This window comes from Clostridium gelidum (assembly GCF_019977655.1).
GTDB classification, from domain to species: domain Bacteria; phylum Bacillota; class Clostridia; order Clostridiales; family Clostridiaceae; genus Clostridium; species Clostridium gelidum.
Genome location: NZ_AP024849.1, coordinates 280344 through 395686, shown reverse-complemented (window position 1 = coordinate 395686; position 115343 = coordinate 280344). Strand labels below are relative to the sequence as shown.

The following is a 115343-nucleotide window of genomic DNA, read 5'->3' as shown; positions in this document are numbered from 1 at the left end:
ACGATGCATTTGATTCCATATGGAGTATCACGAACAAGAACCAAATAGATTGAACTGCTTCATGAAAAGATTCTGCAGGCCTTATCGCAAGATTCTTACAGTTTTCAGCAACTGCAAGCATGCTTGACTTTAACTTTTCATCACTTACTAATTCAGCTTTTTCTTTCATTAAATCATGGTATCTCATCATAAATTTTTGAGTACCTTCCATAACAATGACTACACTCTCATAAAAATCTTTATTGGCATATTTTATTTTTCCAATAGCTTTTTGTTTGATTCCTTCTGGACCTAATTCAAGCCATTCCTTGCAATTTGGACATATATGACCTTGAGCATGATCCTTTTGATTGATCTTTACTACCTTTGCAATTTCATCGATTTCTTTTCCGTATCTTTTTCTAATTACATCTTCTAATGAGTGGTCTTCCCAATATGGCTTAATAATTTCACGAAACTTTTCTATATCTTCTGTTTTCACATTGAATTTATCTTGAGCTCTAGTTGGCAAATCTTCAAATTCCCTATCAATCCATGAACTACCACTTTCAGGGAACACAACTCCATCTCTAACACCTTTAGTACGATTGCCTACAATTAATTCTTCATTTTCAACATCAATTTCTAACTTTAAAAGAGAATTTTTTAATGCTAATGCTCTCTTTATAATAACTGGCTTATCTTCATTTTGTTTATATGTTTCTGTTATTATAAGTGCTTGTTCAACAGATGCATATCTTTTATGCGATAACATTTTTTCTTTTAACTCTTTAATTCTAGGCGACATTACTAATCCATTCATATCTTTTTCTCCTTTCCGATTTTTTCTTATTGTTTGCTATTACTGTATTCTAATTTTATCTTATTTAGAATTGTTTTTCAATATATTTTTTATTATTTTGTATAGTTTTCTTTTAATCATATAGATTTATTCTAAAAAAATTGAAAATAACAGAAGTTCACTGAAAGATGACTATCAGTGAACTTTATAATTACCTCATTATTCTATTTTTCTTTTAAAGTTTTAATATACTCTGTTGCAAATTGTTTTACTACATCAATGTTTGAAAGATCTTTTCCAATGGATATATAATATTCTACTCCATCATATTTCCAGCTCAGAATATAATTAGTTATAGTATCTACCGGCTTACTCTCCATATTTGTTCTAGTAACGCCTTTCTCAATCTCTTTCATATTATACTTAGGCTGCATTACTTTTGTAACTTTACATGTAATATCATTAATAGTTATTTCTTGTTCAATATCTTCATTATAATTTTTTGAATCTTCATTTTCCTTCATCAAGGTCAACACCAATTGATGTCCTTGCTCATTCATATATTTTGAATCCGCGCATCCAGTTAACTTATACTCTTTACTAAGTTGGTTAAAAGCTTTATCTTCGTGTAAGGCCTTTATTAGTTTATTTACTATACTATCCATATCTTTATATTTTACATTATCCACCTTTATCCTTGCATATGGCATTCCAACTTCATCATCTTCTTTTAGATAAGTATACTCACCAATTTTCTCAGGCAAATTAATTTTAAAACCAAACCTTCTTTCTATGTCACTCTTATTTTCATCTGTCACTGGTATAGATGGACCATAAACTGGAATCTCTGTATCTTCTGACTTTTCCACAATATTACCAGACTTATCCGGATAAAATATTGTTTTCAACACCTCTTGGGCGGCTGCTCTTGCTCCTGGTGAAAATGTGAAAACTCCACCAAGCACAAGTGCTACACAACATGTAGGAACTAGTACTATCTTTTTCATATTTTGTATATTAAAATATTTTCTCTTACTCATTTCTTTCTCCCTCTTATTCCAAGCCTCATTAAAAATATCTCTTGAGGTTTCAATATTAAAATCACTATCATCTATAACAGATTTTAAAACATTATCAAAATAATCTTTATCCTTCATTTTTAATTAGACTCCTTTCTATTTAACTATTCTCATTTCATTTTCTTCCTCAAAGTAACTGCCTAATTGTTTTTTTAAAGCAGCTCTTGCATAAAATAAACGTGATTTTACTGTAGCCTTAAAGCAGCCTGTAACTTTTGAGATTTCCTCTATTGACATATCATTATAGTAATAGAGAATAACCACTGTTTTTAAATTTTCGCTTAGATTATTAACAGCATTTTGCATTACATACTTTATCTCGTAACTATCAATCGCATTCTCTCTGCCTTGATTTTTATCACAAAATAATTCTTCGTTTTCTGATGTTATTTCTAGAGGAACTAATACTGATTGTTTTTTTGACATTTCCCAGCCTGTTCGAACAAGTATCTTAAAGAACCATACTTTAAATGCCTTTGGATCTTTAAGTTTGTTTATTTCCAAAAAACATTTCATATACGTTTCTTGAAGTATGTCTTCTGCAATTCCTTTATTTCCTGATAAATAATAAGCAGTTGCTAATGCTTTTTTTTCTACAGTTTGTAAAAGCTCGCGAAATGCTTCTTTTTCGCCAAGCTTGCAACGCGTTACTATTTCTTCTATATCCATATTTACACCTCTCTTCCGTTTTTGAGCGCCTATAATATAAGAGGGCTAATTTAACATAAAGGTTTTGTTGTTTTTAGCTTTTTTGCTAATTTCTCAATTACTAGCTACTATAACGTGAATAAATTTTAATATATTTTTGATTATGCTATAAAATTAAAAAGAGTAGTGGATAATTCCACTACTTTCTCTAACTTATTAATATATATTTTTATCGTTTTCAATAAATTCTTAAAAACCATACCCATCCAGTAAAGAGAATCACCATAACGCTCTAAAGCATGCCATAAACAATCGCTTTTAAAAATCATCTAAATATAATTTAGTATCTTTTCTTTATCCTTTATAATTAAATCATATCCATTTTGATATATTGCTTTTAATTTATTTTTATCTCTTTCAAATCTACTTATATTCATACTTATAGTTGGTCTTATTATAAGTGCTTTTCCGTTCTCTTCTAATTCTTTGCAATAATCAAGTTGCTTATTATATTTAATATACCTGTCTCTTAATACCTTCGCTAGCTTAGGATATTTCTTTTTATAAATTTTATATGTTATTTCATTAGCTTTAGATTTAGTCTTTCTATATCCTTCATTTCTTGTTAAAACAATTATATTTTTATTATTGCCATCAGCTATTGATTTATTAACTGGTATAGGTTCTGAAAGTCCTCCATCTGCGTAGTATTGTCCATTAATTTTTTCAAATGGAAACATTAGTGGTATTGCTATACTCGCTCTAAGAATTGAACCTCTTTTATCTAATAAATCCTTATCAAAATACTCAACGTCTCCAGTTTCAATGTTAAAAGCACCGGCTAGCATCTTTCCATCAAATTCATATAAAGTCTTATAGTCAAAAATACAATGCTTATTAGGTATTTCATCAAATACAAAATCTAAATCCATAAGAGACTTACATTTAATTAAATTTCCATAGCTAATATATCTTTTGTTGTCCATGAATCTTTCCATGATCTCTAAGTTTCTACCTCTTTGCTTAGAGACATATGAATAAGCATTAGTGGCTCCTGCTGAAACCCCTATTACATATTTTATTTCTGCTTTAATATCTAATAACGCATCTAAAACACCCGCTGTAAACAAACCTCTAAATGCTCCACCTTCAAGTACAAGTCCTGTCATAATTTAAGCCTCCACTAAATATTCTATTAATATATTATAACTTAAATAAAATGTTTAAGTTATAAATATTAGGCACATTTTAAAAAATAACAGACCAAATATACAGCGTATATTTGGTGTGTTGTTTTATTTCATCTACCTTAGACAGTAAACTTTTCAATTTGATTTATTATTACTTGCATTATAGATTTTAATTCTTCTGCTGATTTTGAAACTTCAGATGCAGCACTTTCCATTTCCTGTGATGATGCAGTAATTTCTTCAGAAGATGCTGAATTTTCTTCTGATACCGCTGATGAAGTTTCTACACTTTCTATAATATTATCTTTTCTTTTATTTATATCAATTATTGAATAATTCATTTCCTCAACTTGTGGTACTATATCTTCTATAGATTTTACTATTTCTCTAAATGAAGCTATAGTTTCACTTATTATATTAATTTGTTCTTTTAATTCTTCGTTAGCAGCAGTTGTTGTTTCTTCTACTAGGTTTGTCTCTGTATTTATAACACTCAACAAATCATTTATATCCTGCGACGAACTTTTAGATTGTTCTGCTAATTTTCTAATTTCATCTGCAACGATAGAAAATCCTCTTCCAGCTTCTCCGGCTCTTGCTGCTTCAATGGCTGCATTTAAAGCAAGTAAATTAGTTTGCTCTGCTATTCCATTAATCATATTAGTTATCTCTGTTATTTTATCCACACTAAGACTTAGATCAGTAACTCTTTTTCTTGCTTCATTATAAGATGTTGCGATTTCATTCATAGAAACACCTAGATTTTTTAACTTAGTATCACTTTCATTTGCTCTATTGCTAATATTTTTAGTATTTTCATCTACTTTACTTATAGATTGAGTTATTATTTCTATTTTATCTCCAAAAGAGCTTATGTCGTTATTTATTGTCATAAGCTGAGTAGCTTGCTCTCCTGATCCTTTTGCTACATCTTGAATTGCATTTGATACTTCTTCTATAGAACACTTCATTTCTTCTGACACCTCAGTAAGTGAAATAGAATGCTTATTAACACGTATGGAATCATTTTTTATTTTAGAAATAGTAGTTGCAATAGAACTTATAGTTTTACCTAATGCCCCCTCCATTATCCCAAATTCATTAGTTAATTCAGTATCAAATTCTACTGTAAAATCACCTTCTGATAGAACCGACACTTTATGTATAAATTCTTTAATTGAATTCCTAATCATAAGTATTATCCCTATTGATATTAACGCTAAGATTAAAATAGATACACCTATTATACTTATAAACATAACTATGTTTTTTTGATATAAACTTTTAGAATTGTTAATTTCAGTTGTACCTTTATCCTTTTGATATTGGATGAGTGCTGCATTCTGTTTAGCAATCTCTGTTCCATATACGCCCATGTCAACATTTGTTATTTGGGGATCTGGAACTATATTATTTTTTCGTTGTTTAATAATATCTGGTATGAAAGAATAATAATGTTCATATCCTTCTTTCAATGCCATAGCCAATTGATGTTCTTCATCATTATTTTCTGATGAAATAACATTTCTAGCTATTATATCAGTTATACTTTGATTTAATCCTAACATTGTTTTTTCATTTGCTTCATCAAATGGTCTATCGATTATCTTAGTTAATGTATTTCTTAAAACTCCCATATTTCCATTAACTTCTCCCCAATCGCTCAGATTAGGAATTACATTATCATACATCGCTAGATTTGCATTATACATTTTTAATGTATTTATGTATCCTAAAACCCCAATAGTGAGTGTAGATAATAAAGATATTGTCACTAAAATTATTATACTTTGTACGATTTTAATATTTTTAAATTTTATTTTCATTTTTCCTCCTAAAATATGAATTATATTAATATTTCACTACTTAACATAAACTAACTAATTCGTGTTAACGTGTGCAATACTATTTTATACCATCTATTACTAAGATTACAATATTTATTATTTAATTAAATCAGGTAAATACAAAATAATAAATTCAGAATGCAATGAAAATTTAAACATCCATCTTGTTATTACTATAATATTCCTTAAATCAAAGTTAAGTATAAGTACTAAATTTAGGGGTGAAAAACATTGTTTTTACTATTTCTATATTGAATCCCTTAAATATATCCTTCCATTTGTTCTACGCTTCTATAAGCCCATCTACAATTTTTTTTGATATCCTACATATTCTAAAAGTTTAATTGCATTTCTTGTTTTAGATATACCTTTCTTAAGCTTATAATCAAATTTTAATCCATTTTTACTATCTACTTCTTCACTAAAATAATAGAACTCATAATTTTCTTTCAACATATCTGAAAGCTCTCTATCATGAGTAGCCACAATATAAATAGCTTTTCACTTATTAACATATTTAAGAATTTGAGCTGAAGAAGAAATTCTTTCGAGCGGATTTGTTCCTCTAAAAATTTCATCTATTGGACAGAAATCTGGAATGTTTTTTTCTAATGCTTTTATTATTCTCAAAATAGATTCTGCCTCTACTAAGTAGTAGCTCTTTCCACTTATAATATCCTCCTTTGGACTTATAGATGATACAATATTTAGGAAACAGCCTTCATATTCTTGTGCTAAAGCAAAATTTAAAGTTTGTGCTAATAGTATATTGGTACTTACCATTCTTAAAAATATAGATTTACCCGACATATTTTTTCCCGTCAAAACAATTCCCTTTCTAGAAATCTTAATTGAATTTGCAACTAGAGTCTTAAGAAGAGGGTGTATTCCGTCCATTATTTTTAATGAAGTTTCCTTAATAAATTTTGGATTACTGTACTTTCCCTCATTATTATTTTCATAAATTGCAACTGACACTAAAGCATCAAGCTCTCCAACTAAATAATATAATTCTAATATTTCATCTCTTTTTTCGAGTAATTGACCACTTATTCTATAGTATGTACTTTCTTCTATAAAAAAGGTACAAAGCCTAAAACAAATTTAATTTTTCTTCATCTATTATTAAATCATCCCAAGTCTGATCATCAATAGTAAAATTATTTTTCTCACTTTCATTAAATAATGTGCTAATTCTATTAAAATTTCTTTTCCTATCTTTTATTGACTTAAGATCTCTTTTTATAAAATCTTTACTAACACTAGCAATCATTAAATCACTCTTTTCTATTTTGAATTACTATCTAAATCCAGTTATCCGAATTTATCCCATTAAAATTTTTGGATATATTTTAATACAATTTTTAAATATGATGGATTTTTTTTTAGTCTAATTACGTACACTTATTGATCCAGCCCCAACTTTTAAGTCAAATGTATAAGTATCTTTCCCTGATGTTTTAGCTTTAACCTCACATTTACCAACACCATTTTGCGTTACAAACCTAACTGGTGAATTTTCAGGAATTGTGATATTACCGATACCAACACCTCCTTTATATGTGAGATTCCCTCCTACTTCTGCCATTTTAATATTTACTTCTCCTACCCCTCCATTAATTACAATATCTCCACATTTTTCGTTTAAATTTAAACCAACTTTTGCTGCTCCTAAATTTAGATTTAACTTATCAAATCTAATATCTTCACATTTTAATTTTGTAGCACCGCCACTAATATTAATATTTTTAACTTTTATTCCTTCTATATCTGTAGTTCCTGCTCCCTGTTTAAATTCAAAATCTCCTTTTAATTTTAAAGGAACTAAAATATTAAATTTAGAGCTATTATTTTCAGAATCCATGATAAATCCTCTTACTTTATAATCTTTTTCAATTATTTCAATCTTATTGCCATTTTTATTTATATCAATGCCCTTACTCTTTTCAGAAAGTTTACCTGTTATTTTTACGTCTTCCCCATCATAACTCTTAATAGAAACTTCTGCTGCACAGATTTCTATGTTAATATCAGTTGCATCATCAAGAGCCACTTTTTCATCTATTAACTTATTGCCATTTAAATTTTCACTTTCATCATTAGCTTGAGCGCTTTTTACATTATCGTCCGTTTGAGTGATATTTTCTTCTTTATTACCCACACTTTTTTCTTTAGATTTAATATCACATCCTATAAATGAAATTGTTAATATACCTATGATAGCCACTATCAATACTTTATTCATTACTTTAACCCCTTAAATTTAATTTAGAATATCTATATTGATATATATAGAAAACTCTCCCCTATATCTCAATATATATAAATACTATATATAAAATCTTAATTTGCAGCTATTAATTTCTTAATTATTTGTGAAATTTTATGGTAATTAATTCAATAAATTATAATCGGTAGCATAATCAAAATTGACATTTTCTTAATTATATAATATATTGTTATTAACACTTGTTTTATTAAAAGGGAGTAGTTATAAATATAACATCAACAATCGCGACTATAGTTTTAGTCTGGTGTTATATACCTAGTAGGTAACGAGACTTTTAATATAACTTCAAAAATTTGAAGTTATATTAAAAGTCTTTTTTGTTAATAATTATTATAAGAAGACTTTCGGTATGTTTACACAGTTATTCTTTAAATACCATATGAACTTTAATTTTTAACACGTATTTTATTGAACTTATAAATTTCGTAATTGTTCAATGAGAATTTATTCAAATCTATCAAAATATATCTTATTAAATTTGAAAGGAAGATGTTGCATGAAAAAATATTTTTGTAAAACTACGGAAGAGTCTCTAAAAGACTTTGATGTGACCTTAAATGGACTAACTAGTGCAAAAGCTACTGAAATAATAACTTCTGTTGGAGAAAACATTTTAAATGAAAAGAAGAAAAAGAGTATGTTCTCTATATTTATTGAACAGTTTAAAGATTTATTAGTAATCATTTTAATTGTTGCTGCTATTATTTCAGCTATGACTGGTAATATTGAAAGCACTATTGTAATTATAGCTGTTATAACTTTGAATGCCATTTTAGGTACTGTCCAATACGTTAAAGCAAAACAATCTCTAGCTAGCTTAAAAGCTTTATCTGCTCCTAATGCCAAAGTTATTAGAAATGGAGTTAAAATTGAAATAGCATCAAAAGATGTTGTTCCAGGAGATATTTTATCCTTAGAAGCCGGAGACTTAGTTGTTGCTGACGGTAGAATTTTAGAAAACTTTTCTCTTAAAGTTAATGAAAGTTCATTAACTGGTGAATCTGAAAGTGTTGATAAATTCCCTGATGTTATTAAAGCCAATGAAGTTGCCTTAGGCGATCAAATAAACATGGTTTTTTCTAGTTCATTAGTCACTTATGGTAGAGCTACTGTGCTTGTAACTAACACTGGTATGCACACTGAACTTGGTAAAATAGCTACCCTTATGGAAGAAACAGAAGAAAAAACAACTCCACTTCAAGTTTCTATAGATGACTTTTCTAAAAAGTTAGCCATTGGAATACTTGGTATATGTGTTATTGTATTTGGATTAAGTATGTATAGAGGTACACCTCTTTTAGATTCATTAATGTTTGCTGTAGCCCTTGCTGTTGCTGCCATTCCTGAAGCTCTTAGTTCAATAGTTACAATTGTACTTGCTATTGGAACTCAATCAATGGCTAAAGAACATGCAATTATTAAAAAGCTTAAAGCTGTTGAAGGCCTTGGTTGTGTATCAATTATTTGTTCTGACAAAACTGGCACATTAACTCAAAACAAAATGACCGTCCAAAAGATTTTTGTTGATAACAAATTAATCGATAGTAACAATATAGATTCTAAAAATGTTGATTCAAATTTTCTTTTAAATAGTTCTGTACTTTGTAATGATTCTACTTCAATAGATGGAGCTGAAATTGGTGATCCAACTGAAGTTGCCTTCGTAAATTTAGTTCATAAATATTCTATAAATGAAATTGAGTGTAGAAATACTTATCCAAGGCTTAGTGAACTTCCTTTCGACTCTGATAGAAAGCTTATGAGCACACTTCATGTAATAGATGGGAATCATATAATAGTTACTAAAGGTGCTCTTGATGTCTTAATGAATAGAGTAACCTCAATTAAAACTTCAGATGGAGTAGTAACCTTCACTGAATCAGATAAAACCAATATAAATAAGACTAATAGAGATCTTTCATCACAAGGTTTAAGAGTTTTAGCTTTTGCTTATAAAGAACTTGATGAAGCTAAAGATCTTACTTTAGAAGATGAAGATGACTATACTTTCTTAGGATTAATTTCAATGATTGATCCACCTAGAGAAGAATCTAAAGAAGCAGTTGCAGATTGTATAAAAGCTTCTATTAAACCAATTATGATTACTGGTGATCATAAGATTACAGCGTCTGCTATTGCTAAGGAAATTGGAATTCTGCGAGAAGGCGATTTAGCTGTAGAAGGATTAGAACTTGATAAGATGTCTGCTGATGAACTTAACTATAAGTTACAACATATTTCAGTTTATGCAAGAGTATCTCCTGAACATAAAATAAGAATAGTTAAAGCATGGCAAGATAAAGGTAAAATTGTTGCTATGACTGGAGATGGCGTTAATGATGCCCCAGCACTTAAGCAAGCTGATATCGGTATTGCAATGGGTATAACAGGCACTGAAGTTTCAAAGGATGCTGCTTCAATGATTTTAACAGATGATAACTTTGCAACTATTGTTAAATCAGTTACTAATGGAAGAAATATTTATGCTAATATAAAGAATTCAATTAAATTCCTTCTTTCAGGTAATATGTCAGGAATACTTGCAGTACTTTATTCATCACTATTAGCACTTCCAGTTCCATTTGCTGCAGTACATTTATTATTCATTAACCTGCTCACAGATAGTTTACCTGCTATTGCAATTGGTATGGAAAAATCTAAAAAAGATGTTTTAAGAGATAAACCTAGAGATGCTAGTGAATCTATATTAACTAAAGATTTTATTAAAGATGTTAGCATTCAAGGTTTAATTATAGGAATATTTACTATGATTTCTTATCATATTGGTTTAGCTACAGGTAATCATGGAATTGCTATGACAATGGCATTTAGTACCTTATGTTTAGCTAGATTGTTCCATGGATTTAACTGTCGTGGAAAAAGATCTATCTTTTCACTTGGAGTTTTCAGTAACAAATTTAGCTGGATGGCTTTTATAGCAGGTGTTATCCTCGTAAACGCAGTTTTACTTATACCAGTTCTTCAAAAATTATTTGAAATAACTCCACTTAGCACTAATCAACTATTACAAATTCACTTATTTGCCTTCATTCCAACTTTAATAATACAAATATTTAAAGTAATTAGAGATGCTATTGAAGACAAAAATGAAAAATCTCAAGAAAAAAATGATGATAAGGAAAAAAATAAAGCAGCTTAGAACAAAAAATTTAAACATTAATAAAAGATAATTGCAGTTCACTACACGTACACTGCAATTATCTTTTTATTATTAATTTCAAGTTTTTCTTCTTTATATTCTTTATTTTTATTGAAATTAAATACAAGCAAGTAACCATCCTCTAATCCATTAATATTTAAATAATCACAAAGCTGATTAATTCCTTCTTCATGATATTTAGGGCCTCTCCAAATTTTCATTTCAATTATATATTTAAAATTATTATATGTTATTACTAAATCCAATCTTTTTTCTTCTGATATTTGAACTTCTTTAAAATCAAAGCCTGTTCCATTAATTATAGGTTTTATAAATGCTAAAAATAATAACCTTCCATGATGTTCTATAAATTCTTCATCCTTAGATGAATATTGTTCTTTCATAAATTGCTGAAAACTTTTAAGAATTTTTTCTATATTTAATTCTCGATTTTTTCTATAAACTTTGATTTAATATTATATAAACTCATATTATTAGCAGTAGTTCTTATTTTTGATATCATATAACTGTAAATTATATCTTCAAATATTTTATTGCTTATTTCTAATCCATCCTCACCTTTTTTTAATATACCATATGTTACTCCTATGCTTATGATTGGATTTAACGGATTAAAAACTATCTGCTCGCCATCTATTAAAATATTTTTTGTTAACTCATAAAGTTCATTATTATTTTCTAAATTTTTTACTATGCTTTCAAATAAGGTATTAACTTCTTCATTAATAATTTTAATAGCCTTTTGAACATCATTTTTAGTCCAAGTTTCTTTCATGCCCTTCTTTATTTTTTCATCTATAATTTGACAAAGCCTACTTACTAAATAAGGATAACCCTCTGTAAAGAAATACAGTTCTTCACTTATAGCCTTTATGTCCATATCTATAGTATTTTCTTTTGAATATTCATCTAGCATAGTAGAAATTTCTTTTGGTGAAAAGCTCATATCAACAGCAAAATCAACGGCAATATTCCAAGGTGAATTATATTTTGATTCCTCTTCTTTTCTAAGTTTTAGCTTTAAACTTTTCACATCATAAAGTCCTGCTAATATAACAGATTTAAATGTGTAATCCTCTTCAACCTCTCTTAATAAATACTTATTTCTAAGCATACCTATAAAGCTTAAAAACAATTGATTATTAGAGCTTTTATCGATTTAATCTATAAATAAAACAACTTCTTTTTTGCTATCTCGAATAAATTTAGTTATAACTTCTGAAGTATCCCCAATATCATTAATATTTTGACTTAGCTTAAAAAGTCTTTCACTTTCTTCCTTATTACTAAACGTTAGGGATGTAATCATTATCTTTAAAAACTTATTACAAAAATTCTTTTCATCTTCAAATACACTATCTCCAATTCCTTCAAAACTGATACTTATGACTAAGTATTCTTCTTTTAATAATTTCTTTAATTCGCTTAAAGTTGTTGTCTTACCATATTGTCTAGGCTTATTTATAGTAAAATAGAACTCATTATCTATAAGTTCTTTTATCTCTTTAAGTTTATTCATAATATCTACCATATAGTGCTTTCTAGTAACACAGACTCCTGTACTATTAAATCTTCTTTTCATAATTAAATACCATCCCTATTTACTTCTTAGGCACATTAAAAAATAATAGTATAAAAGGTGTGCCGTATATTTTTATTATATCCAATAAAACAACCTTTAACAACTTATAGAGACCTTAATTTAATTCCTTAACTTTCTTTAATCTCTTTCAAAATATACTCTGAAAAATAAAGAACAATAATAAATTTATTACATGATTTTGTTTTAAAACCAAAAAATCCTTATAGCTAAATCTAAGTTGTGGCTATAAGGATATTTTTTGTACTTCTAAAATCAAAGTTTATTATTTTTAATTTTTTAGATTTATCTTTTCAAGTAAATAATAAAGTATTTTCTTTTGCTTAGTAATAACTTGTGCTTCACAAGTCATTCCCATCTTAAGCTCACCTTTTTCACCCTTATAACTAAATAAAGGTTTATTTTCAATTTCAGATTTAACTAAATAGTAACTTATGCCTGTTTGGGTATCAACAGTTGCATCTTCTGCAATGTCAGTAAGGGTTCCTGTAAGTTCTCCATATTCTTTATATGGTAGCGCTTCGAAATGGTATTTAATTTTTTCTCCTATTTTCATTCCTGTTATATCTTTATTAGATACATATAATTGAACTTTATATTGAGAATTATCTTGCGGTATAACCGATAAAATTTCTTGTCCAATTTGTACAAGTTGACCTTTGGAAATATCATTTTTCACATTAACCACACCGTCTATTGTAGCTTTCACAGTACTTTTATCAATATTAAATTGTAGAGTTTCTATATTAGTTTTTAATTCGTCTAGTTTTAGTTCATTTTCTTTTGTATTATCATCTAATTTAACTAATGTATCCATTTTATACTTTGTAATATCATTTGTAGCTAATTGATTATTAACATCATCAAGCTCTGGTGTTATTTTAGACTTTTCTAATTCAGCTTGAATTTTTTCAGTAGATTTATTGGCATCATCCAACTTACTTTTTATATCTAATGTTGATTTATTTTGATATTTGGATAAATCAACTTTAGCACTATCCAATACTTTTTGTGTAATACTTATTTGACTATTATAAGAATCAATAATAGCCTCTTTTTTATCCTTAAGACTAGAAATTAATTTTTTTTGGCTATCAATATTATTTTTTAATTCAGCAACATTCTTTTTATATTCTACAAATTTATTGTAATATTCGTTATCAGATTCAGAAAAATCATTTTCACTGTCATCTACAGATGATTCTAGTTTTTTAAGATTATCAATAGTTTTGCTTATATTATCACTCTTTGCATCAGATGCAGAAGATACAAACTGCAACTCAGCTAATGTATTTTTTGCAGTATCAATACTTTGATTAATATTCATTAAATATGAATTTTCATATGTTTGTTGATCTGCACCTGTATATTTCTGCAAATTATTTGTGTAATCAACATATTGTTTATAATATGTACTATCAGGATCTGTAAATAGATTTTGTCTTGAATTAATACTTTGGACCAATAATTGTAAATCGTCTATTTTCTTTTGCGTTTGAGTTATTTTAGTATCATTTGTAGGATCTGAATACTTAACATCACTTAAAGAACTCTTAGCTTGTGTTATATTCCCTTGAATCTGCGAAATATAACTACTTTTATATTCTTGTAATTTTAAAAGAGAATTATTATATGCTGTTTTAGCGTTATCCATCTGACTTTGATAATCAGTCATAGCTTCCGTATATTTAGCTTTGGCACTTTGTACTTCTAACTTTCTCTGTTCAATAGCATTTTTAAGACTTTCTATGCTAAATTGATAATCTGTATATTCAGAAGAATACATATTTTCAGCATCTGAAAATTTATTTTTATTATCATTTATTGATTCAAGTAATGTATCCAAGCTGCTCACCACATCATTATTTTCACTAATTTGCTTAGTATAACTTTTAGATGAAATTAATTTATTATCATTTGTGGCATCAATTTGTAATCCTGTTTGTTTTTCAGTTAATGATAATTTTTCATTAGTTGTGCTATATTGCAAATATTTATTATAATAATCTGATTCATCAGGATTATTAGCATCAAAATAATTTGCATTCTCTAATATAGAATTTCTAAGTTTATCTATATTATCAGTGTCTGTTTGTAAAGTTTTTAATTGTTTTTCATAATTATCTTTATTTAAAATAGAATCTTTACATTCTAATGTATATAATATATCCCCTTCTTTTACAGTCTGTCCTTCTTCGAAATTCACTTCATCAACTTTACCCGCCACTTCATTTAAGACAGAAATAGTTTTATCATTTGATTTTACAACTCCATTTGTTTTCACAACTATGTCTATTTCACCAAAGTAACTCCAAATCAAAGCAATAACTAATATTGCTATTAAACCATATGAAAATATACTGGTAAACTTATGTGGTCTTGCTTCAAGCAGCTCTCTGCTATCTGTTATTTCGCTTAAATTTTGTATAATATTACTCACTTATATTCACCTCTGTCACTTTAGTTGCTGCAACTTCTTCTTCAATAAAGTAATCTGGCATTTGTTCCTTCCATAAATCGAAGTAACGTCCTTTTTTACTTACAAGTTCACTATGTGATCCGCCTTCTATAAGCTTTCCCTTATCCATAACATAGATTTTATCGCATCTCATAATGGTACTTAATCTATGAGCAATAATTATTGTTGTTATATCCTTACTAAATTCATACATGGTTTTTTCTATAGCTTTTTCAGTTATTGAATCAAGACTACTGGTTGCCTCATCCATTATGAGTATTTCAGGCTTTCTAATAAGTGCTCTAGCAATAGCAATTCTTTGTTTTTGTCCTCCTGAAATGTTAGAACCATTTTCTTCTATCATTGTTTCATACCTTAAAGGCTGTTCATTTATAAAATCGTGAATCTTAGCTTGTTTACAGGCATCTACCACTTTTTCAAAATCTATATCTCCTTGTCCAAATAAAAGATTTTCTTTTATGGTTCCACTAAATAAAAATATATCCTGAGATATATGTGCTATTTTATTCCTTAACGCTTCTATATTTATATCTCTAATATTGTATCCATTTATTAATACTTCACCTTTTTCACATTGGTAAAAATTCATAAGTAGCTTAGATAATGTAGTTTTTCCCGAACCACTTTCACCTACTAATGCTATTTTTTCTCCAGGAGCTATACTAAGATTTAGCCCTTCCAAAACTAGTTTTCTAGTACCGTACCTAAAATCTACATTTTTAAACTCTATTCCACCATTTAAAGTAGAAGGATTAATTTTCTTATTTTCATCTACACTTTTCTCTAGCTCTAAGTCTAATATTTCTCCAAGCCTGTCTGCCGCAACTATAGCGGTTTGAAGTTGACTTTGTAAATTTATTAAATTCTCAATTGGATCAAGAAAATATGCAAGCAATGAGTTAAAAGCTAACAATTGCCCAACAGACAATACACCTAAAATACACTCATATGCTCCTACCCATAGTATAACTACTGCAAAAACTGACTTAACTGTACCTTTTATAGAACCCTGTACATTATGAATCAATCCAGTTTTAAAAGAACTTTTCATCAACTTTACAAATCTTTTCTCTGTTTCTCCATTTACTTCTCTTTCTGCATTGAAAGCTTTTATAGTTTCAATACCAGAAAGTGATTCCACCAAATAAGAAGTTATTTTCGCATTGTTCTCCATATTCTCTCTATTAATATCTCTTATAGGCTTCTTAAAAACAAAAACTAAGATAGCATACAAAATAACTGGAATTATAGTAAGACCAAATAAAAGACTATTTTGTGTAAATAGAATAACTGCACCAGCTATAGCCATTAAAGTATCAATCATTATGGTTAAAGTTGCACCAGAAATTGCTTGTCTTATTTGAGTAGCATCATTAAATCTTGATACTATTTCACCAACCTTACGAGTTCCAAAAAAATTCATAGGCAGATTAATTACATGCTCATAGTATCCAAGCATCAATGGTATATCTATTCTTTGAGCCAAATACATAAGTAATTGAGATCTAAAAGCATTCAATAAAATTTTAAAAATACTAAGTACAATAAAACCTATTGAGATTATATGTAGTGTGGTTAATAGATTATATTGAAGCACTTCATCCACTAATACTTGAAAATAAAAGGCACCTATTATACCTAATATAGTAAATATTAAAGAAGCAAAAAATATATTTAATACTAAAGTCTTTTGAGGTTTTATAAGTCCAAAGAATCTTGAAAACAATCCTTTAGTTTCATCACCTTTTTTAAACTCAGCTGATTTTACCATAAGGATTAAGATATCTTTCCATACTTTGAAGAAATTTTCTGGTGTATACTTAACAATTCCTTTAGCTGGATCTGAGACTAAAATTTCTTTTTTAGTTATTTTATGTATAACTACATAATGCAAAAAAGACCCATCTATAACTACATGCGCTATAGCTGGAAGGGGAAATTCAGTAAATATATCTTCTGGTTTACTAACCTTTACCCCTTTTGCTGTAAAACCAAGCTGCTGTGCTGCTTTTATAATGCCAAATGCACTCGTGCCACGGTTATCTGTACCTGATAATTCTCTTATCTTCGAAATTGGAATTTTCAGCCCGTATTGTTTTGAAATAGTTGCGAGACAAGCTGCTCCACAATCTTTAGCATCATGCTGTTTTATGCATATGTATCTTTTAAATGGATTCTTCATTTTACCAATCATTCCTTTCTCTATGTTCAAGGCACAAAATTCAATGAAAGTTATTACCTCCCCAAATGCTGTAAATAATACAAATAAGTTAACGCTCATTTAATTATTTCCATGAAATGGAATGATGACAGTTCAAAACTTAAATTATAATACTTAGTCCAAAATTTCTTAAAAAAGCTTGTAACCCTAGTTGCATTTATAGCAAGATATACTTGTAATCTGTTTTTTTGAGAAATTCTATGGCTGGACTTTATTATTTCCCTGACTATTTTGCTGTAAGTACGAATAATTGCGCTTTATTTTTTATTCATAATGCTAAGTACTTCTTCAAAGGTATTACATTCAATTAATCCAGATTCATTCCAATATCTGTATTCCGGAGAATCTAACTCACTTTGTGCTTCTATTGCTATTTTATTAGCTTTAAATAATAATTCTAATGCATTGTCAGATTCAATCTTTTTACTAGTTAAATACTCACTTATTATACTAGAACACTTTTCTATTGAATTACTAAACTGTTCATTTACATTATATGGGATCACGCCAAACTCACCAACAACTTTAATTCCCATATGCGTCATTACTTTATGAATATAATTTACTGTTACCTCTAATCCATTTCCGCATGATGTTGCAATTGCAATCCCTGCTTTTCCAGACAATCTCAATAAATGACTCCAATAACTTATTCTATCTATAAATATTTTCATATCCCCACTTACATTATGAAAATAAACTGGACTAGCAAAAATCACAAAATCAGCGCTTAACATTTTTTCTTTAATGATTTTCATATCATCATTTTTATCCTGATGGCATTCCCCATTTGCAAAACAATTCAGACACCCCTGACAATTATTAATTTTAGAAGAATGAGGTGTATATAAAGATACTTTAATATTTTCTCTGCCTACTGATTCAAATGTTTTATTAAGTACTTCACTTATATATTTAAAAGTATTTGACTCCCGTCCTGTCCTAGTTCCTATGTAAACAAATATTTCTTTCATAATAATCTCCTTCATATGTTCTACTAAAAATATATTACTTTTTACAAATCTCTTTTTTCAAATATGTATATTGTAACACCTATCACAATAATGCTGTAAAATAGCATTATACATATTTCTTCCCATGAATAATATAACTCTTTAGCTCCCATTGTAGCATATAAATACGGTATGTTTTTTAATACAATCCTTAAAATATTGTTTTGAATTTTATCTATTCCATTTAGGATCAAAGGGGTAAATAAATCAAAAAATATTATATATGTTGTAACCACTGTAACTATATAATTTTTACTTATTACTAAAATTAAAAATGATGTAGAAGTGATTACCAATGTATATACAATAAACACCATCTGCAAATTTAAAATAACTTTAATTATTTCTTTAAAATCCATACTTTTATAATCTATATTGATTTCTATAATAAGCATAATTCCACCAACAGCTGCGCATAATATGGCTATAGTAATCATTGTAGCTAATTTTAATAGTATTATTTTTGTTCTAGAGAAACTACCTGTATAAACATATTTATATGTATTATACTTATAATCTTTACTTGAAATCTCAGCAGAAATAAATATTAAGATAACTGACATACTAGAAACTATTGAAATAATTATGGCTGATAAATAATTTTTATTGGGTACTATAAATGTTATCGCTGAATTTATAAAAAAAATTATTAATGAAAAAATTAGTATTTTCTTTGTGACTGCATTTTTTATTTCTTCTTTTATAAAATTAAACATTATATTATTTATCCTTTCATTAATCTTTTTTGAGTAATTGCTTTTTATTTATAACTATTATTGAAACCACAATGTTAATGAATATATATATTAATAATATACTAATCTCCTTAATCCAAAACTGCCCATGCCATTTAGTCAAAACTCCTTGAGGTAGTAATCCTATTAAATATGCCCACTTTGGTTTAGTAATTAATCCATTCTCAATCACATAAGTAAAATTATAAACTGCTATTTTTAATATCATAAATATAGATATACCCCAGAAAGTAGGTGTCACTACATTAAATGATATAGATGTTACTAATATTAAAAAGCTACCTATTAAAGCAGATAATATTACATAAAATACTAGCATATTTAATAACTCAAAATTTAATATGCTTCCCAATTCAACTTTTCTATTGGTCACTATAAAAATTATAGAAAAAACCATAGTAAGTAGCAGCTGAAATATCCAGATTACTATACCGAATTGTATCATAGTCAGTACCTTACTCAATATTATTTCAGCCTTAGAATATACTCCAGTAAAAACATAAGTATAGGCATTATGTGTAAAATCACGCCCCAATACAAATGCTCCAGCTATAATTATAAGAACTATTAAAACCATATCATTAGATTCAACATAATATCTCGGTGTTTCATTAGGCTTAACATTAAATAACATAACTGAAAATACAATTGCTAGAAAAAAGAATGCTTTTACGTATATCGACTTTATTGTAATACGTAAATCCTCAAATGCTAACTTAAAAATTTTATTACTCAACTTCATTTTCCTCCATAGTCTGCATAAATCTTTTTTCTAAGCTTTGTTTTTGTTTATACACTTCTTCTACAGATATATCTGAATCTTCTAGCATTTTAAATATTCCTTTAATTGAGTATTTCTCTAAATTAGCCACCACGTTACACGCTTCATCCTTTTGGGCCGTTATTTCGTTTCGTTTTAAAAACTCTATTAACCTATCTGGAGTTTTTGTTTTAAAAACAAATATAGTATTTTGTACAGTTTTTTCTTGTTCTAAAGAAACTATATCTACTATTTGACCCTCTTTAATAAAAATCACTTTTTCACACATAGATTCTATTTCGCTTAGTATATGGCTGGATATTATTACAGCTATCTTTTTTTCTTGTGCCACATATTTTATAAATTTTCTTATTTCTAATACTACATTTGGATCTAATCCATTTGTTGGCTCATCTAGCACAAGTACATCAGGTTTTCCTAATACAGCCTGTGCTATTCCTATTCTTTGCTTCATCCCTAATGAATACTTCCCCACTTTCTTATGCATAAAGTCTTCTATTTTTAAAACTTTAATTATATCATCTATTTCCTTTTCATCTTCACATCCTGAAATTTTAGCAAAGTATTTTAAGTTTTCATAACCTGTTAGTCCAGGATAAAATCCTGGTGCTTCTATTACGCATCCAAAGTTCTTTCTATTTTCTTTAGTCTTATCTCTTATATTTCTTCCTTGTAAATATACATTTCCACTATAATCTCTAATAAGGCCGACAATTATTTTCATTATAGTAGTTTTACCTGCGCCATTTGGTCCTACCAATCCTATTACTTCGCCTTCATTTATTGAGAATGTTACATTACTTAACACATTATGTTTACCATATACCTTAGTAACATTATCTATTTTTAAAAATTCTTCGTTCCCCATAATTCTCCTCCTACTCTAAACCTAATACATTAGGTATTTTGCTTTCTTTTCCTATCCTCAGTATTTCATAAGCTATACCAGATAATCCTATCATAAACCCATTATATTCATTTCCTTTAAATGATTCTGTATTCATTAATTCTACAATAAAGTCTAATATTTCTTCTATAGTAGAAACAGCTTGACTATATAGTCTATTATCATTTAAAACAATAGCAGCCTCTTTTAATATGACCATATTTCCCATATCTCCATGGCATAAAGAAATATCTTTATTTAGACCCGATTCTATTGTTCTATCTATAGCTCTCATTATTTCATTATTTATTTTTTCATTTTCATATCCTAATTTTTTCAGCTGTACCTTACTTAACAAAATACCTGAACTACCATGGCACCATCCACATGTAAAATACTGTTCATCTACAGATCTATACCAATCTTTATCTTTATCAGAATACATTGATCTTTCATATAATAAAGCTTCTTCTATTATTTTTAGCACACTATCATCATTTGTGATACTGTACCATCTATACAATTGAGCAATTATTCCTGCATTTCCGTGTGAATATCCTACGTAGCCTTTTTCATTCCATGAAATCCCTGGCTTATCTTTTATTTTAATTTTTGTTTCATTTAATTTTTTATATATTTTCTCACATATAGTTATCGCTTTACTTTTTATAGATTTATTCTTTGTTTTTTCATATATAGAAATTACTATTCCTAAATTTCCCACTCCATTTATAATATCTTCAGTTCCAAAATTTTTTATGTTGTAATCTAAAATATCTAAAATATTCAAAATATCATTTGTATATATATTGGAATCATTAGACTCATCTATATAAAATAATACGTAAGCTATTCCTCCTAATCCATTAAATGCACCATTTTTTATTTTATCTAAATATTTAAAATTTGCATCTTTAGGTAATGTCTCTAGTATAGATTCAATGATTTCTTTAACCACTTCTTTATATTTAGAATTTTTTGATTCTTTCCATAAGTAATTGTAGAACATTGCTATTCCTGATAAGCCAGTATATATATCTCCCCCCACATGGGTAAATATGTTAAATCCCAAGCCTAAATCTTCTGCACCTAACCACATTCTACTTACAATGCCTAATTTTTCACCTATTATACTGCGTTGTAACATATAGTCTGCTATTTTCATCGCTGTTTTTACTAGGTAATCTTCGTCATATTTTCTTTTAGCATCATTTTTAAACTTTACAGCTGTTTTTAAATGCCCTGCATCACCTTTTGTCATGAAAGATGTATTTATAGCTGCTATTTGTCTATACATCCTTACTTCACTCATACTTTCTATTTTCTCTCTTATTTTCTCTATAGTACTTTTCTTAAATATTGCATCTATATTTTTTAAATGCATATTATGTATTTGCTTTCCATTCACATGTGCTGTAAAGCATGGAATGTCCCCTTGCATGATATCCTTTATTTCTAAGTTTATTATCTTATGATTTTTCTCTTTATAATCTATTGCAATCCTATGCAAAAAGACATATCTATCGGCATAATTTGTTAATAAGTCTGGATGAAAACTACTCATTAAAAGTTGTGCATACACATTTGTTGCTCTATATAGTGCTCTAATTTCACAATTTTCAAAAAGCGATTGCACCTTATTTTCATACATATCTTTATTTTCTAGTATCCATGTGTACATATTTTTAAAGCCACATATAATTTCTTCTCTATATTTTTTAGCATCTACTTTTTTTTCCTCATATGTTGGATTATTCTTTTTGGGTAGTATTTTACCATACGCCTTAGCAATCTTTACTTCATCAGTTCCATAATTTTCAATGAACTTACCTATGAACGGAGCCTCTTGTTCTTCACTAGCTCCTAAGCCACCTATGTCCAAAATTTTATCATTTTTTGTGTTTATGATTTTTGATGGTAACAAATGAGTGCTAGTAACAGACTCTCTGACTTCCTTTATAGCTACTTCCATAGCTGACTGTGTAGAATAATTACTATATAAATCTGGATGCAGAAGAGTTTCTAAATCTATTAATACTGGCATATCTTTATGTGCTATAAGATTCTCATAATGCATATCATTTCCATTTAATGTATGTAATAAACATAATAGTTTACCTACTCTATAATAAAAACATTGTAACTCTTCTTCCTTCTCACATTCCATATATTCAATAAACTCTGTCCATCCTGAATCCTTAGTAGTATATACTTTAGCAGCTAAAAGATTTTCTCTTGAATCATTTACTATTTTTAAATCATTTATCCATTGTATGAACTCATTGTATTTTTTATCTATGTCCAAATTATGCGGTTTATACATAATAGTTATATTAGTATCAAAAACAAGTTTGACTACCGTCTTTCCATTATTATGCGTATCTCCTTCACCCATGTGCATTTCTTTGATTTTCCCTAATTTTTTATTATCATTTAAATAAGCTTCAATATTAGAAATTTCTTTATTTGTATCATTCAAAATTTTGATAATAAATTCTATACAATATTTTGCTTTTATATCCAATATTCTTGCAAGTTCTGAATAATTTAAATATATTTCCTTCCTGTAATTATTATCTTTTAATAATACATCTGAAAAATATTTCCCTCTCTCTTCTTTTGTATTTCCTTTTAATAAGTTAGATTTTTTTGCATAATAAATTTCTGCTATTATAGTTTGATATGCTACTATATGTAGTTGACCTAATAAGGCTGATATAGATTGTGATAAAAATGATTCTACATCATAAACTATATTGCTTATCTTAACTATATCTATAAACTCATCTACATATTTTTTTAAAATAGGTTCAAAGAAATATACCCAAAAGTTTTTATCTTTTATGTTTTTAAATATTTTTTTAAGCTCTTTTTCATTTTTTATTTCATTCCATTCAAATGAATCTACTATCTTAGTATCAATAGTCCTATTTTCGTCTATAATTCTTTCAAAATTTGTATTTGATATTGTTTCCAATATTTTATTGATTTCTTCTATTGTTATTTCTCCGTCAAAAAAAGTTTTCCAATATTTTATTAAATCTTCATTAGATATTTTTTCTACATATTCGCTCATATCTCTTCTCCTCGTATAATTAATTTTGTAGTTAGTTTTAAGTTAATTTCCATTATCTAAATTAACTACAAAATACTAATAGTTGAAAATTGTAAAAACAGTGTACAATTGCTTCTAACTCTTGATATCTATAATTAAGAATTTGGCGTAGGGCTATTTGTCTTCTCGTTGTTGTCTATATGGGTGGTACTTCTTATCAAGAGTATTCCCCTACTTGCCTTTCTAACTTCTACCCAGTCGTTGTTCAAGTTACTAATTAATTAGTTTACTATCTAATCCTAAAGATTACTAACTCAGTTCTTATTGGCGCAAGGGTGTTGATGCCTTGCAAATTATGAATAATCCTATGCCAATTCTTTTTTTCTATTTTATAATGAAAGATTGAGATACCATGAATAACATCATTTAGGAGTCTGAATAAATAGTGCCTACTACTTTATCTTTCCTTAAAGAAAATAACTCACCACACCTAACAATAGCTGTTGCATTACCTCATTCTATAACTGACATTTAGCAAATTTAATTGAATTTATGAAAGAGAGGCTGTACAAAATGAATTTTTATTCATAATGCAACAGCCTCCTAAGATTACTTTATTGCTAAATCACTGTTAACATATAGTTACTAACAAGAAAAGCACTCAGCAGTAGCAGTCAAAACTCCACCGCATTTATATTTAGCCGTTACCTTACCATTTACCCATGCTGAGGCAGCAGTAGCAGCAGCAGATACTGCTGTTACTGTTCCTACGCATCCCCATGATGATGCTGTTGCTACTATTGCTCCACAAAGTGGAGTAGATCCTCCATCTATATCCCCAAGATCTTGTTCTGCAATTTCTTGACCTAGACTTCCTATTACCTCGTTAAATTCTTGTGTGTTATTTCTTAATAATGGATTTCTTTTTGAAAAGTTCATTTTTTCTCTCCTCATCTTTCTTAGTATAACTAATTTTATAATTGGGGTAATTTTCAATAGTATAGTTAAAATATTAATTTCCAATTCTATACTATTGAAAATTATTTTACTGGTACATTACTGTTAATATATAGTTTTTTACTAACAATGAAAGCACTCAGCAGTAGCAGTCAAAACTCCACCACATTTATATTTAGCTGTTGCCTTCTCATTTGCCCATGCATAAACTCCACCAGCTGCTGTTACTACAGCACATACAGACGCAACTGCAACACAAGCTGGAGTTGATCCCCCATCTATGTTTTCAAGGTTTTGTTCATCAATTTCGTCTCCTAGGCTGCCTATGATTTCGTTAAATTCATCCATATTATTTCTTAATAATGGATTCCTTTTTGAAAAGTTCATTACATTTCCTCCCATCTTTTTATTAATATAAATTTTTATTCTTTGCAAAACTCTAAAACCGTTTGTCTCATGAGCATTTACAAATATATTTCAGAAAGATTTCACCCACTCAAAATCAAATTCACGTGCACATAAACTCTATTTTAATGGAGATATATCCTTACTAACATAGTTAAAGAAGTTGTCTTTGGCTAATATTTACTCAAATACTAATGAGTATTTTTAGCAACATAAATCAAAATTGATAAAATTATTTCAACAGCATATTTATTTATACTTACTGATTTTTTCCATAAAGATTTATTATTGTTGTCTTAATAAGGATTCTTTTTTGATTGAAAGTAAGTGTTTAATTTGATATAATCACCTTTTTTACGTGGTCTTCCTACTCCACTATACTCGCCAGCCCATACACAGCTACAAGAATTTCATCTAGTGTAATCTCCATAATAAAATCCTTTATCTGCAATTACATATTCTCATAATACTTAAATTAAATAAATATCTTTCCCTCTAAACATACAAAATCATGCATTAAACGTAAATAATTTGCATATTGGATTTATTTTTTGTAAAATATTCTTTTCATTCCCAAAAATATACGTTTAATACTAAAATTATTGAATTTTTACAAAATATAATGTATATTTTTATATATTTAAGTGAATAAATGACTTCACTCAAACATTAGTAATTTTAAGTAAAGTCATTTATTCAACATATTTACTTAAATACGAGTGAGGTTAAAATGATAAAATCACTATCCACATTAATATCTAAATATTTAGGAAAAAATAATTTATCTTTAACTAAAAATGATTTACTGAAAATTCAGTATTCACTTCAAGTAGTTTTGGGAGATTTAACCAAATTCATAATAATATTCTTAATATTCTTGAGTTTAAATGAAGTACCTTTATTTTTATTGTCTTTTGTTATTCTAATTTCAACAAGACCATTAGGTGGAGGTATTCATTGTAAAACCTTTAACTCATGTTTAATAGTAAGTCTAATGTACTTCATAATAATATTATTGTTTAGCACATTATCTCCAAAATTAAATATAATTTTGGAGATAGTTTTCTTTATAATATCTTTCATTATAACTTTGAGGTATGCTCCTTGTCCTAATGAAAAAAGACCAGTAAAAAATAAAGCGACATTAAAAATATTGTCTTTAATATCGCTAACTTTTTGGAGTATATTATTTTTTAAGCTATCTAACATACAAATATGTAATTGCATATTTATAAGTATATTAATGCAAATTATTCAAGTAATTATTATTAATGTGAAAGGAGTTGTTTTAAATGCAAAAATCTATAAACATTTTTTCAGCCATACTACTTAATATATTTAATTTAGTATCTAAGTCAAGTTGTCATACTTTATTTGGTGAGCCAGATTATCCTGAAGAATTATTAAAATAGATATCAAAAATAATTTCTTCAAATTCTACTTTAATTTTTATATATCCATTATGTGAGTTAATTATTTGTTGTACATTGTACAGTCCATAACCTCTTGTACTTATACTTTTAGTAGAATAGCCACTTGTAAACATTTCATTTAAGTTAATATCACTAGAATTTGCTATTTGATTTTTAACTATTAAATGAGGTGTTTTATTTTTATTTAAAATTTTAATTTGAATATTTTTTTCAGTACATTCATCTTTTATCACTTCATCAAAAGCATTATTTAATAAATTATTTAATACATTAGATATTTCATTATAACCTAATATATGATCCAAAACATTATTCGCAATTTGATATTTAAAATTAATATTATGCCTTTTTGCTTTACACATATTTCTATATATTATAGATCTAATAACTACATTATCGATATATATGAGTTCATTTATCTTATTGTCATACGTATCTTCATCTTTCATATAATTAACAATTGCTTTTCTTATATCTTTTTCATCTAAAACTTCTACTATTCCTCTTATTGTATTTTTATAATTAATAAAATCATGTTGCCTTTGTTTTATTTCTTGGACTGTTTCATCAATAACAGAATTATATTCATTTTTAATTTTTAGTTTTTCCTTTTCTCTTATTTCTTTAATAATATATAAATATATTATCATTTGAGAAATAGCTAATAAACTTATTATTATTACACTAACACCTAAATTATTTAAAATTATAGTATTATCATAATTCCAGATAATTTTAAGAACTATAGCATATATACTACATATTAAAATAAAACAAATTAATATATTATTATTTATATTTTCAAATTTAATGTTCTTCCCTAATGAATTAATTTTTGAAAAAATAATTACTCCAACTAATATTATTAATTCTATAATCATTATTCTAAGTATTTCATTATAAATAAATCTATTAATAATTAAAGAAAGTATTAACTGCAAACTCATTTCTATAAGCAATACTAAAAAAAATCCTAATATGACATCTTTTAAAGCTTTCTTATATATAATTTTAATTGTAATAACATCTATTAGATATATAGCAATTAAGTTCAATCCTAATTGTTCAATAATTGTAACTAAAATGGTAAGAATAAGCACGCTAAACACTAATTTAAATACATTATTGTTTTTTTTATTTAGAACTGTCCACAAAAAAATTATGTTAAAAGTATCAATACTATTTATAATAAAGCTATTTAACATATTATCACTTTATCTTTTTTAAACTCAGATATAATATTATCTTTAAACTTATATCCTAAAAGTGCTGTTTTAATATATTTATTAAAATATACTGTACTTAATTTAACATCTAACTTTTCTATTTTGCATATGTAATTTCTATTTATAGCAAAAGCTCTATGACTTTGGATTATATATTCACAATCAATTAATTTTATAACTTTTTTCAAACTCATATTATTAGCAATATACATCCCATTAATAGTATTTACTTCACAATTTTTACCTTTAACTTCTATAAACATAATCTCATCTATTTTTATTCCCACATATATTCCATTTTTTAAGGTTATAACAATTTCTCTATCTTTATCTTCATTCGAATTATCATTTTTATTATTCAAATGACTATTTTCATAGATTATAAGCTTATTTATCATAGCTTGTACATCATCCTTATCATATGGCTTTAATATGTAATCATAACAATGTGTTTGTTTAAATGCTTGTGTTATATACTCCATATGAGTTGTTAAAAAAATAATTTGACTAAATTGATATTTAGAAATATTTCTAATCTTCACTGCAAGATCTAATCCTGAAGATTCTTTTAAGCCGATATCTATTAAAAACATGTTAATATGATTATTTTCAATTATATCTAAAGCTGTACTTTCACTATCAGCTTCATAAATATTTATAAATTTATCTATGGATAGAATCATTTTTTTCAAAATTCCTCTTTGCATAAAATCATCTTCTACTAAAATAATAGAATACAAAAGTATCACTCTCCAATCTATATACCATCTAACTGTATATTTCTTCTTTGTATTTTAGACATATGAAAAATATATTAATAACAACTAAATACGTATAGGTTTCTTAGTCTACGCCCATTTATAATTTGTTACTTTTTGGAATTTTATTCACTCTTTCCATCTATATAATACAATATTGTTAGCTGTTATACAAATTTTTCATATTATGCTATTAAGTATCTTATATTGCTTAAAATTCATTGTATTGTTATGTTTCTAAATTCTATAGTATACTAATAACATCTACATATTAATTTTGTTTTTACTTAGGAGGGACTATGAATAAACTTATTGAAAAAGCTAAAACAACTCATAATTTAAATAAAGAAGAAATATTAGAATTATTACAAAATGATGATATAAATGAAGAACTTTTTAAGGCAGCAGACGAGACTCGTCAAGAATATTTAGGAGACTATGTACACTTAAGAGGATTAATTGAATTTACAAACATCTGCAAAAGAAATTGCATGTATTGTGGGCTTAGACGCGATAATAAAAATCTTGAAAGATATAGACTGACTGAAGAAGAAATCTTAGATTTTACAAAAAAGGCAGTTACCTATGGATATAAAACTATTGTTCTTCAAGGTGGTGAAGATGATTACTTTACTAAAGAAAGAATGACTAACATAGTAAAAGAAATAAAAAAATTAGGTGTTGCATTAACTTTAAGCTTAGGTGAAAAAACTTATGATGAATATAAAGCATTTAAAGAAGCTGGTGCTGATAGATATTTAATACGTATTGAAACTACAGATAAAAAACTTTATGAAGATATGGATCCTAACATGAGTTTTGAAGAAAGATTAAATTGTTTAAATAACTTAAGAAATCTGGGCTATGAAGTTGGAAGTGGTATTCTTGTTGGTCTTCCAAATCAAACTTTAGAATTAATCGCTCGCGATATATTATTCTTTAAAGAAATCAATGCAGATATGATAGGAATAGGACCCTTCATACCAAATGAAGATACTCCTTTAAAAGATGCACAAGGTGGAGATCTTACTTTAGCCCTAAAAGTTATGGCTTTAACACGTTTATTGCTTCCAGATATAAATATTCCTGCAACAACTGCAATGGAGTCTTTAACTCCAAATGGAAGAATAATTGCACTTCAAAGTGGTGCTAATGTTGTAATGCCTAATGTTACTGAAGGTGATTATAGAAAGCTTTACGCACTATATCCTGGCAAAATCTGTACAGGTGATACTCCAGCTCATTGTAGAGGCTGCATAACTGGCAAAGTAACTGGACTTGGTAGAATAATTTCAGATGACTATGGATTTAGAGGAAACCAAAACACTAATGCTCATGATAAAAACTAATAACTTAATATGAATATAAAAAACCACTTATTTTAGTATCAATGCTACTAAAATAAGTGGTTTATTCGTGCTTAATTAGCTAAGTTCTCTACAGTACTCTTCACATGAGTTACTGTCTGTTCCAACATATAAGATAATATCATTTATAGTAAACATAGTTTTTATCAAATAGCTTCAATGGAATTTTAAATTCAGGAATTCCAAATACATAAGGTGCTATATCATATAATTGATAATAAATCACAAGATTATCCCCTTCTATATAAAAATTTTGGTTTTCGCTAATACCATTAAATTCCTTTCCCGAATCAAAATAATTTTCTGGATTTTTACTAATGTCTTCTTTTATCTTTTTATTAATTACATCACCATATTTATAACCTTGAACAAATAATTCCTTTAGATTTATTAACTTTTCTTTTTGTTTATCTACTGTATAAGAAGTCCTTGTTGTCATTCCATGAGCACCTCCTAAGTACTCGTAATAATCATTATATAAACTAATAAGTATGTTATTATCTTTCGATACTGTATATCTTGAATAGATTTCAAAAGGGAATGTTGGCGCTTCTTGTCCTTGTCCTCCAAAATACTCTTTTGATGTTTTCTCCGCATCTTCTATTTTAGGTAAAATATCATTATTTATTACATTATTTATTATATTTATCTTTTTTTCATCATTTCCATTTGCTATTTGAGGTATTTTTATGTCTTCTTTTAAATAATCTAAATTTTTAATTATAGACTTTTCCACAAGTTTAAGTTTATTTTCGATTTGTATTTCACAACTTATGCACAATTCTTGTGGATAAGCTGTATATAACATGGACCCTATTAGCATCAGCCCTGTTATGTTCGCTACAATAGTCATTTTAACACCTCTTTAATTTATACTTTTTATGACTTTATTCATTATATATCCACAAAACCAACATGCAATATTATGTATATTAACATATTCATAACAGGTTATCCACAAGTGCCTGTGGATAATGTTGATAAGTTGTACTCTTTTTATATTATGCTACACTTTTAGGAATCTTATTCTAAATTAATTCTTGTAATACTTAAATAAAATCTATCCAAGTTTTTATTTTTAAGTTTCATATATTTTATTATAATTTGCGATATAATTATAAAAGAATAATTCTTTAGTTTTAATGTAAGGAGGTCAATTGATAGATTATGTCTAGAAAGAATACGTCAAGAAGACTTGATTTAAGAAAAAGTGTTTTTAAAAATAAATTAACTTTTCCAGCATTCTTCTTAATTGTTATATTAGCTGGTTATCTAATATTTCATAATATTTCTTCTGAAAAAATTATAGAAGCGAAACCTAATAACCTAAACATTATAGAAGATAATGCTGATACCGTTAACAACATAGACCATAGCACTGATAATATTGATATGATTGAAGCTAAAAAAAGTTCTATAGCTGAAGCTGTTAATTCTTCAGATAAATCTGAACCTAAAACTACTTTAATTAATGATAATAGAGGTGTACCGGTGTTATATTATCATTCTGTTAGAGAATCTGCTGATAACGAAGTAACAATAACCCCTAAGCTGCTTAGGACAGAACTACAATATATACGTGATGAAGGCTATGTGACCTTAACTTTAAGTGAACTTAAAGCTTATATATTAAATAATTCCCCTATTCCAACTAAAAGTATTCTTATTACTTTCGATGATGGGTATATGGATAATTATGATAATGCGTTTCCTATCTTAAAGGATTTGAATATGGTGGCAACTATATTTTGCATAACCTCTAATCTAGATGGCTCTTATTATTTATCAAAAGAGGCTATAGATGAAATGTCCCATTATGGAATAGATATTGAAAGTCACACTGTTAATCATCCCAAACTCAATAAAATGACTTATGATGAACAACTTTCAGAATTTATAGATTCAAAAAAAACTTTGGAATCAATAACAGGAAAGAAAATAGATTCAATTGCCTATCCTTTTGGAGATTTTAATGATGATAGTATTAAGGCAGCAAAAGATGCTGGTTATACTTTAGGATTTACTACTAAAAAAGGCCTGTCAGATAGAGATGATAATCCTCTTAAACTTGATAGGATTTATATTAGTTCTAAATATGATATGGATACATTTAAAGAAATTTTAAATAAAACAAAAAAGTAACTCTCAAATTGAAAGTTACTTTTTTGTTTTATTTTCCTCATCTTGTGTTGAATATTGTGGTAATTTTTGTTGATTGCCGGCATTATTTATAACTATAGGTATATTATTTTCAGAGATAAATTTATTTGTTTTAGTAAGTAATCCATACTCTAATGCCTGTCCGTTTATAGTGATTAACGTCTTTTTACTAAGTGTTGGCACTTCTTTATTTAATTCTAACATTTGATTATTTAATGCATATTCAAATGTTTCAGCAATAGCTTCATCAATATCCTTATTTAACATATTAACGCTTGCAACAAGTTCTTTTCCTTTATCAGTAGGTGAATATGCATATATAACTTTATTAAATTTATTAATACTAATTTTTATACTGGAAGTCGTTTGTATAACAACCATGCTTTGAGTTCTTCTGTATTCAATAATGATTCCACTTCCAATTAATATAAGTATAAACAATAAAATAGAAATATGTATTCTATAGTTTCTTATAGTTTTCTTTTGTTTACCTTCACAGAGTTCCCCAACACTTGCTTTACTATTAGTTTTTATTTTTATAAATTCGCCTTTAGAAGTAACTATGTATGCAGATTTATTTAATGCTTCTATTACTACACCTTTATATGAATCCTGCTTTTTATTTGAAATACTCATTATAGTATTATCTTCTCTTAACTTTATTCTAAAATAATCTTGTATAAGTCTATAATTAGAATTTGTTAATATTATATAATAAGCGATAATATAGTCTCTGCATTTTTCTATATATTCACGTTTAATTTTAGTTAATTTATTTAGCTTTGATATGGGTAAATCTTTTTTTTGAATCATTATTTCAAGCAAATCATCATTTTCAGTTATGTAGTAAGCTATATTCAAAGCTCTATTCCTATCATTTTCATTAATCGAAAAATTTACTAAGTCTTTAAGTAACACATTATACATGTTTAATTCATCCAAAAATAAAGCTATTTGTTTATTTCTATTATTTTCTGCTGAGTCTCCTATTAATAACATTGATGGGAGTGAAGCAAATACATATTTATCTTTATTAAAGCTCAAGTTTTCCATATAATTAACACCTCTTTAAAAGATTAACCCTTTATATGACTTCTTCATACTATGTTATTATAGCATATAAATCTACTTATCAATAAACCTTTACCGCCCAATTTCAAATCAATATTTGGGAGATTATTTTATGAAAAGAAAAATAATTTATGTCGACTTTATAAAAAAGCGTAGAATAACATTTATACATTTTATTATAAATAAATTTATTTCTTTATTGTTTATCAGATTTAACATTAGGACCAACTCTTCAAAAACTATAGAAATTATCAAAAATAGACGTATTTCAAATTAGCATAATGATTTATTTTTGAAATATATATTTTAAAACTCCTATGAAATTTGTTTATCAATTATTAATTGTACATTACAATTTATATGTTAAACTATAATTGTATTAAAACATTTAATGAGGTGACTATATGAGAATTGGATTAGGATATGACGTGCATAGATTAGTTGAAAACAGAAAATTAATATTGGGTGGATTTGAAATTCCATATGATAGAGGATTACTCGGTCATTCTGATGCAGATGTACTTCTTCATGCTATAATGGATTCCTTACTCGGAGCATGTGCTCTTGGAGATATTGGTAAGCATTTCCCTGATACAGATAATACTTTTAAGGGGATATCTAGTATTACTTTACTTGAAGAGACTGGCAAGCTAATTTTCAAAGCCGGCTATATGATAAACAATATAGATGCTACAATAATAGCTCAAAAGCCTAAAATGTCTCCACATATTGAGAATATGAGAGAAAATATATCAAAAGCTCTTAATATAGATATTGATAAAATAAATATTAAGGCTACTACTGAAGAGGGACTTGGTTTTACTGGCGAAATGCTTGGAATCTCCTCCCAAAGTATAGCTTCTGTTGAAAATATTAAACTTTAGATATTAACACTAAATAAAGGAATAGAAGAGATATCTATTATTAACTAAACAAATATCTCTCCTATTCCTTTATTTAAAGGTTTTCATTCAAGAATACATTACTTTCTCATATATATTAATATACTTCACTTAACTTTTTGAGTAAAACTTTTCTAAATATTTGACCTTTTATTGAATCTTCTATTGCAAACTTGCAAATATCTCTCCATTGATCTATTGACATACCTATTTTATTTTCTAGTTCTTTTTCTGTACTTGTTATTAGAGTAGACGAAATTACAAACTCCCCCAATTCTTCTGGAGTGCTAAAAACTTTTATATATAGAAATTCAGTATTATCTCCCATCCATTTTTTATTAAAATCTATAATAAAGTTTCTTAATTGTATTTCACTCTTATCAGCTGGCATTTCCCATAAACTGCTTAAAAACTCATAATCATTTTTCATATTAATACAAACTTCTTTGCTTATTTTCTTTAACTTTTCTCCTTCAATAGCTATCTTATCAACTGTTAAATGTGGAATCCTAGTAACTACTTTTTCTTGTCCATGTATCCACTTATAAAAAGCTTCTTGTAAAAATGAATACTGAATATACCCGATTAAACCCTTTACATTTGGCACATACCCCCATAAATTATTCATTCCATTTTTACGTCCAAATATAAGTGTATGAAAATAAAAACTTCCTTCAGTAGGTCGCTTCTGCATAAACATATGCCCTCTTATTGTCTTATTTTCATTGATAACATTTTCCCAATATTTAAATGAATTGTAGTTCTCTCTCATTTCATTCACCCTCCCAGTAAATATTTTATGAAATATAAATCATATTATTCACGCCTTAATATATTATAAAAAATATTCCTATACTTGTTTACTTATAATTGTTTTTCTCTTTACACTATATTACCCTTATTTTTCAATTTTATAACTCATTTACATTATTTTAACATATATATATATTAAAATTGATATTTCTCATTGATTACTTTATAATAATATATGTCAAATAATTTTATAAATAATATGAGATAAATTCTAAGGAGGATTAAAACATTGTCTTTATGTGAAATATGCAATGCCGAAGCTGATATACATCATATTGTTCACAGAAGTGAAGGTGGCTTTGATATAGAAATAAATTATAAATATTTATGTTCCTTCCATCATAGAGGTAAATATGGTCCCCATCAATCTAAGGAAGTCGATCTTCGATATAAGTTAGATTTTCAAAACAAATTATTTGATATCTTAAAAAAAGATTATTATGCCTTTAAAGAATTAGCATTAGAATTGAATATTCCTAAAAACACACTTAAAAGAATAACTAAAAATTTAAAGCTTTATAAAGAAGGCTATAAACGGTCAGATGTCATTTTTAAAATAATGGGCGAAAAATTCTACTCAGAAGAAATGATTGTTAATTTGACTTTAGATAAATTAATTAAGAGTATTGAGTAGTCATATTATTAAATTTACTATTTATTATATAAAAAAAGAACTTCTATTTAGAAAGTTCTTTTTTTCTTTAATTAAATCAAGATGTTATCTTCTAAAACATTTTTTTCGAAGTAATCTCTTAAGCCGATATAGATGCCCACTACTAAAGTTTTACTTACACTTGGTATTATATTCAATATTTACTATACTTAGGAGCATATCCAAACAGAGAAATTGGATACATATTTGTAACCACAAGGGTCATAATATGAAGTAGGCATTGAAAATAAGCTGCTGAAGCTTCTTAATGGAAGGTTGTTCCATTATAGTTTGCTCCAAATTTTACATTTGGAGCAAACTATAATGGGTGCAACCTTCCATTTAGAATGCTTCCAGCGAAATTTTCACAGTCCTACGGAATAAATATGTATTCAATTTCGGCGGATGTAGGCATAAGTATAAGTTCCACTGTGGTTATCTATAAGTAATCCTGAGCTCTAAGTTTTATTTATCTATATTTTACAATATATTAGATATGTTATAATTTTTTAGTTCTTCATATTCCTTTTCCTCGTCTTTCATTTCCTTATGTTTAATATACTCTTTCAATTCTGTTACTGTACAACACCCTAATCCAAAATCTTTTGCTGGTAAATCCGCTTCTAATCTTTCTAAAGGTGATATACTTAAATCAACAAAATTCTCTACTAGTACTAAATCTACATTATTTATCCCATAAATATCATATTGTAAATTCAATTCTTCTTCTTCAGATGGCATAGCTAATTCTTTCAGCTCTTCCTCTAATATAAAATCTAAATTTCTCATGTGTTGGTTTTCTATTATTCTTATATCTACTATTTCTTTTAAATTTGATTCTTCTAGCTCTTCTGTGTTTAATAGTTTTAATTCTATAGTTTCTACATCTATTGCTAATTCATTTTCAAAGTCTTCTTTTTCTATTCTAAATTGTTTTACCTTTTCTATAAGTTCATCAGCTTTATATAATAATATATCTGAACTATTATTTAATTCTTCCCCAAGTTTTGCGAGCTCCAGTGATGAAAATCCTATTTGTTCTATAGACTCTGATGTATTCTGCACTTCTTCTGATAATTCACATATATTCTCAAGAATTAAATCTTTATCTTGGCTAATATTATTAAATGCATCATCTATATTTGAAACCTTAGGTGCAATTTCGCTAACTAATACTGATATTTCTGAAAATGAACTTGATGTTTTATAAATTACATTTTTTTGTTTTTGAATCTCATAATTCATATTTTGAGATTCATCTACAAGTTTATTTATTATCTTCATAAGCCTATTTATTATTCTATAAATATTTTGAGATGATTCTTTACTCTTATCTGAAAGTTTTCTAACTTCAGACGCTATAACATTAAATCCTCTACCTGCCTCTCCTGCACTAGCTGCTTCAATTGCTGCATTAAATGCTAAAAGATTTATTTGTTCTGAAATTCCATTAATAATATGCGTAATCCTATCTACATTTTTCATATCTCCTTGTATATACTCTATACTCATTGCAAATTTTTCAAAGCTACTATTAACACTTATAATTCCATCGTTTAATTCCTCTATGTCTTTATTTCCTATTAATGATTTATCATTAATAACTGAAACGTCTTGGCTAATTAAATTAACATTATTTTTAGCTACATTTACTTTATCACTAAATCTTGTCAGTTTATCACTTATTTCTTTAAAATCTAGACTTTGTCTGTTGGTATTCTCTGAAACCTCTTGTATCGATGATGATATTTCTTCTGTAAGCACTGCCAATTCTGTTGAAATTTTATTTAGTGATAATGAACCATCTTTAACTACAGTAGCATTATTTCTTACAGCTTTTATCATACCACCAATGGATGTTTTGGCATTACCTACGCTTGTACAAATTTCACTTATTTCATCATTTCCGTTAATATATTTATCATCAATTTGGGTATAAAAATCTCCCATTGCAATACTGTCCACATAATCTTTAGCACCTAATAACCTGTTAATAAACTTAATAGCAAACCAAATTATTAGACTAACTATTAATAGTATCATTATAATTGTTACTAATGTATCAACTAATGCTAAATTTTTCAATGGGCTTAATAAGTCACTTTCTTCAACTGTAATACCCATCGAAAGACCAGTACTTCCTATTGGAGTATATGTAATATACCTAACTTTATCTTCGTAAGTATATTTTCCAATACCAGATTGAGTTCCAATAATCATACTTTTGCCTATGTTGTTTAAGTCATCTAATGAACCTTTTTCTGATGTCATATTTGTAATATTCTTATTTTCACTTACAAGTGCTTCATTTTCTGCTACTATGAAATTTCCATTGCTATCTACAATTAAAGCACCTCCTGTTTGCAAAAAGTTTATTTCTTTATTTATAATAGAGAAATCCATGCAATCTTTTACTGATGTAATAGTACCAATTATATTATCTGCTGAATCCTTGATTGGTACAGAATATGCAATTACTTTTGTATTTGTAATTGGATCTACATAAGGATTGGTTATTGAATTTTCCCCTTTAATTGATTTCATGAAACTTTGGGTTGTCTTTATTTTCTTTGTGTTTCCTGCTGTATCTATTGAATTTCCATCTTTATCACTTATGCTTAATTGCATTTGTCCAATTGTTTTTAATGATGGCTTCAAAATTTCTATTTTATCTTTTAATGGTACACTTTCATCACTAATTGTAGGATTACTTGCTATCACTTCAAGATTTTTAATCTCACTTTTTATCTTATCTTCTGCTCTACCAGCTGCTATTTTAGTCATTTCTGCCATTATGTTTAAATTACTTTCCTTTAAAGAATTACTTGCAAATTTATATCCTAGTCCTGATAATACTGTAAATGCAATCAATAACATTGGTATTAAAAATATTAAAATTTTCGTTTTAATACTTTTTATTTTTCTATTCATCTCTACCTCCAAAAATAATCTTATTATCTATTTCTTCTAACTTGATTGTAGTGTATTTTGATAAATTTCTTATTAAAACCTCATTAAAGCCTTATTAAAATTCCATTAAAATACTGTTAAACATTTCAAAATATGACTTTCAAAAAATTATTTATTTAAATATTTTTCTGTTAATTTGTTGACATAGAAAAATTCAATGCTTATAATAAGAAATATTAATATAATAATACGTTGATGAGGACAGTAAGCTAAAACCTTATTTTTCAGAGAGAGAATATACTGGTGTGATTATTCTTAAATAAACTTAGACTGAAAACCACCTCTGAGTGGCTTTAATAAAGCCCGTCATTATCACGTTACGATAAATTTAAGTGACCTATTTTTTATTTTATTTAAGCTAGTCTTTTATATTTCAGTATTTAGACTTTTTTAATTAATTTATTTTTAGGTAATTAGAGTGGAACCACGGATATTACTTCGCCTCTATTTTTTAGAGCTGGAGTTTTTTTTATTTCCAAAAATTATATAATCTTGATATTCATATTTCTATGGTTAACAACAATGATTATTGAAATTATATAAATTACATTCAAAAAAATAATTATATTTTATATATTGAGAGGAGTTTTAAAAATGATAAAAATAACTTTAAATGATGGTTCAGTTAAAGAATTCGAATCTGGATTATCAGTTTATGAAATTGCTAAATCAATTAGTGAGGGATTAGCTAGAAATGCTTGTTGTGGTATCGTTAATGGTAAAGTTTGTGACCTTAGACGCGAAATTAATGAAGATGTATCTTTAAGTATATGTACATTTGATTCTCAAGAGGGCAAAGATGCAGTAAGACATAGCATATCTCATGTTTTAGCTTATGCTGTTAAGAGATTATTCCCTGAAACAAAATTAGCCATCGGACCTTCTATTGCTACTGGATTTTATTATGACTTTGATAAAGATGTTGCTTTCACAGCTCAAGATTTAGAAAAACTTGAAGCAGAAATGCAAAAAATAATAAAAGAAAATCCTGAAATTTCAAGATTTGAACTTCCAAGAAATGAAGCCTTAGAATTAATGAAAGATGAACCTTACAAAGTAGAATTAATCAATGATCTTCCTGAGAATGAAATACTTTCATTCTATAAGCTTGGAGATTTCACTGATTTATGTGCTGGCCCTCACCTTATTTCATTAAAACCAGTAAAAGCAATCAAGTTAACTAGAAGTGCTGGTGCTTACTGGAGAGGTAACGAAAAGAACAAAATGCTTACTAGAATTTACGGTACTGCATTCTTAAAGAAAGCAGACTTAGATTCATTCTTAGAAGCTCTAGAAGAAGCTAAAAAGAGAGATCATAATAAGCTTGGTAGAGAATTAAAGCTATTTACAACTGATGAAAACATAGGTCAAGGACTTCCTTTACTAATGCCAAAAGGAGCAAAAATAGTTCAACTTCTTCAAAGATGGGTCGAAGATGAAGAAGAAAAAAGAGGATATCTTTTAACTAAAACTCCATTAATGGCTAAAAGCGATTTATATAAGATTTCTGGTCACTGGGATCACTATAAAGATGGAATGTTTGTATTAGGCGATGAAGAAAAGGATGACGAGGTATTTGCTTTAAGACCAATGACTTGTCCATTCCAATACACTATATACAATGCTGAACAACATAGTTATAGAGATCTTCCTATAAGATACGGTGAAACTTCTACTCTATTTAGAAATGAAGCTTCTGGAGAAATGCATGGTCTTATAAGAGTTAGACAATTCACTTTAGCTGATGGTCATTTAATTGTTACACCTGAACAATTAGAAGATGAATTTAAAGGTGTTCTTGAATTAATTCAATATCTTATGACTACTTTAGGTATTGCAGATAAAATATCTTATAGATTTTCTAAATGGGATCCAAACAATACTGAAAAATATATTAATGATCCTGAATCATGGGATAGAACTCAAGGTATAATGAAACAAATTTTAGATCACTTAAAAGTTAACTATGTTGAAGCTGATGATGAAGCTGCATTCTATGGTCCAAAGCTTGATTTACAATTTAAAAATGTTCATGGTAAAGAAGATACATTGTTCACAGTTCAAATTGACTTTGCTTTAGCTGAAAGATTCGATATGAGTTATGTAGATAAGAATGGAGAAAAGAAACGTCCATATATAATTCACAGATCATCAATTGGTTGCTATGAAAGAACACTTGCAATGCTTATAGAAGAATATGCAGGTGCATTCCCTACTTGGCTTTCTCCAGTTCAAGCAAAAGTATTACCAATTTCTGATAAGTACAATGATTACGCTGATTCAGTTGTAAAATCATTGAAAAACAAAGGAATCAGAGTTGAAGCAGACTACAGAGCTGAAAAGATTGGTTATAAGATTAGAGAAGCAAGACTTGAAAGAACTCCTTATATCTTAGTTGTTGGAGAAAAGGAAGCTGCAAATAATGAAGTTTCTGTAAGAAGCAGAAAAAATGATGATGAAGGTGCAATAAATCTAGATGCATTCATCGAAAGAATTATAGCAGAAATAGCTAATAAAGAAATATAGAACTTAACTAAGATATGGCAGTATTAAACTAATTTTAATACTGCCACATTTTTGACTTATTATTTTCTAAATGAATCTTAAGCTACAATGCAAAACACTGCATATAGTGGTATGCTTCTTATATTATTTTCAAAACCAAAGTTTTTAGTAGATATTCTTATGATTAATGTATCTTCTTTAAAAATGATTTCTCCACATCTTGCCGATAATTCTCTTATAATTCTCTCTAGATTTAAATCACGTTCAAAAATCTCACAAATATCTATAGAATCCTCTAAATTTAAATTTAATAGTAGTTGATTTTAAAGATCACGTTTTGGCTCCATTATGACATCCACGGCAATCAAATTTATATTACCGTGGGTATTTTAGTTCCTTCATCTTTATTTATGGCAACAGATAGAATAGCTTATATATTGATCTTATATAGTCTTAAAATGTATTTTTAGCATAGATAAATCCGTTCTGAATTTTATCTGTTAGAACGGAAGCTGTCTCAGGCGTTATTTCATCAAATTTAACTTGTTCAAGTACACCCAATATGCCACATACAACAAATGAAGCAAGACATTTATTTAGTATAGTATTTATATTACTATTAGTAGTTTTTTCTAAAAGACGATTAATAGTAAGTTTTTTTATCTGATATTGTACAAATGAATGTCTTGGGGAGTTGAGAATTGGCAAATATAACTCTTTATTTTCATTGAATATCAGAATTATATTTTCTAGTATTACTGGAAGATGATCAATTAATTCAGTAAAGTCATATGGTTCCATTACAGCAATAGTTCTATCTATAACACTATTCATAAGGTTGTCTGCACAGTCATAAATGTCTTTGTAATGCAAGTAAAATGTACTTTTATTAATATCAGCCTCATTACATAATTCTTTTATTGTAATATCTTCAATATTTTTTTTTGACAATAATTTAGCAAAAGCATCTTGAATCGCTTTTTGTGTTTTTCTTACACGTCTATCTTTCATTATGATCCTCCTCGTATAATAGACAAATTTGGTATTTAAGTTTATTAACAGACTTATATATTAATATTGATTATTGAATAAGTGTCCATACATTCTTATAATAGACTCATGTCCATATATAGATGATAGTCAATAATAAACTTTATGTCAATACACATTTTTACAAATGAGGAATAGATGTAATTAATTATGCAATTATATGAAATTTAATCGAAGAAAAAATATAATGTAGTTGTTTATTTATGAAAGTAGCATTTATTCAAAAGTTAGATAATGAATGTAAGGAGGAGCTTTATGAAAATAAAAAAAATAGTATTATTATCAGTTTTACTAGCTACAATTAATGGATTTACTGGGTGTGCTTCTGTATCAACACTTACAGGAGATAAGTTAGTAAAGCAAAGTACTAGTAATTTAATAATACAATCAAATGTTGACATGACAGATATAAATGTAAATTCTCAAATTCCAGGAGAGGTTAAAGAAGTGAAGGTAAATGAAGGTGATAATGTAAAAAAGGGTGATGTTCTACTTATAATTAATAGCGATATACTTACAACTAAGCAATATCAAGTTCAAGCACAGATAGAAGCAGCAACTGGTCAAGCAAATGCAGCAAAAGCAGCTAGAGATGCTGCAAGTGCAAAGCTTGAAGAGGCTCAAAATGGTGCAAGACCTGAAGAAATAGCTCAAGCTAAAGCAGGTTATGATCTTGCACAAGTAACTTATGATAGGCTTAAAGTTTTATTTGAAGAAAAATCTATTAGCCAATCAGATTTGGATAATGTGGAAACTCAATTAAAAGTAGCAAAAGCTAAATACGATATAGCGCTAAGTGCTGTTAGACCGGAAGACATAAAGGCAGCTCAAGCTCAAGTGAATCAAGCTTCTGCATCGATTGAAGCTGCAGAAGGCCAAATAAAGCAAGCTCGAGGAGGATTAGATGAAGTAAATGTAAATATTGGCAACGCTACAGTTGTAGCACCAGAAGATGGAGTAGTTACTCAATTAAATGTTAAAGCAGGCGAGCTTGTATCAACAGGAATGCCACTAGTTATAGTTACTGATGTGAGTAAACCTTCAATATTATGTAATGTGCGTGAAACGGATCTTTCTAAAGTAGATTTAAATCAAGAGGTATCAGTAAAAATTCCAGCATATCCAGATGAGGAATTTAAAGGGAAAATAGTTAGAATCAATAAAGATGCAGATTTTGCAGTAAAGAGGGCAACAAATGATAATGGGCAATTTGATATATTATCCTATGGTGTAAAAGTTGAATTAGTTGATATGGACAAGCCTCTTCGTTCAGACATGACAGCTTTTGTTGATTTTGGAAAGTGATGTGAGAGAAAATATGAAGAAAACAATAATTAAATTTAAGAATGTATTTCTAAAATTTAAAGAAATTATAATTTCTGTTTTATTGCTCTTAATAGTACCTTGTATGTGTAGTTATTTTTTAGAATATACATTTATTAATCATTCAGTAAAGAATATTCCAACTATAATAGTAGATCATGATAATTCGTCATTAAGCAAAAATATTGTAAAACAAATAAATACAAATGAAATGTTTAACGTGACAAATAATAGTAATAATGATGAAGATATCAAAAAGTTAATTGAGAGGGGAGAAGTAGTTACTGGTATAATCATACCAGAACGATTTTCCAAAGATGTATTAGATGGTAAATCACCTAAAGTTATGATTTTTTATGATGGTACGGAAATGTTAGCATCTGGTTCTGTTAAAGCTAAAATGGCAGAAATCTTTGGTACTATTAGAGCTGGTTATTTAATAAATGTTCAGGAAGGAAAGCTTGGAGTATTGCCTAAGCAAGCTACAAATAATGCTATCCCAATAAAACTTAATAGTGTTATATTAGGAAATCCAGAAAAAAGTGTAGCAAACTTTCTGATTCAAGGGATGGTAATTGGAATTTGCCAAGTAGGGATGATTATAATTGGAGCCATAGTAATAAAAGAAAATGATAATTATATTTTGTTATTAATTAAAGGCATTGGGTTTGGGCTTATAGGAGCAATTTCAATCTTTTTAGCTTTAATTATAGAATTTAAATATTTTGCAATGCCTTATAGAGGATCAATTATAGCAGCAGTACCACTTACTATATTGTTTAGCATAATTATAGTAAATTTAGGTATTATATTTAGGTTGATTTTAAAAGATAAGTTATCAGCAGCTAGCAATGCTGGACTTGTAATTCAAGCTGCAGTCCTAATGTCTGGTTATACATTTCCGCTAATGTCTATGCCAGATATATTCAAAATTGTATCAAAGGTTTTTCCTTTTTTATATTATGGATTTCCAATGAGAGATTTATCACTTATGGGAGTAAGCTTTAATGATGTTCTTCCACAGATATACTGTCTTGTGAACTACTTGATTCTCACATGGATTGTCATGCTTATTATATGTATATTTAAAAGAGTTTTAAAAAAGGATTATAACTTAAAAAATAAGATTTTAAATAAATTTGTGCATAGGGGGAATGGAATTGAAAGTTCTAAGATTCATAGCTAGAGATATACAGAGTATTATTAAAGTTTGTATACTTCCTATTTTTATAGTTACAATTGTATGTTATGTTTTTAGCAATATCTATGTGGAAAATATCCCCTTCGGAGTAGTAGATATGGACAACTCATCTTTATCAAGGACTATAGTAAAGCAGCTTAAAAATAGCCCTGGGCTAAATGTAAATTATTATGCAGATTCTCAGACGGAACTAGAACAAACAATAAAGGAAAGGAGAGTTAGTGGTGGAGTAGTAATTCCTAAAGATTTTAATAAAGATGCTGTTAAAATGAAATCTCCGAGTCTTGCAATGTTTGTAGATGGAACAAATATAGTTGTTGCAAATAATATATATGCTTATGGAAATACAGTTCTAGGAACTGTTAATGCAGGATTTCAGTTAAAGGTTTTTGAAGGAAATAATATGTTGCCAGATACTGCATATAAAGCTGTTACAAGCTTTTCATATGGTGAACGTGCTCTTTATGAAACTCGACTTTGCTATATGAAGTATTTTATGTATACCCTTGCACCATACTTTATACAAGGCAACTATATAGCAGCATTTATAGTACCAGTGTTGATAGCAAATAGAAAGAAATTAAATCTATTAAATATAAGATCCAAGAAAGGTTTAAGAAATATATTGGATCTTGTAGCAAGGATTTTAATGGTTATTGTTTTGACTGAGTTAACAAGTTTTATTACGTTATGTATTTTAGATAAATGTTTCGATTTACCTCTCAGAGGAAATTTAGCAGAATATTTTACATTAATGTTTATATTTCTAATTGATCTTACAGCTCTAGGATTTTTCTTTGCTGCTTTCATTGATAATATACTATATATTATTCAATTCATAAATATGTTTGGAATAATAACCTTTCTAGCCAGCGGAGTTGCATTTCCTAGATATATGATGCCAGATGGGCTTCCTAGACTTATAGAAAGTTTATGGCCATTTATGAATGTAGCATTACAATTCAAAAACATAAATTTAAAAGGAGTAGGATGGGATGTAATTCTTCCAAGTATAAAAAATGGAGTATTATATGCTATAGTATGGTTTATTATAGGAATTGGGTTATATTCCGCTAGGATTGCATTGGATAAGCATAGAAGTAAGAAATTACTTGATTCGGAGAATGAAAAAAGTGATTTAGAAGGTCAAATAGCTTAATTAGTTTCAGACTTTTTATTAAAAAGATGACTATAATATTAGAAAAGCAGGTGAATAATCAATGAAGAAAAATATAAAAAGAGTAGTTGCTATTGGAATTGGACTAAGTATAATGAACGGGAATATAGTTCAAGCCTTTGCAGCAGAAAATAATGGAATAAAAATTGCACAAACAACAGTAGATACAACTGGCTCAACAGGAAGTAATGATACAAACATTGATAAGACAACAGTAAATACAAATAGTTCAGTAGAAAATAACAATAAAAATATTGTGCAAACACCAACAGATACAAATAGTGCACAAATAGTTTATACTTTAGATAATAATGCAAAAACAGTTTCTAAAAAACCAATTATAACTTTAGATAAAATTGTAAATGCAGCTATTAATAATAGTGAAAAAGTAGCTCTAAAATCAAAAGAAATAAAATTATATGAAGATAAAATGAAACTTCAAGACAAAATAGATGATTTTTATACGAGTATTGATCAGAAAGTATATGATTTCCCAAATGATAAGCTTGAATTGCAGAAAAAGCAGACTAGTCAATCAGAAGAGTTTTTAAAGGATCAAATCACAACCGACATTACTAATAAATATAATGCTATAATTTTGAAACAAATGGATATAGAAAAATTAAATAGTAATTTTGAAGTTAAAAATAAAGAATTAGAGACAATGAAAACAAAAGTTAAAATTGGTATGGCAACAGATAATCAATTAGTAGACAAACAGATTGAGGTGGAGTCTTTGAAAAATGATATTACTTCAAAAGAGAATTCTTTAAAAAACAATATGGATTTTATGGGAGTTTTGACAGACTTAAAGTTATCAAATTATAGTTTTGATGAAAATATTAAATATAATGTATTTAAAATTAATGGTTCAGTAGATGCATATTTGGATGAAAAAATAGATGAATACTTAAAATATAATGATGAAATGATAAAGCTCACAAAAGATTATTTTAAAGATTTAAAAGATGATGGTATCAAAGACATTATTGATAAAGATGCACCTACAATGCCTGATAAAACGAAATTTGCCAAAAGTGATGCGCTTGGAAATGTTTCATTTGATACTGGATCATATGCAATAGCACTTATGGGGTATCAAAAAGATGTACAGAATTATTCCAATAAACTAACTGCCTATGGATCTTATTTAGATGGTAAATATAGTTTAGAAGAAGGAAAAGTTAAATTAGCTGATTCAAGGAAGAATTTAAAGAATGGGTTAAAAGAATGTTATTCAACATTACTTGATTTACAAAACAAAATTAATACATTAAATGAACAGGTAAAATCAACTAATACAAAACTTAGATATGCAAAATCACAAGTAGATATAGGTATGATGACAGAAAATGATTATAAGGCTGCAGTTGTAAAAAGTGAAGATTTAAATACAGGATTAAGACAGTTAATTAACACTTATAACACTTTAAAAGATAGTATTCAAAAACCTTGGACGTTAAGCACAAATCAATAATAAATTCAAATATTATTTTATATAAAATTTGAGTGTTTTATTAATATGGCAAAGTAATAAAATTAGTCTATTTAAAAAGTCGTGATTCACCTCCACCATGAAACATACGACCATTTGTATGTGGCTTGAACTCCACTCTGTCAAGTAGACAGGGTAAATAATAAAAATTTATACTGATAAGGTGTGGCTACGATATTCAATTGGAGCCATGCCTTTTAATTTTTTCTGTAGTCTTTTTGTATTATAAAATTCTATATATTCATCAATAGCTTGCTCAAGTTCTACATATGTATAGAATTCCCTTAGGTGATACATTTCTGATTTTAGTATCCAAAAAAATCCTTCCATAGGTCCATTATGTATACTGCGACCAACTCTAGACATATTTGAGTTGCATTTTAATCTTATCCAATCTTAATAAATTCCTCATTTACTTATGGTATGGTTCACCCCTCATTATTCTAAACTCATTTATATACATCTGCACCCAAAATCAATACATTTATGTTTAGCAGGCATTTGAAAATTTTGCTGCTGAAATCACTGCTGAACACAAATGTATTTAATTTCGGCAAATCCAACTCATGAGTTTATGAATAATCCTCTTAAACTTGTTCTAATGCTTGTTTAACATCCTCTATAATATCTTCAACATTTTCAAGTCCTACTGATAATCTTATAAGACCTGGTGTTATTCCAGCTGCTACTAATTGTTCATCTGAAAGTTGACGATGTGTTGAACTTGCTGGGTGAAGTACGCATGTGCGAATATCTGCTACATGCACTACATTTTCTGCAAGCTTTAAACTATCCATAAACTTAATTGCATTTTCTCTACTACCTTTAATTGAAAATGAAATTACCCCACTACATCCTTTTGATAAATATTTTTTAGCCAACTCATTATATTTATTTCCTTTAATTGTTGGGTAATTTACAAATTCAACTTTATCACTTTCATTTAAAAATTGTGCTACTGTTTCTGCATTTCTACAGTGTTTTTCTATTCTAACTGGAAGACTTTCAAGACCTAAATTTAAAAGAAATGCAGCATTTGCAGTTGGATATGCACCTAGATCTCTCATAAGTTGAACTCTTGCTTTTGCTATGTATGCAGCTTTTCCAAACTGTTTCGTATATATTATTCCATGATAAGACTCATCTGGTTCTGTAAATTCTTTAAAGTTACCATTTGTCCAATCAAAATTTCCACTATCAACAATTACTCCACCTAATTGCACTGCATGTCCATCCATATACTTACTTGTTGAATGAATAACTATATCTGCACCAAATTCTATAGGCCTACAAAGAAGTGGTGTTGCAAAAGTGTTGTCAACAATAAGTGGCACATTGTTTTTATGTGCAATACTCGCAAATTTCTCTATATCAAATATTGCAATCGCTGGATTTGCAATAGTTTCCCCAAAAACTACTTTTGTGTTTGGCTTAAATGCTTTTTGTATTTCTTCTTCACATGCATCAGCATCAACAAATGTACATTCTATCCCAAATCTCTTAAGAGTAACTGCAAAAAGATTAATTGTGCCCCCATATACAGTAGCAGCACTTACAATATGATCTCCAGCACTTACAATATTTAACACACTTATTAATGAAGCTGCTTGACCTGAAGTTGTGCAAAGTGCACCTACTCCACCTTCTAAAGCTGCTATCTTTTCTTCTACAAATCCAACTGTTGGATTTGAAATACGAGAATACATATGTCCATCAGAAGTTAAATCAAATAATTTACCTATTTCTTCTGTAGAATCATATCTATAAGTTGTGCTTTGGTATATTGGTAATGCTACCGGCTCCCCATTCTTTGGTTTATAACCCTCATGTAAGCATTTTGTTTCAATTTTCATAATATATAGCCCTCCTAAAATCTTTGAATATAAATTTTATTTAATTATACCGCAAATTTTTATTTAATAGTATCCTTCCTCTATATCACTATATAACTCTTTTATTTTATTAAGTTGCCTTTGAAATTCGTTAATTTTAGTGTTCATATTATCAATTAACGAATCCTTATTCTTTATATTTTCTTTTTCTTTATTTATTAATTCATTTGTATCTTCAATTTTTGTCTTCAGATCTTCAAAAACCTTATATTCTTTTTTAAAATATGGTTTTTCTTTTGCTTCTTCAATTAATGACTTCTCTAATTCTAAAATATTAGATTCATTAATAATCTTATTAGCCTGATCCTTCCAAACTCCTGGAGAAAGTATACTTTTTAATGTTCCAAATTTGTTTTTAGCTTCATCAATATTATTTTCAACCACTTCTTTTTTACTAAGTAACTTATAATAATCCGTATATGATGGCAAAAGAATTATTTTTTCTGAATTAATTACAATATTCTTAAACTCTTCGTCATAATTATTATAATCCCTGACTAATGTATCATAAGACTCTAATAAATTTCCGTAATTAAGTTCTAATTCACTTTTCTCTTTTATCAATAATTCTAATTCACTTCCCTGATCCTTTTTTTCTATATAAATGTCATTATATGTTTGTTGCTTACGCTTCCATAGATCCACCATGCTATTATAACTTTCTAAACCAATCTCACAATTATCTGATATTAAATTTATACTCATTATTACAATTACTAATAATGGCGCTAGGTCTTCTTGCTGCTTTTGACTAAAAAAGGTAGCTTCACTACATAAAAATAAACGAATTATAAAATATTCATTTGAAAAATTTGTTGTCAAAGTTTCTTCCTCATATATTTTTAATGCTGGTCTTTGAACTATCAATCTATCAACTTCAAATATAATAGCTGCTATATCCTTATATGAAAAAATTCCTCCCAAATCTACCATTATTAATATAAAATCATATACATGTAACTTTATAGATGATTTAAGTGCTGTTTCTGACATAGTATCTAAATTGAATTTATCATAATATATCTTTTCTTTTTCTATATTTTCCACACTTTGTTTCAAATTTATAATATTTTTATAAATTTTATCTGTTAACTCATCATTTATTTGTAAGTTACTATTTTTACTTTTTAAATTTAATATTAATTTCTCTAAGTAATATGCACTTATTGCATCTAATTTTCTTATTCTACCTTTAAAATCCTTTTTACTCATTAAGGTTTCATATGCCTTATCTACAATTGTATCTAAAGCGTGTATAAATTGTCTTCTATTATATATATTCCCTAGAGAAACCTGAGATAATTTTATTAACTTATAATATAAAACTAATCTAATTTCATCATCATTTACATTTTTTAGTTCTTTCAAGTTTTTATTTATTGATTCTAAAAATTTATCCTCACTAGAATTTGATAACAATTCTCTAGTCTTACTTATTAAGTTAGATGTGTTATCAATGTTAGTAATCATAGTATAAATAATTCTAAGCTCTTTATCTTTCAATTTAAAAAAACCTTTATAAAATAACTCATATTTAATTTCTCTCTTAATCGTTTCATTTAACAGCTCTTTAACTATTAATATCTTTCTTTTAGCTTCACCTATATTTTTAGTATAATTAATTATATTTTCATTGAAGATTCTATCTTCAAAACTAATTTGCATTGTAACATTGTTTGTTTTTGCCTCTAATATTTTTTGTAATTCTTTATCATATGAAAATTCTATAGTTTCTAAAATATCTTGATATTGAGTAGATAACTTTGCTAAATTTTCATATGCTTTTCTCACTGTACTTAATTCTTCATCTAATGTTTGTTCAATTCTCCTTATTGCTTGATCTTTTTCATCTAATTTATTAACTAAATTTTTTAATTCTTGCTTTTGTATCTCAGCCTTAACAAGTTGACTTTCTGTACTAAAAATCAGTTCTTGAATTTCATTACAGTTCTCCTTTAATTTCTCACTTTTTTTTATAATTGCTTTGTGATTATTTTCCACATCCGCTACTTGGTCTTTTTGTCCCTGAACTTTTTTAGTTAATGAAATTTGTATAGATTCTAAATAAGCTTTTTCTTCCTTTATTATTATTATAACTTCATTTATCTCACTTATCCTATTCCATTGACTCCCTAATCCAATAATTTTTTGCCTTAAATTATTAATCTGGTTATCCTTTAATGAAATGTCATCTTTAATTTTATTAATTTCTTTTTGCCCATATTCAATAGTACTTGGAGCTTTAAAACTCAAGTCTTTAATCAACATTATTTTTTGTGATTCTGTTTCCTTAAGATACCAGCATAAAATTTTATGGATAGTTTCTAAAACTTCTATAGGATGCTTAGAATTCTTTTTATTCTTATTATTGTGAGAAGCGTGCTCATATCCATTAACTAATATAATCTCAATAGAATTATAAATTTCATCTGGTACAGAAAACTTAGAATTTAATTTAATACTATTAAGTAAGTCCCATGCAGCTACATTGCCTTCTAATGTATGTTTTTCTGCTATATCTTTCAGGACTCCTTCTATTACTTTTCTAACGATGATTTTTGTAATCATAGGAAAATATTCGCATATATATTCTGCTTTCACTAAATTGTCATAATACTTTTCCATACTAGTAGTTTTTAAATATATAAAATTACTATCACTATAGCCCATAAATTATCGCCTCCCCTCTTTCTATAATTCAGAATTATTGATGCATTCAATTTTTCTTAAAATTTTATATGTGAAATGTTCTTGGTTGTGCTTCGCACTCTTTTCATATGTCGCATCTTTTCGGCAGTGCGTGCCTTTTTATCGGTGTATGAATTTAGTTTCAGTTATAATATAATTTACCGGTACATCTTGCTCATTCATTGGTATCTTCTCTAATATTTGAAAATCATAAGCTAATGCTAATTTTATAACTTTTTTCATATTATCCTTACTGATTTTTTCAAAGTATCTATCATAAAAACCCGCTCCGTACCCCATTCTCCCACCATTTATATCAAAAGCTACTCCTGGCACCACAATTAAATCTAATCCATTCGGATCAATATGTGGTTCTTCCGCTGATGGCTCTAAAATTCCATATTCACTTTCTATTAAATTATCTAATGATGTGATTTTTACAGCATCCATAAGCCTTGTTTTGAATTCAGTTCTTGGAACATAAATTTTTTTATTATCCATTAAAGCTTTATTTATTATTCCTTTAGTATTTATTTCTGAATCATATGATATATAAATGAAAATATTTTTTGCTTCTATATAATATTTACTTTCATAAAATTTCTCTAATATTTTTCTGTCTTTTTCTTCTTTTTCAACTGTATCTATATTTTTACGTTTGGCTAAAATTTCTTTTCTTAATATCTTTTTATCATTAAAGATTGCCATATTATCAACCCCTATAATTATATTTCGTATTTAATTTGAGTTTCAACAACTTTTCAATCAAATAATTACATATAAAGTTTTATTTTCAGTTATCTATAGTCATTTCCTACACTAATTATAATTTTACTTATTTAACTTTATTATGTCTATTATTTTATATTGGTAATAAGAATTACAGTTAGCAGTACTATAGTATACTATTGCAATGAATAACGTTTTATATTTTACTTAAGACTCTTGATTATACATATATTTTAAATATATAATTAACATTGAATGTGTAATAAATAGAAGGAGTACCAATTTATGAAATATAATGTTGAATTAATAAAGCAAGAAAATTATAAACCAACATTTTGGTCTGGTGGTATGGCTACAGAATTAATAACATATCCATTAGATTCTGATTATACAAGTAGAAATTTTTTATGGAGACTAGGCGTTGCTAAAATCGATATATTAGAATCTACTTTTAGTACGCTTCCCAATGTATCACGAAAGTTTATGGTTATTGAAGGACAAATAACTCTTGACCATGAACATAAGTGTACAAAATTGCTTAATCCCTTTGAGCAAGATAGTTTTTCGGGAGATTGGAAAACTAAAACTTATGGCAAAGCCTCTGTTTTTAATTTAATGACTAAGGAAAATTATCATGGTGAATTAATTCATTTAAATATTAGTCCTAAAAAACAATTTGATTTTAAATATGAACCTTCAATAAATAAAGGCATAGTAGCAATTTGCTTCTATGTTGTAAATGAAAGTTTTAAGACTTTCTTAAACGATAAAATTTATAGTGTTAATACTAATGATTTATTATTGATAAATCACATAAAACCAAATTCTATACATAAATTCATGTTTTCTAATGAATCATTACGTGTCACCAATATTGTTTCAAGCATAATTTACACTTCTTAATTTTTACATAATAAAAGGGTTACGCTCAAAGTTTCATACTTGAGATAGCCCTTTTATCAGTTGCAGTTTATACTATAATATCTTTTTAATTTGTACTCACTATCTTCCTCTTTTATATAATAAATATTTTACTTAGTTACCTTATTCACTAATATCTAGATAGTGTTCTATTCAAAGTCTTTCATACTTTCATTTACAGATTCTTCACATAATCTCATTGCCATAATTGTTTTTTCTAAAAGTTCATCTAAATTCCATTCAAGCAATTCTGCTCCACTTTTAATAATATCTCTTGAACATCCTGCTGCAAACTTTTTATCCTTAAACTTTTTCTTTAAACTAGATAGTTCCATATCCATAACACTCTTTGAAGGACGCATTCTTGCAGCTGCACCTATTAATCCAGTTAATTCATCTGTAGCAAATAATATTTTTTCCATAGTATGATTAGGTTTTATTTCAACACAAATTCCATATCCATGACTGCAGATAGCATAAATCATTTCATCACTTATATTAGCTTCTCTTAATAATTCTGCAGCCTTTACACAATGTTCTTCTGGCCACATTTCAAAATCAATATCATGTAACAGACCTACCATTCCCCAATATTCTACTTCATCACCATATCCTAATTGTTCTGCATACCATCTCATAACCCCTTCCACTGTAAGAGCATGAAGTATATGAAATGGCTCCTTGTTATATTTCTTAAGTAAATCAATTGCTTCGTTTCTTGTAATTACATTGTTCATTGCAATTCCTCCCTTTATTTAGATTATTATCTATATAAAAATAATATCCCCATTACCAATTTTCAATTCAAAATAAGCAATAAGATTAATTTAAAGCAAATTCAACAGCAGAAATAGAATGTATTGTTGTTGTATCAAAAATTGGTATATCTACATATTCCTGCTTCATTAACAATGGTATTTCTGTACATCCAAGTACTATCCTTTCTGCTCCATTTAATACTAAACTGTTAATCATTTTTAATATCCCTTTTTTGATGCTTCATTAAAAATAGAAACTTATCTTATATGATTTTAATAAGACAAGTTTCTATTTTAACATAAATTATTTAGAAGACTAAGAAATCCATTGATTAACTTATTACTAGTATGTATATCATTTTTTAAAACTATATTATAGCTTTAAATTCATAGCTCCTACTATAAGTCTTCTAAATGCCACTTCTTTTTTTACATTATAACTATCTTGGTCTATAGTAATTTTATAAATATCAGGGCATCCTTCTTCTCTCCACTTTTTCATATACTTGGCTGTAGCCTCAACATTTGTATAATAATTTTCATCATAACAATCTGAAAACTCCAAATAAGATAATATACTTTTCTTATCTAACTTTAGATTTTCCTTATCTATGTTATTGAATATGGGAATAAAAAACCTTAAAGGTACTTCATAATCATACGTTGATTTTCCTTTAATGATTTTTGATTCCATGATTGCTCTCTTAAACAAAACATTTTCCTTATCAATATCTTTAATTTTCAATTTAAATATTATTTTCTCATTTTTGTTTTTTTCTAATTTTACTTTAATCATTTGCTCACCATCTGTCATAATTTAAATTTCACGTATATTCATCACACTCAACATTTATTTAGTGCAATGCTTAATTGAATTTAAGCTAACTTTACTATTATTTTATAAAAGTATCAATATTTTTATTTAAATATCTCTACTTTTATGCAAATACCAATAACTTTATACAAATACAAGACATTTTGTGAAATATTATTTCACTAAAATTAAAGTGCTACGAATAAATTTACATAAAACAAATTATCCATAACACTTCATTACACCTATTAAAATTATTTTTTTGTAAGAGCCACTGCTAGTTTTTCACGAAAACCTTGAATTATTTGAACTACAATTATCAATAGTGCTACTGTAATAAACATAACATCTGTCTCATAACGATAATAACCAAATCTAATTGCTAGATCTCCTATACCGCCTCCTCCAACAGTTCCAGCCATAACAGAGAATCCTATTATACTAATTAAAGTTACTGTTATTCCTCTAATCATTCCTGGTAATGCCTCTACTAAAAGTACATTAAATATGATTTCTATTAAATTTGCACCCATTGCTACTGATACTTCTAGAACACCTTGATCTATTTCAGCTAAGGCGCCCTCCATTAATCTTGCAAAGAATGCTATTGAAGCTACTGTAAGTGGTACGGATGCAGCAACTGGTCCAGTAGTAGAACCTACTGATTTATTTGTTACAGGTACTAGCAATACTAATAAAATGATAAATGGTATGGATCTTATGACCTTTTACCCTATTTAAAACAGGTTCCGGAATTTTCATTTCATTCTTTACAAGTTTTTTAGTCAATTCATGTTTAGGATTTGCAAAAATATTATAAGCTGTATTTTCTTCTATACTAATTCCATCATTTATTACTGCAATTCTATGGAACAGTTGCTTTGCAACTTCTAATTGATGAGTAATGAATACAATAGTTATCCCCAACTTATCATTAATATTTCGCAGAATATCCACAATTTCTTTTGTTGTGTGCACATCTAGTGCAGAAGTTGCTTCATCACATAGGAGAATCTTAGGATTAGTAGCTAATACTCTTACTATACCTACCCTTTGCTTTTGTCCACCACTTAACTCAGCTGGATATACATTTTCTTTATCCTCTACACCAACTAATCCTAAGAGTTCTTTAACTCTCTCTTTTCTATTTTCTTTAGCTTGTCCTTGAATGCTTAATGCAAATTCGATCATTTTCCCACCCCTTTCGACATATTCATAAAAATACTAAGTCAGTATGTTTTACTTGTTATTTCATTTCATATGTCTTATTTTTTAAACCAATCTGGGAAATCGAAATCTTTAAATATATTTTTATCGTCTAAAACAACATTTTTAAAAGATTTTGATTCTACAATTTCTACAATACGTTTTTCCTAATTTTTATAATTGTAAAAATGTTATCCAATAATAGGCTAATGTGTTTACAAATATTTAAATTTGATGTACAATACTCACAAATAACCTATAACATCCATATGATAACTATGAATTAAAAATATTTTATATAAAGGGGAAATAATTATGAATTTTTATTCTAAAGTAATACATGGCGGAATTAGTGAAGATGCTTCTACTGGAGCTGTTAATATTCCAATATATCAAACATCAACTTTTAGACAAGAAAGTGTAGGGCATCACAAAGGTTATGAATATGCTCGAACTGGCAACCCAACTCGCGAGGCTCTAGAAAAATTAATTTCTGATCTTGAAGGTGGACATTCTGGTTTTGCTTTTGCATCAGGTCTAGCTGCTTTATCTACAGTTATTATGCTATTTAAATCTGGTGATCATCTTTTATTATCAGATAATGTTTATGGTGGAACTTTTCGTTTAATAGATAAGGTATTTACTAACCTTGGCATTACCTATTCTTTAGTGAATACTTCTAATTTAGATGAAATCGAAGAGGCTATAACCTCAAATACTAAAGCGATTTTTATTGAAACTCCTACTAATCCATTAATGAAATTAAGTGATTTAAGTGCTATTTCAAAAATTGCTAAAACTCATAATATTGTATCAGTTGTTGATAATACATTTTTAACACCTTATTTACAACGCCCTATTGAGCAAGGTATTGATATCGTAGTGCATAGTGCAACAAAGTATCTTGGTGGACATAGTGATGTTGTGGCTGGACTAGTTGTAACTTCTACTCCAGAATTAAGTGAACGTATTGGTTTCTTACAAAATTCAGTAGGCGCAGTACTAGGACCACAAGATAGTTTCTTATTAATCAGAGGCATTAAAACTCTTGCTATTAGAATTGACCGCTCACAAAGTAACGCTAAGAAAATAGTTGAGTTCTTGTCTTCTATACCTCAAATTAAGAAAATATACTATCCAAACATTGGAGCCATGATTTCTTTTGAATTTGAAACAACTGAGCTAGCACATAAACTTGTTAATAATGTTAAAATGATAGCTCTTGCAGAAAGTTTAGGTGGTGTTGAAAGTCTGTTTTGCCTTCCTGCTGTCATGACACATGCTTCTATTCCAGTAGATCAAAGAGAAAGACTTGGCATAAAAGATAGTCTTGTTCGCTTTTCTGTAGGAATCGAAGATCCAGATGATTTAATTGAAGATTTCAAACAAGCACTTTATAAATAAGGAGGATTTTTGAATGCATTATATAAATGATATTAGAGATATAATTGGAAATACACCCTTGCTTAAACTTAATCACATTTCGCCAAATAAGGATGTAAATATCTTTGCTAAATTAGAATATTTAAATCCTGGCGGAAGTATAAAAGATCGTATAGGTATGGAAATTGTAGAAACTGCTGAAAAACAAGGCCTTTTAAAACCTGGTTATACAATTATAGAAGCAACTGCTGGAAACACAGGAATAGGACTTGCTATGGCTGCTTTTGAAAAAGGATACCATTTAATAATTGTAATACCTGAAAAGTTTTCTGTTGAAAAGCAAATTTTAATGAAAGCACTTGGAGCAGAACTTATTGTGACTCCTTCCGATGAAGGAATTGAAGGTGCAGTAGCAAAGGCAAATGAATTAGTAAAACAAATTCCAAACTGCTTTATGGCAAAACAGTTTGATAATCCTGCTAATGTAGCTGCACATAGAAAAACTGGTAAAGAAATTTATGATGCATTAGATGGTAAAGTTGATGTTTTAGTTGCTGGCGCTGGTTCCGGTGGAACAATTATTGGTATTGCTTCATACCTTAAAGAGCAAAATCCTAATATAAAAATTGTATTAAGTGACCCAATCGGTTCCATATTAGGTGGTGGTGAAGAAGGTACTTATAAGGTAGAAGGCATCGGAAATCACTTTATTCCTAGTATTTTTGATAGAAGTTATATTGATGAAGTCGAAAAAATACCCGATGATGAATCTATGTATTTTGTACGTCTTCTCTCTAAAAAAGAAGGTGTTTTAGCTGGTTCATCATCTGGTGCTGCTGTTGCGGGCGCTATAAAGCAAGCATATAAAGCAAAGGAAAAAACTAACATTGTTGTTATACTTCCAGACCGTAGTGACAGATATTTCAGCCAAAATTTATATGATTTTTCTATGAATCTATCAGATTTCCGCTTTAATTCTCTGTTTGATGATTGGGCAGATAAATATGATGAAACTGTTTATATGAAAGATGGCCAATATGAAGAAGTATTTAAAAATTATACTGAAATATTGAATGAAACTGTTAAGCATATTGCGAAATATCAAGGTGCCACTGTACTTGATATTGGTGCTGGAACTGGAAACTTAACTACGGTTGCAGCCAAAGCTGGCTATAATACTATAGGTATTGAACCAAATTCTAAAATGCGTGATATAGCTACAAAAAAATACCCTTCTATATCATTTTTATCTGGGACATTTTTATCATTGTCTATTGATGATAATAGTGTAGATGCTATTATCAATAGTTATGCATTTCACCATCTTACAGATTCTGAGAAAAAAGACTCTATTAAGATATTAAAAAGCAAACTAAGAAATAATGGAACTATAATTATCACAGATACTATGTATGATTCTATTGAAACTAAAGAAGCAATAATAAAAGATGCATATAATAAGAATTTTGTTGCTTTAGCACATGATCTTGAAACAGAATTTTACACAACCCATGAAATCTTAACTGAAATATTTGAATCTGAAGGGTTCACTGTAAGCTACCAACAAATGAATAAATTTGTTTGGATTTTAACTGCTAAATTAGGTTAACTATATTAAATTATACTTTTATGATAATCTGTTACTATTTTAATAATTGTTTATCACTATAAAAAACACCTCACTAAGTAAATTTTTCAACAGTTATTATAACTGAATCTACTTAATGAGGTGCACTTTTGATTATTATAAATTTCTTTTTTCTCATTTATAATATTATATAATCTTTTATTTTTATTAATTAATAATTTTCTACAAACACTTCAAAATATGCTTGTGGGTGTATGCAAGCTGGGCAAACAACTGGTGCCTCTTTACCTTCGAATATATATCCACAATTACCACATTTCCAAAGAGCTATTTCGTCTTTTTTAAATACTTTTCCCTCTTCAATGTTCTTAGCAAGTTTATTGTATCTTATCTCATGACGTTCCTCTACTTCAGTTATTCTTCTATAAGCTATTGCAACTTCTGGATACCCTTCTTCTTCTGCAACCTTTGCAAAGCTTGGGTAAAGTTCTGTCCATTCTTCATTTTCACCTGCAGCTGCTGCAAGTAAATTTTTTAATGTCTCTTTATGAAATGAAACTGGAAAAGATGCTTGTATTTCTATTGCTTCATCAACAAAATCTTCTTTAAGAAACTTGTAAAACCTTTTAGCATGTTCTTTTTCTTGCTCTGCTGTTTCTAAAAATATATTTGCAATTTGTACAAAACCTTCCTTTTTAGCAATACTAGAATAATATGTATACCTAGTTCTAGCTTGGCACTCACCTGCGAATGATTTCATTAAATTTTCTGCTGTCTTACTTCCCTTTAAACTTTTCATATTCTTACCTCCCAAAATTTATTTATGTTTATTTCTATTTTAATTATAATACTATATTGGTTATTTATCTATGTTATTCCTCATTTCACCTTAAATTAATTTATATTTCAAAATCAAAAAATTTCAAATTGATTCACTAAAAAATTTAATTTTGCAGACATATTTTCTAATTCATTTAATGTAGAATTTATTAAACATTATCGAGAAACTAAACTATTATTTTTCTTGAAATATATTTGATTTTGCTTGTACATATCTAATATAATATGTATATATACACTGTGATTTTAACAAATTAGTTTGTTTTAAAAATATAAAAAAATATTGAGTCAATGATGTGATGTATATTTGCATCAGACAAGGAGGATGTATTTTGGATAATTCATTCACAGAAAATTATCATCCCTTTAAATCGGATTCTAATCTTTTCAGTAATGATATCTCTTTTCTTATTGAACTCAGAGCAAAGCCACAAATAATAGAAATAATCAAAGAAAAACATTTAGAAGAAATATCCGAAAACATATCAATTCAAGATAAAAAAAACAATTTGATTATTTGGAATGCCATGTATACTCGAGAGATAGTTGGAAATGGAATCTTAACAAAATACCTTCACCCTGTATACAATAAATTTTATACTTTAATCCAATCGCTTAATACCCTGAAGGAGCTTCAAGAGCTTGAAATAAAAATGATAGATACTTATATAAATTTACTTATTAATGATGTTGAAGTAAAAGATAATTTTGTTATAAATAGAATTCTCAAGCACTTGCATCTTAATATAGAAAGTCAAATATCTTTAAAGAAATTAGCTAGTGAAGTAAATTTATCTGAAGGTTATATCTCTGATTGTTTTAAGAAGCATATGGGAATAACTATTATGAAATATGCAAAAAAAATTAGAATAGATCGAGGTAAAGTACTACTTGTAACTACAAATAGTAGCATTTTAGAAATAGCCTTAACTCTAGGCTTTCATGATCAAAGTCATTTCCATAAAGTCTTCAAATCCTTTACTGGAGTCTCTCCTTCTGAATATAGAAACAAAAATTTTGGATAAAACAATGTTAACTTAAAAGGGAAGTCAAATTGACTTCCCTTTTAATTTATATATTATTAACATTATTCTTTAACATAATCTTGTTTTTAAATTAAAGTTTCCAGATATCCTTATTATATTGAGCAATTGTACGATCTGAAGAGAAGAATCCAGCCTTGCTGATGTTTACTAACACTTTCTTGTTCCAAGTTTCTCTATCTTCATAGTCCTTAAATGCTATATCCTTAGTTTTAATGTAATCTTCAATATCAAGTAAAGTCATAAACCAATCTTTGTTTACTAATTCTTCATGAAGTCTTGTAAGATTTTCTTTATCTCCAATTTCCATCATTTCATTACCTATAATAAAATCTACTAATTCTTTAATTGCAGGTTTCTCATAGAAATCCTTAGAAACGTAATCCGCCTTCTTATAATGTTCAATTACAGCTTCACTTGATTCCCCAAAGATATATATGTTATCATCTCCAACTAATTCATGAATTTCAACATTAGCTCCATCATCTGTTCCAAGTGTTAATGCCCCATTTAACATGAACTTCATGTTACCAGTACCACTGGCCTCCTTAGATGCAAGAGAAATTTGTTCTGATACGTCACAAGCTGGTATTAATTTAGAAGCCTTAGTTACATTATAGTTTTCAACCATAACAACCTTTAAGTACTTATTAACTTCTTGATCATTATTAATTATTTCTTGTAAACAAAGAATGGTGTGTATAATATCTTGTGCAATTATATAAGCAGGTGCAGCCTTAGCTCCAAATATCATAGTGATTGGAGTAGTTGGCTTTTTACCCTTCTTAATTTCTAAATATTTATTAATGATATAAAGAACATTCATTTGTTGTCTCTTATATTCATGAAGTCTCTTAATTTGGATATCAAATATAGAATTTTCATCAACTTCTATATTTTGAGTTTCCTTTAAGTAGTTCTTTAATATAACCTTGTTATTTTTCTTAATTTCTCCAAGTTTATTTAATACTGCTTTATCATCTAAATACTTAGCTAAATCTTCTAACTTATCAGCATCTTTCTTGAAATCTTCACCAATAAGTTTAGTTATATAATCAGCTAATTCATTATTACAATGTAATAACCATCTTCTAAATGTTATACCATTTGTCTTATTGTTGAATTTATCTGGATAAATATCATAGAATGGCTTTAATTCTTCATCTTTTAAGATTTCAGTATGTAATGCCGCAACTCCATTTACACTGAATCCATAGTGAATATCCATATGAGCCATGTGTACACGCTTATCTTTATCTATAATAGCTACGTTCTCATATTTAAAGTTCTTCTTAATTCTGTTGTCTAATTCTCTAATTATTGGTAATAATTGAGGAACAACTTTTTGTAGATATGCTATTGGCCATTTTTCTAAAGCTTCTGCTAGTATTGTGTGGTTAGTGTAAGCACAGGTCTTAGATACAATTTCAATAGCTTCATCCATTCCAATCCCATTTTCACCAAGTAATCTGATTAGTTCAGGAATAACCATTGATGGATGCGTATCATTTATTTGAACTACTACATGTTCATTTAATTTATGAAGATCGTATCCATTTTCTTCAGCTTCAAGTAGAATTAATTGGGCAGCATTACTTACCATAAAGTATTGTTGATATATTCTTAATAATTCCCCAGCTTCATCACTGTCATCTGGATATAAGAATAATGTTAAGTTCTTCATGATATCACATTTATTGAAATTTATACCCTCTTCAACTAAAGATTCATCTATAGTATCAATATCAAATAATCTAAGCTTGTTTGAAGCTTCGTCATATCCTGTTACATCTATATCATATAAAGTTGATTTTACATTAAATCCACCAAATTGTACTTCAAATTTAATATCAGATTTATTTAACCAGCTTTCACTAGTAATCCATGGATTCTTTGTAGCCTTTTGTTTATGATCTTCAAAAACTTGTTTAAATAAACCAAAGTGGTAATTTAATCCTACTCCATCTCCATTTAATCCTAAAGTTGCAATTGAATCTAAGAAACATGCAGCTAATCTTCCAAGTCCTCCATTTCCTAAAGAAGGTTCTAATTCAACCTCTTCAATTTCAAGTAATTCTTTTTCGTTTTTAGCTAATACAGCCTTAACTTCTTCATAAATACCTAAGTTAATTAAGTTGTTTGATAATAACTTACCAATTAAAAATTCAGCTGAGATGTAGTATAACTTTTTCTTTCCCTTGTTTGTTCCTTTTTTATTAATTGTTCCTTTTGTTAATTCTAATAAAGCTAAATAAATTTCTTCATTGCTAGCTTGGCTAATTGTTTTATTAAACCTTTTATTTAAAATCTCATTTAAATTATTTTCTAACATATTAATTTTCCCACCTTTAAATTAAATTATTTATATATCGCTCTAATTATTAACGTTAATTTAGCATTATTATATCAATTTAATTTACAGTGTTTTGTATATTTATATTATTTTTTGTATATTAATCATGTGAATTTTATTTAAACTGTATTTTGTTATATTTTGCCACAGCGAAACTTTAAATTGATTTACTAAGCCAGTTAATTTTATAAACATATTTTCTAATTCATTTGATATAGCGCTTATTTCTTGAAAATAATGTATTTAGGTTTAAGCGCTTTATGAATGTACAAAAAGAAAGTCTAATTATATAACTTATTGTATAATCATGATATAATTGTATTAAAACTCAATATATGAAAAAATAAATTATGCCTGGAGGTAATTAATATGTTAATTTGGAAAGACAGTTATTCAATTGATATGGACTTAATTGATACTCAGCATAAACATCTTTTTGATATAGGTAATCAAGCCTATTCTCTATTAAAAAACGGCTTAAAAGTGGATAAATATGATGAAATAATTGTGATAATTGAAGATCTAAGAAGTTATACCAAGTATCATTTTAAATGCGAAGAGGAGTATATGCTTCAAGTTAATTATTCTGGATATGAAGATCAAAAAAAAGAACATGATGCTTTTATAAAAAAAATAGATGCTATACGTTTATATGATATTGATAGAAACCAACAAAAATATATAGAGGATTTGCTCGGCTTTATATTTAATTGGATTTTAGAACATATATTACAAAAAGATAAGCTTATAATGTCTTAATAGTATAATAATGAAATTCTTACTCCTAGTTATGTTATAAATCGCGTTATATTACTAAACATTACACTAATCTGCAATTGATGGCAAAGTAATAAAAATATGAGGAGAAAGCTAAGTGATAATCCTAACTTTCTCCTCATATTTTAATATAGTTTTATGTTAATTCTAAAAATTTTCTCTTCAGATTCTGCCCATATTATTCCCCCATGCAGTTCTATAATATTCTTGGCAATAGCGAGTCCCAATCCTGAACCACCCTGTTCAGAATTTCTAGCTTTATCTGCTCTATAAAACCTATCAAATAATCTTTCTGCATTTTCTTCAAACTCTTCATCTATTGCATTTTCAAAGCTAATTATTACGCCATCATTCTTTTCAAAAACTTCAATATGTATAGTACTTCCTTCGGTACTATACTTCACAGCATTGGAAATTATATTCTCAAATACTCTACCTATTTTATTTGGATCCACCTTTAAAATAATGCTTTTACTAAAGTTTTTAGAGAAAGTCATGTTTCGTTCTCTAGCAAGTATAGAAAGTTCGCCTATGCTTTGTTCAATTATTTCAATAATATTAACTTCTTCCTTTTCAAGTTTAATTCCTCCACTTTCAAGCTTTGAATACTCAAATAAATCATTTATAAGATTTTTTAATTTATTTGATTTTTGTAGAGATATTTCAATATATTTTTCTTTATCCTTTAATGAAGTTTTCTCATCATTTGCTAGTTGTATATATCCAATTAAAGAAGTCAGCGGAGTCCTTAAATCATGAGATACGTTTGTGATGAGTTCACTTTTAAATCTTTGTGCATTTCTCTCCTCTTCCATTATATTTTTTAAATCAATAGACATACTATTAATCTTATCTGATAGTATTGATAATTCATCTACACCTTTTTTATCAATTATATAATCAAGATTTCCCTGTGAAATTATTTCTATGCCACTACATATTTCTTTTATATACTTAGTTTTTCTTCTAGTTAAAATATATATAAGCAATACTACTATGATTACTGGAATTATACCTATAAATAATATTATTTTATTCAGATTAGCAATTTGATCTGGTTGTGGTGTCTTCCATACAAAAAGTTGTGCATCCTTATTATCAAGTTTTATTTCGTATCTTTGATAAAATGTATCATTTCGATTATAACGACTGTGTTGAAGGATTTGCTTAACTTTTTCAGTGTCCATTTTATCTGTATTTACATTTTCTGTTTTTAAAATTATATTCCCATTAGCATCAGTGATTGCAGCATCATACTCATAATATTCACCTAACGTCTTAAAAAATTCATTACAGCCCTCATCATCTCGCGTTACATACTTTGCTACTTGGACATATAAGCTGTTAGCATCTGCTCCCATTTTAACAGTAGTATCTTTGGAAGCATTGTCATAAAACATTGCGATAGCAATCATTATTCCTATAACAACCACCCCTAAGCTCACTATAATAGCCAATAGTAGTTCTCTAGTAATACTTCCAAATAAAACTTTTTTAATCCTATTTTTCAATTTTATACCCCACTCCCCAAACAACTTTGATATACTTCGGGTCTTTTGGATTTATCTCTATTTTTTCTCTTATATTTCTTATATGAACTGCTACCGTATTATCAGCATTATTAAAAGATTCATTCCATACCTGTTCGTATATCTGTTCAGTGCTCAACACTCTACCTCTATTCAACGCAAGTACTTCTAATATTGAGAATTCCAAAGGAGTAAGCCTGACAAAATTTCCATCTACGAAAACTTCTCTTGAAGCTTTATTTAAAGTAAGTCCATCTATTATTATTTCATCCTCATTCTGTTTCTTTTCTTCACTAAAATTTATATATCTTCTAAGCTGAGATTTTACTCTTGCAGTTAGTTCAAGAGGATTGAAAGGCTTGGTCACATAATCATCTGCTCCTACATTAAGTCCTAATATTTTATCGCTATCTTCAATTTTAGCTGAGAGCATAATAATGGGTAATTTTTTCTCTTCTCTAATTTTTAAACATGTTCTTATCCCATCTAAATTTGGCATCATAACATCTAAAATTATTAAATCAATCTTATTAGTTTTTAGTTTTTCTATGGCTTCAATTCCATCACAAGCACTAATTACATTTATTCCTTCGTTCATTAAATAAATTTCAATTACATCTCTAATGTCTTTCTCATCATCTACTACAAGCACGGTGTTCTTTTCCATCTCAATAACTTCCTCTTCTTTTTTATAATCTCATCTATACTAAGAGCTGCAAATAACATTACTAAAGGCATTGCCATATATGAATATCTTTCAAATGTATAGAATGGTAAATATATTAGGTTTAATAATAACACTACCCCAATCACTAGGGCTACATTTAAATTATTTTTGGATGCTTTTACTATACCTAGAATTCCTAATAATAAAATTATTACATGAATACTAATTGCTATTAGAGACGGTATATTAAAAATTGTCCTCCAATAAAAAGGTCCTCTCCAAAAGAAAAATGTTTTACCTATAGTATACCAAAAAATATATTTAATGGGTTGTTCTGCTCCATATTTCTGAAGTCTTTGCAATCCTGCTTTTATTTCATTTTGATCATTTTTAATAGCATTTTCACTTTTTACATATGGTACTCCCCAGCCTTCACTGTCATCATAATTTATAAATGTTCCTTGTAAAAAAGGATTACCAGTTGATTTTGTGAAAGGTATAACACTATTAAATTCCTTGTAGTTTCTAACCCACCAAGGTGACATTATTGTACAAAAAATTATTAATACTAATGTAGTATATTTAAGTATTTCAGAAAACTTATACTTACTCTTTATCCACATAAATAAAATTACTATAGGATACCCAGCCATTGTTGGTTTAAATAAACATGATATTGCCCATATAATACCTCCTGCTATATACAACTTACTGCTCTTTGTCTTTATAGCATAAATACTTATATATATTAGAAGCAGAAATAAAAACTTACATATGCATTCCATTAGTATTGTATTTACAACAAATAATTCTGGAACATATATAACATCTATTATTGAAGCTATAAGTCCCACTCTAGAACTAAAAACTTTCCTACCTATTAGAAATATCAGGTATATGCTACCTGCCTGAAGTATCAGCTGAAAAATCTTAAATGCTACTATCCCTTGCATTTTTCCAAAAATCATCATGAAAAAGGCTAACACGAAAGTTAAACCTGGCATAATATAAACTGTTGACTCTTTAATGTTTTCATAAGATAATATTTTATTATCTATTAGATTCCATGCACTTCTAATATATTTAACATCATCATTATCAAACTTCTCAAGGCTTCCTAAAAGAAGTGAATTCCCATATTTCAAAATAGAAATCATACCCACTATAATAAAAATAATCTCTATAACTAATAAACTGTATTTTGTTTTTTTTTTTTCATCTCTTAAGCTAAACAATATCTTTCGACTCCCTTTATTTTAAGACAATTAAACCAGCACCAGCTAAAATAAATATAAGACCGAATGCTTTATTTAAAGTAAAACACTCTTTAAATAAAATCACTCCTGCTATTGCTCCAAATATATAACATAAACTTTGAAGCGGGTATATTTTACTCAGCTCAGTTCTAGACAACAAATACAACCAAATTACTGTAGCAAAAACATACAGTATACCTCCACCAAGTATATAAGGATTTAATATAGCTCCTATAATTCCTTTAGGTGATAATTCAAAATGCATTTTACTTACTCCAATTTTCCATAAAACTTGTCCTGAGACCAACATGATTATATTAATGAAAAGCAATAAATAATTCATCTTATTTCAACCTCTCATTAATTTTATTATCCAATAAAGCATTTACCTGTATAAGTTTTGTTATCTTCTTCTTTAAATCAGATATGATTATCATAAGATAAAAAATCATTATAAAGCTGAACATTATTCCTATTAAAAATAGAAATGCAGGCGCATAAATTATTCCTAAACAGTTAGATAAATAATTAACAATCTCTCCATTAACAGATAATATTATCAATATAATACATACAATTGACCATAACACGCTGTACCCAAATTCTAATCTTCTCTTTTTAATGAATAAAATAGTCATTATTAGAAATGTTAGTGAAATAAATAAACAAAATGTATTCATGAAAGTACTCCTTTACTTGTTGGATTAATTATTAATGCTAAGGTTACTTTTACCATATAATATAATGACTTTAAAGGGGTTATAGAAGATTTACCACCCTGTCTTTGATTCATATTTACCATAATTTCTTTTACCTTTAACCCATTTTTCACAGCATATACTATGGTCTCTACCTCCGGATAATCCTGTGGATAATAGTTTATAAAATACTCTAAAGCCTTTCTATTAACTATTCTATAACCTGAGGTTGTATCATAATAAGGCATTTTGCAAAGAAAAGATACAATCATCGAAAAGTACTTTATTCCTATATTTCTAAATAAGCTAGGTCTATACTCACTTTTCTCAACAAATCTTGATCCAATCACTATATCTGCTTCATTCTTTTTTAATTCTTCAACAAGTTTATTTAATTCTTTAGAATCATGTTGACCATCACCATCAATTTGGATTGCAGCATCATAGTTATTGTTATAAGCATATAAATATCCAGTCTGCACAGCACCTCCAATACCCAAATTATTTGATAAATTTATTACCTTTGCTCCTGCTCTTTTTGCTTCAGAGTATGTATTATCTTGTGATCCATCATTGATAACCACAATATCAAACTCGAAATTACTGTTTTTTATATTTTTTACCACATTATAAATATTGGCGCCTTCATTATAAGCTGGTATTATTGCTAAGTACTTCATAGTTACTCACTCCTCTATCATTCTTTAATTCTTATTATATTGAATCATTTTAAAGAAACAGTTACCAAATTTATGAAGATTCTATGAAGAAGGAATAAAAAAAATGAAGGAGTGCAAGTTGGTGTTCCTGCATTTCCTTCATTTTTGGGACAAACTTTGATATTTATTTACATTAAGTGTACTCCGATTTTATCATTTGTCTTTAAGATTGTTTTCTTTTATAAACGATAGTATTTCCATAAGTCGTCTCCCAAACTATATTTGTGGCTGAATATCTGTCTTACAAATTGCTTACTTTTACGTCATTCTTTAGAAACTTCTTTTACTAAGAATGTTTTATAATCCTCATAGTTTCTCTTTAAAAGATTTGGAGTATCAAGACCATAAGGACAATGGGCCTTACAATTTCCACACTCTATGCAATCTTCAATCTTTTTCATCTTAGCCTGCCCTTCTTCTGAAAGATGTCCTTCAGCTGGAGATCGACGAAGAAGCAAAGACATTCTTGCACAGTTGTTGATTTCTATACCTGCTGGACATGGCATACAGTATCCACAACCACGACAGAATTCACCTACGAGCTCCTTTCTTTCATTTTCAATATAGTCTTTTATCTCAGCTGTCATTATAGGAGGATTTTCTATATACGAAATAAATTCATCAAGTTCATTTTCTCGTTGAACACCCCAAATAGGTAAAGTATTTTCAAATTCAGAAAGATATGCATAAGCAACATCACTTCTTGTTATAAGTCCACCAGACAATGCTTTCATACATATGTAACCTATATTTTTCTCTTTGCATAGCTTTACTAAATTCTCGTCTTTTTTATCAGCAAGATAGCTGAATGGGAATTGTAAAGTGTCGTAAAGCCCTGATAGAACAGCCTCTTCAGCTATAGAAAGTCTATGATTTGTAATACCTATAAAACGAATTTTCCCTTGTTTTTTTGCCTCTAACATTGCCTCATAAAGTCCAGTTCCATCATTTGGTTTAGGGCAAAAGCTTGGATTATGAAACTGATAAATATCTATATAATCTGTTTTAAGCGTAGTAAGGCTATTTTCTAAATCACGCCAAAATCCCTCTACAGTAGTGGACATTGTTTTTGTTGAAATAATAATTTTCTCCCTAACATCACTTAAAGCAAGACCAATTTTATATTCACTATCAGTATAAACCTTTGCTGAATCAAAAAAATTAATACCACTATCATATGCTTTTCGGAGTAGCTTTACTGCTTCCTCTGTAGAAACACGTTGAATTGGAAGAGCTCCAAATCCGTTTCTATTTACTGTTATTCCTGTTCTTCCTAATGTAACATTTACCATATTGTCATCACCCTTCTTATAATTAACTATTACAATTTTATCACCTTAATATTTATTATAATACTTGGAATTAACTCCAAGTCAAGATGTTTATTCTATATTATAAACATATAATAAAAAACCTCTTCACACTTTTTTTATTCCAAACCAAGTATAAAAATGACTTATTCTATTATTTTTTCATATCTACCATTATTTCAAGATTACTATTAACTCTTAATTCTCAAATGTATCAGCTACATCCTTTAAACATTTTATAATCTCAATATGTTGAGGACATTCTCTTTCACATTGTTTACATCCAATACAGTCTGATGCTTTTCCGTATGTTTTGGTATAATTACCATAATATACTCCTTGTACTGAAAATCCTTTACTTGGTGCTCGTTTTTCAGCATTATATAGAGCAAAATATTTTGGAATAGCAATATTTTTAGGACATCCTTTTACACAATATTCACATGCTGTACAAGGAACTGCAATTGATTCATTAATTATATCCACTGCTTTTTCAACAATATTATATTCTTCCTTTACAAATGGTTTGAAATCTTCCATATAACCTGTGTTATCTAGTAATTGTTCCATACTCGACATACCACTTAGAACCATCATTATTCCTTCATGACTAGCTACAAAACGAATTGCCCATGATGGTACTGACATATCAGCATTATATTCTTTAAACAATTTCTCTGCATCTTCTGGAACATTGGCTAGAGTACCACCTTTAATTGGTTCCATAACAATAACTGGTTTGTTATGCTTTCTTGCAACTTCATAACATTTTCTAGATTGAATACTTTCATTATCCCAATCAATATAATTAATTTGTAATTGAACGAAATCTACTTCTGGGTGGGCAGTTAAAATCTCATCTAATAAATCTGCATTATCATGATAAGAAAAGCCTATATTTTTTATCTTTCCTTCTTCTTTCTTTTTTTGAATAAATGCAAAGCTATCAAATTTTTTAGCTATCTCATAATGTGTTACTCCCAAATTATGAAGAAGATAGTAATCAAAATAATCTACACCACATTTTTCTAACTGTTCATTAAAAATTCTTTCTTGGTCTCCTTCTTTTTTTAAAAACATAGTTGGTAATTTTGTCGCTACTGTAAAGCTATCTCTTTTATGACGTTTTACTAAAGATTCTCTTAAAGCTATTTCACTTTGAAAAGCATGATACATATAGGCTGTATCAAAATAAGTAAAACCTCTTTCTAAAAAAGTATCTACCATTTGATTTAGTGTGTCCATATCAATGCCTTCTTGATCATTTTTGCTCTTTACTGGTAAACGCATGAATCCAAATCCCAATTTTTTCTTTTCCATATTTGTATCTCCCTCCAATTTTTACTTATTCTAAAATAATTTCATTAATGTGGACAAATTTCATTGTTTATATTGGATTTTAAATTATTTATTCCTATTAAATCGCATGAAACTTCGTCCATCTTCCACTAATGTACCGCCATACGAAAATAATTGACTTGACAATCCAATCAATAAACATAGCTACCCATGTGCCGAACATTCCCATGTTGAAATAAACGCCTAGCAGATAAGATAAAGCAATACGACAGAAGAACATAGATAAAATTCCAACAATCATTGGGAATTTAGCATCGCCTGATGCACGGAATGTTATAGGCACCGTGTATGCAAGCGGCCATATTAATACCATCATTATTCCATGAGCCCAAATGGTTTGTGTAGTCAAAGCTGTTGCTGCCTCTGACAATCCATAGATTCCCAATATGCCTTTGAGTAATGCAAGTACCACTGCACAACTTATTACATGGGTTACATACACAATACCAGTTATCTTTTTAGTGTAATATTTAGCCTGTTCATAATCACCAGCACCTATACATCTTGATATTATTACGGTCAATCCAAGACCAATTGCCATACCTGGGAGTACTTGAAACATAACGATAGTTCCCGACACCGCATTTGCCGCTATTGAAGCAGTTCCAAAAGAAGCAACTAGACTAAGTACAATAATTCTTCCAAAATAGAACAAACCATTTTCCAATCCGTATGGAACACCAATGCTTAATATTCTTTTTAGCATTGGCCAATTAAATTTGTGCTTAAAACTTTTCTTTATATATATTGGATGTTTTTTATTCAAAGCTAATGTGATAATAATAACACCAGCTGCAATACGAGCTATGGTAGTTGGTATCGCAACACCCTCAGTTCCAAAGTGGAAGCCATAAATAAGTACTGCATTTCCTATGGCATGTGCTATGTTCATAGCAAGCATTATCTTCATAGGCAGCTTTGCATTACCCATAGTACGAAAAATTGCGGCTCCAGCATTATACAATGCTAAAAATGGAATTGATATTGCTGTAATCATTAGGTAAGTATTCGCAGCATTACGTACTTCATCAGTAATATCACCAAATAAAACATTTAAAATAAACGGTTTTATAAGATAAATAATAACCATTATTATAACGGAGAAAATAGCAGAAAACCACACTAGCTGATTAGCTGCTTCTCTCGATTTCTCCACCTGCTTCTTACCCATATACTGTCCTGCAATAACTGCACCACCAGTAGCTAGTGCTGCAAATAAACTAATTAAAAGTGCCATGACGAAGTCCACTAAAGACACACCTGACACAGCATATTCTCCTACAGATGACACCATAATTGAATCTGCGAGTCCCACCAAATATTCTAAAAATTGCTCTATTATAAGCGGTACGAACAATTTAAGTAAATTTTCATTTGTAAATAACTTTTTTGTCATTAAAGTTTTCTGCTCCAATTTTAGTCCTCCTGCTTATACGTTTTTCTCTAGTTAATCATCCGCCTTTTTTAATTCTTCTTCTTTTACAAATACTCTTTCTTCATATCCATCAATTTTTTTATCTAGACGTTCATATGTTTGTTGCATTTCTTTAATTTTTTCAGCAAGCCGACTACGTTGTTCTATTAAAAGTTCTTTTCTAGCCTTGATTGTAGAATTTCCCTTTTGGAACAAGGTTTCGTACTCTACTAATACTTCAATGGAAAGTCCTGCACCACGCATACATTTCATAAAATGAACCCACTTACAATCGCCTTCCGTATAATCCCTTATTCCACTCCCATTTCGATTCACTGGTGGAATCAGACCAATTCGCTCATAATACCGCAATGTATCTGCTGTCATATCATATTTCTTACTTACTTCTGTAATTGTCATAAAAAGGTACCTCCTTTACCTAATGAAATTTGTAAACGTAGTTTTTTCTCTTTCAGGGAAAGCAATACCTGCTTTTATTCCAGCTTCTTTGCATTTTAAAAAGAATGCCATATTTCTGCCTAAGGTACGCATAATTTGAAGCCCTTCTATATCATTTTTCACATCTTCTGGAGTTTGACCGTGTACCATATTCCAATATTGTGAAGAAACAATTGGCATCTGCATTAACGTAAAATATTTATTTAACTGATCAAAAGTTGCTGTAGTTCCAGCTCTTCTGGCTGATATGACAGCTGCTGCAGGTTTCAAATAAAAAGACTCCTTACCTGAACATAAATCTGCATAAAATAAACGATCCATAAAAGAAGTACTTGCGCCACTGGCCGCTGCAAAGTGTACTGGAGAACCAAATATATACCCATCAAAATCTCCTGCTATTTTAAGAAATTCATTTACTTTGTCATCAAATACACAATGTCCTGTATTAACACAGCTTTTGCAAGCAATACATCCAGCCAATGGCTTTGTTCCAATTTGAAATATTTCCGTATCTATTCCTTCATGATTTAAAGTTTCTGCCACTTCGCTTAGTGCTGTATAGGTACATCCTTTTTCATGTGGACTTCCATTTACTAATAATACTTTCATAATTTTATTCCTCCATTTGCTAAAAATTCATTTTCAAAATTATTCATTTTTTGTATCCGTTTTTTTACTTGTATTTCTTTGCTCTATGTATACCCTATCACTTGGAGTCCACTCCAAGTCAAGTATTTTTCAGATATTATTTAAAGAAAGTTCCATTGCATCTAGCACTTTCGCACCTGGACTATACTTTTTAATATCCGATACACTGTATCCTAATCCATATCCTATTATGCTAGACTTCTAGTCCTTAAATTTTGAAACAAAAAGAATCATGAATAACTTTAGGATTTTTCCTTAATTCCACTCATGATTCTAAATTAGCTTTTATTATATTATAATTTTCTCCCTAAATGATACTGCAACTGATTAAAGTATTATTTTCACTTGATATCACTTAAATCTAATTCATTATATTTATCTAAAAAAATAACTAATTTATCTACAATTAGTTGATTTCCACCTTTGATATCAGATTCTATATTCAATGCTAAAACAGGTTCATGTAATGATAATCTTAATAAAAACCAACCATCTCCATTAGTCTTATCACAAGTTACTCTAACACCTTCATAATTATTATTTACTATACTAAAACCCTCTGTTGATTTTACGTAATTTTGTAAATCTGTTATTATTTTTGCACCATAATCTTTAACATTGTCATTCTTAATTTCAAGCCTAAAATCTGAGCTCTCCCATGGCATTTTTAAATCTTTTATTAAACTTTCAATTCTTTTTCCTTCCTCATTAAGCTTAGCTATTTTGATTAGTATCTTAGCTATTAAGTATGCCCCATCATCTAGGAAATAGTTTTCTTTAAGAGCTGCATGGCCTGATGTTTCAATAGCTAAGTAAGATTCTTTTTCTTCCTTGTTTAGTCTTACTGCTTCATTTATAACATTTCTATATCCTCTCTTGAATCTATGATGAATTCCTCCTAATTTATTAATAAATTCACCTAACCCAGTTGAAGTTATTGAATCCGTTACTATTATAGAACTTTGATGTTCTTCTAGAATAATTGAGGAAACTAGCGCTATTAGTGCATTTTTGTTTATTTCCCTTCCATTTGAATCTACAATAGCAGCTCTATCTACATCTGTATCAAAAATTATTCCTAAATCTGCATTATTGACTAACACTGCATTTCTTATATATTCCATAGCTTCTTCATTTTCTGGATTCGGAATATGATTGGGGAATCTTCCATCTGGTTCAGTAAATTGGCTGCCACTAATATCTGCTCCTAATACTTCTAATACTTTATAGGCAAAAAATCCTCCAGCTCCATTTCCAGCATCGACAATAATTTTAAAGCCTACTAAAGGTTGATTATAATTTTCTTTAGATGATACTCCATTTCTGATTATGTTAACTAATACTTTTGAATATTCATCAATAAAGTCAACTTTTGAAATCTTACTACTATTTATCCCATAATAACTTTCTTCTTTGGATGCTATTGAAAGAATGCTTTGTATATCTTCCTTTTCACATCCACCTTCTCTAGTAAAGAACTTTAATCCATTATAATAGTAAGGAAGGTGGCTTGCTGTAATCATAATAGAGCCATCACATTTATAATTTTCTAAAACAGTAGTCATAAACATTGCTGGTGTTGTCGCCATTCCACAGTCGTATACACTACACCCTAAATCTGTTAGTCCTTCAATTACAGTAGCTTTTAAATCTGGTCCGGATAATCTTGAATCCATTCCAACAGCTACTTTTAAATTCTTACCTTTTGTATTTATTTTATTTTCTAATAATTTCACAAATCCATAAGATATAAATTTTGCAACTTCAGGAATTAAATTAACTTCTTTTCCAGCCCCATCAATTGCTACTCCTCTTATATCTGAACCGTTTTGTAACTTATTATAATTAGCTAACATAATATACCTCCATCTATTTTCTCTATCTTTTTGCATTAGTATTATTAAAAAACAAAAGTTTCAATAAATTCACAATATTATACTTTTCTATATATAAAAATGCCCTAATAATTTTCTATTAGGGCAATAATAAGTTTAATTTAAAGGGCTACTATGTCATTTATTAAAATGATTTTACAGTTTCAATAATATTTTCTGTTGTTAAACCATAATACTCTAATAGTGCATTTGGGGTACCTGATTGACCAAATGTATCATTTAATCCTATTAACTTAGTTTTTGTAGGCAATTCTTGTGATAACACTTCACAAATAGCAGAACCTAATCCACCTATTACGCTATGTTCTTCTACGGTTACAACCTTACCAGTTGCTTTTGCTACTTTGATAACTAGTTCGCTGTCCAGTGGCTTTATAGTAGAAATGTTAACAACAGTTGCATTAATTCCTTCTGCTTTTAATTTTTCTGCTGCGTCTAATGCTTTAGCTACCATTAATCCAGTTGCAATTATAGCAACATCCTTTCCTTCTGATAAAACTTCACCTTTTCCAATTTCAAACTTATAATTTTCATCATGAATTGTTGGTGTCGCTAACCTACCAAGTCTTATATATACTGGTCCATAATATTCTGCGGCTGCATATATTGCTGCTTTAGCTTCTACATCATCAGCCGGATTTAATACTACCATATTGGGTATACTTCTCATTAATGATATATCTTCAATTGCTTGGTGAGTAGCGCCATCTTCTCCAACAGTTATACCTGCATGAGTTGCTGCTATCTTTACATTTAGTTTGGGATAACATACTGAGTTTCTAATCTGTTCGAAAGCTCTCCCTGCTGCAAATACAGCAAATGTACTTACAAATGGTATTTTACCACTTGCTGCAAATCCTGCTGCAGTTCCAATCATATCTTGTTCTGATATACCCATATCAAAAAATCTTTCAGGACATGCATTCTTGAAATCTATTGTTTTTGTTGCTTTTGCTAAATCTGCATCTAATACTACCACTTTTTCATTTTTACTTAATTCTACTAACGTTTGTCCATATGCTTCTCTAGTTGCTATATTCATTATGCTTCTCCCCTTTCTAATTCTTCGATAGCTGCTTTTGTTTGTTCTTCATTTGGAGCTGTTCCATGCCATGATGCTTGATTTTCCATGAATGATATGCCCTTACCTTTTACTGTTTTTGCAATTATAACTGTTGGCTTACCCTGAACTTTTTTAGCTTCATCTACTGCATTACTTATAGCTTCTAAATCATGTCCATCAATTTTAATTACATTCCAGCCAAATGCTGAAAATTTCTCATCAATTGGATTTATGTTCATAACTTCTTCATTTGAACCATCTATTTGTAATCCATTAAAATCTAACACTGCTATTACATTATCTAATTTGTAGTGCGCCGCAGTCATTGCTGCTTCCCAAATCTGACCTTCTTGAACTTCCCCATCACCAAGAATTACATATATATTGTGATCTTTATTATCAAGTTTTGCAGCTAATGCCATACCATTTGCTGCTGATAAACCTTGACCTAATGACCCCGTTGACATATCTACTCCTGGAGTTGATTTCATATCTGGATGACCTTGTAGTATTGATCCAAGTTTTCTAAGTGTTATTAAATTTTCTTTTGGAAAATACCCTCTTTCAGCAAGTATTACATAAAGTGCAGGCGCTACGTGACCCTTTGATAATACCAATCTATCTCTATCTTCCCATTTTGGATTTTGAGGATTAATATTCATCTTATCAAAATATAATACAGTTAATATATCAGCCACTGATAAAGAGCCACCTGGATGACCTGATTTTGCTGCTGATACAGCTTCTATTATATTTATTCTTACATTTTTAGCTGTCTTCTTTAATTCACATATATTCATTAGCATTTCCTCCTAATTTTTTCAGTTTATCTATTATAATAAGAATTTCTTCCCAATCATTACATTCTAAATTATAAAGGAGTTTAACTCTACTTTAAATAGATTTAAACTCCTTTCTCTTTCTAAACAATTGGGAAAAATATACCTGTTTCAAATTATTTATTAGAGTATTTATTTATTATATTAATAACTTCCTCTGTTGTTTTTGCTTTAAATATACTTTTCAAATCTTCGCTGTTCTGTAAAAGTGCAATTAGCTGTGACAGTGCCCTTAGATGAGCTTCTCTGTCTTTAGCAGCTAATGTGATTACTAGCTTTACAGGATCATTAAACTCACTTCCAAATTTAACAGGATTTTTAATTGTCATAAGACTCATAGATAATTTATTTACTCCATCTTCAGTCTTTGCATGAGAAAGAACAATTCCTGGCGCTACTACCATGTATGGTCCGATTTCCTTTATATTATTAATTACTGCTTCCTCATAACTATTTTCGACGTAACTTTTCTCTCTAAGTACCTTCATTCCTTTTCTAATGGCTTCTTCCCAATACCTGCACTCGACGTTTAAACTTATCATATCTGCCGTTATCAAATCATTTAACTTATATCCGAAATTCTTTGTGGTAAGCTGCTGTCTTTCCTTTTTTAATTCATACATGAATTCATACTTAAGTTGTTCAGCATCATTTATTATACAATACTTACCAGATATATTTATAAGTCTGTTTATAAGCTGCATCTCTACTTCATAGTTTTCCTCTTTTTTGTATTTTACCTGCAGATATTGGGATAATTTTTCATAATCCTTTTTAAGCATTAAAGGGTTTATTTTTATATATGAACCATTACTTATATCAGGAATATCTACAGTGCTTATTATAAAGTCATATTCTATATCTTTTAAATCTTTTACCATTCTACTAGAAACAGTGTCCATTATTTCTACCTGAAATTTATTTGAAATTTGAGATGCTACCATCTTGGCCGTTCCAAGACCTGTTCCACAAACTATAATAACTTTTAATATTTTCTTTTCCTCTTCCTTTGCATTTTCTAAAGCTGCTCCTAAGTGGAGTGCAATATAAGTTATTTCATGATCATCTATTTTATTTCCTATAAAATCCTCAAGATAAATAGATACTAACTTAGTATTTAAGAATAATTCATTATAATTTATTCTTATTTCATCATAAAGAGGGTTTATTAATTTTAAATTAAATTTAATTCTATAGATACTTGGTCTTAAATGTAAAACAAGTCCCTCAACCACCTTGTCTCTCTTGATACCGAAATCTACACTATAAATTTTTTCAATCTCTTCGGTCATTTTTTTACAAACATTATAAAGATTATCCGGATTATATTCATTTATATTATATATTTCGTTAGTTTTAAGAACCTTTGATCCTAAAAGATGAAGTGTAATATAATTTATTTCTTCTTCAGGAACTTTTATATTATAATGTACCTCTATTTTTTGTAGAATTTTTTTTGCTACTTCATATTCTTTACCTATTTTTAGATTTTCTAGCTTTATTTCCGGAATACTAATATCTGTGCCAAGCTCAACTCTCTTAATCATCATTGTCATATGAGTAATAAGACTTCCATAAGCTTCATCACTAAATTCTTTATTAAGTTCTTCTTCTACACTTTTTATTAAGCCATCAATAAAATCTATATCTATATCGGAAAATAAAGTATCAAATTGGAGATTATTAATCTTTGATTTGACAGTTCCTTTTTTAACATAATTCACAATATCTTCTGTAGAAATTGTTTCTGATGTAATTTCTCTTATAGCTTTTCTCTTATTTTCTTCATTTCCTTCTACAATAATTCCTACTCTTGGTTTTCGGATAATTTTTAATTCTCTTTCATTAAGCCACTTTTCTATTAACTCTAGTTCTTTAAAAACAGTATTTTTTGATACACACAATTTGCTTTCAAAATATGAAAGTTTAACAGGTTCTCTTGATTGTAAAATCTTCATAACAATAAATTCAAATCTTTCATTCTTTGAATAAATATATCTGTAAGGAGTATATTCTCCGAAAAAGGAATCAAGAAATTCATTTAACCCTGGTTCCATAATAAGCTTTATACCCTTTAAATGTTGCTTATCTAAATATTGAAATCCATTTTTAACGAGAAACTCCTCGATTTTATCTATCTTATATCTTATAGCTCTATCTGTAAGTTTATATATTTCTGCCAATTCTTGAGCCTTAATATAATCATCCTTTTCTTTTAGATATTTAAGAATTTCTGTACAACTTTTATTAAGCTCCATTAAACACTTCCTATTCTATATCTTATTATTATAAGTATTATGTCTTTCATATTTCCCTCTGTCGAGATGTTGTTCCACCTCATCCTGTAGAAACTGTTGAATTATGTTACCAAATAGGCGCTGCCTCAGTCCATTATTTTATCCTAAATTACCCATAACATGGTGTTATATCCTACATTTCGATTTATTTCTACATATAGTTTACTATAACAACTATGAAATATGCAACCATACATTTTTTATTTATAATCATACTATCATAATATGGTAAAATGTAGGCCATCATAAATGCTATTTAGCTATCTACACTATATTTCTTTCATAAATTCTTATATTATTCTCCCAATAGATACCAACTATATATACAAAAAGAGCGCAAATAAATTTGAATTTACACAAATCCATTTACGTTCCCTCTTTAGATTTAGCTCAAAAATATTTCTTATTCTTAGAGCAAACGTAAACCTAGTAGTGAACCAGTTTTTTATCAATGTCTTTACCTTTTTTCTTCTGTAGTTGTATGTATAAATAATTGTCTTTCAGTTAACGTAATTGTCAAATAATCTCCATATTCTAAAAAGTTGATTGTTTGGTACTTACATTTACACTATTGTTTTCATCCAACAGTCTTATATCTTCCAACAACCTAGAATAATTCACTTTTTTGTAATCTGTTGCATCCACTTCATATAATTTTCCTAATTCAAACGTGTCATATCCTCTTGTTGTACATCTTTCTATAAATTCTTCATAGGTTAATAAATTATCTGCTTTACTTCTATCAGCTAAATGATCTCCCTTTTTGTAAGAGGTCACAATATGACTTAAATGCCTTGTGGTGTCTAAATCCCGCTTCTTTTGTCGCTCAAACAATACATCTAAATCTGCAAATAAGCGAATAGTAACAACCTTATAATCATATCTTTCTACTAATTGCTGAATACGAGGTTTCTGTTTCTGACTAAAAGGATAATCAGACATGATATTGCTACCTACTTGCATTTGTTGTTCCATTTTTTCATAGTACTTCGCCCATGCTATCTTTTCTACTTCCTGCTTTTCTTCTAAATTATTATAGCCATACACATCACAATAATATTCTTTCAATTCATCCTGAGACAGAACATAAAATGCACCTAATTTATTCTTGATCATATTACTTAAGTAGGTTTTTCCTGTTCCAGGTAAACCTGCTAATAAAATCAAAATTTTATCCATTCAATCACCCCATAATTTATATATTAAGAAAGAGCACAAGGAATTCCCTGTACTCTCCTTATTATTCTAATCTTCTCTATCTCTTATGGAAAAGACTAGCAGAATTCTCGTAATTATTTTGCTTCAGAGAGACTACCTTATTTATTCATAAAGATATCAATTTTATGTTTTACAATTTCTTTTATTGCCTCATTACAAGGAATAATATTATGACGTAATGACTTGTCTACTTTTGTTTCTGCAAATGTTTCTTTCGCTATTTTTGTCCATGTTACTAACAACTCAGTCCCTACATTAAATTTACGGATCCCATTATCAATTAATTCATGAATATCCTTTTCATTAACACCTGTACCCCCATGAATAACTAAAGGTATATCTACTAGCGCATTGATTTCTTTTAATAGTGGTATATTTACTTCTGTTTTAGATTTATATTGACCATGATTAGTGCCGATTCCAATTGCCAAAGCATCTACACCTGTTGCTTTAACAAACTCTACACATTGCTTTGGGTCAGTATAAACCTTATTATCCTCACTTACATGAATTCCTTCTTCAGTACCACCTATCGTCCCTAATTCACCCTCTACAGAAACACCATGTCTGTGTGCATATTCTACTACTGCACTTGTCTTCATAATATTCTCTTTAAATGATAAATTAGAACCATCAAACATAACTGATGTAAATCCTTTGTCGATTGCCTCTTTAATATCATCAAAATCCCTTGCATGGTCAAAATGCAATACCACATCTACCATTTCTTCTGTGGCCATAGACTTACATACAGCAACTAAATTTTCATGACCAATATATTTTGCAGTATCTACACTTGTTTGAATAATAATTGGTGCCCCTTTCTCTTTTGCTGCACGTATCATATCAGGTATCATCTCTAAATTATGTGCATTAAATGCACCAACTGTATAATTCAATTCTTCTGCTCTTTGTGTTACCTCTTTTAATGTTGTATACATAATGAATCATTCTCCTCTTTTTATACTGATTTTTTATTTTATTCCTTATTACAAGCCACGTGTAACATCTTTAGAAACTTGCATCATTTGATCCATTTTCTTTAGATATACCTGTAATGATTCTTCATCATTTGCTTTTGCTGCTTCTGCGCGCTTCTTGTTATATAGTTTAAATAAAGCTTTGTAAGCATCTCCTACAGATTTTTTCGACTGAATACTTTTTTCAAATGCATCAATCGCATTATCTTCTTCACCAAGCTCATTAAACGCTAATCCAATCTCTTCATAAATTTTGGATTGTTCCTCTACAGCTACTTGATCTACCTCTTCTTTCTTCAAATAGATAGTACGTAATAATTCTTCTTTACGTTCTCCTGTTAACACTACTACTTCTATAGCTTCTCTTTTCTGTTCTTTATCTTTCTTCTTAGCAAATCCAAACATTACGTAAACCTCCTTCTATCTCTTTATCATATTCTAAACTGCTTTTAAGATTGGACCAATGATCCATGCATATAGTAAAGCTGCTGCTACTGTATCCACATCTGTCGCTGTTGCATTGGCAAATCCCATAGACATAAAAATTGTTACTAACAGTGCCGGTAATAATGTAATGAAGAAACCATGTGCAATACCGCCAATAATTGCTCCACGACGCCCTCCTGTTAAGTTACCAAATATACCAGCAGTACCACCAGCAAAGAAGTTTGTTAGCATGCCTGGTAAGATCATTGCCAAACCAAAGGTAGGCAATACAAACATTGCGACAATAGAACCTATAGTAGTTGTGATAAACCCTAAAATTACTGCATTAGGACTATATGGAAATAGTACTGGACAATCCAACGCAGGTATTGCATCTGGAACTAAACGCATTGCAATTCCTCTAAATGCAGGGACAATTTCACCTAGTAATAAACGAACTCCTGATAATAATACATACACACCTACTACAAATTGAATAGCTTGTAAGAATGCAAACATTATATAGTTGGTAGTTCCTGATAATGTAGCACCGAACTCTGGACCTGCAAACGCTGCTGTAATCAAATAAAGAGGAACCATAACTACCATCACTGATAAATATGTATCTTGTAAAAACTCTAATTGAGCAGGTAATTTGATATCTTCAATTGATTTTTTATTTTCACCTTTTTCACCAAATAGTTTCGCTACACCTGCTTCAAATATATACCCAATCGTACAGAAATGTCCTAGCGCAATATCATTCGAGCCAGTAATCTTACGAACAAATGGTTGTGCAATTGCTGGCATAGCTACGGCAAAGACGCCTCCAATAAAACCACCTACTAAAATCAATGCAGCACCACGTAAACCTGAAACGTAACCAAATACTGTTGTCATAGTAGCCATCCAAAGAATAGCCTGACCAGTTAAAAAGATATATTTCCATTTTGTGAATCGCGCAATTAGAATATTAAAAACAAATATAGCTAAGAAAGTTAATGCGATACTACTACCTAGCCCTAACGTACTCATTGCTTGACCATTAATTGCTTCAATCGAAGGAATAATCCCTTGCATATGGAAACCTTCAGTAAAAATCTTACCAAAATACACTAAACTACCAACTATAATACCAGCACCTGATGACAATACCAAAAAACCCAACATCGTTTTTAACGAACCTGAAATAGTATGCCCTATTGATTTCTTTTGTAAAATCAATCCCAACATAGCAATCAATGCAATTGTAATTGATGCTTGTGTTAAAATATTTTGGATAATAAAATTTACAACACCCATTTTTTTCACCATCACTTTCTTACTTTATTTTTAAACTAAAATACCTTTTTCTTTTAATACCGGAACGATTTTTTCTTCAATCTCTATTTTAGATACAATATTTCTCAAATAAACAATTGTCGTTTGTTTAGTATCAATTGAGTATTTCTCGAATTGTGATTGGAAATTTTGTGCAGTAATGATAATATCCGCTTTAACTGATGATGCAGATGAAATATCACTATGATCCAATTTTGCATCTACACCTAACTTGATTAATACATCTTCCGCTACCATTTGACAAGCCAAACTACTTCCTAAACCTGCTCCACATACAAATAAGATACTAACTTTTTTCATGTCACACTCTCCTTTAATCAATATTTTTTGCTATCCCCTGCAATTGCCCCTCCTTTCTTTCTTTTTATCTATTCAATTATTATTGAATTTACATTTTAATATTTGTTAATCATCTGAATAGCCTCTTCAACTTCTTCTGAATTCATCAGCTTATTTAAATCTTCAGCATTCATTAACAGTTCCATAAGCTTTTTTATAACTTTCATATGAGCTTCGCTGTCAACAGCCGCCAGAGTAATTATAAGTTTTACAGGATCGTTCATTTCACTTCCGAATTCAATTGGATCTTTAAGTGTCATGAGACTCATAGAAAGTTTTTTTACTCCCTCCTCAGGTCTTGCATGTGAAAGAACCATTCCAGGTGCAATAACCATATAAGGTCCAAATTTTTCAAAATTATTAAGTATAGCCTCTGTATATCTCTCTTCTACAAAACCCTTATTTATAAGGATTTCTGAACCTTTTCTAATGGCATCTTTCCAATCCATACATTTAACATTAATTTTTATAACCTCTTTGTTTAGCAAGTTGCTTAGCAAATTTTTCACCGTCCTTCCTTATGTTGATTTACTTTATAGGCTAATTATACCTAAGTAGGAAGTTGTTTTGAATATGTTTACAGACCATTCTTTTTCTAATTACTTCGGAAAAAAAGCAACCTATATGTAAGAAGAAAGAAAAGGAACGGTAAATCGTCCCAATGACTGATTTTCTGTGAGATTGAGATATTTATTGTTGGATAGTCCCGAAATAACGATATATATAGATAGTACTGTGGAGAATGTTGAAGGAAATCAAGAAGGATCTATGAAAGGATATAATCCTAATAAACACTGTAATAAATGCTATAACGTTTTGATGTCCTTTTGTTCTGAGCTCAAATACTTTGTGACAGGATTTCAAAGATCCGGTAATACATATGCCTCAAATGGAACGGCAGAAATCATAAAACCAGCTACATGGAGTCAAGAAAGAAGAAAGCTTACCCAAAAGTGATTCAAGAAAAAATGTTTGAGTATGAAGAATGTGACCATGATTTTTACGTAACCAACATGGATATTAATTCCCATGAAGCAGTAAATTTCTATAAAAAAAGAGGTACGTGTGAAAAGAAAGGATACAATTTACATGTTACGTAACCAACACTTCCATTTACTAATAATACTTTCATAATTTTATTCCTCCATTTGCTAATAATATTTTCACAGTTTACATCTTAAACTTAAACACTTTTGGGAGTAATTTGTTATATGTATACCCTATCACTTGGAGTCCACTCCAAGTCAAGTATTTTTAAGATATTATTTAAAGAAAATACATCCCCAAGGAAATCATATTATCCTTGGGGATGTATGCTTATTTTTATTTCTATCACGCTTCTCCTGTTTTTGTTGCACTAACTTTTTATATAAAATTCTTTTTCTTCTATGCTTTTAGTTTTTTATACTATATGAATATTATTAGTCCAACTAATTTCTTTTAAAGACATTATTTCTTTTTCTGTTAAATAATTTTTTGCAATTGTTATATCCATTTTTCTAACTTTATTACCGTTCCAAGTTGTAAGCCCCATATTATCTTTATTATAATCTACTCTTTCTGCAATAAGTTCTGCTGCAGTGTGACCATGTATTGCAAAATGTAATTTATTTTGAACAGTTGCAAAAAACTGTTTAGCCATTTCTGTCTTAGGATTATAATCTACTGATAATGCATATATATCTGTAATTTTTTTATAAGATCTCTTTTCAGAAGCCCTTATATCTCTAATACGTTCTAGTAATTCATCAAAATAATCTTCGCCTAAATTTTTCACTTCTTTCAATCGTTCATCATTCATTGTGAATCCTTTTACTAGATATTCATTAAGTCTTTCTGTTGCCCAACGTCTAAATTGTGTACCTCTATGTGAACGAACTCTATAACCTATGGATATTATCATCTCAAGGTTATAAAATGATACTTCACGTTCAACCCTTCTATTTCCTTCATTTTGAACTATCCGGCTTTTCCGGTTAGTTATACTTTCTTCTAATTCACCTTCATTATAAATGTTTATTATATGATCATTAATTGTTCTTACATTTTTTTGATATAACTCCGCTATTGCTTTCTGAGTCATCCAAACTGTTTCATTTTCTACTTTTCATTTTTAAATAGCTCCTTTGACTTTATAGTAAAAATTATATCTTAATATTAAAAACTTGTGTACTTTATTTAAAAGTACAGCCTAGGTATTCATTATCTTAATAATTTTATTCTAGTATGGTGGATAATAATTATAACATTCCTTGTAAACCTTTATATTCCCTATAAATTGTTATATGTTTTTATTTTTAAATGCTTTTATTGTAAAACACTTAAGCATATAACTTTAAAAAAAACTTAAATTCTTAAATTCTTAAATTCTTAAATTCTTAAATTCTTAAATTCTTAAATTCTTAAATTCTTAAATTCTTAAATTCTTAAATTCTTAAATTCTTAAATTCTTAAATTCTTAAATTCTTAGTATTATAAATCGCTTACATGCTAGGTTCAACTATAATATTATATAATTTTCAACTAAAAATAAGAGAGCTAACCACGTAGTAATTCTGATTTTCTAATAGCTTTATTTCAAACATGCAAATTTAAAATTAAATTTACACTCCGTGTAAATAAAGCCAGGAAATCTAATCATTTTCTGATTAAAAATTCCTGACTTTTAACATGAGTTTTTTAGTGGTGTACACCAATTATATAATTATCAACAAATAATATTTTACACTTCAAACAATTCTATATCTTTTAAACATATAGTCAAGTTGTTAAATATGTTTACTTTTACTTCATCTTCAAAAGAGAAATTAATTTCTTTATTTTCAAAATAAACTTTAATAGTTTTATCCAAATAATTTACTATCCAATACTCTTTAACACCTTTGTCTAAATATAATTCTTTTTTTATGGTATTCTCCATTTTGATTGAACTTGGACTAACTATTTCGCATATAAAATCTAGTATGCATACTATATTATTTCCCACGAGTTCAAATTTATTATCACATATTACAAACAAATCTGGAACAATAGGCTTTTTTAAATCAGCAATATTTATTGGCTCATTAGGATTGGCTAAACACAAATCGGTTTTATCTGAAAATACCTTGCAACTTTTTCCTTTTAAATAATTATAGAAATCATTAAAAAGTTCACTATATACAATACCATGATTTGGATGTGGCGATGGACTTATATACTTTACATCATTTATCCATTCTACAGTCATATTTTCATAATAACAATTTAAATTAGACATTATAAGCACCTATTCCTTTTTTCATTTCGAACCTACTCTTCCTAAAAAAATCTGGTGTTATTTTATTTTCTTCTCTAAGTAACTTTAAATCATTTACTATTGTTTCTTCTGCCTCTTTAAATATAGCTTACATCATTGAACCAATTCCCTCTCTTAAAGTTCTTACACTTCATCTTTCAGTATTACAAATGGTTGCATAGAACTCTCTTTTTAAATTATCTTCCAATGATATAAGTTCCTTGATATGAGACCATGTTAATTGTTGCGACAGTGTAGCGACAATTTCCTCTGTTGAAAATGCTTCATAAAATCAAACCATTCTAAACAGATTACTTCTGCTATATCCATTTCCATAGTTACCTGTTAGTTCTTTACTTAAATTGTCTATTATCTTCTTTCCGTAATCAGCTCTTTCTTTTTTTATAATATCTTCTTTTATTGTTCTTCCAATATTCCAATATAAATTTATAAGTTCAGTATTAACAGACCTATAAACTTTTTCCTTAGTACCATCTATTAAACCAGCTATTTCATTTCAACCTTTCTTATATTCTTATATTCTAAGTTCAACTATATTTTAATAACTTTCCACTAAAAATAAGAGAGAAAGTCAGGTAGTAATCCTGATTTTCTCTCTATCTTTTAATAATCTTATTCTAAATCTATAAAACTTTTATGGTTAAATATTCATATTACTCCACAGTAACAGACTTGGCTAAATTTCTAGGCTTATCAATATCGCAGCCCTTAGCCTTAGCAACATAATATGAGAATAATTGAAGCACTGCAACTCCAAGTACTGGTGCAAATATATCTATAGTTCTTGGAATATAGATAACTTGGTCCAGAACTTCTTCTAATCCCTTTGTTCCTTCGTAGCAAATTCCAATAACTTTTGCTCCTCTAGCTTTAACTTCAACTATATTACTCACCATTTTTTCTTTTAAAGCTTCTTGAGTTAATAAAGTTACAACCTTTGTTCCTTCTTCAATTAACGCTATAGGACCATGCTTTAACTCTCCACCTGCATATGCATCTGAATGGATATATGATATTTCTTTAAGCTTAAGTGAACCTTCTAATGCTAATGCATAATCTAATCCTCTACCTAAATAGTACATATCCTTTTCTTCAGCTACACCTTCAGCTATCTTCTTTATTATTTCCTTATCTTCTAAAATTAATTCTACCTTTTCTGGTAAGTTTAATAACTCTTCTTTTAATTTATTTAATCTATCACTCTTTAGTTTACCTAAAATTTTGGCAAACGTCATCGCCATCATATACATTCCAATAATTTGAGTTGTATAAGCTTTTGTTGAAGCAACAGATATTTCTGGTCCTGCTAATGTGTATAATACGTGGTCTGCTTCTCTTGAAACTGAACTTCCTACTACATTTGTTAATGCAATAATTGTAGCACCGATATTCTTACTATTTCTAAGTGCTGCTAAAGTATCTGCTGTTTCTCCTGATTGACTTATTACAATAACTAAAGACTTATCTGTAACTAATGGATTTCTATATCTAAATTCTGATGCAATATCTACTTCAACAGGTATTCTTGCAAGTGATTCTATTAAATTCTTCCCTACAAGTCCAGCATGATATGCAGTACCACAAGCTACTATAAATATTCTATCAGTATTTTGAAGATCTTCTTTAGTAATCTTTAATTCATTTAACAATATTTCATTCTCCATGGAAACTCTTCCAGCCATAGTATCTCTTATAGCTCTTGGTTGTTCATGAATTTCTTTTAACATGAAATCTTCAAATCCACCTTTTTCAGCAGCATCTTCGCTCCATGTTACATGATATATTTCTTTTTGAATTTCTTGTCCATCTTGACCATAAAGCTTAACTCCATCTTTTGTAAGAACAGCTATTTCGTGATCTTCTAAAAGATATACATCTCTTGTATAACTTAATACTGCTGGAATATCTGATGCTATAAACCATTCATCTTTTCCAAGTCCAACTATTAATGGACATTCTTTTCTTACAGCAATAAGCTTGTCCGGTTCATCTTTACAAACAACCCCTAAAGCATAACTTCCTTCAAGCCTCTTAAGAGCTTTTCTAACTGCTTCAAATAAATCACCCTTATAATAATAATCAATTAAGTTTGGAATTACTTCTGTATCAGTTTCTGATTTAAAAGTATACCCTTCTCCCTTAAGCCATGTTCTTAAAGTCAAATAGTTCTCAATAATACCATTTTGAACTACAGCAATTGTTTCTTTACTATTTAAATGTGGATGAGAATTCACATCAGATGGTGCTCCATGAGTTGCCCATCTAGTATGACCTATTCCTATATTTCCTTCAACAGGATTTTCCTTTATATCATTAGCTAAATTAGCTAAACGTCCCTTAAACTTTCTTACTTCAATGTTTCCATTATTAAGAACAGCAACTCCAGCTGAATCGTATCCTCTATATTCTAACTTTGACAACCCATTAATCAAAAATGATGTTGCTCTTCCACTTCCTAAATATCCAACTATTCCGCACATATTTATTCTTCCTTCCGTCTCTTTAAGCTTACTCTTAACTAACTAATTTGAGTAAGTCTTTTAATATTTGATTTTGTCTAAGTTTTAAAGCTTTGTACTAGCAATAATAAAGTTTTCAGTGCATATCTTATTATATGAACCATTTGCTAATAAAGAGCTCACTAAAAAAGGGCATAATAATCCTAGTACCCTAAAAGCCTTAAACTTTAGAAGGTTTTAACACCAAACTGGATTTGTACTTCAAATTGCTTTAAAGTTTTGCCAGTTGTTAACGGTAGTGCTGCAGCATCTTAAATAAAATAATAAGATGCTTTACCGTGGGGCACCCGCCGAAGTTTCGATAACTCCCCAACCTCGTCAACTTGCTTTCGCAAGTTCTGGCGCTTAATTTTAAATTAAAAATATCTTTCTATACTATCCCACCTTTCAATTTTTATTTCATACCCTTGCCTATATTCTATCATATAAATATATTTTGTCTATAATATATAATATGGCTTTCATCCTAATATTCCACATTTTTATTTTTGTTCATTTTTAGTACTTTAATCTGGACATAAATATAAGTATGAAATTAATGCTACATCTTAATCTTAAATCATTAATTTCATACCTATTTAAACTATCTATTGTTAGCTTTTAATACTTTAGATGTCCTATGTTCTTGCTTATCCTAAATTACTATCATCACTTATATTTTATTAACTATTTGCTGACCCTCACTACTTGACCCAAGGCTTTTGTATTGTCTCTTTGAAAGTATTATAAGTATCTATATCAGTTCTTAATTGAATATCTAAATCTTCACTACCTTGATCATCTACAATTAACTTAGTATACTCTGATTTAGTCATCATTCCTAAATCATATTTAAGCTTTGCATTACTAAGTTTTTTATTGTTTAATTCTATCTTTCCCTTTAAATACTCAATATCCGCTTCTTTAGAAAGAATGTTTGTATATAATTGTTTTAAATTATCTTTTAATTGCTTTTTATTTATTTCTAAAGCAGTTTGATTTCCAGAAATAGCTAACCTAGTAGTTAAATATGATATACGATCAGATAACTTATTTGTATATGCATTTTTAGCAACTTGATAGTCACTAAGAGCTTTCTGATACTGTGTATACTGATCAACAGTTGCACCACTAGCTAATACAGGTGCTTGAGTAGTATCTGATGTAGTTTTTGCAGTTTTCACATCATCTTCTGATACTTGATGATCTTTATCATCGTAATAATCTTTATTTAGCTTTAATAAGTCTATGTTTAATTTTAAATAATTATCTATAATATTGTCTAGATAATCATCTACAGAACCCTCTATTTTAAATTTTTCATACTTAATGTCTTGTTCCAATGTAAATTTAGTTACATCTTTACCCGTTAATACTTTAAAGCTATCTTGTGCATCCTTTAGTTGATTTACGCTTAATTTTTGTTGATTTTGCAAGTTTTGTATTTGAAGCTCAGTATCACCTAACTCACCTGTTGTACTAATTCCTAAGTTTTTCTTTAACTTTGCATCGTTAAGTTCTTTATTTTTAACTTCTAATAATTTTATCGTTTTAGCTATCTTCATTTGTTTAGTAACTATATCATTATACGCTTTAGTAGTTTTTTGTATTAAATTATCTTCATCAAAATCCCTTTGTTGTTTTGCTTGTTTTAATTTGTTATCACGAGTATCCTTATTAAGATCTTCTTCATCCCCACCAACGTTTCTAGCATCATCAAGATCTTCATTAGTATCATTTATTTTGTTTTGATAACTTATTGTCTTATCATCAAGTGCTAATGTATCACTATTGCTAGCAGCAGCCGTTATAGCATCATCTAAAGTAAAAACTGATTTTCCATTTGTTTGTGCTTGTACACTTGTGCTTATACTTGCATTTTGTGTAGTAGTATCTGCTGCAAATACTGGTATAGCACTTCCACTCATAATACTTACTCCAATTGCAACTGCCACTAATTTATTTATATTCTTTCTCATGGTTTCACCTCTTCATTAAATTATATCTTATTATTAAATACATTTCTTCTCCTAATTAAAGGGCCTATTTCGAATTAACCTTAATTGATATAATTATACCTCATATTAATTATATTTCAAAATAGTTCCTTTTAATTCAACACTTTATTTCCTTAAATCTATTTTTTTAAGTCTATATTCCTATCTTTATCTATAACTTTAGGTTCTATATCATTGTTTGTAAACTTACTAAACTTAGGTCTTATCTTTTCTTCTTTAAATTGTTCATACTTCTCTGATATCTTCCCTGTTACTTTGTGAATTTTATTAGTAAATTTCTTTTCTAAATTATCAAAAATTACATAGATGACTGGAATTAATACCAATGTAACTAATGTTGAAACACTAAGTCCCCCTATGATTATTACCCCTAGAGATTGCATCATTTCTCCGCCTTCTTCTAAAGCTAATGCTGTTGGTAACATACCAAATGCCGCTGTTAAAACTGTCATTATAACTGGTCTTAATCTTGCTGCTGAACCTTTTGAAACTATTTCTTCTATGCTTAACTTTCCTTCCATGGATTTTCTTAATTGCTCAATATAATCAATTAATACTATACCATGGTTAACAACAATACCTACTAGCATAATTGCACCTAACATTCCTACTATACTGATTTTTATCCTCGTTATTAATAATATAGCAACAACACCAACAAAGGCAAATGGTATACAAGTCATTATAATAAATGGCTTACTAAAGGATTCAAATTCTGCTACCATTACCATATATACTAATATTACTGCTATTCCCATTGCATAAACAAGTCCCATCATAGACTCTTGCATGTTCTTTGCATCACCACTAGTACTTGCTTCATAATCCTTTGGTAAATTCATTTCTTTTATTGCAGCAGTTGCTTGTTTTGTTGCTGTTCCTGTATCCACTCCCTTAAGACCAGCTGTAATACTTACAGAATAATCTCCATCTGTTCTATTAATCTGTTTTAATCCCTCAGCCATTTTTATATCTGCTATCTGTCCTAATGGGATTTCCTCTCCTGCCTTTGACATTACTTTTATTTGTTTTATATCCTCTAAATTATCAATACTATTTCCTTGGAATTTTAAGTTAACATCTACTTCATAATCATTTATCTTAGCTGTTGTTACTGAATCTCCAACTACAGCTGTATGCAATATTGAAGCAATTGATGAAACATTAATCCCATATTTATTTGCTTTTTGCTTATTTATTATAAATTGTGCTTCCTGAGATGTATCAGCAATAGATGTCTCTATATTTTTAAATCCATCTATAGTGCTAAACTTATCTCCAATTTGTTTTGCTAATACCTCTAACGTATCCATATCTGGACCCTTTAATTGCATAGCAAAATCAGAACTACTACCTTCACCAGTTGAACTACTGTCTAATGCAACTTTTATTTTACAATCTGGGACAGTATTCATTCTCTCCGTTATTTCCTTTTCCACTTCATCAGTAGATTTCTTTCGTTTTTCTTTTGGAACCAATTCTATCTTTATATCTGAACTATTACTACTACCGGAGGTTTTTAATGTTGTTATTGTTGTTTTTATTTCTGGAATATCAGAAATCTTCTGTTCTGCCATAGAAACATAATAATCACTTGGCTTCAATGCTAAACCTTCTGGTACTTCTATTTTTATACTTATTTTCCCTTTATCTGATGCTGGCATAAATTCCATTTTTAAAAATGTAGCTCCAAATATAGCAATAACAAATAATGCTGTACTTAATAATACAACTATACTTTTATGTTTTAATGAAACATTTATTAATTTCATATAAACTTCACTTATCTTATCAAATATAGGTGAAGGCTTTTCTTTCATTTTTGCAGCATTTTTCCCACCACTCAATTTATTAAACATACTAGGCACAAGTGTAAGTGCTACCAGTAATGATATTGTTAATGCTGCAATAATTGTTTTAGATAATGATTGAAATATTATTTTAGTAAGACCATCAGTAAACAATATAGGTAAAAATACGCATATTATTGTAAGTGTTGATCCTGTAATAGCACTAGTTACTGTTTGCGTTCCTTGCAGTGCAGCTTCTTCATTAGTAAAATTCTTATTATTCTTATACTTAAATATATTTTCTATGACAACAATTGAATTATCTACAACAAGCCCAACTGATATTACCAGTGAACTTAATGTAAGCATATTTAGCGTTTCACCAGTAAAATACAGAAATGCTATTGTACCTACTATAGATGTAGGTATTGCTAATGCTACAGCAAATGATGCTCTAAAACTCTTTAAAAATGCTAAAATTATAATAAATGAAATAAGAGAACTTATAAAGATTTCTGAAATTACATTATTAACAGAAGTTTTAATATATTCACTTGTATCACTAACAACCTTAGTATCATATTTCGAATTGTTCTTACTAAGCTCATCTACTGCTTTATTAACTCCTTCCATAACCTTTATGGTATTAGCATCTTGTTGCTTCTTAACATCTATTATTAAACTTTCTTCACCATTGTATCTATATACATCTTTTTTCTCTACAGTACCATATTCTACATTACAAATTTCATCTAATCTAACAGACTGTCCTTTATTAGTAGAAATTTGAATTTGTTTTATATCATCCAATGAATTTAATTGATCCATTCCTCTTAAAACAATTTTATCGTCACCTTCAACAATAGAACCATATGGGAATGTTTTATTAGTAGCTTGGACTGCACTTTTAATAGTCGATATACTGACATTATAACTAGATAATACAGCTGGATCAGCTGTTATATTAACTTGTGATTTTTCTCCTCCAACAATGTCAGCTTCTGTAACACCATCTACAGTTTTAATTTTTGTTTGTACAACATCCTCTGCATATTTCATTAGGTCATCCTTATTCTTACCACCTGAAATAACAAGTCTTCCTATAGCACTTGCATTCATTACATCCATTTTAATAACTGCTGGTGCTTCTGCCTCACTAGGTAATTCACTTTTAACTTCATCTACTTTAGATTTAACATCATTTATTACAGTATTTATATCAGTTCCATATTCAAATTGTATTACGACAACTGAAACACTTTCCCTTGAATAAGTCCCTGTCTCTTTAACCTTAGAAACAGCTGAAACTTTTTCTTCTATCTTTTCACTTATTTGTTTATCAATATCCTCAGGCCCTGCACCCTGCCATACAGTTTGAATTGATAAAACAGGAATTTCCATCTTTGGCATTGTATCTGCAGTCATTTTTGAATATCCAATAAAACCAAACATGATTAATACTACGAAAGCCATAACTATCATAAGAGGACGTCTAATGGAAGTTTTCGTTAAACTCATAATACTAATCCTCCTTTACTACTGGGAATATGCTAGTTCCATCAGAAATTAGATTTAATCCTCCAATAACAACTGTATCATCTTTACTTATTCCACTTTTGATTTCCATTGTAGTAGATGTTACAATGCCTGTTGTAATCTCTGTTTTAACCGCTTTATTATCCGAATTATTTATGTATACATATTTTTTGCCATCATCTTCAAAAACAGCCTTTTTAGGAACTGTTATTGTTTGCTCGTTTTTTTCTATACTTACTTCAACATCTGCTGATATTCCAGCCTTAAAATCCCCTTGTGAATTATCTACCAGCACTTCAACATCATATAGTGATGTTGTTGTATTAGCTACTGTGGGCACATATCTTACTGTACCCTTAATCACTTTATTATTCATTGTTACATCAACTTCTTGTAATGCTGTAAATTTAGGTAAATCAGATTGAGTCACCATTAAATCTATTTGCAAAGTATTTGGAGTAGAAATAACAAATGCTGGTTTTTGCTGACTTGCCATCTCATTAACATTAAAATTCTTAGCTGTTATGATTCCATCTGTCGGTGAAGTTAAAATAAGTTTATTTAAATTACTAGCAGCTATATCGTAAGAAACTTGTGCTTGATTAAGTTGTTTTTCTGCTAATTCCTTTAATTCAGGAATACTTTTACCATTTGAAGTATCATAAGATTTTTGTGCCATATCTAAATTTTGTTTAGCTTGGTTTAACCCTACTTCGGATTTTTTATATGCATCTTCACTTATGGCCTCTGCTTGATAAAGTTGAATATTAAGGTCATGACTTCTCTTAACTTCGTCATAAGACGTTTGAGCTAATTTCAGAGCATTATTCAATGAATTTTGTTGACTTTCTATACTTCCATCTGTTGTATTTGTATAACTTGCTTTTGCAATTTCTAAGGCTGCTGCTGCTTGTTTTACACTATTTTGTGCATCATCACCTTTAATTGTCAAAAGCTTGTCTCCTTTTTTTACTTCTTGACCTAGAGTTACATATATTTCTTGAATTGTTCCACCCATCTCTACTGTAACAGATGTTTCTTCCTTAACTTTAGTTGTTCCCGTAAATGTATTTGTATTTTTTATAGCTCCACCCTTAGCCATTTGTACTGATACAGCTATTGGTTTTTCTACTTCTTTTGGTACTTCTCCACATCCTACTAGTCCTAATGAACTAATTAATAAAAATAATGCTAAATATTTTTTCATGTTTTCCTCCCCAATTTCAAATCATCTCTTTTTAAATTTCTAATATTTTTCTATATTTCTTTAATTTCTACGTTAAAACGTTTATTGGCATAAAGTGAATTAAAATTATGTTTTTAATATTTATTTTAAAATGTATTTTGTATTTTACACTTTTAATAATAAAGGCCACATCTTATTTTTTCCTTAACTAAAACTTAATTCAAGCTTATATTTTTCCACCCACCTAATTTATTAATAATTAGATATAATACCAATACATTCTATTCATAATATTGATTATAAATTTATAACTATTATAAGTCAATAACTTTTCCCCTTGTTTTCAAATTATTAATAGTTTATAATTTAGTCATATTATCATAGGAAGGATTTGTTTTAATATGGATAAAGATAATTTATTTAAAGTCGCGGATTCCTTAGTAAACTTTTTATGGATTATTCAAAATAATGTACTTAGAGAAAATGATATAGCTAAAAGTTTTCATTCACCAATGAAAAAAATGGAAAATTGTATTTCAGAATGTTCTATTCCCCCTTCACATGTTAGGGTTATTTTTTATCTTGCTGACTCCAATTCATCTCCAATTTCACAAATAGCAGATAATCTAAATATATCAAAATCCAATATGACTCCTATTATAGATAATTTGATTTCTTATGGATTAGTTGATAGATATCCAGACTCCAAAGACAGAAGAATTCTTAGAGTAGAATTAACTACAAAAGCTCGTACATTATTGGATGCTTTTCGTGTTGCTATTTGTAATTCATTTGTTGAAAAAATATCACCACTTTCTGATGATGAAGTAACTATGTTAAGTGATTCTATATCAAACTTAATAACTATATTAAAAAAATTAAATTAAGGCACATGAAAATAAATAACAAGTCCAAAACTGCCATGAATATTTTTCATCAGGCAAGGAAGTAAAGTGCCATCATAGTGGGCCTATTATGGTATTTTACTGATGCAGGATGATGGAAAATGGGCACATTAGAAAAGAGTAGCTGTGCTACAATACGGAACTTTTCTGGCAGATGGACTTGTTGTTTTTTTGATTGTGCCTAATACATGTACTACAATAACTATTACACTAAAAAAGAGAAAATGTTTCAAATAAAAAATTAAATGGTGTGTTTAGTCCTTGAACTTTAGATAATTTATCTTTAGATAAAAAAAAATCAGAGAAAGTTATTTATATATTAACTTTCTCTGATTCCTTTATTTAGGCTAATTCAAAATGATAGAAATAAATGTCTTATTTTTCAATCGCTTCTTTAAATGATTCTATTAAATCCTCTATATCCTCAAGACCTACCGATACTCTTATTAATGTATCTGTAATTCCAAGTTGTTCTCTTTCTTCTTTTGGAATTGATGCATGACTCATTTTAGCTGGATATGAAACTATAGTTTCGACACTACCTAAGCTTACTGCCACTGCTACATTTTTTACACTGTTCAAGAAAATTGTAGTTCTTTCTAAAGTCTTAAACTTAAAGGATAAAACTGCACCTGCACCATCTGCTTGTTCTAAATGCACTTCTCTTCCTTCCATTGATTGTAGTCCAAGGTAATAAACTTTCTCAACTTCTTCTCTTGATTCAAGCCACTGTGCCAACTTTTGAGCACTTTTTTGCATTACATCTAATCTAATTTTTAAAGTTTTAATTCCTCTAATCAAAAGCCATGAATCTTGCGGTCCAAGTACAGCTCCAAAGGTATTTTGTATTTGATAAACCCTATCCCCAAGTTCCTTTGTCTTAGTTACAACAAGTCCAGCCAACACATCGCTATGTCCCCCTAAGAATTTAGTTGCACTATGAACTACTATATCTGCACCAAGTTCTAATGGTCTTTGTAGATATGGTGACATAAATGAGTTATCTACTATTGTAATTACTCCATTTTCCTTAGCTATTTTACTAGCAGCTCTTAAATCTGTGACCTTTAATAATGGGTTTGAAGGAGTTTCTAAATAAAGTCCCTTTGTATTTTCCTTGAAAGCATTTTTTATTTCTTCAATATTGGTTGCATCTACAAAGGTAAATTCAATATTAAATCTTGAAAATAATTTTGTTGCGGCCCTATATGCTCCACCATATACATCACCACAAATTACAATGTTATCCCCTGCTGAAAATATTGATAATACAGAACAAATAGCCGCCATACCTGAAGCAAATGCAAAACCACATTCTCCACCTTCAAGTTCTGCTATTAACTTTTCTACTACTTCTCTAGTTGGATTTCCTGATCTTGAATAATCATATTTACCAAAATTATTTATATCAAATTGATGAAATGTTGATGTTTGATATATTGGAGTACTTACCGAACCTGTTGTAGGATCTAGTTCCCCGCTTGCATGTATTAATTTAGTTCCAAAATTCATAATTTACACCCCTCTTTATTCAATTAACAATTTGTAATTAACAGTTAACAATTAATGATGAATTTACTGCGTAAATTCTTTTAAAATATATTTTATTTTTGAAAAGCCGTTGGCTTTTCCACCAAAACTCTTAACTCTTAACTGAATTAATCGCATTTTCCAAGTCTTTTATTAAGTCATCTATATTTTCTATACCAACTGATAGTCTAAGTAAATATTCATCTACTCCTAATCTCTTCTTAATATCTTCTGGAATTTCTGAGTGAGTTTGAGTTATTGGATATGTTATTAATGTTTCTACTCCACCTAAACTTTCTGCAAATCTTATTACTTTAACACTTTCTAAAATTTTAGGTACTATTTTTTTATCCTTAACTCTGAAAGATAATGTTGCCCCAAAACCTGTTGATTGTTTTTTATTCAATTCATAGCCTTCAAAGTTTTCTAATCCTACATAATAAACTTTCTCTATGTTAGAATTACTTTCTAAAAATTTTGCTATTTTTATTGAATTTTCTTGTGCTCTATCTAATCTAATATGTAATGTTTTAATTCCTCTTAAAATTAACCATGAATCAAACGGAGATAATGTTGCCCCAGTAGACATATGAATTCGTCTTAATCTTTGTAAAATCTGTTCATCATTTCCTACTATAAATCCAGCTAATAAATCATGATGCCCACCTAAAAATTTAGTTCCACTATGAATTACCAAATCAGCACCTAATTCTAATGGTTTTTGATAATAAGGTGTCAAAAAAGTATTATCTACAATTACTAGCAACTTATTTTCCTTTGCTATTTTTGCTACTGCTCTTATATCAGTTACCTTCATCATTGGATTAGAAGGTGTCTCTATGAATATAGCTTTTGTATTTTCATTTATAGCAGCTGTTATATTTTTAGTATTTGTTGTATCAACAAATATAGCTTGTAACCCAAAATCTTTATAAGTTTCTTCGAATAATCTGTATGTCCCTCCATACAAATCGTCAGATAAAATTATATTGTCTCCACTTTTAAATAGATGTATACAGGCAGTAATTGCTGAAACTCCCGAAGAAAACCCTATTGCTTCTTTTCCGCCTTCTAAAACAGCTAATGTTTTTTCAGCTTCTTCCCTTGTTGGATTTTGAGCCCTAGAATAATCATATCCTGTACTATTATTAAGTCCATGATGCTTAAATGTAGCTGATTGGTATATTGGAAAACTTATTGCACCTGTAGCTTTATCTCCACCTGATACTCCACTAACTGCAATTGTTTCAAAAGATTTTTTTAAAGTCATTTTTTTGCCTCCCTCTTATTTTTTGCTTAATGCTTAATTTGTTACTTTTAATACATTTTAATACCTTAGAAAAAAATATTAAAAAAAGCCACTTCTAAAATAAGAAGTGACTCTATCGTCATAACATAAGTTCTAATAAACTTAATTTTCCTCTCATTTTTCAAGATATTCTCTTGCAGGATTTAGCACCAACGAAAAAATTCACATGAAATTTTTTTCAGGTTGCCGGGTTTCAAAGGGCCAGTCCCTCCACCACTCTTAATAAGATTAGCTTATTTAAATATTTAATTTAATAATATTAATTATACATGGTTAAAATCTCTTGTCAATAAATATTAGTAACTTTATCAACTTTCTATGTGATTAAAATAATAAAAGAAGTATTTAAGCTTATAAAAAATATTTTATTATAAATAAAATGATTAACTTAGAATAATTTTCAAACTCCTTCTAAGCTAATCATCTTCTTATTTCATATTATTTATTTTTATTAGACGCTTCAAAAAAATATATATGAATCTTAAATCTATTATTTTCTTTTATGTGACTATTCATACCTTAAAGCTTCAATTGGATCAAGGCTTGCTGCCTTTTTAGCTGGATAATATCCAAAAAATACTCCAATTGCCATTGAGAAAGTAAAGCTTATTATAATTGTTGGAATGGATATTGATATAGGTGACTTTAATACTATACATGCTATTATGCCCATTCCTATTCCAAGTACTATACCTATTGTTCCTCCAATTGAACATATTATAACTGATTCAATTATAAATTGCATTTTTATATGACTGCTTTTAGCTCCAAGAGCTTTTCTTGTACCAATTTCCCTTGTTCTTTCTGTAACAGATACAAGCATTATATTCATTACTCCTATTCCACCTACAAGTAATGATATGGCTGCAATTACAGATATACCCATTGAAATCTTACCAAGGACTGATGTAATAGATTCTGCTTGATTCTTAAGATTGGAAACTTCAAGTTCCCAATTTTTATTATTCTTGTATAACTTTTCTGTATACTTTTTTACATCTTTAACAAGCTTATCTTGATCAGTAGTCGTACTAGGTTTAATCATAAAATAAGAATAATTTTTATTTTTTTTATCTACTTTTGCTGTTGTTATTGGAATATATATATTAGTTTGTATATCTTTTTCTTTTGCTGTATTGCCTCCACCTTCTAGAAATGAAGGTGCTTCATATTTATATACCCCTGCAATAATATATGTCTCAATATTATCTTCTATATAAACTTTAATCTCTTTACCTATAGGGTCAGACTTTCCTTTAAAGATATTATTGACAAGTTTCTCTGAAACCACAGCTGTTTTTTTCAGACCTTTAACATCTTTACTAGAAATAAATCTTCCACTAATCATCTTTACATTATTAACATCTTTAAATCCTTCATTTACGCCTGTAGTTGTTATATTCGCATATAAATAACCATCCTTAACTTTCCCGTTGCCCTGTTGTGATGATATACTTAGGCTGCTAATTCTATCTGAAAATGCGTCCTGAATTGAATTTATTTGATCCAATGTCATAAGATCACTATCTTCTGGCTCCTTACGTGATCGTCCTCCTTCAGAACCTTCTTCACTTCTTTCCCTTATATAAACTTGCATATTATTAGCACCCATTTTATCTAATTCACCTGTAAATGCTGATGTAATTGCACTTCCTATAGAAACAATTCCTATAACAGATGATATTCCTATTATAATTCCAAGCATAGTTAAGAGTGAACGCATTTTACTTGATCGTATACCTGCTATTGCAAGTAATATATTTTCTTTTATAAACATATTTTTTCACCAACTGGAAATTTTCTAACGTATTTACTGTTATATTGTTCTGATACTATCTTTCCATCCTTTAATGTTATAATTCGTTCAGTTTCCGCTGCAAGTTCCTGATTATGAGTTATGAATACTATAGTTTTCCCTTCTAATTCATGAACCTTATGAAATAAATCCATAACTAATCTTCCTGTTGAAGAATCAAGTGCCCCTGTTGGTTCATCTGCGAGTATTATACTTGGTTCATTTGCAAGTGCACGTGCAATTGCAACTCTTTGTTTTTGTCCACCTGATAATTCATTTGGTACATGTGTCATTCTGTCTTCCATCCCAACAAGTTGTAGTAATTTTTCAGCTTTCTCTAATCTTTCTTTTCTACCCATCCCTGCATAAAGCATTGGTAACTCAACATTTTTTAGTGCAGTACTCCTAGGTATTAAATTAAAAGTTTGAAATACAAAACCTATCTTCCTATTACGTATTTCTGATAATCCATTATCCGATACTTCTTCCACATTAGATTCATCTAAAATATACGTTCCTGAAGTCTGCCTATCAAGAGCTCCTATAATATTCATTAATGTACTTTTCCCAGAACCAGATGCTCCTACAATAGCTACAAACTCACCTTCTTTTATTGTTATATCAATATTCTTCAAAATATTTAATTGATTGGGAGTTCCTATATAAAAGCTTTTAACGATATTTTTCATCTCTATTATATTCCGTTTCAAAAAACTCACCCCTCATTTATTTGAATCTTATCTCCAACTTTAGAAGTTAAAGGATCATCAATTATAATAATTCCATCTGTAATTCCTTCACCTGAAATCTCTACATTAAAGTCAGATTCTAGTCCTGTTTCTATTGGTAATTCTTTAATTATATATTCATTTATCTTTTCGCCACTTTTTTCTGCTACATATATACTTTTACCATTTTCATTTTGAACTATGGAATCTGATGCAATTGTATAAATATCTGATTTTTCGTTTAAAATAACATTTACTCTTGCACTCATTCCAGGTTTCATATTTTCATTTATATCATTAATTTTAATTTTTGTTTCAAAACCAGTATCACTGCTACTGCTAGTTGATTGACTATCAGCTTTTATTGGAGTTGATCCTCCTTTTTTTGCTGATGGACTAACGCTTACAATTTCACCTGCAATAACAAGTTCACCTGTTGTATCTGTTTTTATTTCTGTTCTTTGCCCTACTTTAACGTTAGCTATATCTACTTCTTTAATTGATGTTTTTATTTCCATATCATCTAAATTTTCAACTTCAAATAAAGTTCCTGTTCCTGGATTTCCCACAACAGCATTTACTACTGTAATAGTTCCATCAATAGGTGTTTTAACTTCACACTTTTCTAATTCACTTTGTTGCTTTTCAAGAGTAATTCTTTGACTCTTATTATTATAAGCTGTTTCTGCTGCTTCATAAGTGCTTTTTGCTGTATCTAAATCTTGTGATGCTCTAACTTTTACATTTTCTATTGCAACTCCTGCTTTATCATAATCTGATTGTGCATTAGAATATTCTATTTCACTCTTATTTAAATCATTCTTTGTAAGTGCATCTGCATCATATAATGCTTTATTATTTTCATGTGTTCTTTTCTTATCAGCTAAATTAAGCTTTGCTGATTTTAAAGCTTCTTCTGCATTTCTGATTTCAGTATTCAAATTATTATCATATAAATATGAAGCATTATCGTAAGCCTTCTTTTTATTTTCAAGATCTGATTTTGCATTAGCTTCTGCTGCTACTGTAGTTGCTTCTAATTGCTTTACATCCTTTTCTAAACTATCGGAATCTAATGTTGCAAGTACATCTCCAGCCTTAACCTTATCTCCAACATGTACCTTAACTTCTTTAACAGGATTACTTAATGTACTATATACATTAGTTGTATCCTTACTATTTATTTCACCTAAAACATTAATACTATTAATTATTTTGCCTTTTGATAAAACTGTATGTTTAACTGGCAATGCTGGTTTAGGCATTATTACTTTAACTATTATAAATGCCACAATAATAACAAATATCACTCCAAATATTATTACCTTTTTACTCGGTTTCTTTTTTAATTTTAACCCCTTAAGACTTATTCCTTTGGGTTTTAATTTTTTAATATCTAACTTTGGCATTTTAAAACGTACCCCCACTATTAATAACCTTCTTTCATTTATATATAATATAAGTAGTTAACATAAAGATAATCTTCCTTTGCATCTTTGAATACATCTCCATTTAATTTATATATTTCATTACTTAACTTCCATAATAATGTTTATATATATAATTTTCCCTACAACACTTCTTAGTATATCATTTCCAATATAATATAACTCTTAATAAAACATTAATTTTTTCTTAAACAATATTATTCACTTAGATATATTGCAAAAATGATTCTTCATTTCAAATTCAAGAAATTCTGTAAAAATTTCTTCCACAATTGTTAATTGTTAATTTCAATATATATAGATTCAGTAATTTATTTTTATTTAATACAAAATTAAAAATCAGTTCTTATCTAAATTGCTATATTTGTATAGTAACTCAACTTTAATCAATGTTATATTGATAATCCTTACATTTATCTTTCAATTTTGTAACAATAGGCCACACTAAAGAAAATAGTAACCAAGATAAACCAAAGGTGACTACACCACAATTCAATTGTTAGTATAAAAAGGATTGTTTTAAAATAACTTTTAATCATTTTAAAACAATCCTTTTATATTACTCTATTTACTAATTAACTTTTTTTATATCAAAAAATTCATCTTTAATATTCCCGTTTAAGGTTGGTGATAATTCATTTAATGTTTTCAATATGTTAGTTTTATTCTCACCAGTTGCAAGCGTTGGAATATAATCATTTTTATCACTTCTTGAAGAAACCATTGCCGGAAGTACTTTATATTCAAAGTTCACCAACTTATCATCTTGCATATTTGCCTTAACCTGAAGTATAAATGTTCTTTTATCTGGAGGATTTGAATTCCCCCCAAAACAGAAATTTCCCATGGAATATGCTATAAGTTTACCTTTATAATTTTCCATACTTTGAATTACATGAGGGTGTGAGCCTATAACTGCATCTGCCCCATTATCAATAGCAAATCTAGCTAAGTTTTGTTGAACATCATAAGGTTCATATGATCTCTCTATTCCCCAATGAAAATATGGAATAACGACTTCTGCTCCTTGATTTTTTAATTCACTAATATCATTAATTATTTTTGTTTTTAATTCATTTGAATATTCCCAACCTGTATATCCTAAAAATCCGAATTTAACACCTTGTATCTCTTTTAAAATTTTATAGCCTTCTCCACATATATCAATATTATTTTCTTTCAGTGCATTAATGGTATCTTGTATCCCTTGCTTGCCATAATCATAAATATGATTATTCGATATTGTAACACCATCAATAGATCCCGTTGTAAGAATATTCACATATTCTTTTGGCCCTTTAAAGTTATAAAATATATCTCCATCTTTAGGTGCTTTAACATTTGAATCTGTAAATGTTGTTTCTAAATTTACCAAGGTATAATCATCTTTGCTAAATACGCTAGATACGTTTTGCATAAAGTAGGAATATTTTCTCCCACTATTTATGAATGCTGCTGGTAAACTACCATCATATCCGAATTTAGTATCTGTTCCTAACGTAAAATCTCCTGCAAAAGAAATCAAAATTGTCTTTTTAACGGGTTCTTTTATTATAACTTCGTCCTTTTTCTCCTCTTCAGCTATATCTTTAGTTACATCACTTATTTTACTATTAGCTTCAACCTTTTTATCCATTGGACTCTTTATATTTTTAAAATAAAATCCTACTCCACCTATAATTAATATGCTTATAATAATTGAAATTGCATTTTTCCAATAAGTCTTGTTTTCTTTAACATCTTCTTGATATTTTTTGTGATGCTTATTCCTAGAACTTCTTTTATTCATATATAGCTCCCCTAGCCTTTAGACTTTGAGTTATCCTTATACAAATAGTAACACATTATACATTTATCTTCTATAATTACATTCCAATTTTCACTAAATCTTATATACATTAATAACATCTTTAAGTTCTTCTGCAAGTGAAGTTTGTTCTCTAATTGCTTCAACAATAGTTTGAACTTGACTTGTAACTTCTTCTACACTTGTTTGTATATCTTGGGATTTACTTGAAGTTTCAACTGCATTTGAGCTCACACTATTAATACCTTCAGTTATTTGAATTATGACATTCTCAATAATCTTACTTCTACTTTGAATCTCTTCTGACATATTAGTAATTAACTTAGAATCATTTTCATAACTTGTTGCAGTTTGAATTAGAAGTTCATAATCACCATCAACATCTTTCTCTATAAAAGTCAATAACTCTTTACTATGTCCACTTAAATTATCAAATGCTCCATCTACTTCACTAATAACTTTTTTTATTTGATCAACAGTATCTTTACTTTGTTCTGCCAACTTCCTCACTTCATCAGCAACTACAGCAAATCCTTTACCTTGATCTCCAGCTCTAGCTGCCTCTATTGCTGCATTTAATGCTAATAAATTAGTTTGTTCTGAAACTCCAGATATTACATCTGCCATGATTTTAATGTCTTTTACTACTTTTCCTTGTTCAATTGCATTATTGATATTATCAATTTTTTCTGTGTAAATTCTTCTTGCATTTTTTGCTGCTGTTTGTCCCTTTTCTTTAACTTTAATAGCTTTATTTCTTATAGTTTCCGCTGATTTAATATCGGTTTGTGCTTTCTCATTTAAATTTGATACAGTAGATCTTATTTCTAAGGTTGAAGCATTAACTTCTTGTGATACTGCACTTAACTGTTCAACCTCACTTGATATAACTTCGGTAGCAGAGTTAACATCTATGATCCTACTGCTAATTGATTTAACTATTTCATTAAGATCTGCACTTGATTTTATTAATAGTTTTGAATATGTATATATATTACCTACCATTGCTCTATTGGCATTCATCGCATTATTTAAACTATCTACAACATCCCCTATTTCCTTATCATATTTTTTCCCCTCAAGCTTGGCAGTTAAATCCCCTTCTCTTAGTGAATGTGCAAGCTTGCTTAAATCCTTTAATGGATTAAGTATTCCTCTAATTATAACTACTGCTAAAACTAAGGTAATTATAAATCCGATAATTGAAACTACAATGGCTATACTTGTAAATTTACTTACTGAAGTTTCAAGTGCTGTAATAGATGCTCTCATATTTTGTTTAGTCATTGTTTGAACTGCTGCATTATTAATTATATCTTGCGTTGTTCCGAGTTCGATTATAACATTCTTCATTTGGTTTACGCAAACGCTTGCAATTGTGAGCATAAAACTCAGCACTATCATATAACTTATTATTATCTTCTTTTTAAGACTAGTACCCATTTTCTTGTTCTTATCTTTTTTTGCTGCACTTTTTTCTCTTGTTATCTTCATTATAAATCTCCTTCACCTTATTAATTTGCTATATTAATGATAATAAACTTCTTATTTTTTGTTATAATTCTGTTAAACGTTAACATAACTATAACTCACTCGTTCTTTAATTTCCATAATTAATTAAGATAATTTCCAATTGAAAAAGAGTTCTTTTAAACCTAAAGTATTTTTCAATTTTAAAAGAATCCCTTTATTTATCTTAAATTTTCAATACTATAACTTGTAAATCTATATATCAAACATTTATAAATGCACCGGCTTGCAATTTCACAAATAATTCAAATCATAATTTTATATTTGTTCTATTTAAATGATTCTCGTTTTATAAGTTTAGAGTCAATAATGTAATGATTTATTAATATTTCATTGTGTTCTAATGAATCTATTAAAATTTTTGCAGCATAATATCCAAGTTCTTTCGCATTGATGTCAACTGATGACAGTGGAGGATTTTGAAATTCAGCTAATGGGCTGTTGTTAAATCCTACAACTTCTATGTTTTTAATATTTCTTTGCTTAAGCACTTTAAGTACACCAAAAGCTAATATATCATCTTCTACTATTATGGCTGTTGGATCACTATTGTCTAATAATTTAATAGCTCCATTCATACCTTCCTGTTCGCCAAATTCACTTGTCATTATAACATTTTTATCTTGTACTAAAATACCATTAATTTCACACGCAACTTTGTATCCCTTTAATCTATCTTTTGATACATTCCACTCATTCTTTGCACCTAAAAAAGCAATATCTTTATGCCCCTTTTTTATGAACTCATTTACTAAATTATAAGTTGCTTGAAAATTATCGTTATCTACCCAAAGCATATCTTCAGATTCTTCCGGTCTTCCTATTACTACAAATGGAAATCCCCACTTTTTAAGATCTTTAATACTTTTATCGTCAGACCTTGCACGTAACAAACATACTCCATCAACTAAATTACTAGTTATAAAATTATTTATATAATCTGATTCACTTTTCTCATCTTCACTAAATGCATACATAAGATAATACTTTTTACTTTGAGCATAACCACTCATACCTTTCATAGCTTGTATAAAGAAAGGATTTGTTATTAAATCTTGTGATTCATTGGGCAGAACTACTCCTATAATTCTACTTTTACTATTTGCTAAACTTCTCGCTATTGCATTAGGCTTGTATTTAAGTTTATTGATCACTTCTCTAACCTGTTCCTTTGTCCTTTCACTTATTTGAGGACTATCCGATATAACTCTAGAAACAGTTGATGTAGAAACATTTGCTTCTTTTGCAACTTCTTTAATTGTAACTTTCATGATTTCCTCCTACCCATAGATTTATAATTATCTTTCCAAATTCTTAAAAGATAAATTCATCTAACTTTTTATAAGGATTGATTAAATCTATTGTTAACATGTTTGTTTTTATATTCTCAAATTACTAATAATTCTAATACTATCATATTTAAACTTGCGTTACAAACAGTATGTTGCATATTAAATTCTTTTAAGAAAAGCACAGAAAAATATATCTTTTTCTGTGCTTTACCATTATTATATTTTATTGTCTATCCCTTTAATCTTCTTCACTACATCTTCCATAAATTTTAGTTGTTTTATAAATTTTTTCGGCTAACTTCTCAGTGAATGCATCTTCTTTTACTCTCCAACGCCAATTCTTTCCGAGTGTAGATGGCATATTAATTCTTGCTTCATTTCCCAAATTCAAGAAATCTTGCATTTGTGCTATGGAAATATCAGCAATGCTACTCCATACGCCTCTGATAACGCCCCAATTATACCCTTCTTCTTTAGTCAAGCTTAAATATTCTATTGCTTTTTCAACCTGTTCTTTCGGAGCAGTTGTCTCCATCCATCCTCTAACAGTATCATTGTCATGAGTACCTGTGTAAACTATAAAATTTTTCTCATAATTATGAGGCAAAAATGGATTAGAACTATCTGTATCAAATCCAAATGTTAATATTTTCATACCTGGAAAACCTGTATCATCTCTAAGCTTTATAGTTTCTTCAGTTAATGTTCCTAAGTCTTCTGCAATTATATTTACATCTCCAAGTTCATCTTTGATTGCATTAAATACTTTTATTCCAGGACCTTTAACCCATTCACCATTTTCAGCAGTATCTTCGCCATAAGGAATCGACCAATATGACTCAAAGCCTTTAAAATGATCTATTCTAAGGACATCATATAAATTAAGACTTTGTCTTATACGATCAACCCACCATTTGTAATCTGTTTTCTCCATGTAGTTCCAATCATAAATTGGATTTCCCCATAGTTGACCTGTAGATGAAAATATATCTGGTGGACATCCCGCAACTTCTAGTGGCTTTAATGTCTTTTTATGAAGTAAAAATGCTTCCGGATTTCCCCATACATCAGCACTATCTTCTGCTACATATATAGGCATATCACCTATTATTTCAATACCTAAATCATTCACATATGATTTTAATGCGTTCCATTGTTTATAAAATTCATATTGTAAAAAGTTCCAGTAACTTATTTCCTCTCTTAATTCTATCTCATATCTACTCATAGCTTCTTTTTCTCTTAATCGTATATCTTCATCCCAAGTTTGCCAGCCTTTTAGGTCAAAATGACTTTTTAATGCCATATATAATGAGTAATCATCAAGCCAATATGCTTCCTTCTCTTGAAATTCTTTTAAATCTTCATTTTTTTTCAATTTAAAATTTTCATATGCTTTTCTTAGTATTTTTAATTTTTCTTTAAATATTAATCCATAATCTATATCTTCTGAATTTTTTCCGAAATTTATTGAATTATAATCTTCTTCTTTCAATAATCCGTCTTTTCTTAAAATATCAAAATCTATAAAATTAGGATTTCCAGCAAAAGCTGAAAAAGATTGATATGGTGAATCACCAAAACTTGTAGGTCCTAGCGGCAGTATTTGCCAATACTTTTGACCAGCTTTTTTCATAAAATCACCAAAATCATAAGCTTCTTTACCAAATGTTCCTATTCCATATTTTCCTGGCAAAGAAGCAATGTGCATGATAATACCACTACCTCTATTCATATCTTCCTCCCATTTTTTCCTTTTGTATTAAATTTACTATATAATATTATTTATTCATACTTTACATTAGGCAATCGCTTGCATAATGGATTATGTTTAAATTTTTACCTATGTATAAATTACATATATCATAGTTAAAAATTTAAATTATGCAATAAATTATTTTATAGAACCTTGAACAATACCTGAAATTATATGTTTTTGAACAAAGAAATAGAATATAATTATTGGAATTATTGACATAACCAATGCTGCCATTGCAAGTTCCCATTGTTTTGAAAATGCTCCAAAGAAATTATTCATAGCTAATGGTATGGTTCTCGTATTTTTATCTAATGTTAAGAAAGGTAATAAGAAGTCATTCCATATCCATATGCTATTTAATACAGCTACTGTAACAGTAGTAGGTTTTAGCAATGGCAAGACTACCTTTGTATAGGTTTGCCATTTACTACATCCATCAATAGTTGCAGCTTCTTCAACTTCTTTAGGTATACCTTTAATAAATCCATGATATAAGAATATGCTCATACTTACACCAAATCCTATATACATAAATATAAGTCCATAATGTGTTCCTATCATTTTAAATGGTCCAAGTTGAATTTTAGCCATCCACTTTACAAGTGGTATCATTACGGCTTGGAATGGTACAATCATTCCTGCTGTAAATACATAAAATAATATTTTACTTTTTTTTGTCTGATCCCTTACTAATAACCAAGCGGCCATTGAAGAGAATAGAAGTAATAATATTACACTCGCAACAGTTATTATCATAGAATTAGCAAAAGAACTTATCAAGTCCATTTTATTAGCAGCGTCTATATAGTTTTGATAATTCCATATATTTGGTAGTCCTGTGGTATTAGCAAAAATTTCTCTTCTTGTTTTAAATGAGTTTATAAACATCAAATAAAATGGTGCCATATATAGTATTAGTAATAGCCATGCAAAAACTTCTAATATTTTTAGTTTACTAGTATAACTATCCATTGTTTTTAGTTTTTTACCTGATCTACTTTGTGCTACATTGTTAATACTTTTATTTGTTTCCATTATGCTTCTACCTCCTTCTTCTTATTAAAGTAAACTTGAATTAAAGAAACAGCAGTTACAAGTATAAAGAATATAATTGCTTTTGCTTGTCCTATTCCCATATTATTTACTACAAATGCTTCTTTATAGATATTTAAAGCTAACATTTCTGTTGTTTTTGCTGGTGTTAATGAGAAGTTTAAATCGAATAACTTAAATGAGTTTGCTAAAGTTAAGAACATACAAATTGTCATTCCTTGTCTTACCATAGGTATTGTTATATGTCTAAATGTATGCCATCCATTAGCTCCATCAATATGAGCTGCTTCTATTAAATCAGCTGGAACAGTTTCAAGAGCTGCCACATATATAACCATTATATAACCTGCATATTGCCATGTTGAAACAATTAACATTGCAAACATTGCTGTAGTTGGTTCTTGTAATAGTGATGTTGCAAGCATTTTACTGCCTAAATTTTGTCCTATTCCTGTGAATACTGAATTGAACATAAATTGCCATATAAATCCTAAGATTAATCCTCCAATTAAATTTGGCATAAAGAAACCTGTTCTTAAGAAATTACTAGTCTTTAACTTTCTTGTAACAGCATATGCTAACCCAAATCCTACTAGGTTAATAGTTATTACACTTGCAATTGTATATAAAATAGTTATTTTTAAAGAATATATAAATTGTACATCATCAAAAAGACTTATATAATTACTTATTCCTACAAAATCATATTGTGGATTAGCACCATTATAATTTGTGAATGTATAATATATACCAAGTATAAATGGTATAAATACAACTATTATTATCGCAAACAAAGCTGGTCCAACATAAACCCAAAAATTTTTATTGTCTGTTGATTTTTTACTCATACAGTTACTCCTTTCCTTGTGATACTTACTATATGTATTTTAAATTAATCTTATGTTTAAAATATTCATGAGGAAGTTTTACTTTCCTCATGAATTAATTCTAATTTCTATTTTTCTCTTTTTGCATCTTGAATTGATTGTAACATATCTTTCTTAGCTTGTGCTCCCATATCAGTAGTTAGGAATTTAGAGAAAATAGGTCCTATGTTATTCATTGAGAATCCATCTGGGAAATTAGTAAATGCCCATGGAAGAGTCTTCCCAGCTTTATTATATTCGGATATTGATTTATTCAAGTCATTATCGCTTTCAGCTTTAAAGTTTGTGAATGCAGGAATCATATTCATATCTTTAACTAATGATTCTTGACCAGCTGTACTAGTAACCATCCAATCTAAGAATTCTTTAGCTTCTTTATTAACTTTAGAATCTTTATTAACTACCCAGTACATTGGAACTCCTACTGGAATAGATCCACTTACTTTTGCATCATTATTGATAGCTAATGGGACAAATCCCATATTAAATTTAGCATCTGGATTTTCTAATTTCTTTAAATCTCCAGCAACCCAGTTACCTTGTTGAATAAATGCTGTTTTTCCAAGTGCGAAGTTACCAACTTGACTACTATAATCTATAGTATCTAATGTTTTTCCGCCACTATATTTACACATTAATTCAACTAAGTTCATCCAGTCATTAAATTGCTTATTATTTACTACGTCTACTTTTTTATCAATATAATCTTTTACAAATTGTGCTGGATTATCTTGTGTTGCAAATGGTATATTGAATGTGTGATTACCAGTTACCCAAGTTTCTTTTGTTGTATAAGATAAGACATTGTCAAGTCCAAGTTCTGCTTTCTTGCTGTCTAATTTTTCAAAAGCAGCTTTTAGCTTATCAAATGTATCTATAGATTTAGGATCAATTCCAGCCTTATCTAAGATTGCTTTATTATATATTAATCCATATCCTTCTGTTGCTGCAGGCATACCATATACTTTTTTATCTATAGTTACTGTATCCAGTGTACCTTTAACAGCTTTATCTACCCAACCTTGATCGCTTAAATCATCAATTTTATGTTTCCAAACTCCATAGTCTCCAGCGCCTTGAATCATAAATACATCTGGTTCAGCATCAGCACCTTTTGCGAATTCAGCTTTTAACGATGCACCATAGTCAGCGCCTCCACCAACTGATTGAATGTCAACTTTAACGCCCTTTTCTTCTTCATACTTTTTAGCGAGTGCTTGAAGTTGATCATTAATTTCAACTTTTAGCTGAAATATTTTAACTGTCTTCCCAGTTGCACTTCCTGATCCAGTACTTGAAGTTGTTCCACATCCTACCATAGTTCCAACTAATAATGTAGTAGCTAAAATTGTTGATAATATTTTTTTTGTTTTCATATTCATACCCCTCCGTTAAAATTGATTTAATTTTTTAAGACGTTTTTTGAAAATTTCAAATATTATAATTTATAATATATATTTAATTTTTTAATTTTAAATATATTATTAACATTTACTTATATGCTGTATTAAATATTTTATACTTGAAATTTTGATAACAATTCATCTTTATAGCATTCGTGAAAACTTAATTGCAACACAATTCATATTGCAAACCATTCCTCGCAACCGTTTGCGAAAAACTATAAAAAAATTTGGTTTTTATAGTTTTTTTGTTTCTATTTAGACTTCATGTTAACCTTTTCTCAATCGCATTTCTTTGATATTTTTAGTATATCAAACAAAAAAAACTTTTACAAGTAATATTTTGTTCTATTTTTTGCCATATTTGATGGTTTATCTTATATTTATTCGTATTTGCTCCAATATGGACACTTTTATAAAACCGTTTGCAATAAGTTTTATTAATTATGCATGTTTAAAATTTTATTGCACTAGTATTAGTTTACTGATTATTTATTCTTTTGCACCTCACTAATTAATGTTATCTTTGCCTTTCTTGTTAATTTTTTTATTTCATATTCTCTTTTCATTGCATCTTTTTTATCTTCAAATTCTTCATAATGCATCAATTTTACAGGTCCTCTTCCTTTTGTATATTTTGCCCCTAACCCATTTGAATGCATAGCAATTCTTTTTTCTAAATTATTAGTCCATCCTGTATAGAATGTCCCATCTGAACATTCCACAATATATATATAGTTCATTCCTTACCTCACTTTAACATTATTTCATCCTTTAAAAACTTCTCTGCAATAAATTATACATCAAAAAGAAGAAGACGAGAATTTAAATATAAACTCTCGCCCTCTTTT

General features: G+C 28.6%; 91 protein-coding genes, 6 pseudogenes and 1 riboswitch (1 of these 98 only partly in view). Of the genes and pseudogenes, 20 read left to right on the top strand and 77 right to left on the bottom strand.

Going from position 1 to position 115343, the window contains the following annotated elements:
* The 8 genes and pseudogenes from psyc5s11_RS01850 to psyc5s11_RS01815 form a co-directional block, all read right to left on the bottom strand.
* On the bottom strand, window positions 1-802 hold the start of the coding sequence (locus tag psyc5s11_RS01850) for a glycyl radical protein (protein ID WP_224035967.1). It extends 1544 nt beyond the left edge of the window; only the first 802 of its 2346 coding nucleotides appear in the window; the start codon lies at window positions 800-802; its stop codon lies off the left edge, out of view.
* Window positions 803-1005: 203 nt separating this feature from the next.
* Window positions 1006-1938 (bottom strand): hypothetical protein, encoded by a 933-nt coding sequence (locus psyc5s11_RS01845; RefSeq protein WP_224035966.1) that lies wholly within the window; start codon window positions 1936-1938, stop codon window positions 1006-1008.
* Window positions 1939-1956: 18 nt separating this feature from the next.
* Window positions 1957-2529 carry an RNA polymerase sigma factor gene (locus psyc5s11_RS01840; protein ID WP_224035965.1) on the bottom strand — a complete coding sequence of 191 codons (573 nt, stop codon included), beginning with the start codon at window positions 2527-2529 and terminating at the stop codon, window positions 1957-1959.
* Window positions 2530-2837: 308 nt separating this feature from the next.
* Window positions 2838-3677, bottom strand: coding sequence for a patatin-like phospholipase family protein (locus tag psyc5s11_RS01835; RefSeq protein ID WP_224035964.1), 840 nt, complete (start codon window positions 3675-3677; stop codon window positions 2838-2840).
* A gap of 140 nt (window positions 3678-3817) precedes the next feature.
* Window positions 3818-5524: a methyl-accepting chemotaxis protein gene (locus psyc5s11_RS01830; protein WP_224035963.1), complete on the bottom strand. Its 1707-nt coding sequence runs from the start codon at window positions 5522-5524 to the stop codon at window positions 3818-3820.
* Window positions 5525-5805: 281 nt separating this feature from the next.
* Window positions 5806-6628, bottom strand: a pseudogene (locus tag psyc5s11_RS01825) (MutS-related protein); the annotation flags it as partial.
* A 10-nt stretch (window positions 6629-6638) separates the two neighbouring features.
* Window positions 6639-6818 carry a hypothetical protein gene (locus psyc5s11_RS01820; RefSeq protein WP_224035962.1) on the bottom strand — a complete coding sequence of 60 codons (180 nt, stop codon included), beginning with the start codon at window positions 6816-6818 and terminating at the stop codon, window positions 6639-6641.
* 117 nt (window positions 6819-6935) lie between these two features.
* Window positions 6936-7790 carry a DUF4097 family beta strand repeat-containing protein gene (locus psyc5s11_RS01815; RefSeq protein ID WP_224035961.1) on the bottom strand — a complete coding sequence of 285 codons (855 nt, stop codon included), beginning with the start codon at window positions 7788-7790 and terminating at the stop codon, window positions 6936-6938.
* 541 nt (window positions 7791-8331) lie between these two features.
* On the opposite strand from psyc5s11_RS01815, the gene psyc5s11_RS01810 reads away from it, so the two are divergent.
* On the top strand, window positions 8332-10995 hold the full coding sequence (locus tag psyc5s11_RS01810; protein WP_224035960.1) for a cation-translocating P-type ATPase: 2664 nt from the start codon (window positions 8332-8334) through the stop codon (window positions 10993-10995).
* A 41-nt stretch (window positions 10996-11036) separates the two neighbouring features.
* Here the strand turns inward: psyc5s11_RS01810 and psyc5s11_RS28165 are convergent.
* The 10 genes and pseudogenes from psyc5s11_RS28165 to psyc5s11_RS01760 all read right to left on the bottom strand — a co-directional run bounded on the left by psyc5s11_RS28165 (window position 11037) and on the right by psyc5s11_RS01760 (window position 25150).
* Window positions 11037-12598, bottom strand: a pseudogene (locus psyc5s11_RS28165) (GxxExxY protein).
* A gap of 289 nt (window positions 12599-12887) precedes the next feature.
* Window positions 12888-15056 carry an HlyD family efflux transporter periplasmic adaptor subunit gene (locus tag psyc5s11_RS01800; RefSeq protein ID WP_224035959.1) on the bottom strand — a complete coding sequence of 723 codons (2169 nt, stop codon included), beginning with the start codon at window positions 15054-15056 and terminating at the stop codon, window positions 12888-12890.
* Window positions 15049-17277 (bottom strand): peptidase domain-containing ABC transporter, encoded by a 2229-nt coding sequence (locus psyc5s11_RS01795; protein WP_224038112.1) that lies wholly within the window; start codon window positions 17275-17277, stop codon window positions 15049-15051. Before psyc5s11_RS01795 ends, psyc5s11_RS01800 begins: the two co-directional genes overlap by 8 nt.
* A gap of 296 nt (window positions 17278-17573) precedes the next feature.
* Window positions 17574-18290 carry a flavodoxin family protein gene (locus psyc5s11_RS01790; protein ID WP_224035958.1) on the bottom strand — a complete coding sequence of 239 codons (717 nt, stop codon included), beginning with the start codon at window positions 18288-18290 and terminating at the stop codon, window positions 17574-17576.
* A gap of 41 nt (window positions 18291-18331) precedes the next feature.
* The gene (locus psyc5s11_RS01785; RefSeq protein WP_224035957.1) at window positions 18332-19045 is read right to left on the bottom strand and encodes a hypothetical protein; all 714 of its coding nucleotides are present in this window, start codon (window positions 19043-19045) and stop codon (window positions 18332-18334) included.
* Between the two features lie 19 nt (window positions 19046-19064).
* Complete coding sequence (locus psyc5s11_RS01780; protein WP_224035956.1) at window positions 19065-19820, bottom strand: hypothetical protein; 756 nt, start codon at window positions 19818-19820, stop codon at window positions 19065-19067.
* Window positions 19813-20733: an ABC transporter ATP-binding protein gene (locus psyc5s11_RS01775; RefSeq protein ID WP_224035955.1), complete on the bottom strand. Its 921-nt coding sequence runs from the start codon at window positions 20731-20733 to the stop codon at window positions 19813-19815. Before psyc5s11_RS01775 ends, psyc5s11_RS01780 begins: the two co-directional genes overlap by 8 nt.
* Before the next feature lie 10 nt (window positions 20734-20743).
* Window positions 20744-23827 carry a type 2 lanthipeptide synthetase LanM family protein gene (locus psyc5s11_RS01770; RefSeq protein WP_224035954.1) on the bottom strand — a complete coding sequence of 1028 codons (3084 nt, stop codon included), beginning with the start codon at window positions 23825-23827 and terminating at the stop codon, window positions 20744-20746.
* Between the two features lie 624 nt (window positions 23828-24451).
* Window positions 24452-24745, bottom strand: coding sequence for a plantaricin C family lantibiotic (locus tag psyc5s11_RS01765; protein WP_224035953.1), 294 nt, complete (start codon window positions 24743-24745; stop codon window positions 24452-24454).
* Window positions 24746-24886: 141 nt separating this feature from the next.
* A complete protein-coding gene (locus psyc5s11_RS01760) occupies window positions 24887-25150 on the bottom strand; it encodes a plantaricin C family lantibiotic (RefSeq protein ID WP_224035952.1) in 264 nt (87 codons plus the stop codon).
* Between the two features lie 748 nt (window positions 25151-25898).
* Here psyc5s11_RS01760 and psyc5s11_RS01755 point away from each other — a divergent pair.
* Window positions 25899-26501 carry an accessory gene regulator B family protein gene (locus tag psyc5s11_RS01755; RefSeq protein WP_224035951.1) on the top strand — a complete coding sequence of 201 codons (603 nt, stop codon included), beginning with the start codon at window positions 25899-25901 and terminating at the stop codon, window positions 26499-26501.
* On the top strand, window positions 26461-26580 hold the full coding sequence (gene agrD, locus psyc5s11_RS01750; protein ID WP_224035950.1) for a cyclic lactone autoinducer peptide AgrD: 120 nt from the start codon (window positions 26461-26463) through the stop codon (window positions 26578-26580). Before psyc5s11_RS01755 ends, agrD begins: the two co-directional genes overlap by 41 nt.
* Here the strand turns inward: agrD and psyc5s11_RS01745 are convergent.
* Window positions 26556-27710 (bottom strand): ATP-binding protein, encoded by a 1155-nt coding sequence (locus psyc5s11_RS01745; RefSeq protein WP_311196401.1) that lies wholly within the window; start codon window positions 27708-27710, stop codon window positions 26556-26558. The genes agrD and psyc5s11_RS01745 overlap by 25 nt on opposite strands.
* Window positions 27711-27799: 89 nt before the next feature.
* Window positions 27800-28567 (bottom strand): LytR/AlgR family response regulator transcription factor, encoded by a 768-nt coding sequence (locus psyc5s11_RS01740; RefSeq protein ID WP_224035948.1) that lies wholly within the window; start codon window positions 28565-28567, stop codon window positions 27800-27802.
* A gap of 317 nt (window positions 28568-28884) precedes the next feature.
* On the opposite strand from psyc5s11_RS01740, the gene hydE reads away from it, so the two are divergent.
* Window positions 28885-29934 carry a [FeFe] hydrogenase H-cluster radical SAM maturase HydE gene (gene hydE / locus psyc5s11_RS01735; RefSeq protein ID WP_224035947.1) on the top strand — a complete coding sequence of 350 codons (1050 nt, stop codon included), beginning with the start codon at window positions 28885-28887 and terminating at the stop codon, window positions 29932-29934.
* Window positions 29935-30073: 139 nt separating this feature from the next.
* Here hydE and psyc5s11_RS01730 read toward each other — a convergent pair whose 3' ends face one another.
* Window positions 30074-30805, bottom strand: coding sequence for a DUF3298 and DUF4163 domain-containing protein (locus psyc5s11_RS01730; protein WP_224035946.1), 732 nt, complete (start codon window positions 30803-30805; stop codon window positions 30074-30076).
* Between the two features lie 314 nt (window positions 30806-31119).
* Between psyc5s11_RS01730 and psyc5s11_RS01725 the strand changes: the two genes are divergently transcribed.
* On the top strand, window positions 31120-32094 hold the full coding sequence (locus psyc5s11_RS01725; RefSeq protein ID WP_224035945.1) for a polysaccharide deacetylase family protein: 975 nt from the start codon (window positions 31120-31122) through the stop codon (window positions 32092-32094).
* A 15-nt stretch (window positions 32095-32109) separates the two neighbouring features.
* Here psyc5s11_RS01725 and psyc5s11_RS01720 read toward each other — a convergent pair whose 3' ends face one another.
* Window positions 32110-33165, bottom strand: a complete 1056-nt coding sequence (locus psyc5s11_RS01720) for an anti-sigma factor domain-containing protein (protein WP_224035944.1) — start codon at window positions 33163-33165, stop codon at window positions 32110-32112.
* Between the two features lie 422 nt (window positions 33166-33587).
* Here psyc5s11_RS01720 and ispF point away from each other — a divergent pair, with 422 nt between their 5' ends.
* Entirely contained in the window at window positions 33588-34067 is a 480-nt protein-coding gene (ispF, locus tag psyc5s11_RS01715; protein ID WP_224035943.1) for a 2-C-methyl-D-erythritol 2,4-cyclodiphosphate synthase, read from the top strand.
* 115 nt (window positions 34068-34182) lie between these two features.
* Here the strand turns inward: ispF and psyc5s11_RS01710 are convergent, their stop codons facing one another.
* On the bottom strand, window positions 34183-34857 hold the full coding sequence (locus tag psyc5s11_RS01710; RefSeq protein WP_224035942.1) for a hypothetical protein: 675 nt from the start codon (window positions 34855-34857) through the stop codon (window positions 34183-34185).
* A 270-nt stretch (window positions 34858-35127) separates the two neighbouring features.
* On the opposite strand from psyc5s11_RS01710, the gene psyc5s11_RS01705 reads away from it, so the two are divergent.
* Entirely contained in the window at window positions 35128-35532 is a 405-nt protein-coding gene (locus tag psyc5s11_RS01705; RefSeq protein ID WP_224035941.1) for an HNH endonuclease signature motif containing protein, read from the top strand.
* Window positions 35533-36030: 498 nt separating this feature from the next.
* Here the strand turns inward: psyc5s11_RS01705 and psyc5s11_RS01700 are convergent, their stop codons facing one another.
* Complete coding sequence (locus psyc5s11_RS01700) at window positions 36031-38481, bottom strand: methyl-accepting chemotaxis protein (protein WP_224035940.1); 2451 nt, start codon at window positions 38479-38481, stop codon at window positions 36031-36033.
* 633 nt (window positions 38482-39114) lie between these two features.
* Here psyc5s11_RS01700 and thrS point away from each other — a divergent pair.
* Window positions 39115-41046 (top strand): threonine--tRNA ligase, encoded by a 1932-nt coding sequence (gene thrS, locus psyc5s11_RS01695; RefSeq protein WP_224035939.1) that lies wholly within the window; start codon window positions 39115-39117, stop codon window positions 41044-41046.
* 432 nt (window positions 41047-41478) lie between these two features.
* Here the strand turns inward: thrS and psyc5s11_RS01690 are convergent, their stop codons facing one another.
* Entirely contained in the window at window positions 41479-42036 is a 558-nt protein-coding gene (locus psyc5s11_RS01690) for a TetR/AcrR family transcriptional regulator (RefSeq protein ID WP_224035938.1), read from the bottom strand.
* A 294-nt stretch (window positions 42037-42330) separates the two neighbouring features.
* On the opposite strand from psyc5s11_RS01690, the gene psyc5s11_RS01685 reads away from it, so the two are divergent.
* The 4 genes from psyc5s11_RS01685 (at window position 42331) to psyc5s11_RS01670 (ending at window position 47253) form a co-directional block, all read left to right on the top strand.
* A complete protein-coding gene (locus tag psyc5s11_RS01685; RefSeq protein WP_224035937.1) occupies window positions 42331-43380 on the top strand; it encodes an HlyD family secretion protein in 1050 nt (349 codons plus the stop codon).
* Between the two features lie 13 nt (window positions 43381-43393).
* Window positions 43394-44584 (top strand): ABC transporter permease, encoded by a 1191-nt coding sequence (locus psyc5s11_RS01680; protein WP_224035936.1) that lies wholly within the window; start codon window positions 43394-43396, stop codon window positions 44582-44584.
* The gene (locus psyc5s11_RS01675) at window positions 44559-45758 is read left to right on the top strand and encodes an ABC transporter permease (RefSeq protein ID WP_224035935.1); all 1200 of its coding nucleotides are present in this window, start codon (window positions 44559-44561) and stop codon (window positions 45756-45758) included. Before psyc5s11_RS01680 ends, psyc5s11_RS01675 begins: the two co-directional genes overlap by 26 nt.
* A 61-nt stretch (window positions 45759-45819) precedes the next feature.
* Window positions 45820-47253, top strand: coding sequence for a TolC family protein (locus tag psyc5s11_RS01670; protein WP_224035934.1), 1434 nt, complete (start codon window positions 45820-45822; stop codon window positions 47251-47253).
* A gap of 168 nt (window positions 47254-47421) precedes the next feature.
* Here psyc5s11_RS01670 and psyc5s11_RS01665 read toward each other — a convergent pair whose 3' ends face one another.
* From psyc5s11_RS01665 to psyc5s11_RS01650, 4 genes are all read right to left on the bottom strand, one after another.
* Window positions 47422-47637, bottom strand: coding sequence for an IS3 family transposase (locus psyc5s11_RS01665; RefSeq protein WP_375541982.1), 216 nt, complete (start codon window positions 47635-47637; stop codon window positions 47422-47424).
* 221 nt (window positions 47638-47858) lie between these two features.
* A complete protein-coding gene (locus psyc5s11_RS01660; RefSeq protein ID WP_224035933.1) occupies window positions 47859-49124 on the bottom strand; it encodes an O-acetylhomoserine aminocarboxypropyltransferase/cysteine synthase family protein in 1266 nt (421 codons plus the stop codon).
* 63 nt (window positions 49125-49187) lie between these two features.
* Window positions 49188-51833 (bottom strand): GumC domain-containing protein, encoded by a 2646-nt coding sequence (locus tag psyc5s11_RS01655; protein WP_224035932.1) that lies wholly within the window; start codon window positions 51831-51833, stop codon window positions 49188-49190.
* Window positions 51834-51971: 138 nt separating this feature from the next.
* Window positions 51972-52559, bottom strand: a complete 588-nt coding sequence (locus tag psyc5s11_RS01650) for a 5-formyltetrahydrofolate cyclo-ligase (RefSeq protein ID WP_224035931.1) — start codon at window positions 52557-52559, stop codon at window positions 51972-51974.
* A gap of 306 nt (window positions 52560-52865) precedes the next feature.
* Here psyc5s11_RS01650 and psyc5s11_RS01645 point away from each other — a divergent pair, with 306 nt between their 5' ends.
* Window positions 52866-53483, top strand: coding sequence for a HutD family protein (locus tag psyc5s11_RS01645; RefSeq protein ID WP_224035930.1), 618 nt, complete (start codon window positions 52866-52868; stop codon window positions 53481-53483).
* 167 nt (window positions 53484-53650) lie between these two features.
* Here psyc5s11_RS01645 and psyc5s11_RS01640 read toward each other — a convergent pair whose 3' ends face one another.
* The 5 genes and pseudogenes from psyc5s11_RS01640 to psyc5s11_RS01620 form a co-directional block, all read right to left on the bottom strand.
* Complete coding sequence (locus psyc5s11_RS01640) at window positions 53651-54238, bottom strand: HD domain-containing protein (protein WP_224035929.1); 588 nt, start codon at window positions 54236-54238, stop codon at window positions 53651-53653.
* 85 nt (window positions 54239-54323) lie between these two features.
* Entirely contained in the window at window positions 54324-54476 is a 153-nt protein-coding gene (locus psyc5s11_RS01635; RefSeq protein ID WP_224035928.1) for a hypothetical protein, read from the bottom strand.
* Window positions 54477-54632: 156 nt separating this feature from the next.
* Window positions 54633-55055 (bottom strand): hypothetical protein, encoded by a 423-nt coding sequence (locus psyc5s11_RS01630; protein ID WP_224038111.1) that lies wholly within the window; start codon window positions 55053-55055, stop codon window positions 54633-54635.
* A 272-nt stretch (window positions 55056-55327) separates the two neighbouring features.
* Window positions 55328-55798 (bottom strand): annotated as a pseudogene (locus tag psyc5s11_RS01625) (methionine ABC transporter permease); the annotation flags it as partial.
* A complete protein-coding gene (locus psyc5s11_RS01620) occupies window positions 55740-56264 on the bottom strand; it encodes an ATP-binding cassette domain-containing protein (RefSeq protein ID WP_224035927.1) in 525 nt (174 codons plus the stop codon). The pseudogene psyc5s11_RS01625 and the gene psyc5s11_RS01620, both read right to left, overlap by 59 nt.
* Window positions 56265-56594: 330 nt before the next feature.
* Between psyc5s11_RS01620 and psyc5s11_RS01615 the strand changes: the two genes are divergently transcribed.
* From psyc5s11_RS01615 to psyc5s11_RS28005, 3 genes and pseudogenes are all read left to right on the top strand, one after another.
* Window positions 56595-57683 carry a trans-sulfuration enzyme family protein gene (locus psyc5s11_RS01615; protein WP_224035926.1) on the top strand — a complete coding sequence of 363 codons (1089 nt, stop codon included), beginning with the start codon at window positions 56595-56597 and terminating at the stop codon, window positions 57681-57683.
* A 13-nt stretch (window positions 57684-57696) separates the two neighbouring features.
* Window positions 57697-58602, top strand: a pseudogene (cysK, locus tag psyc5s11_RS28010) (cysteine synthase A); the annotation flags it as partial.
* Window positions 58603-58611: 9 nt separating this feature from the next.
* Window positions 58612-59271: a class I SAM-dependent methyltransferase gene (locus tag psyc5s11_RS28005; RefSeq protein WP_311196436.1), complete on the top strand. Its 660-nt coding sequence runs from the start codon at window positions 58612-58614 to the stop codon at window positions 59269-59271.
* Window positions 59272-59461: 190 nt separating this feature from the next.
* Here the strand turns inward: psyc5s11_RS28005 and rbr are convergent, their stop codons facing one another.
* Complete coding sequence (gene rbr, locus psyc5s11_RS01605; protein ID WP_224035924.1) at window positions 59462-60049, bottom strand: rubrerythrin; 588 nt, start codon at window positions 60047-60049, stop codon at window positions 59462-59464.
* A 373-nt stretch (window positions 60050-60422) separates the two neighbouring features.
* Between rbr and psyc5s11_RS01600 the strand changes: the two genes are divergently transcribed.
* On the top strand, window positions 60423-61115 hold the full coding sequence (locus psyc5s11_RS01600) for a helix-turn-helix domain-containing protein (protein WP_224035923.1): 693 nt from the start codon (window positions 60423-60425) through the stop codon (window positions 61113-61115).
* Between the two features lie 91 nt (window positions 61116-61206).
* On the opposite strand, the gene psyc5s11_RS01595 is transcribed toward psyc5s11_RS01600, so the two are convergent.
* On the bottom strand, window positions 61207-63465 hold the full coding sequence (locus psyc5s11_RS01595; RefSeq protein ID WP_224035922.1) for a glycogen/starch/alpha-glucan phosphorylase: 2259 nt from the start codon (window positions 63463-63465) through the stop codon (window positions 61207-61209).
* 390 nt (window positions 63466-63855) lie between these two features.
* Here psyc5s11_RS01595 and psyc5s11_RS01590 point away from each other — a divergent pair, with 390 nt between their 5' ends.
* The gene (locus psyc5s11_RS01590; protein ID WP_224035921.1) at window positions 63856-64245 is read left to right on the top strand and encodes a bacteriohemerythrin; all 390 of its coding nucleotides are present in this window, start codon (window positions 63856-63858) and stop codon (window positions 64243-64245) included.
* 143 nt (window positions 64246-64388) lie between these two features.
* Here psyc5s11_RS01590 and psyc5s11_RS01585 read toward each other — a convergent pair whose 3' ends face one another.
* The 21 genes from psyc5s11_RS01585 to psyc5s11_RS01485 all read right to left on the bottom strand — a co-directional run bounded on the left by psyc5s11_RS01585 (window position 64389) and on the right by psyc5s11_RS01485 (window position 85229).
* Complete coding sequence (locus tag psyc5s11_RS01585) at window positions 64389-65774, bottom strand: sensor histidine kinase (RefSeq protein ID WP_224035920.1); 1386 nt, start codon at window positions 65772-65774, stop codon at window positions 64389-64391.
* Window positions 65764-66459 (bottom strand): response regulator transcription factor, encoded by a 696-nt coding sequence (locus tag psyc5s11_RS01580; RefSeq protein ID WP_224035919.1) that lies wholly within the window; start codon window positions 66457-66459, stop codon window positions 65764-65766. The genes psyc5s11_RS01585 and psyc5s11_RS01580 overlap by 11 nt, the downstream gene beginning before the upstream one ends.
* Window positions 66435-67694, bottom strand: a complete 1260-nt coding sequence (locus psyc5s11_RS01575; protein ID WP_224035918.1) for an ArnT family glycosyltransferase — start codon at window positions 67692-67694, stop codon at window positions 66435-66437. The genes psyc5s11_RS01580 and psyc5s11_RS01575 overlap by 25 nt, the downstream gene beginning before the upstream one ends.
* A gap of 16 nt (window positions 67695-67710) precedes the next feature.
* A complete protein-coding gene (locus psyc5s11_RS01570) occupies window positions 67711-68058 on the bottom strand; it encodes an EamA family transporter (protein ID WP_224035917.1) in 348 nt (115 codons plus the stop codon).
* A 1-nt stretch (window position 68059) separates the two neighbouring features.
* A complete protein-coding gene (locus tag psyc5s11_RS01565) occupies window positions 68060-68395 on the bottom strand; it encodes a DUF2304 domain-containing protein (RefSeq protein ID WP_224035916.1) in 336 nt (111 codons plus the stop codon).
* Entirely contained in the window at window positions 68392-69093 is a 702-nt protein-coding gene (locus psyc5s11_RS01560; RefSeq protein WP_224035915.1) for a glycosyltransferase family 2 protein, read from the bottom strand. The genes psyc5s11_RS01565 and psyc5s11_RS01560 overlap by 4 nt, the downstream gene beginning before the upstream one ends.
* Before the next feature lie 302 nt (window positions 69094-69395).
* Entirely contained in the window at window positions 69396-70424 is a 1029-nt protein-coding gene (locus tag psyc5s11_RS01555; RefSeq protein ID WP_224035914.1) for an aldo/keto reductase, read from the bottom strand.
* A 216-nt stretch (window positions 70425-70640) separates the two neighbouring features.
* Window positions 70641-71762, bottom strand: coding sequence for an aldo/keto reductase (locus psyc5s11_RS01550; RefSeq protein ID WP_224035913.1), 1122 nt, complete (start codon window positions 71760-71762; stop codon window positions 70641-70643).
* A gap of 97 nt (window positions 71763-71859) precedes the next feature.
* A complete protein-coding gene (locus psyc5s11_RS01545) occupies window positions 71860-73215 on the bottom strand; it encodes an MATE family efflux transporter (RefSeq protein WP_375541981.1) in 1356 nt (451 codons plus the stop codon).
* A 33-nt stretch (window positions 73216-73248) separates the two neighbouring features.
* Window positions 73249-73635, bottom strand: a complete 387-nt coding sequence (locus tag psyc5s11_RS01540) for a MerR family transcriptional regulator (protein WP_224035912.1) — start codon at window positions 73633-73635, stop codon at window positions 73249-73251.
* Between the two features lie 15 nt (window positions 73636-73650).
* Window positions 73651-74283: a flavodoxin family protein gene (locus tag psyc5s11_RS01535; RefSeq protein WP_224035911.1), complete on the bottom strand. Its 633-nt coding sequence runs from the start codon at window positions 74281-74283 to the stop codon at window positions 73651-73653.
* 380 nt (window positions 74284-74663) lie between these two features.
* Window positions 74664-76178, bottom strand: coding sequence for a phosphohexomutase domain-containing protein (locus psyc5s11_RS01530; protein ID WP_224035910.1), 1515 nt, complete (start codon window positions 76176-76178; stop codon window positions 74664-74666).
* Window positions 76179-76341: 163 nt separating this feature from the next.
* Window positions 76342-77259, bottom strand: a complete 918-nt coding sequence (locus psyc5s11_RS01525) for a transketolase family protein (protein ID WP_224035909.1) — start codon at window positions 77257-77259, stop codon at window positions 76342-76344.
* Window positions 77259-78080 (bottom strand): transketolase, encoded by an 822-nt coding sequence (locus psyc5s11_RS01520; RefSeq protein WP_224035908.1) that lies wholly within the window; start codon window positions 78078-78080, stop codon window positions 77259-77261. The genes psyc5s11_RS01525 and psyc5s11_RS01520 overlap by 1 nt, the downstream gene beginning before the upstream one ends.
* A gap of 155 nt (window positions 78081-78235) precedes the next feature.
* A complete protein-coding gene (locus psyc5s11_RS01515) occupies window positions 78236-80377 on the bottom strand; it encodes a BglG family transcription antiterminator (protein ID WP_224035907.1) in 2142 nt (713 codons plus the stop codon).
* Window positions 80378-80950: 573 nt separating this feature from the next.
* The gene (locus tag psyc5s11_RS01510) at window positions 80951-81595 is read right to left on the bottom strand and encodes an AAA family ATPase (protein ID WP_224035906.1); all 645 of its coding nucleotides are present in this window, start codon (window positions 81593-81595) and stop codon (window positions 80951-80953) included.
* A 137-nt stretch (window positions 81596-81732) separates the two neighbouring features.
* Window positions 81733-82575 carry a class II fructose-bisphosphate aldolase gene (locus psyc5s11_RS01505; protein WP_224035905.1) on the bottom strand — a complete coding sequence of 281 codons (843 nt, stop codon included), beginning with the start codon at window positions 82573-82575 and terminating at the stop codon, window positions 81733-81735.
* A 48-nt stretch (window positions 82576-82623) separates the two neighbouring features.
* The gene (locus tag psyc5s11_RS01500; protein ID WP_224035904.1) at window positions 82624-83019 is read right to left on the bottom strand and encodes a tetratricopeptide repeat protein; all 396 of its coding nucleotides are present in this window, start codon (window positions 83017-83019) and stop codon (window positions 82624-82626) included.
* A 33-nt stretch (window positions 83020-83052) separates the two neighbouring features.
* Window positions 83053-84354, bottom strand: a complete 1302-nt coding sequence (locus psyc5s11_RS01495) for a PTS sugar transporter subunit IIC (RefSeq protein ID WP_224038109.1) — start codon at window positions 84352-84354, stop codon at window positions 83053-83055.
* A gap of 18 nt (window positions 84355-84372) precedes the next feature.
* Window positions 84373-84681 (bottom strand): PTS sugar transporter subunit IIB, encoded by a 309-nt coding sequence (locus psyc5s11_RS01490; protein WP_224035903.1) that lies wholly within the window; start codon window positions 84679-84681, stop codon window positions 84373-84375.
* A gap of 95 nt (window positions 84682-84776) precedes the next feature.
* On the bottom strand, window positions 84777-85229 hold the full coding sequence (locus psyc5s11_RS01485) for a PTS sugar transporter subunit IIA (protein ID WP_224035902.1): 453 nt from the start codon (window positions 85227-85229) through the stop codon (window positions 84777-84779).
* 202 nt (window positions 85230-85431) lie between these two features.
* Between psyc5s11_RS01485 and psyc5s11_RS01480 the strand changes: the two are divergent.
* A pseudogene (locus tag psyc5s11_RS01480) lies at window positions 85432-85632 on the top strand (IS1380 family transposase); the annotation flags it as partial.
* Window positions 85633-86122: 490 nt separating this feature from the next.
* Here the strand turns inward: psyc5s11_RS01480 and rhuM are convergent.
* The 7 genes and pseudogenes from rhuM to psyc5s11_RS01445 all read right to left on the bottom strand — a co-directional run bounded on the left by rhuM (window position 86123) and on the right by psyc5s11_RS01445 (window position 97067).
* Window positions 86123-86803, bottom strand: coding sequence for a RhuM family protein (rhuM, locus tag psyc5s11_RS01475; protein ID WP_224035901.1), 681 nt, complete (start codon window positions 86801-86803; stop codon window positions 86123-86125).
* Window positions 86804-87442: 639 nt separating this feature from the next.
* Entirely contained in the window at window positions 87443-87979 is a 537-nt protein-coding gene (locus tag psyc5s11_RS01470; RefSeq protein WP_224035900.1) for a Uma2 family endonuclease, read from the bottom strand.
* A gap of 169 nt (window positions 87980-88148) precedes the next feature.
* A pseudogene (locus psyc5s11_RS01465) lies at window positions 88149-88508 on the bottom strand (DUF1016 N-terminal domain-containing protein).
* 163 nt (window positions 88509-88671) lie between these two features.
* Window positions 88672-90498 (bottom strand): glutamine--fructose-6-phosphate transaminase (isomerizing), encoded by a 1827-nt coding sequence (glmS, locus tag psyc5s11_RS01460; protein ID WP_224035899.1) that lies wholly within the window; start codon window positions 90496-90498, stop codon window positions 88672-88674.
* A 722-nt stretch (window positions 90499-91220) separates the two neighbouring features.
* The gene (locus tag psyc5s11_RS01455; RefSeq protein WP_224035898.1) at window positions 91221-92495 is read right to left on the bottom strand and encodes a TolC family protein; all 1275 of its coding nucleotides are present in this window, start codon (window positions 92493-92495) and stop codon (window positions 91221-91223) included.
* 158 nt (window positions 92496-92653) lie between these two features.
* A complete protein-coding gene (locus tag psyc5s11_RS01450) occupies window positions 92654-95842 on the bottom strand; it encodes an efflux RND transporter permease subunit (protein ID WP_224035897.1) in 3189 nt (1062 codons plus the stop codon).
* A gap of 4 nt (window positions 95843-95846) precedes the next feature.
* Window positions 95847-97067 (bottom strand): efflux RND transporter periplasmic adaptor subunit, encoded by a 1221-nt coding sequence (locus tag psyc5s11_RS01445; protein ID WP_224035896.1) that lies wholly within the window; start codon window positions 97065-97067, stop codon window positions 95847-95849.
* Between the two features lie 380 nt (window positions 97068-97447).
* Here psyc5s11_RS01445 and psyc5s11_RS01440 point away from each other — a divergent pair, with 380 nt between their 5' ends.
* Entirely contained in the window at window positions 97448-97933 is a 486-nt protein-coding gene (locus psyc5s11_RS01440) for a MarR family winged helix-turn-helix transcriptional regulator (RefSeq protein WP_224035895.1), read from the top strand.
* Window positions 97934-98326: 393 nt separating this feature from the next.
* Here psyc5s11_RS01440 and psyc5s11_RS01435 read toward each other — a convergent pair whose 3' ends face one another.
* The 13 genes from psyc5s11_RS01435 to psyc5s11_RS01375 all read right to left on the bottom strand — a co-directional run bounded on the left by psyc5s11_RS01435 (window position 98327) and on the right by psyc5s11_RS01375 (window position 115235).
* Window positions 98327-99463 (bottom strand): trans-sulfuration enzyme family protein, encoded by a 1137-nt coding sequence (locus psyc5s11_RS01435; RefSeq protein ID WP_224035894.1) that lies wholly within the window; start codon window positions 99461-99463, stop codon window positions 98327-98329.
* A 130-nt stretch (window positions 99464-99593) separates the two neighbouring features.
* Window positions 99594-100751 carry a trans-sulfuration enzyme family protein gene (locus psyc5s11_RS01430; RefSeq protein ID WP_224035893.1) on the bottom strand — a complete coding sequence of 386 codons (1158 nt, stop codon included), beginning with the start codon at window positions 100749-100751 and terminating at the stop codon, window positions 99594-99596.
* A 150-nt stretch (window positions 100752-100901) separates the two neighbouring features.
* Window positions 100902-101019, bottom strand: a riboswitch (SAM riboswitch).
* A 279-nt stretch (window positions 101020-101298) separates the two neighbouring features.
* Window positions 101299-102567 carry an ABC transporter permease gene (locus psyc5s11_RS01425; protein ID WP_224035892.1) on the bottom strand — a complete coding sequence of 423 codons (1269 nt, stop codon included), beginning with the start codon at window positions 102565-102567 and terminating at the stop codon, window positions 101299-101301.
* Window positions 102558-103295 carry an ABC transporter ATP-binding protein gene (locus tag psyc5s11_RS01420; protein ID WP_311196399.1) on the bottom strand — a complete coding sequence of 246 codons (738 nt, stop codon included), beginning with the start codon at window positions 103293-103295 and terminating at the stop codon, window positions 102558-102560. The genes psyc5s11_RS01425 and psyc5s11_RS01420 overlap by 10 nt, the downstream gene beginning before the upstream one ends.
* Before the next feature lie 5 nt (window positions 103296-103300).
* Window positions 103301-104722: an HlyD family secretion protein gene (locus tag psyc5s11_RS01415; protein ID WP_224035891.1), complete on the bottom strand. Its 1422-nt coding sequence runs from the start codon at window positions 104720-104722 to the stop codon at window positions 103301-103303.
* Window positions 104723-105332: 610 nt separating this feature from the next.
* The gene (locus psyc5s11_RS01410) at window positions 105333-106550 is read right to left on the bottom strand and encodes a CapA family protein (RefSeq protein ID WP_224035890.1); all 1218 of its coding nucleotides are present in this window, start codon (window positions 106548-106550) and stop codon (window positions 105333-105335) included.
* Window positions 106551-106643: 93 nt separating this feature from the next.
* Window positions 106644-108062: a methyl-accepting chemotaxis protein gene (locus psyc5s11_RS01405; protein WP_224035889.1), complete on the bottom strand. Its 1419-nt coding sequence runs from the start codon at window positions 108060-108062 to the stop codon at window positions 106644-106646.
* A gap of 305 nt (window positions 108063-108367) precedes the next feature.
* A complete protein-coding gene (locus psyc5s11_RS01400) occupies window positions 108368-109369 on the bottom strand; it encodes a LacI family DNA-binding transcriptional regulator (RefSeq protein ID WP_224035888.1) in 1002 nt (333 codons plus the stop codon).
* 259 nt (window positions 109370-109628) lie between these two features.
* Entirely contained in the window at window positions 109629-111125 is a 1497-nt protein-coding gene (malQ, locus tag psyc5s11_RS01395) for a 4-alpha-glucanotransferase (protein WP_224035887.1), read from the bottom strand.
* Between the two features lie 159 nt (window positions 111126-111284).
* Window positions 111285-112184, bottom strand: a complete 900-nt coding sequence (locus psyc5s11_RS01390; protein WP_224035886.1) for a carbohydrate ABC transporter permease — start codon at window positions 112182-112184, stop codon at window positions 111285-111287.
* A complete protein-coding gene (locus psyc5s11_RS01385; RefSeq protein WP_224035885.1) occupies window positions 112184-113050 on the bottom strand; it encodes a carbohydrate ABC transporter permease in 867 nt (288 codons plus the stop codon). The genes psyc5s11_RS01390 and psyc5s11_RS01385 overlap by 1 nt, the downstream gene beginning before the upstream one ends.
* Before the next feature lie 107 nt (window positions 113051-113157).
* Window positions 113158-114465 carry an ABC transporter substrate-binding protein gene (locus psyc5s11_RS01380; RefSeq protein ID WP_224035884.1) on the bottom strand — a complete coding sequence of 436 codons (1308 nt, stop codon included), beginning with the start codon at window positions 114463-114465 and terminating at the stop codon, window positions 113158-113160.
* Window positions 114466-114980: 515 nt separating this feature from the next.
* On the bottom strand, window positions 114981-115235 hold the full coding sequence (locus psyc5s11_RS01375) for a GIY-YIG nuclease family protein (protein ID WP_224035883.1): 255 nt from the start codon (window positions 115233-115235) through the stop codon (window positions 114981-114983).
* Window positions 115236-115343: the final 108 nt, after the last annotated feature.

What these genes read in the sequence shown, in the direction of transcription:
- psyc5s11_RS01730 (WP_224035946.1), bottom strand. Translation starts at nt 30,805, where the DNA reads ATGACTATTGTAGCGAACATAACAGGGCTGATGCTAATAGGGTCCATG.
- malQ (WP_224035887.1), bottom strand. Translation starts at nt 111,125, where the DNA reads ATGAATAGAGGTAGTGGTATTATCATGCACATTGCTTCTTTGCCAGGA.
- psyc5s11_RS01685 (WP_224035937.1), top strand. Translation starts at nt 42,331, where the DNA reads ATGAAAATAAAAAAAATAGTATTATTATCAGTTTTACTAGCTACAATT.
- psyc5s11_RS01635 (WP_224035928.1), bottom strand. Translation starts at nt 54,476, where the DNA reads ATGATTAACAGTTTAGTATTAAATGGAGCAGAAAGGATAGTACTTGGA.
- psyc5s11_RS01655 (WP_224035932.1), bottom strand. Translation starts at nt 51,833, where the DNA reads ATGGGCTATAGTGATAGTAATTTTATATATTTAAAAACTACTAGTATG.
- psyc5s11_RS01520 (WP_224035908.1), bottom strand. Translation starts at nt 78,080, where the DNA reads ATGAATATATGTGAATTAAAGAAGACAGCTAAAAATGTAAGAATAAAT.
- psyc5s11_RS01555 (WP_224035914.1), bottom strand. Translation starts at nt 70,424, where the DNA reads ATGGTAAATGTTACATTAGGAAGAACAGGAATAACAGTAAATAGAAAC.
- psyc5s11_RS01405 (WP_224035889.1), bottom strand. Translation starts at nt 108,062, where the DNA reads ATGAAGATAACAAGAGAAAAAAGTGCAGCAAAAAAAGATAAGAACAAG.
- psyc5s11_RS01570 (WP_224035917.1), bottom strand. Translation starts at nt 68,058, where the DNA reads ATGAATTATTTATTGCTTTTCATTAATATAATCATGTTGGTCTCAGGA.
- psyc5s11_RS01385 (WP_224035885.1), bottom strand. Translation starts at nt 113,050, where the DNA reads ATGAGTAAAAAATCAACAGACAATAAAAATTTTTGGGTTTATGTTGGA.
- thrS (WP_224035939.1), top strand. Translation starts at nt 39,115, where the DNA reads ATGATAAAAATAACTTTAAATGATGGTTCAGTTAAAGAATTCGAATCT.
- psyc5s11_RS01500 (WP_224035904.1), bottom strand. Translation starts at nt 83,019, where the DNA reads ATGTTTGGATTTGCTAAGAAGAAAGATAAAGAACAGAAAAGAGAAGCT.
- agrD (WP_224035950.1), top strand. Translation starts at nt 26,461, where the DNA reads ATGCAAAAATCTATAAACATTTTTTCAGCCATACTACTTAATATATTT.
- psyc5s11_RS01690 (WP_224035938.1), bottom strand. Translation starts at nt 42,036, where the DNA reads ATGAAAGATAGACGTGTAAGAAAAACACAAAAAGCGATTCAAGATGCT.
- psyc5s11_RS01820 (WP_224035962.1), bottom strand. Translation starts at nt 6,818, where the DNA reads ATGATTGCTAGTGTTAGTAAAGATTTTATAAAAAGAGATCTTAAGTCA.
- psyc5s11_RS01645 (WP_224035930.1), top strand. Translation starts at nt 52,866, where the DNA reads ATGAAATATAATGTTGAATTAATAAAGCAAGAAAATTATAAACCAACA.
- psyc5s11_RS01470 (WP_224035900.1), bottom strand. Translation starts at nt 87,979, where the DNA reads ATGTCTAATTTAAATTGTTATTATGAAAATATGACTGTAGAATGGATA.
- psyc5s11_RS01495 (WP_224038109.1), bottom strand. Translation starts at nt 84,354, where the DNA reads ATGGTGAAAAAAATGGGTGTTGTAAATTTTATTATCCAAAATATTTTA.
- psyc5s11_RS01810 (WP_224035960.1), top strand. Translation starts at nt 8,332, where the DNA reads ATGAAAAAATATTTTTGTAAAACTACGGAAGAGTCTCTAAAAGACTTT.
- psyc5s11_RS01390 (WP_224035886.1), bottom strand. Translation starts at nt 112,184, where the DNA reads ATGGAAACAAATAAAAGTATTAACAATGTAGCACAAAGTAGATCAGGT.
- psyc5s11_RS01795 (WP_224038112.1), bottom strand. Translation starts at nt 17,277, where the DNA reads ATGAAGAATCCATTTAAAAGATACATATGCATAAAACAGCATGATGCT.
- psyc5s11_RS01790 (WP_224035958.1), bottom strand. Translation starts at nt 18,290, where the DNA reads ATGAAAGAAATATTTGTTTACATAGGAACTAGGACAGGACGGGAGTCA.
- psyc5s11_RS01580 (WP_224035919.1), bottom strand. Translation starts at nt 66,459, where the DNA reads ATGGAAAAGAACACCGTGCTTGTAGTAGATGATGAGAAAGACATTAGA.
- rbr (WP_224035924.1), bottom strand. Translation starts at nt 60,049, where the DNA reads ATGAAAAGTTTAAAGGGAAGTAAGACAGCAGAAAATTTAATGAAATCA.
- psyc5s11_RS01490 (WP_224035903.1), bottom strand. Translation starts at nt 84,681, where the DNA reads ATGAAAAAAGTTAGTATCTTATTTGTATGTGGAGCAGGTTTAGGAAGT.
- psyc5s11_RS01410 (WP_224035890.1), bottom strand. Translation starts at nt 106,550, where the DNA reads ATGAATAAAAGAAGTTCTAGGAATAAGCATCACAAAAAATATCAAGAA.
- psyc5s11_RS01565 (WP_224035916.1), bottom strand. Translation starts at nt 68,395, where the DNA reads ATGAATACATTTTGTTTATTTATTTCACTAACATTTCTAATAATGACT.
- psyc5s11_RS01560 (WP_224035915.1), bottom strand. Translation starts at nt 69,093, where the DNA reads ATGAAGTACTTAGCAATAATACCAGCTTATAATGAAGGCGCCAATATT.
- psyc5s11_RS01425 (WP_224035892.1), bottom strand. Translation starts at nt 102,567, where the DNA reads ATGTTTATAAAAGAAAATATATTACTTGCAATAGCAGGTATACGATCA.
- psyc5s11_RS01620 (WP_224035927.1), bottom strand. Translation starts at nt 56,264, where the DNA reads ATGATCGAATTTGCATTAAGCATTCAAGGACAAGCTAAAGAAAATAGA.
- psyc5s11_RS01440 (WP_224035895.1), top strand. Translation starts at nt 97,448, where the DNA reads ATGGATAAAGATAATTTATTTAAAGTCGCGGATTCCTTAGTAAACTTT.
- psyc5s11_RS01845 (WP_224035966.1), bottom strand. Translation starts at nt 1,938, where the DNA reads ATGAAGGATAAAGATTATTTTGATAATGTTTTAAAATCTGTTATAGAT.
- psyc5s11_RS01835 (WP_224035964.1), bottom strand. Translation starts at nt 3,677, where the DNA reads ATGACAGGACTTGTACTTGAAGGTGGAGCATTTAGAGGTTTGTTTACA.
- psyc5s11_RS01840 (WP_224035965.1), bottom strand. Translation starts at nt 2,529, where the DNA reads ATGGATATAGAAGAAATAGTAACGCGTTGCAAGCTTGGCGAAAAAGAA.
- psyc5s11_RS01400 (WP_224035888.1), bottom strand. Translation starts at nt 109,369, where the DNA reads ATGAAAGTTACAATTAAAGAAGTTGCAAAAGAAGCAAATGTTTCTACA.
- psyc5s11_RS01640 (WP_224035929.1), bottom strand. Translation starts at nt 54,238, where the DNA reads ATGAACAATGTAATTACAAGAAACGAAGCAATTGATTTACTTAAGAAA.
- psyc5s11_RS01445 (WP_224035896.1), bottom strand. Translation starts at nt 97,067, where the DNA reads ATGAAAAAATATTTAGCATTATTTTTATTAATTAGTTCATTAGGACTA.
- psyc5s11_RS01700 (WP_224035940.1), bottom strand. Translation starts at nt 38,481, where the DNA reads ATGAATAGAAAAATAAAAAGTATTAAAACGAAAATTTTAATATTTTTA.
- hydE (WP_224035947.1), top strand. Translation starts at nt 28,885, where the DNA reads ATGAATAAACTTATTGAAAAAGCTAAAACAACTCATAATTTAAATAAA.
- psyc5s11_RS01510 (WP_224035906.1), bottom strand. Translation starts at nt 81,595, where the DNA reads ATGGATAAAATTTTGATTTTATTAGCAGGTTTACCTGGAACAGGAAAA.
- psyc5s11_RS01830 (WP_224035963.1), bottom strand. Translation starts at nt 5,524, where the DNA reads ATGAAAATAAAATTTAAAAATATTAAAATCGTACAAAGTATAATAATT.
- psyc5s11_RS01530 (WP_224035910.1), bottom strand. Translation starts at nt 76,178, where the DNA reads ATGTTAGCTAATTATAATAAGTTACAAAACGGTTCAGATATAAGAGGA.
- psyc5s11_RS01535 (WP_224035911.1), bottom strand. Translation starts at nt 74,283, where the DNA reads ATGAAAGTATTATTAGTAAATGGAAGTCCACATGAAAAAGGATGTACC.
- psyc5s11_RS01680 (WP_224035936.1), top strand. Translation starts at nt 43,394, where the DNA reads ATGAAGAAAACAATAATTAAATTTAAGAATGTATTTCTAAAATTTAAA.
- psyc5s11_RS01650 (WP_224035931.1), bottom strand. Translation starts at nt 52,559, where the DNA reads ATGGCAATCTTTAATGATAAAAAGATATTAAGAAAAGAAATTTTAGCC.
- psyc5s11_RS01775 (WP_224035955.1), bottom strand. Translation starts at nt 20,733, where the DNA reads ATGGGGAACGAAGAATTTTTAAAAATAGATAATGTTACTAAGGTATAT.
- psyc5s11_RS01665 (WP_375541982.1), bottom strand. Translation starts at nt 47,637, where the DNA reads ATGTCTAGAGTTGGTCGCAGTATACATAATGGACCTATGGAAGGATTT.
- psyc5s11_RS01550 (WP_224035913.1), bottom strand. Translation starts at nt 71,762, where the DNA reads ATGGAAAAGAAAAAATTGGGATTTGGATTCATGCGTTTACCAGTAAAG.
- rhuM (WP_224035901.1), bottom strand. Translation starts at nt 86,803, where the DNA reads ATGACTCAGAAAGCAATAGCGGAGTTATATCAAAAAAATGTAAGAACA.
- psyc5s11_RS01595 (WP_224035922.1), bottom strand. Translation starts at nt 63,465, where the DNA reads ATGTTAGAAAATAATTTAAATGAGATTTTAAATAAAAGGTTTAATAAA.
- psyc5s11_RS01505 (WP_224035905.1), bottom strand. Translation starts at nt 82,575, where the DNA reads ATGTATACAACATTAAAAGAGGTAACACAAAGAGCAGAAGAATTGAAT.
- psyc5s11_RS01615 (WP_224035926.1), top strand. Translation starts at nt 56,595, where the DNA reads ATGAATTTTTATTCTAAAGTAATACATGGCGGAATTAGTGAAGATGCT.
- psyc5s11_RS01720 (WP_224035944.1), bottom strand. Translation starts at nt 33,165, where the DNA reads ATGGAAAACTTGAGCTTTAATAAAGATAAATATGTATTTGCTTCACTC.
- psyc5s11_RS01815 (WP_224035961.1), bottom strand. Translation starts at nt 7,790, where the DNA reads ATGAATAAAGTATTGATAGTGGCTATCATAGGTATATTAACAATTTCA.
- psyc5s11_RS01450 (WP_224035897.1), bottom strand. Translation starts at nt 95,842, where the DNA reads ATGAGTTTAACGAAAACTTCCATTAGACGTCCTCTTATGATAGTTATG.
- psyc5s11_RS01710 (WP_224035942.1), bottom strand. Translation starts at nt 34,857, where the DNA reads ATGAGAGAGAACTACAATTCATTTAAATATTGGGAAAATGTTATCAAT.
- psyc5s11_RS01380 (WP_224035884.1), bottom strand. Translation starts at nt 114,465, where the DNA reads ATGAAAACAAAAAAAATATTATCAACAATTTTAGCTACTACATTATTA.
- psyc5s11_RS01435 (WP_224035894.1), bottom strand. Translation starts at nt 99,463, where the DNA reads ATGAATTTTGGAACTAAATTAATACATGCAAGCGGGGAACTAGATCCT.
- psyc5s11_RS01760 (WP_224035952.1), bottom strand. Translation starts at nt 25,150, where the DNA reads ATGAACTTTTCAAAAAGGAATCCATTATTAAGAAATAATATGGATGAA.
- ispF (WP_224035943.1), top strand. Translation starts at nt 33,588, where the DNA reads ATGAGAATTGGATTAGGATATGACGTGCATAGATTAGTTGAAAACAGA.
- psyc5s11_RS01515 (WP_224035907.1), bottom strand. Translation starts at nt 80,377, where the DNA reads ATGGAGCTTAATAAAAGTTGTACAGAAATTCTTAAATATCTAAAAGAA.
- psyc5s11_RS01770 (WP_224035954.1), bottom strand. Translation starts at nt 23,827, where the DNA reads ATGAGCGAATATGTAGAAAAAATATCTAATGAAGATTTAATAAAATAT.
- psyc5s11_RS01430 (WP_224035893.1), bottom strand. Translation starts at nt 100,751, where the DNA reads ATGACTTTAAAAAAATCTTTTGAAACAATTGCAGTTAGTGGAGTATCA.
- psyc5s11_RS01630 (WP_224038111.1), bottom strand. Translation starts at nt 55,055, where the DNA reads ATGATTAAAGTAAAATTAGAAAAAAACAAAAATGAGAAAATAATATTT.
- psyc5s11_RS01660 (WP_224035933.1), bottom strand. Translation starts at nt 49,124, where the DNA reads ATGAAAATTGAAACAAAATGCTTACATGAGGGTTATAAACCAAAGAAT.
- psyc5s11_RS01375 (WP_224035883.1), bottom strand. Translation starts at nt 115,235, where the DNA reads ATGAACTATATATATATTGTGGAATGTTCAGATGGGACATTCTATACA.
- psyc5s11_RS01755 (WP_224035951.1), top strand. Translation starts at nt 25,899, where the DNA reads ATGATAAAATCACTATCCACATTAATATCTAAATATTTAGGAAAAAAT.
- psyc5s11_RS01455 (WP_224035898.1), bottom strand. Translation starts at nt 92,495, where the DNA reads ATGAGAAAGAATATAAATAAATTAGTGGCAGTTGCAATTGGAGTAAGT.
- glmS (WP_224035899.1), bottom strand. Translation starts at nt 90,498, where the DNA reads ATGTGCGGAATAGTTGGATATTTAGGAAGTGGAAGAGCAACATCATTT.
- psyc5s11_RS01525 (WP_224035909.1), bottom strand. Translation starts at nt 77,259, where the DNA reads ATGAATATAGCAACTAGAGAAGCATATGGACAAACGTTAGTAGAATTA.
- psyc5s11_RS01540 (WP_224035912.1), bottom strand. Translation starts at nt 73,635, where the DNA reads ATGACAATTACAGAAGTAAGTAAGAAATATGATATGACAGCAGATACA.
- psyc5s11_RS01590 (WP_224035921.1), top strand. Translation starts at nt 63,856, where the DNA reads ATGTTAATTTGGAAAGACAGTTATTCAATTGATATGGACTTAATTGAT.
- psyc5s11_RS01725 (WP_224035945.1), top strand. Translation starts at nt 31,120, where the DNA reads ATGTCTAGAAAGAATACGTCAAGAAGACTTGATTTAAGAAAAAGTGTT.
- psyc5s11_RS01765 (WP_224035953.1), bottom strand. Translation starts at nt 24,745, where the DNA reads ATGAACTTTTCAAAAAGAAATCCATTATTAAGAAATAACACACAAGAA.
- psyc5s11_RS28005 (WP_311196436.1), top strand. Translation starts at nt 58,612, where the DNA reads ATGAATCTATCAGATTTCCGCTTTAATTCTCTGTTTGATGATTGGGCA.
- psyc5s11_RS01670 (WP_224035934.1), top strand. Translation starts at nt 45,820, where the DNA reads ATGAAGAAAAATATAAAAAGAGTAGTTGCTATTGGAATTGGACTAAGT.
- psyc5s11_RS01785 (WP_224035957.1), bottom strand. Translation starts at nt 19,045, where the DNA reads ATGTTTAATTTTATAAAAGAAGAAATAAAAAATGCAGTCACAAAGAAA.
- psyc5s11_RS01415 (WP_224035891.1), bottom strand. Translation starts at nt 104,722, where the DNA reads ATGCCAAAGTTAGATATTAAAAAATTAAAACCCAAAGGAATAAGTCTT.